Origin of the sequence: Pseudomonas serboccidentalis (assembly GCF_028830055.1) — a bacterium.
Taxonomy (GTDB): domain Bacteria; phylum Pseudomonadota; class Gammaproteobacteria; order Pseudomonadales; family Pseudomonadaceae; genus Aquipseudomonas; species Aquipseudomonas serboccidentalis.
On sequence record NZ_CP101655.1, the window covers coordinates 3404242 to 3514103 of the forward strand.

A 109862-nucleotide genomic window follows, 5' to 3' on the forward strand; every position below is an offset into this window, starting at 1 on the left:
AGTTCGTTGCTGAGCAGTTCGAAGGCAAAACCTTCACCGCTTAAGCTGCGCGCCAGACAAAAAACCCGGCATTGCCGGGTTTTTTAATGCCTTTGATTTATGTAGGAGCTGCCGCAGGCTGCGATCTTTTGATCTTGTTTTTAAAGGCTACGTCAAAAGATCGCAGCCTCCGGCAGCGCCTACAGTGGGTAGCGTGTTTCCTGCTACGAAAGCAGCCTTCGATCTATTGCCGCCAGGCCGTGGCGGGCTAACATCAAACAGAGGAAAAATTGTCCCGTTCCCCTCAAGTTGCAGGCTCAAACTACCGACACAGTACAATCAGGGTGAAAACTCCAGACAGCTGCATTTCGGCCAACGCCACGGGCAATTATCCCTGGGGTTGATTGTCCCTTTGACTGCCAACACCGGATTGCCAATACTCATGGCAACCTGACGCTACCCGCACGGAACAAGGAATAACCCTTTGAAGCTGGAACTCAAGAACAGCTTGTCGGTGAAGTTGCTCCGGGTCGTGCTCCTTTCGGCATTGATCGTCGGCGTGGTCTTGAGCTGCGCCCAGATCGTCTTCGACGCTTACAAGACCCGCCAGGCCGTGGCCGGCGACGCCCAACGGATCCTCGACATGTTCCGCGACCCGTCCACTCAGGCTGTCTACAGCCTGGACCGGGAAATGGGCATGCAGGTGATCGAAGGCCTGTTCCAGGACGACGCCGTGCGCCAGGCCTCCATCGGCCATCCCAACGAAGCGATGCTCGCGCAAAAGTCCCGTGAGTTGCAGCATTCCAACAGCCGTTGGCTGACCGACCTGATCCTCGGCCAGGAACGCACCTTCACCACACAATTGGTCGGTCGCGGCCCCTATAGCGAGTATTACGGCGACCTGAGCATCACCCTCGACACCGCCACCTACGGCGAGAGTTTCATCGTCAGTTCGGTGATCATTTTCATTTCCGGTGTGCTGCGCGCCCTGGCCATGGGCCTGGTGCTGTATCTGGTCTATCACTGGCTGCTGACCAGACCGCTGTCGCGGATCATCGAGCACCTGACCGAAATCAATCCGGATCGCCCCAGCGAACACAAGATTCCGCAGATCAAGGGCCACGAGAAAAACGAACTCGGGATCTGGATCAACACCGCCAACCAGTTGCTCGAATCGATCGAGCGCAATACCCACCTGCGCCACGAAGCAGAAAACAGCCTGCTGCGCATGGCGCAGTACGACTTCCTCACCGGCCTGCCAAACCGCCAGCAACTGCAGCAGCAACTGGACAAGATTCTGGTCGACGCCGGCAAGCTGCAACGCCGGGTCGCGGTGTTGTGTGTGGGCCTGGATGATTTCAAAGGGATCAACGAACAGTTCAGCTACCAGACCGGCGACCAGTTGCTGCTGGCACTGGCCGATCGCCTGCGTGCCCACAGTGGCCGCCTTGGCGCCCTCGCCCGTCTGGGTGGCGATCAGTTCGCCCTGGTGCAGGCGGATATCGAACAGCCTTACGAAGCGGCGGAACTGGCGCAGAGCATCCTCGATGATCTGGAAGCGGCGTTTGCCCTCGACCATCAGGAAATCCGCCTGCGCGCGACCATCGGCATCACCCTGTTCCCTGAGGATGGCGACAGCACCGAGAAGCTGTTGCAGAAGGCCGAGCAGACCATGACGCTGGCCAAGACCCGCTCGCGCAACCGCTATCAGTTCTACATCGCCAGCGTCGACAGCGAGATGCGTCGGCGCCGCGAACTGGAAAAAGACCTGCGCGACGCATTGATTCGCGACCAGTTCTATCTGGTCTATCAGCCGCAGATCAGCTATCGCGATCACCGCGTGGTCGGAGTCGAGGCATTGATCCGCTGGCAACACCCGGAACACGGCCTGGTGCCGCCGGACCTGTTCATCCCGCTGGCCGAGCAGAACGGCACGATCATCGCCATCGGCGAATGGGTGCTCGATCAGGCCTGCAAGCAATTGCGCGAATGGCACGATCAAGGCTTCGTGGATCTGCGCATGGCGGTCAACCTGTCCACCGTGCAACTGCACCATGCCGAGTTGCCGCGGGTGGTCAACAACCTGCTGCAGATCTACCGTTTACCGCCACGCAGCCTGGAGCTGGAAGTCACCGAAACCGGCCTGATGGAAGACATCAGCACCGCCGCCCAGCATCTGCTGAGCCTGCGCCGTTCCGGGGCGCTGATCGCCATCGACGACTTCGGCACCGGTTATTCATCGCTGAGCTATCTGAAAAGCCTGCCGCTGGACAAGATCAAGATCGACAAGAGCTTCGTGCAGGACCTGCTGGATGACGACGACGATGCAACCATCGTTCGCGCGATCATTCAACTGGGCAAAAGCCTGGGCATGCAGGTGATCGCCGAGGGCGTGGAAACCGCCGAACAAGAGTCCTACATCATCTCCGAAGGCTGTCACGAAGGTCAGGGTTACCACTACAGCAAGCCGCTGCCTGCCCGGGAACTGAGCGCCTATCTCAAGCAGGCCCAGCGCAGTAACGCGGCTATTTTATAAAAGCCAAAGATCGCGTAAATAAGAAATATTTCCAGCCACAGCCCTTTACACATAATGCGAAAGATTTGCATTATGTCGCAGCTTTGCGCACCCGCGCCCTGTCCATTCAATTACCGAAGCAGGATGTTCGCCATGATTCGTATGCCTCTGGCTACCGCCAGTCTGCTGGCCATCGCTATTTCCCTCGCCGGTTGCGGCGAAGGCAAAGAGAAGGCAGCCGCCCCGGCCGCGCCGACTCCGGCCGCCAGCACCGCCGCTGCAGCAGCACCTGCCGCTGCCGGTAAAGTCGATGAAGCCGCCGCCAAGGCTGTGGTCGCGCACTACGCCGACATGGTCTTCGCCGTCTACAGCGATGCCGAATCTACCGCGAAAACCCTGCAAACCGCCGTCGACGCGTTCCTCGCCAAGCCGAACGCCGACACCCTGAAAGCCGCCAAGGCTGCCTGGGTCGCCGCGCGCGTGCCTTACCTGCAGAGCGAAGTATTCCGCTTCGGCAACACCATCATCGACGACTGGGAAGGTCAGGTGAACGCCTGGCCGCTGGACGAAGGCCTGATCGACTACGTCGACAAATCCTACGAACACGCACTGGGTAACCCGGGTGCCACCGCCAACATCATCGCCAACACTGAAGTCCAGGTCGGCGAAGACAAGGTCGACGTGAAAGACATCACCCCGGAAAAACTCGCCAGCCTCAACGAGCTGGGCGGTTCCGAAGCCAACGTCGCCACCGGCTACCACGCCATAGAATTCCTGCTCTGGGGCCAGGACCTGAACGGCACCGGCCCGGGCGCCGGCAACCGTCCGGCTTCGGACTACCTGGAAGGCGCAGGCGCCACCGGCGGTCACAACGATCGTCGCCGTGCCTACCTGAAAGCCGTGACCCAGCTGCTGGTCAGCGACCTGGAAGAAATGGTCGGCAACTGGAAGCCGAACGTCGCCGACAACTACCGTGCCACCCTGGAAGCCGAACCGGCTGAAAGCGGTCTGCGCAAAATGCTGTTCGGCATGGGCAGCCTGTCCCTGGGTGAACTGGCGGGCGAGCGCATGAAGGTTTCCCTGGAAGCCAACTCGCCGGAAGACGAACAGGATTGCTTCAGCGACAACACCCACAACTCGCACTTCTACGACGCCAAAGGCATTCGTAACGTGTACCTGGGCGAGTACACCCGTGTTGACGGCACCAAGATGACCGGCGCCAGCCTGTCGTCGCTGGTGGCCAAGGCCGACCCGGCTGCCGACACCACGCTGAAAGCCGATCTGGCCGCTACCGAAGCCAAGATCCAGGTCATGGTCGATCACGCCAACAAGGGTGAGCACTACGACCAGTTGATCGCTGCCGGCAACACCGCCGGCAACCAGATCGTTCGCGACGCCATCGCATCCCTGGTCAAGCAGACCGGTTCGATCGAAGCCGCTGCCGGCAAACTGGGCATCAGCGACCTGAACCCGGACAACGCTGATCACGAGTTCTGATCAACGCTGGCTGCACAAGAAGGCGACCTTGGGGTCGCCTTTTTCATGCCTGCCAAACACATTCCCATGTAGGAGCTGCCGCAGGCTGCGATCTTTTGATTTTGCTTTTTAAGATCAAGATCAAAAGATCGCAGCCTGCGGCAGCTCCTACAGAGGATTTGCAGGGGCCTTCAGAGTTGTTCCATATCAAGCAAACGATAATTCCTCTTATTCAAACTCCCTCGCCCTGTTAGACTTTGCGCCTTTGTTTTCGCCCCTTCGCAGGATGTCTGATGCCCTCGCTGCCTCTTCGCTTGTCCGCACTGATTCTGGCCCTGGGCCTGAGTGCCTGCGATGACGCCCCGCGCTTTACCAAGGCTGAGCCCGGTGAAGCGCGTTCGGGCGGCGCGGCGACCGTGCGCAAGACCGATCAGAATGCATTCTCCCTGCCTTCGGCCAATCTGCCGCCGTCGCGCCGGGTCGATTTCAGTGTCGGCAACAGCTTCTTCCGCAGCCCCTGGGTGATCGCACCGTCGACCACCACCGCCCGCGATGGCCTCGGTCCGTTGTTCAACACCAACGCCTGCCAGAACTGCCACATCAAGGACGGTCGCGGCCACCCGCCAGCACCGGATGCGGCGAACGCAGTGTCGATGCTGGTGCGCCTGTCGATTCCCGATTCGCCGGCCTATGTCAAAGTCATCGAGCAAGTCGGCGTAGTGCCGGAGCCGGTCTACGGCGGCCAGTTTCAGGACATGGCGGTGCCCGGGGTCACGCCGGAAGGCAAGGTGCGCGTCGAGTACACCCCGCTGCCGATCCGCTTCAAGGACGGCACCGAAGTGGAGCTGCGCAAACCGGTTCTGCAATTCACGCAATTGGGCTACGGCCCGATGCACCCGGACACGCGCTTCTCGGCCCGTGTCGCGCCGCCGATGATCGGCCTCGGCCTGCTCGAAGCCATCCCGCAAGAGGCGATCCTCGCCAACGCCGCCGCGCAGGCCAAGGCAAACAACGGCATCAATGGCCGGCCGAATCGGGTCTGGGACGATGAGCTACAGAAAACCGTCATCGGTCGATTTGGCTGGAAAGCCGGGCAACCGAATCTCAATCAGCAGAATGTTCACGCGTTTTCCGGCGACATGGGCCTCACCACCCGCCTGAGGCCCTTCGATGACTGCACCGACACGCAAACCGCCTGCAAACAGGCGCCCAACGGCAATGGCCCGGATGGCGAGCCGGAAGTCAGCGACAACATCCTGCGCCTGGTGCTGTTCTACACCCGCAACCTCGCGGTGCCGGCGCGCCGTGGCGTCAACGACGAACACGTACTGGCCGGCAAGAACCTGTTTTTCCAGGCGGGCTGCCAGTCCTGTCACACCCCCCAATACACCACCGCCGCCAACGCCGCCGAACCTGAACTGGCCAATCAAGTGATTCGCCCGTACAGCGATCTGCTGCTGCATGACATGGGCGACGGTCTGGCCGACAACCGCACTGAATTCCAGGCTTCCGGCCGCGACTGGCGCACCCCGCCGTTGTGGGGGATCGGCCTGACGCAGGCGGTCAGTGGCCACACTCAGTTTCTGCATGACGGCCGCGCCCGCAATCTGCTCGAAGCCGTGCTCTGGCATGGCGGCGAAGCGCAGAAGGCGCAGCAACAGGTTTTGTCTTTCAACGCCGAACAGCGTGCCGCGCTGCTGGCGTTCTTGAACTCACTTTAAACACTTAAAAGAATCGGGAGCCCGACATGTTCCGTCCCAAGTTGTTGTTCACCAGCCTTGCCGCGCTCGCCCTCGGCGCCTGCTCGCCGCAGGATCCGCAAGCAGTCACCTCGGCGGCCATCGCCAAATCGGTGATCCTGCCGACCTACACCCGTTGGGTCGAAGCCGACAAGCAACTGGCCGTCAGCGCCCTCGCCTACTGCCAGGGCAAGGAAACCCTGGAAACCGCCCGCGCCGACTTCCTGCATGCGCAGAAAGCCTGGGCCGAGCTGCAACCGCTGCTGATCGGGCCGCTGGCCGAGGGCAACCGTTCGTGGCAGGTGCAGTTCTGGCCGGACAAGAAGAACCTCGTCGGCCGTCAGGTCGAGCAACTGGTCGTCGCCCAGCCGCAGATCGATGCCGCCGCCCTGGCCAAATCGAGCGTGGTGGTTCAGGGCCTGTCGGCTTACGAATACATCCTGTTCGATGAAAAGCCGGACGTCGCCAACGCTGAACAAAAAGCCAAATACTGCCCACTGCTGATCGCCATCGGCGAGCGTCAGAAGCAACTGGCCGAAGAGATTCTGCAAAGCTGGAACAACACCGACGGCATGCTCGCGCAGATGAGCAAGTTCCCTAACCAGCGCTACGCCGACTCCCACGAAGCGATCGCCGATCTGCTGCGTGTGCAGGTCACCGCCCTCGACACCCTGAAGAAAAAACTCGGCACGCCGATGGGCCGCCAGAGCAAGGGTGTGCCGCAGCCGTTCCAGGCGGATGCATGGCGCAGCCAGTCGTCGCTGACCGCGCTGGAAGCCAGCCTTGCCGCGGCCAAAACCGTCTGGGAAGGCGTCGACAACAAAGGCCTGCGCGGTCTGTTGCCGGCCGAGCAGAAACCGTTGGCAGACAAAATCGACGCCGCCTACGCCGCGTCGCTGGAACTGTTCGGCAGCACTCAGCGCTCGCTGACCGAAATGCTCGCCGACGACGCTGGTCGCCAGCAACTCAACGACCTCTACGACAGCCTCAACGTCGTCCATCGCCTGCACGAAGGCGAACTGGCCAAAGCGCTGGGCATTCAACTGGGCTTCAACGCCAACGACGGTGACTGATGAGGGCAAGTGCCATGCTGCGACGCCAGGCTCTGACTTTAGGTAGTTTGCTGCTGGGAGCAGTGACACTGGGCGGCTGGACGCTGTTCAAGCGCAAGGATCAGAGCCCACTGTTGCTCTCGGCGCGAGATGACACCGATGGCAGGCACTACGCCGTCGGCTATCGGCTGGACGGCACCCGGGTGTTCGCCACCGAGGTCGGCCAACGCTGTCACGACATCATCAACCACCCGACGCTGCCGATCGCGCTGTTCGTCGCCCGCCGCCCGGGCACCGAAAGCTACCTGATCGACCTGCGTGACGGGGCCTTGCTGCAAACCGTGACGTCGCAGCCGAACCGGCACTTCTACGGCCACGCGGTGGTGCACAAGGACGGTGAGTACCTGTACGCCACCGAGAACGACACCACCGATCCGGGTCGCGGCCTGCTTGGGGTGTACAGGTTCGAAGGCGAGCGGCTGGTGCACAGCGGCGAGATTTCCACCCATGGCCTGGGGCCGCATCAGGTGTCGTGGATGCCCGATGGCGAAACCCTGGTGGTGGCCAACGGCGGGATTCGTACCGAGGCGGAAAGCCGCGTCGACATGAACCTCAACGCCATGGAACCGAGCCTGGTGCTGATGCAGCGCGACGGCACCCTGCTGAGCAAGGAAACTCTCGCCCAGCAAATGAACAGCGTGCGCCATCTGGGGATTGCCAGCGACGGTACCATCGTTGCTGGTCAGCAGTTCATGGGCGTGTCCCACGAGCGTTCGGAGCTGCTGGCGATCAAGCGTCCGGGCCAGCCGTTCGTGGCGTTCCCGGTGCCGGATCATCAGTTGCAGTCGATGGGGCACTACACCGCCAGCGTCGCCGTGCACAGCGAGCTGCGCCTGGTGGCACTGACCGCGCCGCGCGGCAACAGGTTCTTCATCTGGGACCTGGACAGCGGCGAAGTGCGCCTCGACGCCCCATTGCCCGATTGCGCCGGCGTCGGTGCGGTGCAGGACGGCTTCGTCGTGACCTCGGGCCAAGGCCGTTGCCGTTACTACGATTGCCGCCAGGATGAACTGCTGGCCAAACCGCTGGATCTGCCGGCGGGGCTTTGGGACAACCATCTGCACTTGATGGCATAACCCCCTCTCAAAGATAACGCCTTACCTGTGGCGAGGGGGCTTGCCCCCGGTGGGTTGCGCAGCGACCCCATCTACATTCAGTGATACCGGGATTGCAGGTTTGACGACGGCTGCGCCGCCGAACGGGGGCAAGCCCCCTCGCCACAGGTTTCCCTTCATACCCTGCAAAAACTGCCAGTTGGAATCCGCACCTGACTCGGAGTAATGTGCCCGACTGTCTCACCTGATTTATCCAAGGAACTGGAAAATATGCTGCGTCGCCGCATGCTGATCATGTTGGGTGTTGTCTTGCTGGTCGTCCTGGTATTGGGCGGGTACAAAGCCTTTTCGATCTACACCATGATCCAAGGCTTTTCCAAACCCAAACCGCCGATCAGCGTCGCCGTGGCCAGCGCCACCGAACGGCCGTGGCAGATGCGCCTGCCCACCGTCGGCTCGCTGAAGGCCTTGCAAGGCGTCGAGCTGAGTCTGGAAGTCGCCGGCACCGTCACTGAACTCAAATTCGAATCCGGGCAGAAGGTCAAGGCCGGGCAACCGTTGCTGCAACTCGACAGCGCCGTCGAAGCCGCCCTGCTGGAAACCGCCAAAGCCGACCTGGGCTTGGCGCAACTGGACTTCGGGCGTGGCAGCCAGTTGATCGACAGTCGGGCCATTTCCAAAGGTGAATACGACCGGCTCTCGGCGGTTCTGCAAAAGGAACGGGCCACGGTGAACCAGCTCAATGCAGCGCTGGCGAAAAAGCGCATGGTCGCGCCGTTCAGCGGCACCATCGGCATCCGTCATGTCGACATCGGCGACTACCTCGCCAGCGGCACCAAAATCGCCACGCTGCAGGATCTGAGCAGCCTCTACGCCGACTTCTACGTGCCCGAGCAGTCGATACCGAAACTGGCGATCGGCCAACCGGTGCAGATCGGCGTCGCGGCCTATCCCGGCCAGAATTTCCCCGGTGCCATCAGCGCGATCAACCCGATTGTCGAGAGCACCACGCGCAACATTCTGGTTCGCGCGACCCTGGCCAACCCCGACGGCAAGCTGCTGCCGGGCATGTTCGCCAGTCTTGAGGTGTTGCTGCCCGATCCGCAGAAACACATCGTGGTGCCGGAAAGCGCGATCACCTACACCCTCTACGGCAACTCGCTGTACGTGGTCGGGCAAAAGAAGGCCGAGGACGGCAGCGTCGAAAAAGACGACAAGGGCCAGCCGGTGCTGATCGCCGAGCGCCGCTTCATCGAGACCGGCGAACGCCGCGATGGCCTGGTGATGATCAACAAGGGCGTGCAGAACGGCGAACAAGTGGTGACCGCCGGCCAGATCAAACTGGACAACGGCGCGCACATTGCCATCAGCGACGACAAGACCCTCGGCGAGCAGAACAGTCCGCCTCGCGCCGACTGATCAAGGAATCCCCATGGCTTTTACCGATCCGTTCATCCGCCGCCCGGTGCTCGCCACCGTGGTCAGCCTGCTGATTGTGCTGCTGGGTTTCCAGGCCTGGAGCAAACTGCCGCTGCGCCAATATCCGCAAATGGAAAACGCCCTGATCACGGTGACCACCGCCTACCCCGGGGCCAACGCCGAGACCATTCAGGGCTATATCACCCAGCCGATGCAGCAGAGCCTGGCGAGCGCCGAGGGCATCGACTACATGACCTCGGTCAGCCGGCAGAACTTCTCGGTGATCTCGATCTACGCGCGTATCGGCTCCAACACCGACCGTCTGTTCACCGAACTGCTGGCCAAGGCCAACGAGGTGAAAAACAAGCTGCCGCAGGACGCCGAAGACCCGGTGCTGAGCAAGGAATCGGCCGACGCTTCGGCGCTGATGTACATCAGCTTCTTCAGCAAGGACTTGAGCAACCCGCAAATCACCGACTATCTGTCGCGGGTGATCCAGCCAAAACTTGCGACCCTGCCGGGCATGGCCGAGGCGGAAATTCTCGGCAATCAGGTATTCGCCATGCGCCTGTGGCTCGACCCGGTGAAGCTCGCCGGCCTCGGTCTCAGCGCCAGTGACGTGACCAACGCGGTGCGCCAGTACAACTTCCTCTCCGCCGCCGGCGAGGTGAAGGGCGAGTACGTGGTCACCAGTATCAACGCCAACACCGAGCTTAAATCCGCCGAAGCCTTCGCCGCGATTCCGCTCAAGGTCAGTGGCGACAGCCGCGTGCTGCTCAGCGATGTGGCGCGGGTCGAGATGGGCGCGGAAAACTACGATTCGATCAGCTCGTTCGGCGGCACGCCATCGGTGTACATCGGCATCAAGGCCACGCCCGGGGCCAACCCGCTGGACGTGATCCGGGAAGTGCGCAAGCTGATGCCGGAACTCGAAGCCCAGTTGCCGCCCAACCTCAAGAGCGAGATCGCCTACGACGCCACCCTGTTCATTCAGGCCTCCATCGACGAAGTGGTGAAAACCCTGTTCGAAGCGGTGCTGATCGTGATTGTGGTGGTGTTCCTGTTCCTCGGTGCACTGCGCTCTGTGGTAATCCCGGTGGTGACCATCCCGCTGTCGATGATCGGCGTGATGTTCTTCATGCAGATGATGGGTTACTCGATCAACCTGCTGACCCTGCTGGCGATGGTGTTGGCGATCGGGCTGGTGGTGGACGACGCGATTGTCGTGGTGGAGAACATCCACCGCCATATCGAGGAAGGCAAGACGCCGCTGGAGGCCGCACTGCAAGGCGCCCGGGAAATCGCCATGCCGGTGGTCTCGATGACCATCACCCTGGCGGCCGTGTATGCGCCGATCGGTTTCCTCACCGGACTGACCGGGGCCTTGTTCAAGGAGTTCGCCTTGACTCTGGCCGGCGCCGTAGTGATTTCCGGGATCGTCGCCCTGACCCTGTCGCCGATGATGTGCGCCCTGCTGTTGCGCCACGAGGAAAATCCCAGTGGCCTGGCGCATCGACTCGACCGCATCTTCGACGGCCTCAAACGCCGCTATCAGAGCGTGTTGCACGGCACGCTCAACACCCGTCCGGTGGTGCTGGTATTTGCTGTGATCGTGCTGTGCCTGATCCCGGTGTTCCTCAAGTTCACCAAGTCGGAACTGGCGCCGGATGAGGATCAGGGCATCATCTTCATGATGGCCAACGCCCCGCAGCCAACCAACCTCGATTACCTGAGCACCTACACCGATGAATTCATCAAGATCTTCAAGGAGTTTCCGGAGTACTACTCCTCGTTCCAGATCAACGGCTACAACGGCGTGCAATCGGGCATCGGCGGCTTTCTGCTCAAGCCGTGGAACGAGCGCAGCCGCACCCAGATGCAAATCCTGCCCGAGGTGCAAGGCAAACTGGGCGCCATCCCGGGCCTGCAGATCTTCGGCTTCAACCTGCCCTCCCTGCCCGGCACCGGTGAGGGCTTGCCGTTCGAGTTCGTGATCAACACCGCCAATGACTACGAGTTGCTGTTGCAAGTGGCCGACCGGATCAAGAAGCGCGCCATGGAGTCCGGCAAGTTCGCCTTCGTCGACCTCGACCTGGCGTTCGACAAGCCCGAAGTGGTGGTCGACATCGACCGCGCCAAAGCCGCGCAGATGGGCGTGTCGATGCTCGACCTCGGCGGCACCCTGGCGACACTGCTGGGCGAGGCGGAAATCAACCGTTTCACCATTGAAGGTCGCAGCTACAAGGTGATTGCCCAGGTCGAACGACCGTTTCGCGAGAACCCCGGCTGGTTGAATAATTACTACGTGAAAAACACCCAGGGCGAGCTGCTGCCGCTGTCGACCCTGATCAAGGTCACTGATCGGGCGCGACCGCGCCAGCTCAACCAGTTCCAGCAACTCAACGCCGCGAAGATCTCCGGATTCCCGTTGGTCAGCATGGGTGAAGCAATCGACACCGTGTTGCAGATCGCCCGGGAAGAAGCACCAGCCGGGTTTGCCTTCGACTATGGCGGCGCCTCGCGCCAATACGTGCAGGAAGGCAGCGCCCTGTGGGTGACCTTCGCTCTCGCGCTGGCGATCATTTTCCTGGTGCTGGCGGCGCAGTTCGAGAGCTTCCGCGACCCGTTGGTGATTCTGGTGACGGTGCCGCTGTCGATCTGCGGTGCGCTGATTCCATTGTTCCTTGGCTGGTCAAGCATGAACATCTACACCCAGGTCGGGCTGGTGACGCTGATCGGGCTGATCAGCAAGCACGGGATCCTGATCGTTGAGTTCGCCAACCAGTTGCGCAAGGACAAAGGCCTGACCGCGCGCGAGGCGGTCGAAGAAGCCGCAGCGATTCGTCTGCGGCCGGTGTTGATGACGACGGCGGCGATGGTGTTCGGCATGGTGCCGTTGATTCTGGCGACGGGTGCGGGTGCGGTCAGCCGCTTCGATATCGGGATGGTGATTGCTACCGGGATGTCGATCGGCACGTTGTTTACGCTGTTCGTGCTGCCGTGCATCTACACCCTGCTGGCCAAACCTGATCCGAAACCATGACCTAGACCCTGTAGGAGCTGCCGCAGGCTGCGATCTTTTGATTTTGTTTTTAGAAGCCAAGATCAGGGTCAAAAGATCGCAGCCTGCGGCAGCTCCTACAAAGGGGATTTTCATTCACCATAAAAAAAGGCCTCGCATCTGCGAGGCCTTTTATTTGGGCTTCAATCGGTTCAACTCTGTGGCCTCATCCCTTGAGAAAGTCCAAACATGAACAGCAACAAATCATGATCAGGTTTAGTGGCCACGGAGGCTTTCGCCACCCGTGGTACTGCGCAGTGAGCATCGGCCGTGGTCGCACCGATCACCTGCATGCGGGGCTGCTCCCAGGCCGCCACCGCCAATGAAGCAACTGCCAAGGCTCCAACCAAAAACAAACCTCGTGCAATTTCGAGTTTCATCGCTATAAACCTTTGATAGCGCTGCCAAACGCCGTCTCATAAAAGTAGACGAGTTTTTTCCAGTCCGTGTCGCTGAACGACGAATGGCGACGCAATTGCTTCATATCATGGGAGGCCGCGCGATAAGCGGTCAGACGCTGGCGGCATTTTTCCAGATCGATCAATGCCACTTCGACCTGAGCCGAATCACCCTCGCCAGTCACCCGTACAAAGACGTGTTTGATATAGATGCAGCTGTGCTGCCAACGGCCCTTGTGCATGCGCGCCAGGTTTTGCGCCAGGTCTTTGAGGACGCGTTCATAGACGGCTTCGCCGTATTGGGCACGACCGCCAGCGGCTTCCCATTTTTCGAGTTCGTCGAAACCGTCCAGCGACTTGGTCACCAGCAGGGCACGCCATTTGTATTGCGGATCAGGCTGCGCTCCGCAGAACACGATTTGCGGTACACGCACGCCGAGCCGGCTGACGCCGGTCAGGGCATCCAGCTCACGCAATACCGTCGGGCGGCCGAAAGGATGCAGCCAGCTGCGATAGATATGTCCGGTCTGGCGCTTGGCATACAGTAACTGGCCGTCACGGCCCATGACTCGTTGCACACCACTTTCCCCGCCACGGCGTACATTGGGTTCTTCCACCCATTCACCGCGCTGGTTCCAGTAGTAGTCGAAGCGATCCTGGGGAGCGACTTCCGTTTCTGCTGCTATTTGCACCGCCATCCTGTTACCTCTTGCGTAATACGTAAACCCGCCACATGGCATAGAGCGGAATAAAGTCCAGTTGTTCCTGAATGCGAAAACCTGCCTCTTCGAATTCCTTTTCCACTGTCACAGCCGGTAACACAAATCGGTTCTGGTAACCTTCCTGCCCACGACGCTTCTCGGCGCGTTTGCGTTTCCAGGCCTTGAAATTACCGTCTACCCACAACGAAATGATGACGCTGTCGCGGGTGACACGCTCGAATTCGCGCAAAATCGCCCGCCGATGCTCGGCGTCACCGATGTGGTGCAGCAATCGCATGCAGAAAATGCTGTCGACGGCGTTATCTGGCAGGGCAATGTCGAACGCTGACGTGTGCAAAGGTTGTACCCGTTTCACCACGTCGGCCGGTTGCGACTGCATCGCAGTCTTGATCATGGATTCGGAATTGTCCGCGCCAATGATCACCCGGTTGGGCTTTTCCGCCAGTAACGGCCAGAAACGCCCTGCTCCGCACGGCAGATCCAGAACCAACCCCGGCTCGCCGGCCAGTGTCAGGGCCTTGCGGGCCAACTGCTCGTCCCGCCAGTGAGACAACCGACGACCGAGACCGTCCTGATGCTTGCGCAAATATTTTTGCGCATGCTGGTCATCATACTTTTCGGAAAAATCGAGCTTGATCGGTCTGCTCATTATCACGGCTCCTGAATTACTGATACCCCTACCATAGGTAGCGGTATGTCAGCGTCAGGTCGTCACTTTGTGAAAAATACGTCAGGTAAACCAACAAACTATTACAGGGTTTTACAAGGAGAAAGCAATAGCGCGGGGCCATCAATGGGGCTCAGCGCAGCCCCAGCGTCACCTCGAAGCGGCAACCATTGGGCTCCATGGTGCTCAACGTCACCTCCCAGCCCTGGTTCTCGCAGATCCGCTGCACCAGCGACAAGCCCAGCCCAAGGCCTTCGCCGCGCTTTTCACTGCCGCGCACAAAGGGTTGGAACATGGCTTCGCGTTTTTCCTCGGGAATGCCGACGCCCGAATCCTCGACGACAAACCCGTTGTGGTTGAGTGTCAGGCGAATGAATCCCTGCTCGGTGTAGTGGCAGGCATTGCGCAGCAGATTGCCCATCACGGCGCCAAGCAGAGTGGCATTGAAGCAGGTGGCCGGCGGGTTGCCCGGCTCGAACATCAGACGCAGCCCTTTGGACTCGATCGGTTCGCGCCAGATACTCAACAGGCCATCGGCCACTTGAGTGAGGTTCTGCTGCGGCGCGGAACCGGCGTCTTCACGCTGGGCGCGGGCGAGCATCAGGAAGGTCTGCACCAGCTCGCGCATTTCCTCGCTGGCGCGGGCGATACGCTCGACCTGGGCCCGGCCACGCTGATCCAGCCCCGGGTTTTCCAAAAGTAATTCGCAGGAACTGGCCAACACCATCAACGGCGTGCGCAGTTCGTGGCTGACGTCGCTGGTGAACAACCGCTCGCGGGTCAGCGCCTGACGCAGACGCCCGAGCGTGGCATCGAACGCCACCGCCAGTTCGCCGACTTCGTCAGCCGCGTAATCCGGAGCCAGCGGTGGTGCCAGGCCGAGCAGTTGATCGCGGTGACGCACTTGCCGCGCCAGTCGCACCACTGGCGCCATGACCTTGCGCGCCAACACCCAGCCGAGGAACACCGCCAGCGCCAGACTGAGCACGAAGCCCACCAGCACCACGGCGAACAGCACGCGTTCGCGCTCCTCGAAATCGCTTTGATCCTGCAGCAGCACGTAGCGGCGACCATCGACGATCTCGACCATCGCGTGATACGACAGCTGTTCGCGGAAGACTTCGTGGAACCCCGCATCGAGGTGGCGCAGATCCTTGGGCAGCTCGAAATCACCCGGGCCGCCACTGAAATAGAACAACTGGTCCGGTTCCGGGCGATGGCTCCAGTCCGACACGCTGTCCATCAGCAGCAGACGTTGCAGATCGCCGCCCAGCCCTGCCGAAATCAGTTTTTCCTCCACCAGGTGCACGGTCGCCACAATGCCCATGGCGAAGGCGCCGGCCACCAGCGCACTCATCAGCGCAAAGGCGATGATGATCCGCTGCGAAAGGCTTTGCTTAAACTCCATCACGCCCCTCGGCCAGGCGGTAACCCACACCGTGCACGGTTTGCAGCAACGGTTTGGCGAAGGGCTTGTCGATCACCTGACGCAATTGGTGGACATGGCTGCGCAAGCTGTCGCTGTCCGGGCAGTCATCGCCCCACAGCGCTTCTTCGAGGATTTCCCGACGCAGCACGTGCGGGCTCTTCTGCATCAACACCGCCAGCAGTTTCAGGCCGACCGGGTTGAGCTTGAGCAGCTTGCCCTCGCGGGTCACTTCGAGGGTATCGAGGTCGTAGGTCAGGTCGCCGACCTGCAGCGCACGGCGTCCGCCGCCCTGGGTGCGGCGCATGACCGCCTCGACCCGCGCCGCCAGCTCGGACAGCGCAAACGGTTTGACCAGGTAATCGTCGGCCCCGGACTTGAAGCCCTGCAGGCGGTCGTCCAGTTGATCGCGGGCGGTGAGCATGATCACCGGTGTGTCGCGCCGGGCGTCTTCACGCAGGCGCTTGCACAGGGTGTAGCCATCGATCCCCGGCAGCATGATGTCGAGCACGATCAGGTCGTAATGCTCGGTGGCAGCCAAATGCAGGCCCGACAAGCCGTCCTGGGCGCAATCGACGGTATAGCCTTTGAGCCCCAGGTAATCGGCCAGGTTGGCCAGGATATCGCGGTTGTCTTCGACCAATAGAATTCGCATTGGCATTTCCTCCGTACACAGTTACGGCCGTCTTGGCCCGCGCAGCTTAAGGCCAACGCCGGTTCAGGGCTAGCGCTGGCATGCGCGCACATCCATTTGCACAGCCAAATTAGATGTTTAACAAAGTTTTCACTATCGATTCACAACCTGACTACAGTGGCGCCGCGACACTCGCGCGCCATTGATATAAGGAAAACGAGACAATGGACTCTTTCAAGACCGCGCCTATGCGCTTTCTGCTGCTGATCACCGGCGCCTGGCTGGTCATTTTTCTCCTGACCCGAGCGGTCTTGCTGCTGACTCACCTGGATGAGGCCGGTGGCTTCGCCCTTTCCGTGTTTGGCATCGGCGCGCTGTATGACCTGGGGTTCCTTGCTTACGCGGCGCTGCCGATGGGCTTGTACCTGTTGCTCTGCCCGCCGGGCCTGTGGCGTCGTCGCGGGCATCGCGGGTTCCTGCGCGTCCTGCTGACGATCAGCCTGTTCGCCATGCTGTTCGTGGCGGTGGCCGAATGGCTGTTCTGGGACGAGTTCGGCGTGCGCTTCAACTTCATCGCCGTCGATTACCTGGTGTATTCCGACGAGGTGTTGAACAACGTCCTCGAGTCGTATCCGATCGGCAAACTGCTGAGCCTCCTCGCGGTACTGGCTGTGGTGATCAGTTTTGCCCTGCGCAAGCCGTTCAATGCCGCCATGAATGCCCCGCTGCCACCGCTGCGCGGACGCCTGCTCAGCGCATTGGGCCTGCTGATCGTCGCGGGGCTGAGCCTGCAACTGCTCAGCCAGGACGCCCCGCGCGCCCAGGGCGGCAACGCTTACCAGAACGAACTGGCCAGCAACGGGCCATACCAGTTCTTCGCCGCGTTCCGTAACAATGAACTGGACTACACCCAGTTCTACAAAAGCCTGCCTGCGGAAAAAGTCGCTGGTGAGATCCGTGCCGAGCTGAGTGAAAGCAACGCCCGCTTCATCGGCCAGGACCCGCAGGATATTCGCCGGATGATCGACAATCCCGGCACTGCGCGCAAACCGAACATTGTGCTGGTGACCATCGAAAGCCTGAGCGCCAAGTACCTGGGCAGCAACGGCGACGGTCGCAACCTGACGCCGAACCTCGACGCCTTGCGCAAGCAAAGCCTGTACTTCAATAACTTCTATGCCACTGGCACCCGCACCGACCGCGGTCTGGAAGCCATCACCCTGGCCATCCCGCCGACGCCGGGGCGCTCGATCGTCAAGCGCATCGGCCGTGAAAGCGGTTTCGCCAGCCTTGGCCAACAGCTGAGCGCCGTGGGTTACGACAGTGTGTTCGTCTACGGCGGGCGCGGTTACTTCGACAACATGAACGCGTTCTTCAGCGGCAACGGTTATCGCGTCGTCGATCAGAGCAGCGTCGATGAAGCCGAAATCCACTTCAAGAACGCCTGGGGCATGGCTGACGAGGATCTGTATCGCCAGACCCTGAAGCTGGCGGATGCCGATTACGCCAAGCAGCAACCGTTTTTGCTGCAGTTGATGACCACGTCCAACCATCGTCCTTACACCTATCCGGACAACCGGATCGACATCAAGTCCGGCAACGGTCGTGATGGTGCAGTGAAGTACACCGACTATGCGATTGGACAGTTCCTCGAGCAGGCGCGGCAGAAACCGTGGTTCGACAACACGATCTTCATTTTCGTCGCCGACCACACCGCCGGCAGCGCCGGCAAAGAAGACTTGCCGATCGCCAACTATCAGATCCCGCTATTCATCTACGCGCCGAAAATGATCGAGGCACGCGAGAGCGCGCAACTGGCCAGCCAGATCGACCTGGCCCCGACGCTGCTGGGCTTGCTGAACCTGGATTACACCTCGACGTTCTTCGGCCGCAACCTGTTGCAGGACAACCCGCTGCCACCGCGCGTGGTGGTCGGCAACTACCAGCATCTGGGTCTGTTCGATGGCAAGGATCTGGCCATCCTCAGTCCGCGCCAGGGCTTGCGTCGGCATGACGATGCGCTGACCGAAAGCCGCGAGTCGCGAGTCACCAGCGACGACCCGCTGATCACCCGTGCGATCACCTACTACCAGACCGCCAGTTATGGCTTCAAACAGCAGTTGTTGAGCTGGAAAACCCCCGGCAACGCTGCGCAAGTCAGCGACCGTTAACAGAAACGCCCCGGGCTGATGCACCGGGGCGTTTTCCTTTATTCAGGATTGGCTCATGTCATCATCCGCTGTACATCCCTCTTCCCGCCCCCTCAATTTGCGGTTTTGCCTGGGCATTCCTGCTGCGGCGGCGATCATTCTGGTGCTGCTGGAACTGACCGATCTGGACATGGCTCTGGCCCGAGTGTTTTATGATCCGGTCGCTGGCGATTTCATCGGGCGCTACAGCTTCTTCCTTGAGGACATCCTTCATGATCGCGCCAAAGAAGCGGTGATCGTATTTTCGGTGTTGGCCATACTCGGCTTCATCGGGGCGTTTTTTCTGCAACGGCTCAAACCATTCAAGCGTGAACTGGGCTGCCTGGTGCTGTCACTCGGCCTCGCCACCTCATTCGTCAGCCCGCTGAAAACAGTCACCGCCGTGCAGTGCCCGTGGAGTCTGGAGCAGTTCGGCGGCCACGAAACCTACAGCAAACTGCTGGAGCCTCGCCCGCCGACCGACAAACCCGGCCGCTGCTGGCCCGGCGGCCACGCCTCCACCGGCTTCAGCCTGTTTGCGCTGTTCTTCGTGCTGCGAGACCGGCGCCCGCGCCTTGCACGCCAGGCGTTGGTCTTTGCCGTCGCACTGGGTTCGGTGTTTTCGATCAGCCGAATGATGCAGGGCGCGCATTTCTTCTCGCACAACGTGTGGACGGCGATCTTCTGCTGGCTGATTTGCCTGGGGTCGTATTACTGGCTGCTGTATCGCCCGGCAATGAAGGCAGAGGCGGCGGTCAAGGCACAACCTGTTACTACCTGAGTGAAGTTCGAAAAATCGCGCCCTTCGGCAGCGCCTACAGGCTCATCTATCTCGCACAGAGGCTGTCGAAGGCTGCGAGCTTTTGCCTTTTGATCGTTCCTGAGGCAATAAAAAACCCCGCCTGCTCATCGCAGGCGGGGTTTTTCGTTACAGGGGTAAGGCTGGCTTACATCATGCCGCCCATGCCACCCATGCCGCCCATGTCTGGCATACCGCCGCCAGCCGAGCCTTCTTTCTTCGGTGCATCAGCAACAGCGGCTTCGGTGGTCAGGATCAGACCGCCGATCGAGGCTGCAGCTTGCAAAGCGGAACGGGTGACCTTGGTTGGGTCCAGGATGCCCATTTCGATCATGTCGCCGTATTCGCCGGAAGCAGCGTTGTAACCGAAGTTACCTTTGCCGTTCTTCACTTCGTTGACGACTACGCTTGGCTCGTCACCGGAGTTGGCAGCGATCTGACGCAGCGGCGCTTCAACAGCGCGACGCAGCACAGCGATACCGACGTTCTGGTCAGCGTTGTCGCCGGTCAGTTCGGTCAGGGCTTCCAGAGCACGGATCAGCGCAACGCCACCGCCAGGTACCACGCCTTCTTCAACGGCTGCACGGGTAGCGTGCAGGGCGTCTTCAACGCGAGCCTTCTTCTCTTTCATTTCAACTTCGGAACCAGCGCCAACCTTGATCACTGCAACGCCGCCGGACAGCTTGGCCAGACGCTCTTGCAGTTTTTCACGGTCGTAGTCCGAGGAAGTTTCAGCAACCTGAGCACGGATCTGAGCGATACGCGCCTGGATGTCGCCTTCAACGCCAGCACCGTCAACGATGATGGTGTTTTCCTTGGACAGGGTCACACGCTTGGCGTTACCCAGATGTTCCAGAGTGGTGCTTTCCAGGCTCAGGCCGATCTCTTCGGAGATAACGGTACCGCCGGTCAGAACGGCGATGTCCTGCAGCATGGCCTTGCGACGATCGCCGAAGCCTGGAGCCTTGACGGCTGCGACTTTAACGATGCCACGCATGTTGTTCACTACCAGCGTCGCCAGGGCTTCGCCTTCAACGTCTTCGGCAACGATCAGCAGTGGGCGGCCGGCTTTGGCAACGGCTTCCAGCACTGGCAGCATTTCGCGGATGTTCGAGATCTTTTTGTCGACCAGCAGGATCAGCGGGCCGTCGAGCTCGGCAACCATGGTGTCCGGCTTGTTGACGAAGTACGGGGACAGGTAGCCACGGTCGAATTGCATGCCTTCTACAACCGACAGTTCGTTTTCCAGGCCCGAGCCTTCTTCAACGGTGATCACGCCTTCTTTACCGACTTTTTCCATGGCTTCGGCAATGATGTCGCCGATGGAGTTGTCGGAGTTGGCGGAGATGGTGCCTACCTGAGCGATAGCCTTGGTGTCAGCGCATGGCTTGGACAGGGCTTTCAGCTCTTTGACGATCGCGATGGTCGCTTTGTCGATACCGCGCTTGAGGTCCATCGGGTTCATGCCGGCAGCGACGGCTTTCAGGCCTTCGTTGACGATCGACTGAGCCAGAACGGTCGCAGTGGTCGTACCGTCACCGGCGTCATCGTTGGCACGGGAGGCAACGTCTTTGACCAGCTGCGCGCCCATGTTTTCGAAGCGATCTTCGAGTTCGATTTCCTTGGCGACGGAAACGCCGTCCTTGGTGATGGTCGGAGCGCCGAAGCTCTTCTCGAGAATCACGTTACGGCCTTTCGGGCCCAGGGTCGCTTTTACCGCGTCAGCCAGAACGTTGACGCCTTTAAGCATCTTGGAGCGGGCGGCATCGCCGAACTTAACTTCTTTAGCAGCCATGATCGATATTCCTTAAATACTTTGTAGTAGCGGGAAAATGAGCGGGGTATCAGCCTTCCAGTACGGCGAGAATCTCGTTCTCAGCCATTACCAGCAGGTCTTCGCCGTCGACTTTCACAGTGTTGCTGCCGGAGTAAGGACCGAACACAACCTTGTCGCCGACTTTAACGGCCAGCGCACGCACTTCACCGTTTTCCAGGGTCTTGCCTGGGCCAGCAGCGACGATCACACCGTGGTTGGCTTTTTCAGCAGCCGAACCTGGCAGGACGATACCGCCAGCGGTTTTCTTTTCTTCTTCGCTGCGACGGATGACGACGCGGTCATGCAGAGGACGAAGCTTCATTGTCGATCTCTCCTAATTGTGGTTTTCATCGGCCGGTGTAGTCCCGGCGGGTTTAACAAATCCGGCCTGCGCCGGTTGCGGTTCGTCGAGCGAGCCGCGGAAGTCTGTCCGACTCAAATGTCGGAAACCTTTCGGTGACCGATACATAAGGGCGCATAAGCTTATTACAAGGGCGGGGGCAGAAAATTTTTCTCGATTTGCCCCTTGAATGCCGCGCATAAAGAAACGGCACCCGAAGGTGCCGTATCGATACAGAGGTTACTTGCTGTCGCGATGTTCGAACTCGCCTTCGATCACATCACCTTCACGACCCAGAGGCTGGCGCGGCGCAGGACCGCCGCGCGGTTGCAGGTCATCGGCGAAGGCACGCTGACGAATCGCCTGTTCCTCGGCGCGCTGGCGCATTTTATTCGCCAGCAGACGGCGGGTGAACGGCAACAACATCACCAGACCGACCACGTCGCTGACGAAGCCCGGCAGGATCAGCAGGCCGCCGGCCAGTGCCAGCATCAGGCCTTCAAGCATGGTTTGCGCGGGCAGTTCACCGCGATTCAGGCTTTCACGGGCACGCAGTGCCGTGGCCAGACCGGCGACGCGCAGCACGAACACGCCGAACATCGAGCCGAGAATGATCAGCAGCAGGGCCGGGAAAAACCCGATAGCCCCTGCCACTTTGACGAATACGAACAGCTCCAGCACCGGAAACAGCAGAAAGAGCAACAAAAAAGGGCGCATCAAAGATTCCTCAACGCAAGAAATGCCTTGCAGTAAGCATTAGATGACGTCGCCCTTTCGTGAATTCAAGCATCGGTCACCGCATTTTTTGGCCAGACCTCGGCGTGAGCCAGAGAAACCAAGGCTTCGCGCACTTGTATCGGCGTATGACAAGGCGCTTGAAACGGCAACCAGTACAGCGCCTGACCGATGCGCAGGTGCATGCCTTCGCTGTCGATCCCGGCCAGTTGCGCCGGCACGGTTTGCGGCAGGCCGGCCAGTTCCACGTAATGGGCGATGGCCTTGGCGTGGTCGCTGTTCATGTGCTCGACCATGCTGATTTCAGCCTTGCCGGCAAACGGGTTGGCCAAGGTCAGTTGATCGACCCAGTGAATCGCGCCGAAACCGCCGATGTAGCGATGACGCACGGGGTTGAGCACCCAGAAGTCAAAATCGTGGGCCTTGTGGTAGTTCTGCGAATCGGGGAAATAACGGTAATAACGCTCGGCGGCCGCTTCAATGGCGATCGGCTCTTCGAGCTTTTGCGCTTCGGCCAGGTAGGTCAGGCGACCAACGGCCTGCACGTCGTCGGCCTCACGCTCGCCCACCAGCAGCGAACATTTTGGGTCCTTCTGCAGGTTGTGAGTGTGCTGGGCGATGCGGCTGATCAGGATCAGCGGGCGGCCCTGCTCGTCCAGGCAATAGGGAACCACGGAGCCGAACGGGAAACCGGGCATCGATTTGGAGTGGGTGGACAATACGCCACGGTATTCCTTGAGAAGCAATTCTCGGGCATTCTTGGCCGCTTCAACGCTCAATTTATGACTCCTTATATAGAATCCGTCAAAAAAACGGACAGGCGCCTGGGGATAAGTCCCGGTCACGCCATCGGGCAATGCTCATGTGCAACCAGGCCACGTTCGGTGCAGATCGAGCGTCGTCCACAACAAAAACCACTCAGACCGGCTATCGGGGCATGCGAATGCAACTCAACGACAAAGTAATCATTATCACCGGCGGTTGCCAGGGTTTGGGCCGTTCCATGGCCGAGTATTTCGCCGGCAAAGGCGCGAAGCTGGCCCTGGTGGACCTGAATCAGGAAAAACTCGACGACGCGGTCGCAGCCTGCAAAGCCAAGGGTGTCGAGGCGCGCAGCTATCTGTGCAACGTGGCCAATGAAGAACAGGTTGAGCACATGGTCGCCCAGGTGGCCGAGGACTTCGGTGCGATCCATGGCCTGATCAACAACGCCGGGATCCTGCGCGATGGTCTGCTGCTCAAGGTCAAGGACGGCGAAATGACCAAGATGAGCCTGGCCCAGTGGCAGGCGGTCATCGACGTCAACCTGACCGGCGTGTTCCTGTGCACCCGTGAAGTCGCGGCGAAAATGGTCGAGCTGAAGAACAGTGGCGCGATCATCAACATCTCGTCGATCTCCCGCGCCGGCAACGTCGGCCAGACCAACTATTCCGCCGCCAAGGCCGGCGTGGCAGCAGCCACCGTGACCTGGGCCAAGGAACTGGCGCGTTACGGCATTCGCGTGGCGGGCATTGCCCCGGGCTTTATCGAAACCGAGATGACCCTGGGCATGAAGCCCGAAGCGCTGGAGAAGATGACCTCGGGGATTCCGCTCAAGCGCATGGGCAAGCCGGAAGAGATCGCCCATTCGGCGGCGTACATCTTCGAGAACGACTACTACACCGGACGGATTCTGGAGATGGATGGCGGCTTGCGCATCTAAGCCCCCCACAAAACCAACTGTAGGAGTGAGCCAGCTCGCGATTACGCTCATTCATTCAACCCATCTGTTGAATGTTAATCCGCTATCGCGAGCAGGCTCACTCCTACAGGTTTTTCAATGTTGCTGGTCGATCAATCGTCGCTGATGCTGATATTCGGCATCGCCGGTGTCGCCGCTTCCTGCAACACAATGCGCGCGCCGACGTGGCGGGCGAGTTCCTGATAGACCATCGCGATCTGGCTGTCCGGCTCGGCGATCACCGTCGGCTTGCCGCCATCGGCCTGCTCACGGATCAGCATCGACAACGGCAGCGAGGCCAGCAGCTCAACGCCGTACTGGGTCGCCAGCTTCTCGCCACCGCCCTCACCGAACAGATGCTCGGCATGCCCGCAGTTCGAGCAGATGTGCACCGCCATGTTCTCCACCACGCCCAGCACCGGAATGTTGACCTTGCGGAACATTTCCACGCCTTTGCGGGCGTCCAGCAGCGCCAGATCCTGCGGGGTGGTGACGATCACGGCACCGGCCACCGGGACTTTTTGCGCCAGGGTCAGCTGGATGTCGCCAGTGCCCGGCGGCATGTCGATCACCAGATAGTCCAGATCGCCCCACGCGGTTTGCGTGACCAGTTGCAGCAGTGCGCCGGAGACCATCGGCCCGCGCCAGACCATCGGCGTGTTGTCATCGGTCAGAAACGCCATCGACATGACTTCGACACCGTGGGCCTTGAGCGGCACGAACCACTTCTGGTCCTTGACCTCCGGACGGGTGCGCTCGGGAATGCCGAACATGATGCCCTGGCTCGGGCCATAGATGTCGGCGTCGAGAATCCCCACCTTGGCGCCTTCACGGGCCAGTGCCAGCGCGAGGTTGGCGGCGGTGGTCGATTTGCCTACGCCGCCCTTGCCAGACGCCACGGCGACCACGTTCTTGACGTTGGCCAGCCCCGGGATCTGTGCCTGGGCCTTGTGCGCCGCGATCACGCTGGTGACCTCGACCTTGGCCGAGACCACGCCGTCGAGGTTTTCGATAGCCAGTTGCAGCAGTTGCGCCCAGCCGCTCTTGAACAGACCGGCGGCGTAGCCGATTTCCAGTTGAACCTTGACGCGGTCGCCATCGATTTCGATGTGCTTCACGCAACCGGCGCTGACCGGGTCCTGGTTCAGGTAAGGGTCGGTGTATTGGCTGAGGACGGCTTCCACCGCTGCGCGAGTGACGGCACTCATGGGCAACTCCGATAACAAGACTGGGAATAGATGGCGGGTATCGTACCCCGCGGATTCGTTTGCGGTCAGGCGATTTATAATTCGCCGCGCCTTTGTGGCGAGGAAGCTTGCACCTGCTCGGCTGCGCAGCAGTCGCAATCAGGTTGACGCGGTGTCCGGTTCGGATGCGAAGGGGCGGCTTCGCCACCCAGCGGGAGCAAGCTCCCTCGCCACAATTAATTGCAGTTGCCGCATCCGGAAACAGGCGCACAGGGTGAAAAATATGCGCCAGCGCTTTATAGTGGCCGACCTCCGTTTCATCAAGTAGCGAAGCCCCACATGTCCGAACCACGCAAGATCCTCGTCACCAGCGCCCTGCCCTACGCCAACGGTTCGATCCACCTTGGCCATATGCTGGAATACATCCAGACCGATATGTGGGTGCGCTTCCAGAAGCATCGCGGCAACCAGTGCATCTATGTCTGCGCCGACGACGCCCACGGTTCGGCGATCATGCTGCGCGCGGAAAAGGAAGGCATCACCCCGGAACAACTGATCGCCAACGTGCAGGCTGAACACAGCGCCGACTTTGCCGAGTTCCTGGTCGACTTCGACAATTTCCACTCCACTCACGCCGAAGAAAACCGTGAGCTGTCGAGCCAGATCTACCTGAAGCTGCGTGACGCCGGGCACATCGCCCAACGCTCGATCACCCAGTATTTCGACCCGGAAAAGAAAATGTTCCTGGCCGATCGCTTCATCAAGGGCACCTGCCCGAAATGCGGCACTGAAGACCAGTACGGCGACAACTGCGAAAAATGCGGTGCGACCTACGCCCCGACCGATCTGAAAGACCCGAAGTCGGCCATTTCCGGCGCCACCCCGGTGCTCAAGGATTCCCAGCACTTCTTCTTCAAGCTGCCAGACTTCCAGCAAATGCTGCAAACCTGGACCCGCAGCGGCACCCTGCAGGACGCCGTGGCCAACAAGATCGCCGAATGGCTGGACGCCGGCCTGCAACAGTGGGACATCTCCCGCGATGCGCCGTACTTTGGTTTCGAAATCCCGGACGAGCCGGGCAAGTACTTCTACGTGTGGCTGGATGCGCCGATCGGCTACATGGCCAGCTTCAAGAACCTCTGTAACCGCACGCCGGAGCTGGACTTCGACGCGTTCTGGGGCAAGGACTCCACCGCCGAGCTGTACCACTTCATCGGCAAGGACATCGTCAACTTCCACGCGCTGTTCTGGCCAGCCATGCTCGAAGGCGCCGGTTTCCGCAAGCCGACTGGCATCAACGTGCACGGCTACCTGACCGTCAACGGCCAGAAGATGTCCAAGTCCCGCGGCACCTTCATCAAGGCCCGTACCTACCTGGATCACCTGTCACCGGAATACCTGCGCTACTACTACGCGGCCAAACTGGGCCGTGGCGTCGATGACCTTGATCTGAACCTCGAAGACTTCGTGCAGAAGGTCAACTCCGACCTGGTCGGCAAAGTGGTCAATATCGCCAGCCGTTGCGCCGGTTTCATCCACAAGGGCAACGGCGGCCTGCTGGTCGACAACAATGCCGCGCCAGAGCTGACCGAAGCGTTCCTGGCTGCCGCGCCAGGCATTGCCGACGCCTATGAGGCCCGCGACTTCGCCCGTGCCATGCGTGAAACCATGGCCCTGGCCGACCGCGCCAACGCCTGGATCGCCGACAAGGCCCCATGGTCGCTGAACAAGCAGGAAGGCAAGCAGGATGAAGTCCAGGCGATCTGCGCCACCGGCATCAACCTGTTCCGCCAGTTGGTGATCTTCCTCAAACCGGTGCTGCCGTTGCTGGCCGCCGATGCCGAGGCGTTCCTCAATGTCGCCCCGCTGACCTGGAACGACCACACCACCCTGCTGGCCAACCATCAGTTGAACGAATTCAAACCGTTGATGACCCGCATCGACCCGGTAAAAGTACAAGCCATGACCGACGCCTCGAAGGAAGACCTGACCGCCAGCCAGACCGACACCGGTGCCGCCGCACCGGCGGGCAACGGCGAACTGGCCAAGGATCCGCTGTCGCCGGAAATCGACTTCGACACGTTCGCCGCTGTCGACCTGCGCGTCGCCCTGATCGTCAAGGCTGAACACGTGGAAGGCGCCGACAAGCTGCTGCGCCTGACCCTGGACATCGGTGACGAGCAACGCAACGTGTTCTCCGGGATCAAGAGCGCGTACCCGGACCCGTCGAAACTTGACGGTCGCCTGACCATGATGATCGCCAACCTCAAGCCACGGAAAATGAAGTTCGGCATCTCCGAAGGCATGGTGATGGCGGCAGGTCCCGGCGGTGAAGAAATCTACCTGCTGAGCCCGGACAGCGGCGCCAAGCCGGGTCAACGCATCAAGTAAGGCCCAGCGGTAAAACGATCCCACAGGCATGTTCTGCAGGCCTGTGGGATTTTTCATATCTGGCCCACCCTTCGCGGGTGCCGGATAATGCCTAACCTTAAGTGACACCCGCCCGTTTTTGCCGGCAGAACCATGACCGAACTTGCGCTTACGCTGATCAGTGCCGCCCTGCTCAACAACTTCGTGTTGCACTGGCCGCTGGGCGTCGATCCGTTGCTGGCCGGCAGTCGGCGCCAAGTGCATGCGTTGGGGCTGGCCACGTCATGCCTGATGCTGAGCGTCGGCGTCATCGGTTACGTGATCTGGCACTGGCTGCTGGTGCCGCCGCAACTGCAGGCCCTGCACCTGTTTGTGTTCTTGCCGCTCAGCGTGCTACTGATCGCGCCAATGCTGAAACGGCTGGCGCGTGCGCTGCCCGACTGGCCGTTCGACGGACTGTGGCCGCTGTTGCTGGGCAATGCCGGGGTGCTGGGGCTGGCCTTGATCAATGCGCACAATGATCGAGGCTTGCTGCAGGCAACGGCGCTGAGCCTTGGCGCCGGCCTGGGTTTCTGGCTGGTGCTGAGCCTGTTCAGCGACTTGCGTGAGCGCACGGCCGACAACGACATTCCCCTGCCCTTTCGCGGCCTGCCGATCGATCTGATCGGCGCCGGACTGATCGCAGTGATTTTTCTCGGATTCAGTGGACTGATCAAAACATGAGTCTGATTCAACTCATCGATGCCCTCCTGCCGCAGACCCAGTGCGGCAAATGCGGCCACCCTGGCTGCAAGCCCTATGCGCAAGGCATCGTCGATGGCGAACCGATCAACAAGTGCCCGCCCGGCGGCGACGAAACCATCGCTGCCCTGGCTGAACTGCTGAAAGTACCGGTGCTGGAGCTGGACGTCAGCCGTGGTTCGGCACCGCCACAAGTGGCGTACATCCGCGAAGCGGAGTGCATCGGCTGCACCAAGTGCATTCAGGCCTGCCCGATCGACGCCATTGTCGGCGCCGCGAAACTGATGCACACCGTGCTGATCGACGAATGCACCGGTTGCGACCTGTGCGTGGCGCCGTGCCCGGTGGATTGCATCGAGATGCATCCGCTGCCACTCGGCACCTTGCCGGTGGTGGGCGGTCTGGCGGCCAGCCTTGAAGAGCAGCGCGCGCGCACCGCCAAACGTGATCATGCGCGCCAGCGTTTTGAACGACGCAACGCCCGCCTGCAACGCGAAGAGCAACAGAAACAGGCTGAGCGCGAGGCGCGGGCGCAACGTGCAGCGCAACCCGCAGTGGCAACCCTCGATCCAGTGCAGGCCGCCCTGGAACGCGTGCGCGCGCAGAAAGCCGCGACCGCCGACGCTGCGCTGAAAAAGGCCAAGATCGATGTCGCCATGAGCCGCGCGCAATTGCACAAATCGCTGAAAGCCTTCGGCCATCCACCGACGTTCGAGCAGCAGTCGCAACTGATTGTGTTGCAACAGCAGTTCGAAGCCGCCGAGCAGGCGCTGGCGATACTCGAAAGCAGCGTCCCTGCCGCCCCTGCAGCTCCGGCCCCGGCGAAAGACGCGGACCTGAAACGGGCGAAAATCCAGTTGGCCATGCGCCGTGCCGAGCTGAAAAAGGCCCAGACCGCCGAGGCACCGCCGGAGCAGATCGCCACGCTGGAACAGGCCCTGCGTGACGCCCAGCAAGCCCTTCACGCTGCCGAAGCCGCCAGCGAGCAACCGGCGCCTGACCTCGTGCGCGTGGAAAAACGTCCGATCGACAGCCAGCTTCGCCAATTGAAAACCGAACTGGCTTACGCGCGCGCCAACCTGAGCAAACTCCAACGCCGCGCCGACACGCCGAGCGACGCCCTCGACAAGGCCCGCGCCCGCCTGCAGGACGCCGAGCGTCAGGTACACGATCATGTCGCCCCGTGAAGCACCGGATGATCGCCTGCAACAGGCGATGAAACAGGTGCTGCTCGCCACGCTGCCGGGGCTGCTGGGGTTGTTCTGGCTGTACGGCTGGGGCGTGTTGATCAATCTGGCTCTGGCGGTGACCACCGCGTTAGTGGTCGAGGCTGGCGTCACCCGGCTGCGCCGACAGCCACTGCAACCGACGCTGAGCGACGGCAGCGCACTGGTCAGCGCCACCCTGCTGGCGGTTGCCCTGCCGCCTTATTGCCCGTGGTGGCTGACCGTGACGGCAATAGCTACGGGCCTGCTGTTCGGCAAGCACCTCTACGGCGGCATCGGCAAGAACCCATTCAATCCGGCCATGCTCGGCTTCGCGCTGGCGATGGTGCTGTTTCCGCAGCCGATGACCCACTGGCCGGCACACGGGATGAATTTGCTGGCAGCGTTTGAACACGTCTTCAATATGGGCCAGGCGCCGGACGCCTGGGCTCAGGCTACCGCGCTGGACAGCCTGCGCATCAACAAAAGCCTGACCATGGATGAGCTGTTCGCCGCCAACCCGGCGTTCGGGCGTTTCGGCGGGCGCGGTGTGGAGTGGGTCAATCTGGCGTTTCTCGCCGGCGGGCTGTTGTTGTTGCAACGCCGGGTGATTGGCTGGCAAGCACCGGTCGGCATGCTGGTCAGTCTGTTTGTTGTCAGTCTGCTCTGCTGGAACGGTTCGGGCTCCGATTCCCAAGGCTCGCCGCTGTTTCATTTGCTGAGCGGGGCGACCATGCTCGGCGCGTTTTTCATCATCACTGAACCGGTGTCCGGGGCAAAAAGTCCGTTGGCCCGCCTGCTGTTCGGCATCGGTGTCGGGTTGCTGACCTACCTGATTCGCACTTGGGGCGGCTACCCGGATGGCGTTGCATTTGCCGTGCTGCTGATGAATCTCTGCGTGCCGGCGCTGGAACGCATTGCTGCTGGCCGCCAGACGCAGGTGACCCCATGAACCGCACGGCCTCGGTCATCGCGCTGGTGCTGATCGCCGGTGCCGGTCTCGGCCTGACTTATGTGGTGCAACGCAGCAGTGCACCGCAGATTGCCATCGAACAACGCCTGCTCGACAGTCGCAAACTGCTGGATGTACTCGCGGCCGACAGCTACGACAATCAGCCGCTGGAGCAGCCGCTGGCGTTGGCGGACACTCAATTGAGCCACAGCACGTTGCTGGCCGGTTACCGCGCAAGCAACGCCGGGCAACCGGTGGCGGTGTTGTTGCGCACGCAGACCGAGGGTTATGCCGGCGCCATCGAATTGCTGATCGCCATTGATGCCAACGGCAGACTGCTGGGCGTTAAAACCCTGCGGCAAAACGAAACACCAGCGCTCGGCGGGCTCATCGGCGACTGGCCGAACACCTGGCTGGCAGGGTTTTCCGGGAAATCGCGCAGTGCCCCCGATGACGCAGGCTGGGCATTGAAAAAGGATCAGGGACAGTTCGATCAACTGGCTGGAGCGACCATCACGTCCCGCGCCACCGTGAATGCCATCCATGACGCCCTGCGCTACTTTGATGAGCACCGGGCAACCTTGCTGGGGATCGAACCATGAACCGGCCAACGAATCTGACCAATGCTTTGCTGCTGGCGCTGTTGCTCGGCACCAGCGCCACACTCGCCGGCGCGCTGGGCATGCTGTTGATGTCGAGCGTGGTCGTGACGGTTTACGCGGTGTGCATGGGGCCACTGCGTTCACGACTGTCCGACAGCAGCGGGTTGCTGGCCAGCATGCTGCTGGCCGCCACCCTGACCAGTTGCGCCAATATCCTCGCGCAGCGCTGGGCGCTGCAGTGGCACCAGGCACTTGGAATCTATGCCGGGCTGATCGCCTTGCAATGCGTGGTGCTGGAATACAATGGGTTCTTTCGTCAGGCGCTAACCGAACGCCTGAAGTTTTTTGGCCTGTCGAGCGGGCTGCTACTGACGCTCGCTGTTCTGCGTGAGCTGTTCGGTCAGGGCTATCTCGGTCATGGTCTTTCAGCGCACTGGCAAGGTCTGGCTCTGTTCAACCAAGGGTTGCACCTGATCACCCTGGTTCCCGGCGCCTTCATATTGTTGGGGCTGCTGCTGGCTGCCCGCCAGGCATGGACTCGCTCGAACGCTCTCTCCAAGGAAACACATCACCCATGAATGCCGCAAAACGCCTTGAGATTTTTCGCAGGCTGCACGAAGACAATCCCGAGCCGAAAACCGAACTGGCCTACTCCTCGCCCTTCGAGCTGCTGATTGCGGTGATTCTATCGGCTCAGTCGACGGATGTTGGCGTCAACAAGGCCACGGCCAAACTGTTCCCGGTGGCCAATACCCCGGCAGCGATCCACGCCCTTGGCGTCGAAGGGCTGTCTGAGTACATCAAGACCATCGGCCTCTACAACAGCAAAGCCAAGAACGTGATCGAGACCTGCCGCATGCTGGTCGAACTGCACAACGGTGAGGTCCCGCAAACCCGTGAAGAACTGGAAGCCCTGCCCGGCGTGGGCCGCAAGACCGCCAACGTGGTGCTCAATACCGCTTTTCGGCAATTGACCATGGCGGTCGACACGCACATTTTCCGCGTCAGCAATCGCACCGGCATCGCTCCGGGTAAAAATGTGGTTGAGGTGGAAAAGAAACTGATGAAGTTTGTACCCAAAGACTACCTGCTGGACTCTCATCACTGGTTGATTCTGCACGGTCGCTACGTATGTCTTGCTCGCAAGCCGCGCTGTGGCAGCTGCCGGATCGAAGATTTGTGCGAGTACAAACACAAAACCTCGGACGATTGATTGGCTATTGGTTTTATTGATTCATCGATTGAAAAAATCTTTTTTACCCGCAGCAGGAATGTCGATATAAGGAGCGCCAAAGGCAGTCTTAGCCTGGAGTTAACCTTATGACTGACAGCAAAGAACAACTGGATGTAGATGACGATTTCACCGCTGCAGAAACCGACGACGCCGAACCGGTGGTCGAGGTCGCCAAGACCAACCTGAGCAAACGCCGCACCATCGACAACCTGCTTGAGGAGCGCCGACTGCAAAAGCAATTGGCCGATTACGATTTTGATCTCTGACACTTAAAAGCCTCCCGAACCGGAGGCTTTTTACTTTCTGATGAATCTGACCCCGGGCGTCCCATGATCCAATGGCAGTCAAGCCCATCAGACCAGGCCGTTGCGTTGTGCCAGCTCGATCAGGTCCACCAGCGACCGGGCATTGAGCTTCAACAACAGACGGGTCTTGTAAGTGCTGACTGTCTTGTTGCTGAGAAACATGCCATCGGCAATTTCCTTGTTGGTCTTGCCACGCGCCAGTTGCTGCAACACCATCATTTCCCGTCCTGAAAGGCGGTCGACCATATCGGCCTCGCTGGCATTACCCAGGCTGGTTCGCACGGTATGCAGGGCCTGGTTCGGAAAATAGCTGTAACCGGACAACACGGCTTTTATTGCACTGAGCAGCTCAGTCAAATCCTGTTGTTTACAAACATATCCCGCCGCCCCCGACTGCATGCAGCGCATCGAAAAGTGCCCCGGCGCCTGTGAAGTCAGTACCAGAACTTTCAATGGCATGGCTGTCGAGTTAAGGCGCGCAATAACTTCCAGCCCATCAAGTTTCGGTATCCCGATATCCAGAATGACGATGTCCGGCATCTGGTCGCGTGCAAGTTGTAACGCATCCACACCATTATCTGTTTCGGCAATGACTTCGTAGCCATGACGTTCCATCAGCATACGCACAGCAAGACGAATGACGGGGTGATCATCCACGATCAGCACTTTATTCATGGGCAAGTCCAGTTTCGCTGTTCGAATTTTTAGAGCACGCACAATAGCGTAGTCATCTACTTGATGGCACATCAGAGCGATCTGGCACTTGCAGCGAAAGACATCCCCTACAAGCATTGAGGATTAATCCTACAAAAAACCTCTAGTCTGATGGCGCAATTGAAAAAAACATTCTCGACCCTCTCCTTTAGCCGAAAAAAATTGTCGCGGAGTGTTTAAAAAAAACACCCATGCATCCTGAATTAAACTGACTTAAACACTTCAAACACTCAAACCGCCCGAATACGCCTTATAGTCCACCCTCTGATTACCACTTGCACCGACGACAAAGAACCCAGAGCAACTTCAGCACTCACAGACAAAAAAACAACAAAAATTATCAGCAGTGATTTTATTTGCTATAAACACCCACACAACAAACAACCTCAACCAACCCTATCTCATTTCAAAAAAACCAACGAACAATTAGCATGCTAAAACTAAAGAACAAAGTTACCAATCCGATGACAGTCATCGCTATATTTGCGGTTATATCCGAAACTTCCGCAGCTATTTCCCTGCCCTTTCTTGCCAACAAGGAACGGGAAATCTATGTCTGGTTTCTGATCAGCTTTCCGTTTTACCTGTTGTTTCTATTCTTTATCACTCTGAACTTCAATTATCGATCCCTGTATGCGCCCTCTGATTTCGACAAGGACAAAAACTTCCTAAGGGCCGGAAAAGACGACAAACGCCATCCCGGCAATCCATCGTCACCCACCGATAAAGCATCGCAAGGCGACTCAATGTGCCAGTCCATAAACCTGCAAGCCGACGGCCATAGTGATGACATGCGGCGTCCTCACAATGTGCCCGACCCTCCAGAATCCGGCACCCTGGCCCATGCCGTCCTTCAACACTTTGTCCACCTGCCCGCTTCAAAGGGCGAGTTGCTTTTTATCGACGGACGCCAGATAAAGCTCAAGAGCGAGCTTTCCGAGATACTGACGGGCGCCGGCCCCCTGCATAAGAGCGCAACGCGGGTCATTGTGTTGCTGTCCTGCCACACGTCGAACGAGTTGCTCAAACGTCATGTGGCCCGGCAGCTCAAACCAGCCGGAAAAGGCACGATCACAACGATCTGTATTGTTTACAACGTGTGTTCGCAAGAACTGACGATACTGCGAAGACGCTGACGCCAACCTGTATCCGTGAGAAGAACGATTGAAAAGCGTTAAGCGGGATCAGCAAAACAACTCAAAAAAAATGGCGGCCTGTTCGAAAACAGTGCCGCCATTTCTTTATGCGCCTGATGGACTCAGAACAACTTGCGGCCCTTGTTGGCAGCAATGCGCATGCGCAGCGCGTTGAGCTTGATGAAGCCCGCCGCGTCGGCCTGGTTGTAAGCACCGCCGTCTTCTTCGAAGGTCGCGATGTTGGCATCGAACAGCGAATCGTCGGACTTGCGGCCGGTCACGATCACGTTGCCCTTGTACAGCTTCAGGCGAACCACACCGTTCACGTTGACCTGCGAAGCGTCGATCATCTGTTGCAGCATCAGACGCTCCGGGCTCCACCAGTAGCCGGTGTAGATCAGACTGGCGTACTTCGGCATCAGCTCGTCTTTGAGGTGAGCGACTTCGCGATCCAGGGTGATCGATTCGATAGCGCGGTGAGCGCGCAGCATGATGGTGCCGCCCGGGGTTTCGTAGCAACCACGGGACTTCATGCCCACGTAACGGTTTTCGACGATGTCGAGACGGCCGATACCGTGAGCACCACCGATCTTGTTCAGCGTTGCCAGTACGGTGGCCGGGGTCATTTCGACGCCGTCCAGTGCAACGATGTCGCCGTTGCGGTAGGTCAGTTCCAGGTACTGCGGGGTGTCGGGAGCCTTCTCCGGGGAGACGGTCCAGCGCCACATGTCTTCTTCGTGCTCGGTCCAGGTGTCTTCCAGCACGCCGCCTTCATAGGAGATGTGCAGCAGGTTGGCATCCATCGAGTACGGAGATTTTTTCTTGCCATGACGCTCGATCGGGATCGCGTGCTTCTCGGCATAGTCCATCAGCTTCTCGCGGGACAGCAGGTCCCACTCGCGCCATGGCGCAATCACTTTCACGCCTGGCTTGAGTGCGTAGGCGCCCAGCTCGAAACGCACCTGGTCGTTGCCCTTGCCGGTGGCACCATGGGAAATGGCGTCGGCGCCGGTTTCGTTGGCGATTTCGATCAGGCGTTTGGCGATCAGCGGACGTGCGATGGAAGTACCCAGCAGGTACTCACCTTCGTAAACGGTGTTGGCGCGGAACATCGGGAACACGAAATCGCGCACGAACTCTTCGCGCAGGTCATCGATGTAGATTTCTTTGACGCCCATGGCCTGAGCCTTGGCGCGAGCCGGCTCGACCTCTTCGCCCTGACCCAGGTCAGCGGTGAAGGTCACCACTTCACAGTTATAAGTATCCTGCAGCCACTTGAGGATCACCGAAGTGTCCAGGCCGCCGGAATACGCCAGAACGACCTTGTTTACGTCCGCCATGCCATCACTCCACGGGGTTCTACGGAAAGCCGAGGAGTCTACCGCTCAAATGCGATAATTTACAGAGGCGCGACAGCTTAAGACGACAAAGCGACAGAATCTGTCGAGAGCGCGACGATGACCGGCGAGTCAGGAAGTTGCCGCAGCGTTGGCAGGTGTACTGGCTTGCGGCGCTGGTGCAGTGGTCGGCGCCACCCGTGCCAGCTTCACGCTGACCCGGCGATTCTTCGCCCGGTTGGCCGCGCTGGTGTTCGGTACCAGCGGGTATTGCTCGCCATGGAAACGCACAGTGATCTGCGATTCGGCAATGCCATTGGCCTTGAAGAAGTCGACCACTGCCAGCGCGCGACGGCGCGACAGCTCCCGATTGGTCAGACGGTTGCCGCTGTTGTCGGAGTGGCCATCGAGTTCGATGTGATTGACCGTCGGATCGGCCTTCATGTACTCGAGCATCACTTGCAGTTTGGCCTTGGCGTCGGCATCCAGGTCGGTACCTTCGCCAGGGAAGCCGATCTGCGACTGTTTCACCTGATCGAAATTCTGCGGCAGCAATTTTGCCACACACGTCTGGTACTCGTTGAAAGCCTTGCTGAACTTGACCGGCAGCAGGCGCACTTCAGACACCCGGCCATCGCCGGAAGCACGGCGCACCACCGGACTGCGACCGTCGAGCAAACCGCTGATCAATCCACCGGCCTGCGATTGCGAACTGTTGAACAGCACGTTGCCGGTGCCGATCCTGACGCTGCCCAGGTTGATGTCGTTGCGCCCCGGCTGCCACGGCGCTGCCGCCGCAAGCAAGGTCGCCGAACCACCGCCGAGCATGGCGTTGTAGGCATTCAGGCGGAAAATCGCCTGCTCGCCGGCCTTGCGCACGAACTGGCCCGAGCCGAAATCGGTGATCGGCTGGGTCAGGCGGCACTCGAACTTGTCGCCCTCGACCGTCCACTCAATGTTCTCCAGACGTGTCTGGTAGGTGAGCGCCATCGCGGGGAGGCTGGCAAACACACTGAGCAAGGCTAAATATCGCTGGCGCACGGGAGGCTCCATTGGCTTCTGTAACACAAAGACCGATTCACACTATGTTTACGGCATACCTACGGGATATCGGAAGGTTCCTGCAAAACTTGATAGCGAGTGCCTGCAAGAGTCTTTTCCGGTAGCATTCCCCTCAGTTTGACCCGCCTGGAATCCCCTCATGTCCGACCGCCTGACCCTGCTGCGTCCCGACGACTGGCACATTCATCTTCGCGATGGTGCCGTGTTGACCAATACCGTTGCCGATGTTGCGCGCACCTTTGGCCGCGCCATCATCATGCCCAACCTGGTACCACCGGTGCGCAACGCCGCTGAAGCCGACGGCTATCGCCAGCGGATTCTCGCTGCCCGCCCGGCCGGCAGTCGCTTCGAACCGCTGATGGTGCTGTACCTCACCGACCGCACCCAGCCCGAAGAAATTCGTGAGGCCAAGGCCAGCGGTTTCGTGCACGCCGCCAAACTGTACCCGGCCGGCGCCACCACCAACTCCGATTCCGGGGTGACCAGCATCGACAAGATCTTCCCGGCGCTGGAAGCCATGGCCGAAGTCGGCATGCCGCTGCTGATCCACGGCGAAGTCACCCGTGGCGATGTCGATGTCTTCGACCGCGAAAAGATTTTCATCGATGAGCACATGCGCCGTGTGGTCGAGCGTTTCCCGACGCTCAAAGTGGTGTTCGAACACATCACCACCGGCGACGCCGTGCAGTTCGTCAACGAGGCTTCGGCCAACGTCGGCGCAACCATCACCGCGCATCACCTGCTGTACAACCGCAACCACATGCTGGTGGGCGGGATCCGGCCGCACTTCTACTGCCTGCCGATCCTCAAGCGTAATACCCATCAGGAAGCCCTGCTCGACGCCGCCACCAGCGGCAGTGCGAAGTTCTTCCTCGGCACCGACTCGGCGCCGCACGCCCAGCACGCCAAGGAAGCCGCCTGCGGCTGCGCCGGCTGCTACACCGCGTACGCCGCCATCGAGCTGTATGCCGAAGCCTTCGAACAGCGCAATGCGCTGGACAAGCTCGAAGCGTTCGCCAGCCTCAACGGGCCGCGCTTCTACGGTCTGCCGGCCAACACCGATCGCATCACCCTGGTTCGCGAAGAATGGACCGCCCCGACCAGCCTGCCCTTCGGCGAGCTGAACGTTATCCCGCTGCGCGCCGGTGAAAAACTGCGCTGGCGCCTGCTGGAGGAACACGCGTGAGTGAAGACCATTTCGACGACGAACTGGACGGTCAAGGTGGTGGCGGCGGTTCCCGTCATCCAATGGCAGCGCGTTTTCGCGGCTATTTGCCGGTTGTCGTCGACGTAGAGACCGGTGGCTTCAATTCGGCCACCGACGCTCTGCTGGAGATTGCCGCGACCACCATCGCCATGGATGAAAAGGGTTTCGTTTACCCGGACCACACCTACTTCTTCCGCGTTGAGCCGTTCGAAGGCGCCAACATCGAAGCGGCAGCCCTGGAATTCACCGGGATCAAGCTCGATCACCCGCTGCGCATGGCCGTCAGCGAAGAAACCGCGCTGACCGACATCTTCCGCGGCATCCGCAAGGCGCTGAAGGCCAACGGCTGCAAACGGGCGATTCTGGTCGGCCACAACAGCAGCTTCGACCTCGGCTTCCTGAATGCCGCCGTGGCGCGACTGGACATGAAGCGCAACCCGTTTCATCCGTTCTCCAGCTTCGACACCGCGACGCTGGCTGGCCTGGCGTACGGTCAAACCGTGCTGGCCAAGGCCTGTCAGGCAGCCGACATCGACTTCGATGGCCGTGAAGCGCACTCGGCGCGTTACGACACCGAGAAGACTGCCGAGCTGTTCTGTGGGATCGTCAACCGCTGGAAACAGATGGGCGGCTGGGAAGACTTCGACGACTGATCCTCGTCGGGTATTTTCCGCGCATGAAAAAACCGGCCACGTGGGCCGGTTTTTTTGTGCCTCGACGATGCGCCTTACAGGGCAGCAGCGTTCTCGGTCAGGTAAGCCGCAACGCCTTCTGGCGAAGCGTTCATGCCTTTGTCGCCTTTCTTCCAGTTGGCAGGGCAGACTTCGCCGTGCTCTTCGTGGAATTGCAGAGCGTCGACCAGACGGATCAGCTCTTCCATGTTACGGCCCAGCGGCAGGTCGTTGATGATCTGCGAGCGGACAACGCCCTTGTCGTCGATCAGGAACGCGCCACGGAAAGCCACGCCGCCTTCGGACTCAACGTCGTAGGCCTTGGCGATTTCGTGCTTCATGTCGGCAGCCATGGTGTATTTCACCTGGCCGATACCGCCGTTGTTGACCGGGGTGTTGCGCCAGGCGTTGTGGGTGAAGTGCGAGTCGATCGACACAGCGACCACTTCCACGTTGCGCGCCTTGAAGTCGGCCATGCGGTTGTCCAGAGCGATCAGCTCGGACGGGCAGACGAAGGTGAAGTCCAGTGGGTAGAAGAACACCAGGCCGTATTTGCCTTTGATGGCCGAGGACAGGGTGAAGCTGTCAACGATCTCGCCATTGCCGAGGACGGCCGGGACGGTGAAGTCAGGGGCTTGTTTGCCTACGAGTACGCTCATGGATATCTCCTGGTGAATAACTTGAAGTTCAGGGTCCGGGCCAGCCTGCCACCCTGAGGCGACAGCCCTGTGACACGAACCCTCTTCGCAAGGGCCGACCATCATACACTGCGTTTTTCGCCTGTCCTTAACGGTTTTTTGCCCGGGGCGGATAACGAGGCCGCATTTTCGGGGCCAGGCAAATCGCCATTAATCACCGTTCGTCAGTCGCCAGCGTTTCTATCGAAAACCATTCAGAAAGCACTTTGACAATCATTCTCGTTAACATTAAGATCCATCGCAATTGAGTCACAACCAGCGACGGTTCTCACTTATGTATGTTTGTCTCTGCACTGGCGTCACCGACGGACAGATCCGCGAAGCGATCTATGAAGGTTGCTGCAGCTATAAAGAAGTTCGCCAGGCCACCGGCGTCGCCAGCCAATGCGGCAAATGTGCGTGTCTTGCCAAGGAAGTGGTTCGCGAAACCCTGACCAAGCTGCAAACCGCTCAGGCTGCGATCCCCTACCCTGTAGAATTTACAGCGGCGTAATCACCCCCCTATTTCAAAAAACCGGACATATGTCCGGTTTTTTTATGCCTGCAAATCAAGCGGTTAGGCGCTAGACGCGGAACACAAACATTCTTATTCAGATTTAATTTCATTTATTATTCAATAACTTAGGTTTGACACTTATAAATACCAAGCTCAAACTCCGCCCTATATACAGCTAATACAGGGCAGGACTCCCATCATGAAAGGCGACATTACAGTCATCCAGCATCTCAACAAAATCCTTGCCAATGAACTGGTCGCGATCAATCAGTACTTCCTGCATGCACGCATGTATGAAGATTGGGGCCTGAACAAGCTGGGCAAGCACGAGTACCACGAATCCATCGACGAGATGAAGCACGCGGACAAGCTGATCAAGCGCATCCTGTTCCTCGAAGGCCTGCCGAACGTGCAGGACCTGGGCAAGCTGCACATCGGCGAGCACACTCAGGAAATGCTGGAGTGCGACCTGCGTATTGAAAAAACCGGCCACGCCGACCTGAAAGCCGCCATCGCGCATTGCGAATCCGTTGGCGACTTCGGCAGCCGTGAACTGCTCGAAGACATTCTTGAATCCGAAGAAGAACATATCGACTGGCTGGAAACCCAACTGGGCCTGATCGATAAAGTCGGTCTTGAGAACTACCTGCAATCGCAGATGGGCGAAGAGTAGGAGCTGCCGCAGGCTGCGATCTTTTCAGATTGCACCCGCAACTCGCAGTAACTTTTCGAACGCACTAAAAAGCCCCGCCCTCTTTCGAGGTGCGGGGCTTTTTATTGGCTGCAGATCAAGAGATCGCAGCCTCGTTTCACTCGACAGCTCCTACAGGAGCAACCAGCGCCGAGTGAAGCCTGGATCAGGCTTCGGACTTGTTCGCAGCAGCCGCTTCGACAGCCGCCTTGATGGTGCTTTGCAGCGAACCGTCAGCAGCCATCTCGGTCATGATGTCGCTACCGCCGACCAGCTCACCACCGACCCACAGTTGCGGGAAAGTCGGCCAGTTGGCGTACTTCGGCAGGTTGGCGCGGATTTCCGGGTTCTGCAGGATGTCCACGTACGCAAACTTTTCGCCACACGCCATCACAGCCTGCGCAGCTTTCGCGGAGAAGCCGCACTGCGGGGCATTCGGCGAGCCTTTCATGTAAAGCAGAATGGTGTTGTTGGCAATCTGCTCTTTAATCGTTTCGATGATATCCATGGAGCACCTCGGCTGAACTTTCCGACTCATGGGTCGGCACGGTGGCGCATTGTAACGGAATCCCGAGCGCGCTGCTCGGTCTCCCCGACAGACATGCTCAAGCCGCCGCCACCGTCACCGGCACGCCATTGAGCGCCGCGTTGCCCGACAACTCGTCGAGCTGGCATTCATCGGTGAGGTCGTTGGCACTCGACCCGGGCTGGCCGCTGGCAATCGTCATCTGCACCCCCGGCCGCGCATGTCCCCAGCCGTGCGGCAGGCTAACCACGCCCTTCATCATGTCCAGGCTGCCGAGCACTTCGACCTCGATCTGCCCGACCCGCGAACTGACGCGAACCAACTGCCCATCGCTGAGCCCGCGACTGGCGAGATCATCCGGGTGCATCAGCAACTGGTGCCGTGGTTTGCCCTTCACCAGACGATGGTAGTTATGCATCCAGGAGTTGTTGCTGCGCACATGCCGACGGCCAATCATCAACAGCTCATCGGCGGCGGGCGCCTGCAAGGCAGCGAAACGTGCGAGGTCAGCGAGAATCTCTGGCGGAGCGGCCTGCACATGCTGATTGGGCGTTTTCAGGCGCGATGCCAGATTTGGCTTCAACGCGCCAAGATCGATGCCGTGAGGATGATCAAACAGTGTCGCCAACGAGAGTTTCTGCTCGCAGGCATCGCCATACAGGCCCATGCGCAGGCCCATGTCGATCATCTTCGCCGGCGGCATGGTCGGTTTCAGCTCCTTGCCGGTTTTTTCGGCAAAGGCCTTGGCCAGGCCGACGAAGATCTCCCAGTCGTGCAACGCGCCTTCGGGCTTGGCGAGAATCGCCCGGTTGAAGCGAGTGACGTTGCGCACCGCGAACAGGTTGAACGTGGTGTCGTAGTGATCGTTCTCCAGCGCCGAGGTCGATGGCAGGATCAGGTCGGCATAACGCGTGGTTTCGTTGATGTACAGGTCAATGCTGACCATGAACTCCAGCCCATCCAGCGCCTGCTCCAGTTGCCGGCCGTTCGGCGTCGACAACACCGGATTGCCGGCCACGGTGATCAGCGCGCGAATCTGCCCTTCGCCTTCGGTGAGCATCTCTTCGGCCAGCGCCGACACCGGCAATTCGCCGCCGTATTCGGGCCGCCCGGACACCCGGCTCTGCCACTTGTTGAAATGCCCGCCCGAGGTCGATGCCACCAGATCCACCGCCGGTTCGGTGCACAACGCACCGCCGACCCGGTCAAGATTGCCGGTGACCAGGTTGATCAACTGCACCACCCAATGGCACAAAGTGCCGAATGCCTGAGTGGAAACGCCCATGCGCCCGTAGCACACCGCGCTCGGCGCTGCGGCGAAATCCCGCGCCAGTTGGCGGATCTGCTCGGCCGGCACGGCGCACAACGGGCTCATGGCCTCGGCGGTGAACGTTGCAACCGCCGCGCGCACTTCATCGAGGCCTTCGACCGGCAAATGACTGTCGCGCGTCAACCCTTCGCTGAACAGCGTATTGAGCATCCCGAACAGCAGCGCCGCATCGCCGCCCGGGCGTACGAACACGTGCTGATCGGCGATGGCAGCGGTTTCGCTGCGACGCGGATCGACCACCACCACTTTGCCGCCGCGCGCCTGAATCGCCTTCAGGCGTTTCTCGACATCGGGCACGGTCATGATGCTGCCGTTGGAGGCCAGCGGGTTGCCGCCTAGAATCAACATGAAATCGGTGTGATCGATGTCCGGGATCGGCAGCAGCAAACCGTGGCCGTACATCAGGTAACTGCTCAGGTGATGCGGCAACTGATCGACCGAGGTCGCGGAGAAGCGATTGCGCGTCTTCAGCAAGCCGAGAAAGTAGTTGCTGTGAGTCATCAGCCCGTAGTTGTGCACGCTCGGGTTGCCCTGATAGACCGCCACCGCGTTCTGCCCGTGACGCTCCTGAATCGCCGCCAGACGCTCGGCCACCAGCGCAAAGGCCTCGTCCCACTCGATCGGCAGCCATTCGCTGCCAACCCGGCGCATCGGCTGGCGCAGGCGGTCCGGATCATTCTGGATGTCTTGCAGGGCCACGGCCTTGGGGCAGATGTGTCCACGACTGAAGGTATCGAGGGCATCGCCCTTGATCGAGGTGATCGCAACGTTGCCATCGGTTTCGGTGGTCTCGATGGTCAGGCCGCAGATGGCTTCGCACAGGTGGCAGGCACGGTGGTGGAGAGTCTTGGTCATGGCCAGTCTCTGTCTTGTTCTGGGCAGGCAACGGTGATGCCTGCGGGAACAAAACTATGGCCCGTGTGCGCAAGCGACGCCAGCGACGTTCGTCTTGTGAATCGACGGCTATCAGGCGAGCCGATAGCCCGTCAGGGTCAGTTGGGCGGTAGTTGGGGCGGCGCCTGCAACTGGATTTCCTGAATGGTTTCGATCTGCTCCTGGGCGATGTGCACGCCGGTGAGTTCGCCGATCAGCCGCCAGTGCTCGTCGAGCCCGGCACTGATGGTCGCCATGCGATCGATCATGTGGCGACCGGCGGTCTTGACCACTTCGTCTTCGCTACGCAACAGCTCGAAAGACATCGAAGTCACCGACGCGGTGAGATGGGTCAGTGAGCGAGCCGTGTGGCCCAGCAATTCCATTAACAGTTTTTCTTTCGATTCCATGCGGAGGCTTCCTGCGTCGCTCGAAACTTATTTATAACCCAGCACTTTGCTTTAGCAAATGTTTCAGCCTGAGCATCCGACCAAGCGAAACCGCAACCACGCAGTCTTGAACCGACCCGCGTGCCACTCTCCCCGCCACGCCGGATTGCCAAGCCCGCCAGAGCCAGTGTACAAAGAGGCTCGCTGCTGTCCCGAACCCGGCTTCAAACGCGTGACTGCCACTGGCGGTTCGTCCTCCGAATTCTGCAAAAACCGTAGCCTATTGGAAAAACGCGACATTTAGTGTCAATATCGCGCCTTCCCCTATTTCGTCGCCCCGTGCGGCTTACGCCGCAGGTCTCGCCCGTTGTTCCGTTAAACAAGGCTTTGAGCATCTGCGGTTTGTAGCAAAAAAGGTAGTCAATGATGAGCGCAAGGCACTTTCTCTCCCTGATGGATTGCACGCCCGAAGAGCTGGTCAGCGTGATCCGTCGAGGCGTTGAGCTCAAGGACCTGCGTAACCGCGGCGTACTGTTCGAGCCTCTGAAAAACCGCGTCCTGGGGATGATCTTCGAGAAATCCTCGACCCGTACCCGGATCTCCTTCGAGGCCGGCATGATCCAGCTCGGTGGCCAGGCGATCTTCCTGTCGCCGCGTGACACCCAACTGGGCCGTGGCGAGCCGATCGGCGACTGCGCCATCGTCATGTCGAGCATGCTCGATGCGGTGATGATCCGTACCTTTGCCCACAGCACCCTGACCGAATTCGCCGCCAACTCGCGCGTACCGGTGATCAACGGCCTGTCCGACGACCTGCACCCGTGCCAGTTGCTCGCCGACATGCAGACGTTCCTTGAGCACCGTGGTTCGATCCAGGGCAAGACCGTGGCCTGGATCGGCGACGGCAACAACATGTGCAACAGCTATATAGAAGCGGCGATCCAGTTCGACTTCCAGTTGCGCGTTGCCTGCCCGCAAGGCTACGAGCCAAACCCTGAATTCGTGGCCAAGGCCGGCGATCGCGTGACCATCGTCCGCGATCCGCAGGACGCCGTGCGCGGCGCGCATCTGGTGAGCACCGACGTCTGGACCTCGATGGGCCAGGAAGAAGAAACCGCCAAACGCCTGAAACTGTTCGCGCCATTCCAGGTGACCCGCGCCCTGCTCGACCTGGCGGCCGAGGACGTGCTGTTCATGCATTGCCTGCCTGCCCACCGCGGCGAAGAAATCAGCCTCGACCTGCTTGATGACCCGCGCTCCGTCGCCTGGGATCAGGCAGAAAACCGTCTCCACGCACAGAAGGCCCTGCTCGAGTTCCTCGTCGAACCGGCATATCACCACGCATGAGCCATGAATTACTGCTGAACCTGCGCAACCTCGCTTGCGGCTACCAAGATCAACGCGTGGTGCAGAACCTCAATCTGCACCTCAACGCCGGTGACATCGGCTGCCTGCTCGGTTCGTCCGGCTGCGGCAAGACCACCACTTTGCGCGCCATCGCCGGTTTCGAACCGGTGCACGAAGGGGAAATCACCCTGGGTGGCGAAACAATCTCCAGCGCCGGTTTCACCCTGGCCCCGGAGAAACGCCGGATCGGCATGGTGTTCCAGGACTACGCGCTGTTCCCGCATTTGAGCGTCGCGGACAACATCGCCTTCGGTATCCGCAAGCATCCGAACAAGGAGCGTGTCACCGAAGAGCTGCTCGAACTGGTCAACCTGAAGAACCTCGGCAAGCGCTTTCCGCACGAACTGTCCGGCGGCCAGCAACAGCGTGTCGCCCTCGCCCGCGCCCTGGCGCCGGAGCCGCAATTGCTGCTGCTCGATGAGCCGTTCTCCAACCTCGACGGCGAGCTGCGCCGCAAGCTCAGCCACGAAGTCCGAGACATTCTCAAGGCCCGTGGCACCAGTGCGATTCTGGTGACCCACGACCAGGAAGAAGCCTTCGCCGTGAGCGATCACGTCGGTGTGTTCAAGGAGGGCCGGCTGGAGCAGTGGGACACGCCTTACAACCTCTACCACGAGCCGGCGACGCCGTTTGTCGCCAGTTTCATCGGGCAGGGCTATTTCATTCGCGGCCAGCTCGGCAGCCCGGAATCGGTGCAGACCGAACTCGGCGAACTGCGCGGCAACCGGGCCTACACCTGGCCGGTGGGCGGTGCGGTGGATGTGCTGCTACGTCCGGATGACATCGTTTATGCGCCGGACAGTGCGCTGAAAGCGCGGATCGTCGGTAAAACCTTCCTCGGCGCCTCGACCCTGTATCGCCTGCAACTGCCGACCGGGGCGCAGCTGGAATCGATCTTCCCGAGCCATGCCGATCATCAGGTGGGGGCGGAAGTAGGCATTCGAGTGGCGGCAGAGCATCTGGTGTTGTTCCAGGCTTCGGGCAGCACCGCCGCACAAATCCCGGCTGTGGAAAACGGCGTGCGTCGCTACAGCGCAGCCCTCTAAGATCAAAAGATCGCAGCCTGCGGCAGCTCCTACATTAATCCCTGTAGGAGCTGCCGCAGGCTGCGATCTTTTGATTAAGCCAGCAGCAACTTACCGCTGGCAACCAGCGTCGCATTCCCGCCAATCTTCACCCGCTCGCCTTCCAGCCGACAGAACAGTTCCCCGCCCCGCGCCGAACGCTGATACGCCGTCAGGCTCGATTTGCCCAGACGCTTGGACCAGTACGGAATCAGGCTGCAATGGGTCGAGCCGGTCACCGGGTCTTCGTTGATACCGATCGCCGGTGCGAAGTAGCGCGAGACGAAATCATGCTGATTGCCGCGCGCCGTCACGATAGCGCCGAGCCACGGCAGTTTGGCCAGCGCGACCATGTCCGGTGTGCAGTCGAGCACCGCCTGCTCCGACTCCAGCACCACGAACAACTCGTTGGAACCCAGCACATCCACTGCCTCGACGCCCAACGCGCGCTCGACATCCAGCGTCACGCCAATCTCTGACGGCATGATCGACGGGAAGTCCAGCCACAGACGATCGCCCTCACGGCTGACGCTCAGCGGCCCGGACTTGCAGATGAAGTCCAGACGCTCGGCGTTTTCCTTGTAGACCTCGAACAACACATAGGCGCTGGCCAGCGTCGCATGCCCGCACAACGGCACTTCGGTGGTCGGGGTGAACCAGCGGATATGCCACACCGCGCCTTCGCGCACCACGAAGGCGGTTTCCGCCAGGTTGTGTTCGGCGGCGATCTTCTGCATCAGCTCGTCCGCGAGCCATGCATCGAGCCGATAAACCATCGCCGGGTTACCACTGAACGGCCGATCACTGAACGCGTCAACCTGATGAAACTCGAGCTGCATAACCTTCTCCCTAAGTCAGTGGGCAAAGCATGCAGCCACGCTGCGATCAGCGCCAGTGACAGAACCGGGCGATTTTCTTCATACAGAGCGCAGCGTTATGCGCGACCGATGTCGGCGAATTTGGCCTGGGTGTGTTCGGCCAGCACGGCCGGCGCCAGTTCGACTTCCAGCCCACGCCGGCCGGCACTGACATAAATGGTGGCAAAACCCTGGGCGGAATTATCGATGAAGGTGCGCAGGCGTTTCTTCTGCCCCAGCGGGCTGATACCGCCCAACAGATAACCGGTGGAACGCTGCGCAGCGGCCGGGTCAGCCATTTCGACTTTTTTCACCCCTGCCGCGTGAGCCAGGCCCTTGAGGTCAAGGCTTCCGACGACCGGTACTACGGCCACCAGCAATTCACCTTTTTCGCTGGCAGCGAGCAGCGTCTTGAACACCTGTGCCGGCTGCAGCGCCAGTTTTTCCGCAGCCTCCAGCCCATAGGAGGCGGCCTTGGGGTCATGTTCGTAACTGTGCACGCGATGTTCGGCACGAACTTTTTTCAACAAGTCCAACGCAGGGGTCATGGCAGCTCCAGGCTCGGCATCAACAGGAAAATCCTGCGCCGAATTCTAGGCCATCGCCTCGCAAAAGGCTCTACCGCAAGCCCCGATTCCCGGGCTTTGCAGGCAAACCGCAGGGTTATTGTCGCGGTCATCCGCTGAATCATTCAGCCGACTGATAGTTGAATTGTGACCGATGGTTCACTTTCGACCTTTGACAGGTTTGTTTCTTGTCTATATTTTTTCGAATCTGAATAATGTAAGAATTATGTTCACCGCAGCACCCAGCAGTAAACCGGGAACAGGATGGGGATCCTGCCCCGGGGAAAATCGCGCTCTGCCCTGACGGCAAACGCGCCAGACAACAACAAAAATCGAGGTTTTCAATGACAACTGCTTTACAGCAACCATCGCTTTCGAGCCAATGCATGGCCGAGTTTCTGGGGACTGCACTGCTGATCTTTTTCGGCACCGGCTGTGTCGCCGCGCTCAAAGTCGCGGGCGCCAGCTTCGGGTTGTGGGAAATCAGCATCATCTGGGGCGTCGGCGTGAGCATGGCGATCTACTTGACCGCCGGAGTCTCCGGCGCGCATCTGAACCCCGCGGTGAGCATTGCCCTGAGCATTTTCGCCGACTTCGAAAAGCGCAAACTGCCGTTCTACATTCTTTCGCAGATCGCCGGCGCGTTCTGCGGCGCGCTGTTGGTTTACACGCTGTACAGCAACCTGTTCTTCGATTACGAACAAACTCACCACATGGTGCGTGGCACGACCGCCAGCCTCGAACTGGCCTCGGTGTTCTCGACGTTCCCGAACCCAGTGCTGTCCACCGCCCAGGCGTTCCTGGTCGAGATGATCATCACCGCGATCCTGATGGGCGTGATCATGTCCCTGACCGACGACAACAACGGCCTGCCGAAAGGCCCTCTGGCGCCGCTGCTGATCGGCTTGCTGATCGCCGTGATCGGCAGCTCGATGGGCCCGCTGACCGGTTTTGCGATGAACCCGGCCCGTGACTTCGGTCCGAAACTGATGACTTTCTTCGCCGGCTGGGGTGAAATTTCCTTCACTGGCGGTCGCGATATTCCGTACTTCCTGATTCCGATTTTTGCACCGATTGTCGGTGCCTGCCTCGGCGCTGCCGGGTATCGCGGGCTCATCGCCCGTCACCTGACCGGCGCCACACCTGCTACAAAGGATGCAGAACCGGCCATTGACGGCAAACCAAGAACCTCTTGAAACAGTCGGCGCGGGTTCCTGCCCTTTCGAACCCGCGCCATGGCCCACTCTCCCTTATTTCGTCCAAGGCAATCGACATGACCGACATTCAGAATAAGAACTACATCATTGCCCTCGATCAGGGTACGACCAGCTCCCGCGCGATCATTTTCGACCGCGACGCGAACGTGGTCTGCACCGCCCAGCGCGAATTCGCTCAGCACTACCCGCAAGCCGGCTGGGTCGAACACGATCCGATGGAAATCTTCGCCACCCAGAGCGCGGTGATGGTTGAAGCACTGGCCCAGGCCGGTCTGCATCACGACCAGGTGGCCGCCATCGGCATCACCAACCAGCGTGAAACCACCGTGGTCTGGGACAAGACCACCGGCCGCCCGGTGTACAACGCCATCGTCTGGCAGTGCCGCCGCAGCACCGAGATCTGCCAGCAGCTCAAGCGCGATGGCCACGAAGACTACATCCGCGACAACACTGGCCTGGTCACCGACCCGTACTTCTCCGGCACCAAACTGAAGTGGATCCTCGACAACGTCGAAGGCAGCCGCGAGCGTGCGCGCAACGGCGAACTGCTGTTCGGCACCGTCGATAGCTGGCTGATCTGGAAATTCACCGGCGGCAAGGTGCACGTCACCGACTACACCAACGCCTCGCGTACCATGCTCTTCAACATTCACTCACTGGAGTGGGATTCGAAGATGCTGGAGATCCTCGACATCCCCCGCGAAATGCTCCCGGAAGTGAAAGCTTCTTCGGAGATCTACGGTCGCACCAAGAGCGGCATCGCCATCGGCGGGATCGCCGGCGACCAGCAAGCGGCGCTGTTCGGCCAGATGTGCGTCGAGCCGGGCCAGGCGAAAAACACCTACGGCACCGGCTGCTTCCTGCTGATGAACACTGGCGACAAAGCGGTGAAATCGCAACACGGCATGCTCACCACCATCGCTTGCGGCCCGCGTGGCGAAGTCGCTTATGCGCTGGAAGGCGCGGTGTTCAACGGCGGTTCGACCGTGCAGTGGCTGCGTGATGAACTGAAGATCATCAACGACGCCCACGACACCGAATACTTCGCCAATAAAGTGAAGGACAGCAACGGTGTGTACCTGGTGCCGGCCTTCACCGGTCTGGGTGCTCCGTACTGGGACCCGTATGCCCGTGGCGCACTGTTCGGCCTGACCCGCGGTGTACGCGTGGACCACATCATCCGTGCCGCGCTGGAATCGATCGCCTACCAGACCCGTGACGTCCTCGACGCCATGCAACAGGACTCCGGCGAACGCCTCAAGGCCCTGCGCGTGGACGGCGGCGCGGTAGCGAACAACTTCCTGATGCAGTTCCAGGCCGACATCCTCGGCACCCAGGTCGAGCGCCCGCAAATGCGCGAAACCACGGCACTGGGTGCGGCGTACCTGGCCGGTCTGGCGTGCGGTTTCTGGGGCAGTCTGGACGAACTACGCGGCAAGGCCGTGATCGAGCGCGAGTTCGAACCGAGCCTGGACGAAGTCGAGAAAGAAAAACTCTACAAAGGCTGGAAAAAAGCCGTCAGCCGCACCCGAGACTGGGCGCGTGAGGACGCTGAATAAGCCAACCTGAGTACTGACTAAAGCTGTCCAAACAGCGTGAAAGCGTAGCGAGCGAAGGCAAGACAAGGCAAAAACAGGCGAGGACCGGCTGGGGTCGCACTCGACTTTACGGGTTTGTAAATGAGCAGTCCGAGCCTGTTTTTAACGCAGGATTGCTTGCGTAACGCCGAAGGCGCCCAGCACGAAGTAGCTTTCACGTTGTTTGGAAACTGGTCGGGAGGAGATTCCTGCGTCATCATGGGCAAATTTTGCACGGCAGCCCAAAGGAAGCCCCATGAATCTGCCTCCCCGTCAGCAGCAAATCCTCGAGCTGGTCCGCGAACGCGGCTATGTGAGCATCGAGGAAATGGCTACGCTGTTCGTTGTCACCCCGCAAACCATCCGCCGCGACATCAATCAGCTCGCGGAAGCCAATCTGTTGCGTCGCTACCATGGCGGCGCGGCCTACGATTCCAGCGTCGAAAACACCGCTTATGCGATGCGCGCCGACCAGATGCGCGATGAAAAACAACGCATCGGTGAAGCCATCGCCGCGCAGATCCCCGATCACGCCTCGCTGTTCATCAACATCGGCACCACCACCGAATCGATTGCCCGCGCCCTGCTCAACCACAACCATCTGAAGATCATCACCAACAACCTGCACGTCGCCTCGATGCTCAGTGCCAAGGATGATTTCGATGTGCTGTTGACCGGCGGCAATGTGCGCCGTGATGGCGGTGTGGTCGGCCAGGCAAGTGTGGATTTCATCAATCAGTTCAAGGTTGATTTTGCGCTGGTAGGCATCAGCGGCATCGACGAAGACGGCAGCCTGCTCGACTTCGATTATCAGGAAGTGCGGGTTTCCCAGGCGATCATCGCCAATGCGCGACAGGTGATCCTGGCGGCGGACTCCAGCAAGTTCGGGCGCAATGCGATGATTCGCCTCGGCCCGATCAGCCTGATCGATTGCCTGGTCACCGACCAGCAGCCGGTGCCGGCATTGGCGCAGTTGTTGAGCCAGCACAAGATTCGTCTGGAAGTCGTTTAAACCTTTCCATCAGCTCCCTCTCCCCACGTGGCGAGGGAGCTTGCTCCCGCTGGGCTGCGAAGCGGCTCCAACACCATTCAACCCTGCTCATCCAGATACTCTTCTGTGCATTCACGACGGCTACGCCGCCGAGCGGGGGCAAGCTCCCTCGCCACAAAAAGCATCTCCCCGCCTCAGAATGTTCGAAAATTTTCTTTTAACCGCCCTTCGATGAGTTTTTTCAATCGAAGTCGACTGGCTGTGCGCGTCTTTATGGGCTACCATTTTCGCAAATGAACATTTATGTTCGATTTCCAAGACAGAAAATCAAAAGAGCCCGAGGCCAGCCGATGTCCACATCTACCTTGCGTACGCCCCCGATCGCCGAGATCTACGATGTTGCCGTGATTGGCGGCGGGATCAATGGAGTGGGGATCGCAGCGGATGCCGCCGGTCGCGGTCTCTCGGTGTTCCTTTGCGAAAAGGATGACCTGGCCAGCCACACCTCGTCGGCCAGCAGCAAGCTGATCCACGGTGGCCTGCGCTACCTCGAACATTACGAATTCCGTCTGGTACGTGAGGCACTGGCCGAGCGCGAAGTGCTGCTGGCAAAGGCCCCGCACATCGTCAAGCCGATGCGCTTCGTGCTGCCGCACCGTCCGCATCTGCGTCCGGCGTGGATGATCCGCGCGGGCCTGTTCCTTTATGACAACCTCGGCAAGCGCGAAAAACTGCCGGGGTCGAAAAGCCTGAAGTTCGGTGCCGACAGCGCGCTGAAAAGCGAAATCACCAAAGGCTTCGAATACTCCGATTGCTGGGTCGATGACGCCCGTCTCGTGGTACTGAATGCCATGGCCGCCCGGGAACAAGGCGCCCATGTGCACACCCAGACCCGCTGCGTCAGCGCCCGCCGCGCCAAGGGCCTGTGGCACCTGAACCTGGAGCGTGCCGACGGCAGCCTGTTTTCGATCACCGCCAAAGCACTGGTGAACGCCGCAGGCCCATGGGTCGCCAAGTTCATCCGTGACGATCTGAAAATGGAATCGCCTTATGGCATTCGCCTGATTCAGGGCAGCCACATCATCGTGCCGAAACTGTACGAAGGTGAGCATGCGCACATCCTGCAAAACGAAGATCAGCGCATCGTCTTCACTATTCCGTACCTGAACCACTTCACCCTGATCGGCACCACCGACCGTGAATACACCGGCGACCCGGCCAAAGTGGCGATCACCGACGGCGAAACCGATTACTTGCTCAAAGTGGTCAATGCCCACTTCAAGAAGCAGATCAGCCGCGACGATATTCAGCACAGCTACTCGGGCGTGCGTCCGCTGTGCAATGACGAATCCGACAACCCTTCGGCCGTGACCCGCGACTACACCCTGGCGCTGTCCGGCAGCGCGGAAGAAGCGCCGCTGCTGTCGGTGTTCGGCGGCAAGCTGACCACCTACCGCAAACTGGCCGAGTCGGCGATGGCCCAGTTGATGCCGTATTTCACCCAGATGCGCCCGAGCTGGACCGCCACCGCCACCCTGCCCGGCGGTGAAGACATGACCACCCCGCAGGCCTTGAGCGCGCAGATTCGCGACAAGTTCGACTTCGTGCCGACCGAGATCGCCCGCCGTTGGTCCACCACCTACGGCAGCCGCACCTGGCGCATGCTCGAAGGCGTGGAAACCCTGGCGGACATGGGCGAACACCTCGGCGGCGGGCTCTACACCCGTGAAGTCGATTACCTGTGCAGCGAAGAATGGGCCACCACTGCGCACGACATCCTGTGGCGTCGCAGCAAGCTGGGCCTGTTCACCACCCCGGCCGAGCAAGAGAAACTGGCGGCATACCTGGGCAAGGTCGAGCAGAATCGCAAGATTGAAGCGGCCTGACCTGACAGCCGATTGATAAAAAGCCCCTGGATCTCACGATTCAGGGGCTTTTTCGTATGCAAGACAAACGGCTATCCCCTGTAGGTGTGAGCCTGCTCGCGATAGCACCCGCTCAGGCAAATCATTTGTGACTGATGCATTGCAATCGCGAGCGGGCTCACTCCTACAGGTCATCAGTAGCCGCAGGAACCATGTTCGGATTTCCGAACGCGACCTTACGGTCGATTCGGTAAACCGGATCAGATCAGCCAAAAATCACCGACACAAAACTTTAATACCTCGCTAAATCAACCAGTTAACCACCGGCCACTGGTCTGGCACGACTCATGCTCTACACTCTCTCGACGAATGCCTGCCGTGCCAACACTTCAGGAGCCTTCAGGCATTCGAAGCACAAAAGGGCCGACGAACTGGCTCCATAAAAAAAACAATTCGAGGAAAATTTGATGCGCATCGTTCCCCATATCCTGGGCGCAGCCATTGCGGCCGCTCTGATCAGCACGCCAGTTTTCGCCGCCGAACTCACCGGCACCCTGAAGAAAATCAACGACTCGGGCACCATCACGCTCGCTCACCGCGACAGCTCCATCCCGTTTTCCTACATCGCGGATGCTTCCGGCAAACCCGTGGGCTACTCCCACGACATTCAGATGGCCATCGTTGAAGCCCTGAAAAAAGACCTGAACAAGCCAGACCTGCAAGTCAAATACAACCTGGTGACCTCGCAAACCCGTATCCCGCTGATCCAGAACGGCACCGCGGATATCGAGTGCGGCTCCACCACTAACAACGCTGAACGCGCCCAGCAAGTCGACTTCACCGTCAACATCTTCGAAATCGGCACCCGTCTGCTGGTCAAGAAAGACAAGGATGGCAAGCCGTCCTACGCTGACTTTGCCGACCTGAAAGGCAAAAACGTCGTGACCACCGCTGGCACCACATCCGAGCGCATCATCAAAGCGATGAACGCCGACAAGCAAATGGGCATGAACATCATCTCCGCCAAAGACCACGGCGAATCCTTCAACATGCTGGAAAGCGGCCGCGCCGTTGCCTTCATGATGGACGACGCCCTGCTCGCTGGCGAAGAAGCCAAGGCCAAGAAGCCAGCTGACTGGATCATCACCGGTACTCCACAGTCCTTCGAAGCCTACGCGTGCATGGTTCGCAAAGACGATCCGGCCTTCAAGAAGGCTGTCGATGCCGCCATCGTCGGCCTGTACAAGTCCGGCGAGATCAACAAGATCTACAGCAAGTGGTTCGAAAGCGCGATCCCGCCAAAAGGCCTGAACCTCAACTTCCCGATGAGCGACAAGGTCAAGGAATTGATCGCCAACCCGAGCGACAAGCCGGCGCCTGACGTAAAAATCTGATTCCTGACTAACCTTATCGCCTGAGGGAGCCACCTTCCCTCAGGCGTCTGTTACTACCTGCTGGCCTTACTGTGGAACACTCGACCTGGCGGTTTCCGAGCCGATCGCGTGTGCCCGGCGTTCAACGTCGGATGGGAAAGGATCTTTCCCAAGCGGGTGCTTGTACATCGATCGATTTCGAGGGGAGACCCTAATGAATTACAACTGGGACTGGGGCGTGTTCTTCAAGTCCACCGGCGTTGGCAGCGAGACGTATCTCGACTGGTACATCGCCGGCCTGGGCTGGACCATCGCCATCGCTGTCGTGGCGTGGATTATCGCCTTGCTGCTGGGCTCCATTCTGGGGGTCATGCGCACCGTGCCGAACCGCCTCGTATCGGGCATCGCGACCTGCTACGTCGAACTGTTTCGTAACGTGCCGCTGCTGGTTCAGCTGTTCATCTGGTACTTCCTGGTGCCCGACCTGCTGCCGCAAAACCTGCAGGACTGGTACAAGCAGGACCTCAACCCGACCACCTCGGCCTACCTGAGCGTTGTCGTGTGCCTGGGCCTGTTCACCGCCGCCCGTGTGTGCGAGCAAGTGCGTACCGGCATCCAGGCGCTGCCGCGCGGCCAGGAATCCGCCGCCCGCGCCATGGGCTTCAAGCTGCCGCAGATCTACTGGAACGTGCTGCTGCCCCAGGCATACCGCATCATCATTCCGCCGCTGACCTCGGAATTCCTCAACGTCTTCAAGAACTCCTCCGTGGCGTCCCTGATCGGCCTGATGGAACTGCTGGCGCAAACCAAACAGACCGCCGAATTCTCCGCCAACCTGTTTGAAGCGTTCACCCTGGCCACGCTGATCTACTTCACCCTGAACATGAGCCTGATGTTGCTGATGCGCATGGTCGAGAAGAAAGTCGCGGTGCCCGGCCTGATCTCCGTGGGGGGTAAATAATGGACTTCGATTTCAGCGGCATCATCCCCGCCATCCCAGGCCTGTGGAACGGCATGGTCATGACCCTGCAGTTGATGGTCATGGGCGTGATCGGCGGCATCGTGCTCGGCACGATCCTCGCTCTGATGCGCCTGTCGTCCAGCAAACTGCTGTCGCGTGTGGCCGGCGCCTATGTGAACTACTTCCGTTCGATCCCGCTGCTGCTGGTGATCACCTGGTTCTACCTGGCGGTGCCGTTCGTGCTGCGCTGGATCACCGGCGAAGACACCCCGATCGGTGCGTTCACCTCCTGCGTCGTGGCCTTCATGATGTTCGAAGCCGCGTACTTCTGTGAAATCGTCCGGGCCGGCGTGCAGTCGATCCCCAAAGGCCAGATGGCCGCCGCGCAGGCGATGGGCATGACCTATGGCCAGACCATGCGCCTGATCATCCTGCCCCAGGCGTTCCGCAAGATGACCCCGTTGCTGCTGCAACAGTCGATCATCCTGTTCCAGGACACCTCGCTGGTCTACACCGTGGGCCTGGTGGACTTCCTCAACTCCGCCCGCTCCAGCGGCGACATCATTGGTCGTTCCAACGAGTTCCTGATCTTCGCCGGTGTCGTCTACTTCATCATCAGCTTTTCCGCCTCGCTGCTGGTCAAGCGTCTGCAAAAAAGGTTCGCCGTATGATCTCTATCAAAAACATCAACAAGTGGTATGGGGACTTCCAGGTGCTGACTGATTGCAGCACCGAGGTCAAAAAAGGTGAAGTGATCGTGGTCTGCGGCCCTTCGGGCTCGGGCAAGTCGACTCTGATCAAGTGCGTCAACGCGCTGGAGCCGTTCCAGAAAGGCGACATCGTCGTCGACGGCACTTCGATTGCCGACTCCAAGACCAACCTGCCGAAACTGCGCTCGCGCGTCGGCATGGTGTTCCAGCATTTCGAGCTGTTCCCGCACCTGACCATCACCGAAAACCTGACCATCGCGCAGATCAAGGTGCTCGGTCGCAGCAAGGAAGAAGCGACCAAGAAAGGTCTGCAACTGCTGGAGCGCGTCGGTCTGTCGGCGCACGCCCACAAGCACCCGGGGCAACTGTCCGGTGGTCAGCAACAGCGTGTGGCGATTGCCCGTGCGCTGGCGATGGACCCGATCGTCATGCTGTTCGACGAGCCGACCTCGGCGCTCGACCCGGAAATGGTCAATGAAGTGCTCGACGTGATGGTGCAACTGGCCCAGGAAGGCATGACCATGATGTGCGTGACCCACGAAATGGGCTTCGCCCGCAAAGTGGCCGACCGCGTGATCTTCATGGACGCGGGCAAGATCATCGAAGACTGCCCGAAAGAGGAGTTCTTCGGCGACATCAGCGCCCGCTCCGAACGCGCGCAGCACTTCCTCGAGAAAATCCTGCAGCACTAAAAGCAACACCGCCGCTCTCTCTGTAGGAGCTGCCGCAGGCTGCGATCTTTTGCCTTTAAACAGCAAGATCAAAAGATCGCAGCCTGCAGCAGCTCCTACAGCGGATTGGTGAGGTTTGTTGTGGTGGTTGACCCAAGGCAACTGTGATGAAATGCGACCCCAATCTCTATCGCGCAGCGCCGCCATCACTTGCCGTGAAGCCCCGTCTGATTCGCCATCTGTTCCTGCCGCCGCTGATCATCGTGTTGATGATCGGACTGGGTTACGCCGGCTTCTGGACCAGTGAACATTTCGGCATCCGCAACCTCAGCGAAAGCGGCCAGCGCCAGCTGGAACTGCATGCGCGCACGGTCGAAAGCGAGATCAGCAAGTACACCTATCTGCCCAGCCTGCTGGAACTGGAAACCAGTGTCCCGCAGTTGCTGGCCGACCCGACGCCGGAACACCGGCAAACGGTCAACGCCTACCTGGAAGGCCTGAACCGACGCAGCCGCAGTCGGGCCATCTACGTGATGGACACCACCGGCCGCGTGATGGCCACCAGCAACTGGCGCGACGTCGACAGCTATCTGGGTGAAGACCTGTCCTTTCGCGCCTATTTCCAGAAAGCCGTGCGCGGCGAACCCGGGCGTTTCTACGGGATCGGCAGCACCAGCGGCGAACCCGGTTATTACCTGGCCCACGGCCTGGAAGAACACGGCAAGATCATCGGCGTCGCCGTGGTCAAGGTGCGTCTCGAAGCACTGGAAGAACGCTGGCAGCGGGCACGCCTGGAAGCCTTCGTCAGCGACGAGAACGGCATCATCATTCTCTCCAGCGATCCGGCTCGACGCCTGAAGTCAGTGGTACCGCTGAGCGACGAAACCAAGGAAAAACTCGCCCGCAGCCTGCAGTATTACTGGTTCCCGCTCAACGAACTGCAACCGCTGGCCCGCGAAATCCTGGCCGAGGGCGTGGAGAAACTGACCTTCCCGGCCAACAGCGAACTGAGCGCCGACGACGACAGCATCAGCTACCTGGCGCAGACCCGGCCGCTGAGCGACACACCGTGGAACTTCACCCTGCTCACACCGTTGCAGGACTTGCGGCGCGAGGCGATCAACCAAGGGATTCTGGTGTCGGTCGCCTTCGCTCTGGTGGCGTTCCTGCTGATCGCCTGGAACGAGCGGCGCAAGGTCATCGCCACCCGCCTCGCCGCCCGCGAAGCCTTGCAGGAAGCCAACAATCAGCTGGAGCGTCGGATTACCGAACGCACTACCGACCTGCGCGCCAGCAACGAACGCCTCAAGAGTCAGATCCGCGAACGACGCCAGGCCGAAGAAACCCTGCGCCGCGCCCAGGACGAACTGGTGCAGGCCGGCAAACTCGCGGCCATCGGCCAGATGTCGACCAGCATCGCCCACGAATTGAACCAGCCGCTGGCGGCGATGCGCACGCTGTCCGGCAACACCATTCGCTTCCTCGAACGCGGCCAGCTCGACGTCGCCAGCACCAACCTCAAGACCATCAACGACCTGATCGACCGCATGGGCCGGATCACCGCCAGCCTGCGCGCGTTCGCCCGGCGTGGTGACGACAAGGGCCAGGCCAGTCTCGGCAAAGCGGTGGACGCGGCGCTGCAATTGCTCGGCGCGCGGGTGGACAGCATGGCGTTGCAACTGCATCGACAGTTCATCGACGTGCAGGTGCAGATCGATCAGACCCGCCTCGAACAGATTCTGGTCAACCTGATCGGCAACGCCCTCGACGCCATGCAGGCGCAACCGCAGCCCGAACTATGGCTGGAGGGCGAAGAATTCAACGGCAAATACCGTCTGCGGGTGCGCGACAATGGCCACGGCGTCGATGCCGAAGCGCGCAAGCATCTGTTCGAACCGTTCTTCACCACCAAACCCGGCGAGCAGGGCCTGGGCCTCGGCCTGACCCTCTCCGCCAGCCTCGCTGCCGCCACCGGCGGGCACCTGGGTGTCGAACACCCGGGCAGCGGTGGCACCACCTTCGTCCTCAGTTTACCGTTGGTAAGCCCTACTCCTGCCGAGCCAATATGAACCACGACCTTAGTGTGCTGATCGTCGAAGACGACCCCCATGTGCTGCTCGGTTGCCAGCAGGCGCTGACCCTGGAAGACATTCCCTGCATCGGCGTCGGCAGTGCCGAAGAAGCGCTGGCGCAGGTCGGCGACAACTTTGCCGGGATCGTCATCAGCGACATTCGCCTGCCGGGCATCGATGGACTGGAATTGCTGACCCGTCTCAAGCAACGCGACCGCAGCCTGCCGGTGGTGTTGATCACCGGCCACGGCGACATCTCCATGGCCGTCGGCGCGATGCAGAAAGGCGCCTACGACTTCATGGAGAAACCCTTCTCGCCGGAGCGTCTGGTGGACGTCGCCCGTCGTGCGCTGGAGCAACGCAGCCTAGCCCGGGAAGTGTCGTCGCTGCGGCGACAACTGGCCGAACGCGACTCCCTTGAGGGCCGCATCATCGGTCGTTCACCGGCGATGCAGAACCTGCGCGAACTGATCGCCAACGTCGCCGACACCTCGGCCAACGTGCTGATCGAAGGCGAGACCGGCACCGGCAAGGAACTGGTCGCCCGCTGCCTGCACGACTTCAGCCGCCGGCACGCCAAGCAGTTCGTCGCGCTGAACTGCGGCGGCCTGCCGGAAAACCTCTTCGAAAGCGAGATCTTCGGCCACGAGGCCAACGCCTTCACCGGTGCCGGCAAACGGCGCATCGGCAAGATCGAACACGCCGACGGCGGCACGCTGTTCCTCGACGAAGTGGAAAGCATGCCGCTGCCGCTGCAGATCAAACTGCTGCGCGTATTGCAGGAGCGCACCCTGGAACGCCTCGGTTCGAACCAGAGCGTGGCGGTGGATTGTCGGGTGATTGCGGCGACCAAGTCCGACCTCGACGAAGCGAGCAAGGCCGGCGACTTCCGCAGCGACCTGTACTACCGGCTCAACGTGGTGACCCTGGAATTGCCACCACTGCGCGAGCGTCGCGAAGACATCCTGCAACTGTTCGAACACTTCACCCAGCAGTCGGCGTTGCGTTTCGACCGGGTGTTGCCGGAACTGGACAACCAGACCCTGTCGAACCTGATGAGCCACGACTGGCCGGGCAACGTGCGTGAGCTGCGCAACGTCGCCGAACGCTTCGCCCTCGGTCTGCCGGCATTCAAGAAGTCCGGCGCCAGCAGCGGCAGCCAGGGCCTGGCATTTGCCGAAGCGGTGGAAGCGTTCGAGCGCAACCTGCTCAGCGATGCCCTGCAGCGCAGCGGTGGCAACCTGACCCAGGCCAGCCTGGAACTGGGCATGGCCAAGACCACGCTGTTCGACAAAGTGAAAAAGTACGGGTTGAGCCACTGATGGATCTGATTCTCAAAGCGGCACTCGGCGCGGCAGTGGTGGTGCTCCTCGCCGCGCTGTCCAAGACCCGAAACTATTACATCGCCGGGCTGGTGCCGCTGTTTCCGACCTTTGCCCTGATCGCCCATTACATCGTCGGCAAGGGTCGCTCGCTGGAGGATTTGAAAGCCACAATCGTGTTTGGCATGTGGTCGATCATTCCGTACTTCATCTATCTGGCGACGCTGTACGTCATGGTTGACCGCATGCGCCTGGAGGCGTCACTCGCCGTGGCGGTGGTCGCGTGGTTGATCGCGGCGACAGTGCTGGTCTCGGTATGGGTGCGTCTGCACGCCTGATCACAACCTTCGCCGCCTGCAGGAGCTTTACCCGTTGACGGTGCCGCCCCTGGACTCGGCCATGATCTGCCGGATCGCCCCGACAAAGGTGTCCACCGGCTGCCCGCCCGTCACCGCGTACTGACCGTTGAACACCACAGTCGGCACCGAACTCACGCCGCGTTGCAGCCAGAGCTGCTCTTCTTCGCGCACCTCATCGGCAAACTCGTCGGAGGCCAGAATCGCCGCCGCGCGCTGCCGGTCCAGGCCCGCGCTTTCGGCAATCTGCATCAATTGCGCGTGATCGGACGGATTGCCGCCGTCAGTGAAATACGCCTTGAACAGCGCCTCTTTCAAGGGCAACTGCAACCCCTCGAGCCCGGCCCAGTGCAGCAGGCGATGCGCATCGAAGGTGTTGTAGATGCGGCTGTTGCCATCGGTGCGAAAGGCGAATCCGACGTCGGCGCCACGGGCACGAATCGCTTCGCGGTTCTTCTGCGACTGCTCCGGGGTCGAACCGTATTTCTCGCCGATGTGCTCGGTGATGTTCTGCCCCTCGGGGCCCATTTTCGGGTTCAGTTCGAACGGCTGGAAATGAATCTCGGCCTGCACTTCTTCGCGCAGAATCTCCAGCGCCTGCAGCAGGCCGTACAGACCGACGACGCACCACGGGCAGGACACGTCGCTGACAAAATCGATTTTCAAAGCGGAACTCATCACACACCTCGCGGACAGATCACACATCGCAAAATCTGAAAGATACACCGGTAGGCGCTGCCGAAGGCTGCGATCTTTTGATCTGCAAAAGCAAAAGATCGCAGCCTTCGGCAGCTCCTACAGGGGATGTATTTCAATGTGGGAGCGAGCCTGCTCGCGAAGGGGCCAGATCAAATACCGCCAACCTATCGGTTAAAGCAGATTCCCCGCCGCCACCGGCTCGATCTGCGCCCAGTGTGACGTGTCTTCACGATGTTGCTGCAGATACGGCAACACCGCCGCCAGCAACGGCGCCTTGAACGCTTCCTGGAAACGATGGGCCAGCCCCGGAATCAGTTTCAACTGACTGCCGCGAATGTGCGCCGCCAGGTGCACGCCGTGCATCACCGGCAACAACGGATCGGCCGTGCCGTGCACCACCAGGGTCGGCACCCGCAGTTGATTGAGCAAGGCCACCCGGCTCGGCTCCGCGAGAATCGCCATGATCTGGCGCTTCACACCTTCAGGATTGAACGCGCGGTCATAAGCAATCGCTGCCTGATGCAGCAGCGCCTGCCGATCATCGCTGACCGCCGGACTGCCCAGCGCCGCCAGCAGGTCAGCCTGCTGCTCCAGCGCCACTTCGCGATTGGGCGCACCGCGTCGCGCCAGCAGTTGCACCAGCGCCGCGCTCGGTGCCGGCAAGCCTTCGGCGCCGGAGCTGGTCATGATCAGCGTCAGGCTCTCCACCCGTTGGGGCGCCATCGCCGCCAGATGCTGGGCGATCATCCCGCCCATGCTCGCGCCCAGTACGTGAAACTGGTCGATGTGCAGCGCGTCCATCAAGCCCAGCGCGTCGTCGGCCATGTCGGTCAATGAATACGGCGCCGACACCGGCAAGCCGAGCTTGTAGCGCAGCACTTCAAACGTCAGATTGGCCTCGACCGGTGCCTGGCGCCAGGTCGACAGACCGACATCGCGGTTGTCATAACGAATCACCCGAAAGCCTTGCTGACACAGCGCAACCACCACTTCGTCCGGCCAGTGGATCAACTGGCCGCCCAGGCCCATGACCAACAACAGCGCCGGGTCCGACGCGCGGCCGATGCTTTGGTAGGCAATGCTCACTTGCTGCAGATCGACATGCTCGGTCGGCACATTCACGTCGCAACGCGCGGCCGCGAACGATGGCGCACCGAATAAAAACGCGACCAGAACGGCCGCGAGCGAAAAAAAGCCCTTGATCATGAAAAACACCGAAACGCAGAACCCCAGTAGAGCGCGAGTCTGATGAAGTTTGTTCAAGCGCGCTGCCACAGTTGCGTGACAGTTTGATGAAGTTTGCCGAGCGGTCGTCAGCGCCGCCCCCAAAGCACCGCGATAACTATGTACCACCCGCCCCTGCCGTCGCTGACCTCTAATGGCGCGAACGCCGGTTTGCCCGGCCTTCACGCTCTCTGGAGATCTGTCTTCATGTTCGACGAACTCTCGCAGCGACCGACCGACTTCGGTCTCGCCCCCCCCTTACTCCCCAACCCGGATCAGAGCCTGCTGTTGAGCGCCACGGCGCGCTGGCGCGACTGCCACGATCAGTGGCTCGACCTCATGACGCAAGATCCGCCATCAATGCTTGACGAGCAGTGGTGGAGCGCCCGGGCACGGGGCACCCCAGTGACTCGCAAGGCCCACGCAATCAGCTTGTATCGGCAGCATTTCGAGGTGTCGAGCCATTGGGCGTTCGCCAACGGCACATTGGCTGAAGGACAGATCGAAGCGCTGCAGACGCTCATCGACCCGACAGCACCAGCGACCTGCACGGTGTCTGTCCAACAGCTGCGACTCAAAGGCGCGGAGCGCCCGACGGTCGAACTGGCCGGCGCGCTGCTCATCACCCTCTGTGGCGATCCAGCGGCCCCGCTCCTGTTGTATTTGCCATCGTCCACCCTGGCCTGGATAAGCTTCCATGGTCGCCTTGCCTTGCAGGGCTGGTTGATCGAGCAGCAACCGCAACTGCTCGGCCAACAGCGGCTGGAATCACCGGGCATCAGCATTGAGTACAGCGCACTCGAAGCAGCGGCATTGACGCAAAGCGCCGAGGCGCTGCTGACACAGTTCAAGCGCCTTGCGCCAGATCGCCAACGTCGCGAAACCGTGCTCTCGCTGCCTCCGGAACGGCCGGCCATCGACGGACCAGACGATCTCGCGCCGTTCTACCAGCTCAGTCCCGACATTCCATTGGGCCAGCGCCTCAGGGCCCTGAGCCTGCAGCAGAGCGCACTGGAGCACCTGCTCGGGAGCGACGTTGAAGGCGACCGGCGCGTCCCGCAACTGCAACACCTGCAACAACGGCTCGATGACCTCGCGACGGCTGAACAGGCCAGTCAAGTTGCCGCCACGCAGTTGCTCAACCCCGACAACGACCTGCAGATGCTCGAACTGCGCCATAAGACCCACCCGCATTACGCCGCGCTTTATCAGGCACGGCTGAACGGTTTGCGGGCCGAGGCCGAACTGCAAGCGAGCCTGAAGCAGATCAGCGGCGAAGAGCATCAATGGCTCAAGTCCGTGCTGGATGCGCCCGCTCAACCACGCCCGACCGAAGTCGTCGTGGCGCGACTGATGCTGGCGGTGACCGATACCGAGCACGACGCCAGCCACCCGCAAACCCAGGAGCTGGACGGGGTTCTGCTGTTCTGCCAGCCCTCGGCATTGTTGCCGTCTTCGGATCAAAGCCTGTTGCTTTACTGGCCAGGCCGCTTCGGCGGCCTGCAGCGATTCGCCTCTCGCCAGGCGCTGGAAGCGACGCTGTTCAAAATCCCGGCTCACGCTACCACCCAGGCGCTGCATATCCTGGCGCTGAACACCGATCCGTTCGAATACGGGTTGCAGATGCAGCTCTACGCCTGTGTCCAGCAGGCCAGCCAGATACTGACCGCCAATCCCCTTCCCTCGCGTGCGGCTCAACGCAGCTCGGCACTGGAAGAACTGCGCGAACAGGCCATAGCACGCCTGACGGTTCCCGCCTCGCCCTCGCGGGAGCTGAGCTACACACACCTCGTCGAGCAAAACCACAGCGCTGCACTGGCCGACCGCTTGCCGTCCTGGTTGCGTGCATTACCCGAAGCCCGACGCAAGGCGCTCAAGACCTTGTTCAGCGCTTACATCAAAGCGATGAAGGACTCCCACCGGTTGCTCGAACGCGAATTGCCTTCGCGCGACACCTTCAACCGCAACGCGATCTTCGCTGACCTGCAACAGACGTTTGGCCTGACTGAAAACGTTGAGGTCGTGCTGGACGTTCCCGACGCCACAACCTGGCGCAAAGAAGTTATCGAAGGACCGGCCCCCGGAACGCCTCAGCGCAATACGCTGATCGCCAGTACGCAACGGAGCAAGCTGCCGCTCGCCAATCTGCTGCAAGGCAACATTGACCAGTCGATGTGGTGGCGCCTGTCGTTCATGCAGGTCGAGGTCAGCGGCGGGGTCGAAGCGCAACGTCGCAAAGTCAAAGCCGCGATCACCCCGCCCTGGCTGCGCAAACTCGTGGCCAGGCAGGATCTCGCCGGCAAGTATGAAGCGCTGATCCGTCAGGCCTTTCTCGGCCCCCCGGGTGAACCGGCCTTCGACAACGCCTGGCGCCGTGAATGCCTGAGCGAGCCATGGCGGCTGATGCTTAAACTGCACGGCGCGTTTGCGCTGTTGCGGGGCGACATAACCGCCGACGGCCAGCAAATCCTCGACATCGCCATCGATGCCGACAGTCGTGCGGCCTACACGCCCCATGGCCGACGCATCGTGCTGCTGCCGGCGCACTTGAGCGCAGGCGGCGACGACACGCACGGGCAAGGGCCCAGCACACTGGCGGGCGTCACCTTCATTGAGGAGCAGATCAGCCAACAGACGCTGCTGTATCTGCCTGACAGCCCCGACGGAGTATTTCTGCGTCAGTTCGACAGCCTCGAAGAGGCGCGCAAGGCGTTGTACAACCTGTGCCTGCAAACCGCCATGCCCGCTTATCTGGCCGGGCGAGCGATCACTGGCGACGCAGACCGGCATGTCAGCCGGATCAATCAGGCGCTGCTGAAAAACTTCGACGCCATCATTGGTACGGGTCAGGCCTGGCCGGCCAGCACGTCTCTGGCCACGCACATGCTCAACGTGCACATGGGCCGATTGCTGCAAGCCCATCGCGTCACCTCGCGCTCTAACGACGCGCTGTATCTGGAAACCGTCGCGTTGCAATCCGGCACGCTCTTCAACTACCTGAAAATGGCCGTGGGCATGGTGCCCTTCGTCGGCAGCGCCATCGCTCTGTATGACGCCTGGAGCAGTGCCAATCTGGCGGTGGCGGCGTTTCTGCGTGGCGATGTCGGGCATGGCCTGGCCGAAGTGGAAGCCGTGTTGCTGTCGCTGATCGATGCGGCCATGGACGTCCTGCCCGGTACAAACGTTGCCCGCAGTGCGCGCTCCCTCACCCGTCTGCGCCAATTGCAGACATTGGGCAGACGCCCTGCAAGCCTGGTTGCTTCGACACAACGACGGGCACGCTACTCGCTGGAACGCTTCAAGGGGTACGAATACGAACGCCCGATTTCCCTCGCCGGTCTGCAACCGGGCAGCGAAGGGATGTATCGCAACGTGTATCGCCATGCCGACGGCGACTTCATCATCAGCCATGGTCGCATCTACCGCGTCGAACTGAGCCAGAGCCCGCCGCAATGGCGCCTGAGCGCAACCAGCACACGCACCTACAAGCAACCGATCGCTCTGGATGAAGCGGGCTACTGGAACAGCCATTACGCGGTGTACGGCACAACGATCGCCGGCGGCGGTGTCGGGGGTGGCGCGGTGCTCGGGCACATGGCCGACGGTCTCGATCCGCTGTGGCCCGCCGCCATTCGTGGCTGGCTCCCGCGCTGGTGGGTGGATCGCCAACTGCGCCGTCAACTGGCCCTGTCCCACAGCATCGACGCCACTACCCGGCGCCTGAATACCCAGACCCAAAGCTCCGGCCAGTTACTCGAACGCTACCAGGCGCTGACCGTTGCCGAGCGCAGGCCGTTGCAAGCCAGGGTCGACGCGGCATGTGTCAACGACATCGACGTCGCCCAGGCCGCGTACCAGGATCTCACCGAGCTGCTGCCCCTGAGCCACGGCCGCAAGCGTGTGCAGATCGAAAATTTTCAAAGCCGCTGCGCATGGGTCGTGGTCGACCGCACTATCCAGCGTCTCAACGTGTCCCGGGCCAGGTTGCTGGAATACCTGAGCAAGATCGAAGAAATGGTCGCTGAATCCGATGCAACGCCGTTCACCGATAGCGCCGCCCATCTGGCACTGATGACCCGACGCAAAGGGGTGCGCAAGCAGTTCCTCAAAGAGTTCGAGCACCTGCACAGCACCACCGAACAGGCCAATCTGTGGAATACACGCATCACCCACCGCAGCCAGAAAGCCGTCGTGGCCGACAACATCTCCGCCATAAATGAGTACTTGGGCGAAGTCACCTGCGATTACCTGAAAACCTCGAATATTCTGGAGCTCATCACCCACTACGACGCCATCGACGATTTGTCCTGGAGCTACTTTCAGGTGCAAATGAAAAAGGCCCGGTCCAAGGTTGGACGCGCACTGATGACGCAACACTACCTGCCCGAGGTTAACGCCACCCAGGTCCAGCGCAATCGGGTGCTTGAGGATTGCCTTGAGACCTACGCCGGGTTCCGCCGGCAGTTGAATGCCTGGTGCCTCGGTTATCCACAGCATCTGGACCTGGAACAGGTCACCCCTTTTCTAGACGGCTTGAGCAAAATCGAAACCCACGCGCGGCAAGCCATCAAGCACCGACAGCCGATCAAAGCCAAAGGCAACAGCGGCCGGCAACTGTTCGAAACCGAGGACAACCAATTGCTGATCGGCACCCAGACCATCGATGCCGTCACCCGACAAAAACGCTTCACCATCGAAGGTCTCGATGGCTACCGGGAAACCTGGTTGCCGCGTTCGAGCGGCAAATATCTGCTGCACACCGCATCGGCACCCGCCGCCCCGGTGATGCAGACCGACATCCAGCCGCTGCTCAAGGAGGCCCGCAAACGACTTGCCAGCGTTCCGGCCTACCGCAACAAAGTCATGGGCTACACCCGACAAGACATGTTGCCCGTGGACCTGGAGCACATGCTGAGCAGTGAAGCGCTGGAATTGAGTACCCGGGCCGACACCATCGAACGGCTGTCGCCCGACGAGTCGCTGGTGCTGCAATTGAACACTCAGGCGCAGCAACTGCGCGACGTGGGGCGAGCACTGCGCGTCGAACAGTCACTGCGCAGCCAGACGCCCACTGAAGGTTATCTGGACTATCTGCTGCAACAAAAAGTGGTGGATATCCGCAAGGACGGTGGGCTGCGTGCGCAGGGCAAGCGTGCCGACGGACGCCAGGACTTCCTGCAGGAATACGAGGTGCGTGACCTGACCAGCACCCCGCCACGCACGCTGTGGTACGCGCACTTTCACTACACGTCGGACAAAGTGCCGTTCCAGGACTTTGTCAAAGCGCACTTGAAGTTGCCGGCGCAACGCCATCTCGGTCTGCAATGGCAGCAGGCCCAAGCCGCCGGCGGCGCTCAGGTTGAAGCGATCTGGCGGGGTGACATCGGTAAACCGCTGGGCACCCGCCTGTTTTCAGCACTGTGAATCTGGAGCAGCGGAGCACACCTGGTGCGCCGCTGCCGTTTTGTGAGTCGACAGCTCGATCAACATGAGACAAACTCACCGCCTTCGAATTGATCACAAATTTTATTCATGGGGCCAGCAGTGCTTGAAATCCGTCATCTGAAAACCCTGCATGCCCTGCGCGAAGCCGACAGCCTGGTCGACGCCGCCGACCGTCTGCACCTGACCCAGTCGGCGCTGTCCCACCAGTTCAAGGAACTGGAGGAGCGCATGGGCATGCCGTTGTTCGTGCGCAAGACCAAACCGGTGCGTTTCACCAGCGCCGGTCTGCGCCTGCTGCAACTGGCTGACGCGACCCTGCCACTGCTGCGCGCCGCCGAACGCGACATCAGCCGTCTGGCCGGTGGCACTGCCGGGCGCCTGCACATGGCGATCGAGTGTCACAGTTGCTTCCAGTGGCTGATGCCGACCATCGACCAGTTCCGCGACGCCTGGCCGGAAGTCGAACTCGACCTGGCGTCGGGCTTCGCCTTCGCCCCGCTGCCGGCGCTGGCTCGGGGTGATCTGGACCTGGTGGTGACCTCCGATCCGCTGGACATCGCCGGCATCACCTACGTGCCGCTGTTCACCTACGAAGCGATGCTGGCAGTCGCCAACCAGCATCCACTGGCGAGCAAACCCTACATCGTCCCTGAAGACCTGCTCACCGAAACCCTGATCACCTACCCGGTGGAACGCGATCGGCTGGACATCTTCACGCGCTTCCTGGAACCGGCCGACATCGAACCGGCGCAGGTCCGTACTTCGGAGCTGTCGGTGATGATGATGCAACTGGTCGCCAGCGGCCGTGGCGTCTGCGGCATGCCCCACTGGGCGCTGCACGAGTACAGCTCGCGCGGCTATGTGAAGGCCAAGCGGCTGGGCGAGAAAGGTCTGTTTGCCACGCTGTACGCGGCGATCCGCACGGACATGCTGGATGCGCCGTACATGCGCGATTTCCTGCTGACGGCCAAGGACACGTCGTTCTCGACGCTGGATGGCGTCAGCGCGGTGCGCTGACGCTAAAAATCAAAAGATCGCAGCCTGCGGCAGCTCCTACACCGATCTCTGTAGGAGCTGCCGCAGGCTGCGATCTTTTGATCTTGTCCCCTCTCAGGGTAATTCACGCCACATGTGAATCTTGTCGAAGTAGTCTTCGCCGACCCGCACCGCCAGCGGCTCAAGGCCGAACTGGATGAAGCCGCAACGCTGGTACAGGTTGAACGCGGCGTCGTTGCCGGCGGTGACGGTGAGCTGGATGACTTTCAGCCCAGGGTGATTTTGTGCTTCGGCCAGCGCGGCCTGCACCAGTTCATGGCCCACACCGTGCTGACGAAAATCGGCTGACACGTACATGCCGAACAGCGTGGCCTTGTGGCGGGCCTTTTCCCGGGGTTCGAACGCCAGGCCGACGATACCGGCCAGAATGCCGGCCTCGAAGGCACCCAACACCACATCGAGCTTGCTGGTCAGGCGCGCTTCCCACCAGCTCAGCGGCATCACCGCGCGCTCGCGCACACTGGAGGTGAACGCCTGCGGATGGCGGTCGTAGGCCTCAAGCATCAGCTCGCGGTAGGCCAGCGCATGGCTGGCGTCCAGCCGTTCGATCCACATGCTCACGCCGTCCTGCGTTGTTCAAGCATCAGGCGTACAGCCAGACCACCCAGCACGAAACTCATGAAATAACGCTGCAGCGCCAGCCACGTCGGGTTACGCACGAACCACGAAGCAATGCCCGCGGCGAACAGCGCGATCAGCAGATTGACGGTGAAACTGACGCTGATCTGGGTCAGACCGAGGATGATGCTCTGGGTGAACACCGAACCGTGCTCGGGGGTGATGAATTGCGGAAACACCGAGAGGTAGAACACCGCGATTTTCGGGTTCAGTGCGCTGGTGAGAAAACCCATGGTGATCAGTTTGCGCGGAGAATCCGCCGGCAGTTGCTGCGCTTCGAACGGCGAGCGCGCACCGGGTTTGACCGCTTGCCAGGCCAGCCACAGCAAATACAGGGCACCGGCCCACTTCAGCACTTCATAGGCCATCGGCACCGCCAGAAACACCGCAGTCAACCCGGCAGCCGCGGCGAACATATGCACGAAGAATCCACTCACCACACCCAGCAACGACGTAACCCCGGCCTTGCGTCCCTGACAGATCGAACGCGAGATCAGGTAAATCATGTTCGGCCCCGGTGTCAGCACCATCAACAGCGCCGCGGCGGCGAAGATCAGCAAGTCTTGAAGTGGGATCATGGCAAAGTCCTTTGCGTGGAGATCAGGCGAGAGCGCTCAGTGAGTTGCGATAAAACGGCAGGATCAGGTCGCGTGTCAATGGCGCCAGAGCAAGTCCAGCGTCAGTAGCCGGGTCGATCCAGATCACTTCCTCGATTTCAGCAGCCGGGGCCACGTCAGTGTCGATCGTCACTTGAAAGATATCCGCCTGAACGACACACCCCGGCTCGTTGGCGGCAGGCGCCGAGAACTGGCCGAGAAAATACGCCTGCGCCGGATCGATCACCAGGCCCAGCTCTTCTTCCAGCTCGCGGGCCAGCGCGTGCACCGGCAATTCATGTGCCTCGATCTTGCCGCCCGGCTGCATGAACGCCGTGGTTCCGCGCTTGCGCACCAGCAGGGTCTGGCCTTCGGGGTCGAGCAGCAGCGCGGCGGCAATACGAATGAGGTGCGGAGATGCAACGGATGCAGAAGTCATGGGTCAGCCACCGGCCTGGAAAAACCGCAAGGATCCCATGCCCGCCCCAATGACGTCACCTCGCAGATCATTGCCCCAGCGCCTTGAGCGTGGCTTCAACCTCCTCCGGCACCTTGACGAAAATCTTGTATTTGCCGCCCTCCATGGCTTCGAATGCAATCAGCTTTTCCACCAATAGCGGGCTGAGGACCTTGCCGGCGTTGAGCAGCAGCATGCCGTTATCGGCATTGAGATTGCGCGCCAGAATCATCCCCGCTGCGAGGTCCCGAGTAGACAGCACCTTGACCGACGGATCGGCCAGCGTGACGTCGCTGAGGAACGCCGCACACACCTGAATGAAATCTTCGACCAGATCGGGATCGTACAAACGGCCGGCGTACTGGCGCAGGTACAGCAGCGCTTCATCGCTGTTCATCTGCCGTTCGAGGATCAGGCCGCGCTGCAACTCGACGAAATCCACCGCCAGCTTCAGCAAGCGTGAACCGAACGGAATGGCCTCGCCCTTGAGCCGGTCGGGAAACCCGCTGCCGTCCCAGCGCTCCTGGTGATGCAGGATCAGGCGTGCCGCGTCCTTCATCGGGTCCAGCGTCATGAGCAGCGATTCGCTCTGCTTGGGGTAACTGCGATAACGCTCGCGATCGGTATGGCGCAACAGATCCGAGGGCGTCGCCATCATGCCGTCGGTCCAGCTCAGTTTGCCGACGTTGTACAGCGCCGCAGCCATGGTCAGGTCACGGCTGGTGGCCTCGTCCAGGCCATGCTGTTTGCAGTAGCTGCGCACCAGTTCGATGATCTGCCGGTTGGTCTGCTTGGCAGGGGGCAAACGCAGATTGGCCAGTAGCGAGAACACTTCGGTGCCCGTGACATAGCTGTGTTTGAGCTCTTCGTAAGCCAGATCGAGCATGTCGGCGGTCTGCTGCAGTTCGGCCGTGCGTGCCGCGACATGCTTTTCCAGGGTGCTGTTGAGCAACTTGAGCTGGTCGTTCTGCACCCGGGTCAAGCGTTCCAGACGCTGACGCTCCTGCTCGGAATGCTGGTGTTCCAGGGACTGGCGCAGGATCAGCAGCAACTCTTCGTCGTTCCAGGGTTTGCTGATGTAACGGTGAATCTGCCCTTCATTGATGGCTTTGATGATGGCCGCGGGGTCGGCATAGCCGGTAAGCATGATCCGCGCAGTTTGCGGATGGCGCTCACGGACATGGGCCAGTAACGAGGCACCGTCCATGCCGGGCATGCGCGCATCGCTCACCACCAGATTCACCGGTTGCTGCGCGAGCATGTCCAGCGCCTGGGCACCGCTGGTGGCCAACAGAACATCATAGGGCTGGCCCCGCAACAATCGGCGCAGACTGTTGAGGATCGACTCTTCGTCATCGACCAACAGCACCGTGGGTCGATGGGACTGCATCGGGGGGGATTGCTCTTCCATGGCATGGTCTCAAGCGAAACAGGGGGTTAACGACACACCGACCGATCGCCTCTCAGGCCTGCGTCTGAGTCAAAGGCTAGATGATTTTTGACTGGATTCACGCAAATCTTCGTCCGGGACCGAAAGCGTAGTAGGAAGGAGCCGACTATGCTGTACAAGGCGCAGGACCCATCGGCTTTCGAACAGGCAAATCGCGAGGGAAAAGGATGCCCCTGATGACAACACGTCCCCCTACCGGTGTCGCGGCATGAACCCGCCAGCCGCGCACATCAATCGTCGTGTACTCATTGTCGACGACAGCCCGTCGATCCACGGCGACTTCGCCAAAATTCTCAGCCCGGTCATCCCCGGCGACGATGGCTTGGGCGAAACCGAGAATCTGTTGTTTGGCACCCCGTCCGTACAGCAATCCCAGCATTTCGAACTCGATTCGGCCTTTCAGGGCCGCGAAGCCCTGGACAAACTCGAAGCCGCGCTGGCGGAAAACCGTCCCTACGCCATGGCCTTCATCGACATGCGCATGCCACCGGGCTGGGATGGCCTGGAAACCATCGAACGGCTGTGGCAAGTCGACCCCAAGTTGCAAGTCGCCTTGTGCACCGCCTATTCCGACTACTCCTGGGAAGACATCGACCGGCGTCTGGCGCTGAACGACCGGTTGCTGATTCTGAAAAAGCCCTTCGACGCGATCGAAATCCGGCAGATGGCCAGTGCCCTTACGGTCAAATGGCAAATGACCGAGGACGCCGATCTGAAGATGAACCTGCTGGAACACGCGGTTCAGGAGCGCACCCGGGAGCTGTCCGATGCCAACATCATCGTGCAGAACAGCCCGACCATCCTTTACCGTTTGCGCGGCGATCCCTCGTTTGCCCTGATGTACATCTCCCACAACATCACCCGTTACGGCCATGTCGCCGCCGACCTGGTGCGTTCGCCCAACTGGGCGCAGGAACTGATTCACCCGGACGATCACGCCATTGTCGATGCCGCCATGGCCCGAGTGCTGGATCGGCATGCGTCAGGCGCGTCCATCGAATTCCGGATGCGCACCGGCCAGGGAACCTGGCGCTGGGTGGAGAACCGCTACATCCCGGTGCGCGATCATGACGGCCGTCTACTGGAAGTCGAGGGCATCATCCTCGACATCACCGAGCGTCGCCTGGCCGAGGACAAACTGGCGTTGCTGGCGCGCTCCGATGGCCTGACAGGCCTGGCCAATCGCGCCACACTGATCGAACGCCTGCATCAGGCGTTTGCCGCCGCGCGACGGGGCGCCATGCCGTTTGCAGTGTTTTACCTGGATCTGGACCACTTCAAGCGGATCAATGACACCCTGGGCCACCCGATCGGCGATCTGCTGCTGCAGGAAGTGGCCCGGCGCATCAAGTTCGGCGTGCGGGAAAGCGACGTGGTGGCGCGCCTGGGCGGCGACGAGTTCGCGATCCTGCAAATGGACGTCAGCGACCCGACCCAATCGGCCGCGATGGCCGCCAACATCCGCGACACGCTGCTGGCCCCCTACAACCTGGCCGGCAATGCACTGCACATTTCGGTCAGTATCGGCATCAGCAGTTACAGCGACCTCAGCCCCGATGCCGACAGCCTGCTCGGGCAGGCCGATATGGCGCTGTATCGCGCCAAGGAAATGGGCCGCAACCAGTATCACTTCCACTCCGAGGCGATCTCGCGCGAAGTGGCCGAGCGCATGACGCTGGTCAGCGAATTGATGACGGCGCTCGAGAGCGATGAGCTGCAACTGCATTACGCACCGGAGATGGATCTGCACAGTGGCAGGATTCTTGGCATGGAGGCGCAGATTCTCTGGCAGCATCCGCGCCTCGGCCTGCTGCCGGCCAGCGCCTTCGTGCCGGCGGCGGAGCGCACCGGGGCGATCATTCCTCTTGGGCGCTGGGTCCTGGAACACGCCTGTGCCCAGATGCGCAAATGGCGTGACGCAGGCGTAGCGCCGCCAGTCATGGCAATCAAACTCTCGCTGGCGCAACTCAAGAGCGGTCCCGAGTTGATCTACGACGTGCTGCGCACCACCGCTCGCTGGGAGCTGGCCCCCTGGGATCTGCGCTTCGATGTCACCGAGGCGACGCTGGCCCAGACCAAATGGACCCACAACGATGCGTTGCCGCGCCTGCGCGAGCTGGGCGTGACCATCGCCATCGATGATTTCGGCACCGAATACTCCTCGTTCGATTACCTGAAAACCTACCGGGTCAATCACCTCAAACTGGCGCAGAGCTTCATCGACAGTGCGGCCCACGATGTGGCCGGCGCCAACGCCCTGCGCGCCATCGTCAACTTCGCCCGGGACCTGAACATCGGCATCATCGCCGAAGGACAGCCGTCGCCGGACCAGCCTTGCGTGCCATCCGTCGCGCCACTGCCCAGCGCCCGGGGGCTGTATTTCAGCGCGGCGGTCTGTGCCGAAGAGGCTGGGCGACTGCTCAAGAACAGTCCGAGTCCTACGCCGAAGGAGGACGAGGCATGAAAACCCCTTTTCCCCAGACCAACCGGCGCATCCTGATCATCGACGACACGCCGGCGATTCACGATGATTTTCGCAAGATCCTTGCCCCGCAGGTTCAAGACACGGCCGATCTGAATCAACTGGAGCAGACGCTGTTCGGCACGCGCCAGTCGCAGCACCTGAGCTTCCAGCTCGATTCCGCCTATCAGGGCCAGGAAGCCCTGGCCCTGGTCAAACGTGCCCAGGCCAGCGGCACCCCCTATGCGCTGGCCTTCATCGACATGCGCATGCCGCCCGGCTGGGATGGCCTGGAAACCATCGAGCAACTGTGGCGGGTCGATCCGAACCTGCAAATTGCCTTGTGCACGGCATACAGCGACTACAGCTGGGAAGCGATGGCCGAACGGCTGGAATTCGGCGACCAGTTGCTGATTCTGAAAAAACCGTTCGACAGTCTGGAAATCCGCCAGATGGCCAACGCCCTGACCTGGAAATGGCAACTGGCGCAGGACGCGGCGCTGAAGATGCTCAGCCTTGAGCAGACCATCGAGGCGCGGGTTCACGAATTGCTCAAAGTTTCGCACCTGCTGCAATACGACAGCCTCACGGAACTGCCCAACAGCACATTGCTGGGCGATCGCCTGAGCCAGGCCATGGCCGTCTGCCGGCGCCATGACAAACAACTGGTGGTGATGTTCCTCGGCCTGGATCGCTTCAAGCGCATCAACAATGCGCTGGGCCATCCCGCGGGCGACGAGATGCTCAAACGAGTCGCACAACAGCTGTTGTCGTGCGTACGCGGCTCGGACTCGGTGTTTCGCTACGGCTCCGACGAGTTCGTGATGATCCTCGGCGACATCAACCACCCTCAACAAACCCACGGCATCGCCGAAAAACTGCTCACCGCCATTCGTCTGCCGCAGACGATTGCCGGTCATGACGTCAGCGTCACTGCCAGCCTGGGCATCAGCGTCTACCCCGATGACGGCCTCGAAGCCATCGAGTTGATCAAGAAGGCCGAGACCGCGATGCGCAACGTCAAGGAACAGGGGCCGGACAACATTGGCTTCTTTATCGAAGCCATGAACCAGCGCGCCCGGGAACAGCACAGCATCGAGTCGGGTATTCGCCGCGCCCTGCAAGAGCACGAGTTCGTCCTGCACTATCAGCCGAAAATCGACCTGCGCAGTGGCAGAGTGGTGGGTGCCGAAGCGTTGGTGCGCTGGCAGAAACCGGGGCATGGCTGGGTCTATCCTTCGGACTTCATCCCGGTGGCCGAGGACAGCGGCCTGATCGTACCGCTGAGCAAATGGGTGCTGACGCAAGCCTGTCGTCAGACCTGCGCATGGCAAGCCGCCGGGCTGCCGCCGATCCGCATGTCGGTGAACATGTCGCCCATCGATTTTCGCCAGCGTGATTTCGTCGAAGGCGTCGAGCGCGTGCTCGAGCAGACAGGTCTGGCCCCGGACTGGCTGGAGATCGAAATCACCGAAGGTGTGTTGATGCAAAACGTCGAGGTGACGATGACTGCGCTCACTCGCCTCAAGACACTGGGCACGCGCCTGGCCATCGACGACTTCGGCACCGGCTATTCCAGCCTGAGCTACCTGCGCCGGTTTCCCATCGATGTGCTGAAAATCGACCAGTCATTCATTCGCGGCCTGTGCAACGACCGCAACGATGCCGCGCTGGTGAGCGCCATCATCAACCTGGGCAAGAGTCTGGGGCTGAACGTCATCGCCGAGGGCATTGAAACCGCCGAACAGTTGGCTTTTCTCAAGGCGCATCACTGCGAAGAAGGCCAGGGCTACTTCTTCAGCGAAGCCCTGCCGGCAGACGCGTTTGCGCGCTTGCTGGCCGGCACGGAGCCCGCTCCGTGGACGATTTCATGAACACTGCAAAACCGGCCATGAGTCAGGGAGACAGTTACCGATGAGCCTTTTCCACCACGCCATGGTGTTGCTGTTGTGCGGGGTCTGTGCCGGGGCCAGTGCCGAGCCGCTGGACGAGCCTCTCAAACCGTTGCCCGCCGCGCCTCAGCAGGACGCACGGCGCGTGGAGCTCGGTCGGCGCTTGTTCCACGAGCCACGGTTGTCGATCAACCACACGCTGTCCTGCGCCAGCTGCCACCAACTGGACAAGAACGGTGCCGACAGCCGTGCCTTGTCCCTGGGCTTCGACGGCAAACCGGTGGCCGTCAACACGCCGACCGTGTTCAACGCCGCCCTCAACTTCCGCCAGTTCTGGGATGGCCGTGTCGAGACGCTGGAGGAGCAAAGCAACGTCGTCATCACCAGCCCGCATGAAATGGGCGGCGACTGGCGCACCGTGATCGAGCGGATCGGCAAAGACCCCGATTATCGTCGCGATTTCGCCGCCACCTACCCGGACGGCGTGACCCAGGCCAATGTCCAGCAGGCGCTGGCCAGCTTCGAACGCACCTTGCTGACGCCCAACTCGCGCTTCGATCAATACCTGCTGGGCAACACCGACATCCTGACGCTGGAGGAAAAGTACGGTTACCAACGCTTCAAGGAGTACGGCTGCATCGCCTGCCATCAGGGGGTGAACATCGGCGGCAACATGTTCCAGAAATTCGGCGTGTTCGGCGATTACATTGCCGATCGCGGCAACCGGACCGTGGCCGACGAGGGCCGTTTCAATGTCACTGGCGACGAAGCGGACCGGGCGGTGTTCAAGGTGCCAAGCCTGCGCAATGTCGCGACCACCGCACCGTACTTTCACGACGGCTCGGCGCCCACCCTCGAACGGGCGGTGGACGTGATGTTCCAGTACCAGTTGGGACGCATGCCGAGCGAAGAGGACAAAAAGCTGATCATTCTGTTTCTCACGACCCTCACCGGCCAATGGCCAGGCAAGCCATGATCAATATCTCCCGTCGACGCAGCCTGCTGTTACTCACCCTCGTCGCCCTGGCGCTGGCCTCGATCCTGCTGTTTCTGTATTTCAAATCCAGCTCCGATCAGACCATGACGTACACCGAATCACGGGACTTGATCCGGCAGATCAAACAACAGAATTCGCAGTGGGAAAACGAAATCCTCAAGGCCAGGGTGGCGCTGACCCACAACTACGATCCGCTGGTGTCACCGATGAACGAGATGAACCGGCTCTGGACGCGCTTCGACGCGATAGAGTCCGGACACGGCCGCAATGACTCGGCACAGTGGAATGAGGCCCACGAGAGTTTCCTGCAGGCAATGCAGGAAAAGACCCGCCTGGTCGAACAGTTCAAATCGCACAATGCGCTGTTGCGCAATTCCCTGGCCTTTTTGCCCACCGCTGAAGACGACATTCAGCAGCAACTGGCCAACCTGTCGGACTTCGATAAATTGCAGTTGCAGAGCATCACCACCGATACCTACGACCTGCTGCTCAGTGCTCTGGAGTTCGCCCAGGTCACCTCCGGTGACCGGGCCGCCGACATCGAAGTGGGCCTGAACAAACTGGCGGTGAACGCACAGCGCCTGCCGCAGGCATTTCAATCCCCGATCAAAATCCTCAGCAACCACATCAGCCTGATCGCTCGCGAGCAGCCACTGGTCAATCAGATGCTCGAAAGCATCGAAAACATTCCCGTGGCCGAGCGCCTGGACAACATCACCGTCATGCTCGATCGCGATCAGCAACTGGCCGATCGGATCGACCGGCAATATCACTTCTACCTGCTGTTGTTTTCGGTGCTGCTGATGTTGTCGCTGGTGTGGCTGGCCATCCGCCTGATCGGCAGTTTCGCCGAGATCAATCGGGTCAACAGCGCCCTGCAAACCGCCAACGATGCACTGGAGCAACGGGTCGAGGAGCGCACCCGGGAACTCAAGGACGCCCAGAGCGAGCTACTCGACGCGGCACGTCTGGCGGGCATGGCGGAAATCGCCACCAACGTGCTGCACAACGTTGGCAACGTGCTCAACAGTGTGAACATCTCCAGCGACCTGATCGCGCGCAAGCTGCGCAGCAGCAAGACCCAAGGCCTGGGCAAAGCCATGCAACTGATCAACGAGCACCCGCACGACCTCGGTGCGTTTCTCAGCGAAGACGCCAAGGGCAAATTGCTCCCCGGCTACCTCAACCAGCTGGTGGGTGCCATTGCCCAGGAACAGCAGGAAATGGTCGACGAACTGAACCAGATGAACAAAAGCGTCGATCACATCAAGGACATCGTCGCTACCCAGCAATCCTATGCCGGTGCCAACAGCATGACCGAACCGCTGTTCATCAACGAGTTGCTCGAAGACGCCTTGCGCATGAACGCCGGGGCCCTGACCCGGCATCACGTCACGGTGGTCAAGGAGTACGCCGAAGTGCCGCAGGTGATGGGCGACAAGCACCGCTTGCTGCTGATCCTGATCAACCTCATCAGCAACGCCAAGTACGCGATGTCCGACCTCAGCAACCGCCCACGCACCATGACCCTGGCGGTAAAAATCGTCGATGACGGCTTCCTCGAAATCAGCGTCAAGGACGATGGCGAAGGCATCGCGCCGGAAAACATGACGCGGATCTTTGCCCACGGTTTCACCACCCGCAAGGAAGGCCACGGGTTCGGCCTGCACAGTTGTGCCCTGGCGGCCATCGAGATGAACGGGCACCTCACCGCGCACAGCGACGGGCCGGGCAAAGGCGCGTTGTTCACCTTGCAGATCCCCCTGATCAGCGTCACGGAGAACGCATGAGCGAGCCTTCGAACCGCCGCATTCTACTGATCGACGACATGCCGTCGATTCACGAAGACTTCCGCAAGATACTCGCGCCGGCTGCCGTGCAAACGCAGGAACTGGACGACATGGAGGCCGCATTGTTCGGTGCCCAGGCGCGCCCCCAGCGCCCGTTGTTCGAGCTCGATTCAGCCTATGGCGGCGAGGAAGGCCTGGGCAAACTGGTGCAGGCCTTGCAGGAACAACGCCCCTACGCGCTGGCCTTCGTCGACATGCGCATGCCCGACGGCTGGGACGGCGCGAAAACCATCGAGCATCTCTGGCAGCAGGATCCGCAGTTGCAGGTGGTGGTCTGCACCGCCTACTCGGATTATTCCTGGGATGAACTGCTCGAACGCCTGCAGGCGCATGACCGGTTGCTGATTCTGAAAAAACCGTTCGACAACATCGAAGTGCAGCAGATGGCCAACACCCTGCTGACCAAATGGCAGATGACGGAACGGGCCTCGTTGCAAATGCACCATCTGGAACATCTGGTCGGTCAGCGCACCGCCCAGTTCAAGCAGGCCAGTGAAGAATTGCAGCGAGAAATCGATGAGCGCAAGCAACTGGAAAGCCAACTGGTGCAATCGGAAAAACTCGCTTCACTGGGTCAACTGGCCGCCGGTGTGGCCCATGAAATCAACAACCCGATTGGCTTCATCTCCTCCAACCTCGGCACGCTGGACGGCTACTTCAAACAATTGCTGAGCATACTCGACGCCTGCCAGACGCTCGGGCACGCACTGGACAACGAATCCGCCGCGCGGCTTGAGCAGTTGCGCAAAGACCTCGATCTGGATTTTCTGCTCGAAGACATCCCGGTGCTGATCCGCGAATCCAAGGAAGGCATAGGCCGGGTCGGACAGATCGTGAAAGACCTGAAGGATTTCTCCCGGGTCGATACCAATCAGCAATGGCAGTGGGCCAATCTGCAACAAGGCATAGAGTCGACCCTGAATATTGTCGCCAGCGAACTCAAATACAAGGCTGACTTGATCAAGGAGTATCAGCCGCTGCCGGACATCGAGTGTCTGCCGTCACAAATCAACCAGGTGATCATGAACCTGGTGGTCAACGCCGCTCAGGCCATGGGCCCCGAGCGCGGCACCATCACGTTGCGCACCGGGCAACAACAGGACACGGCCTGGGTCGAAGTCGCGGACACCGGCGCGGGGATCGCGCCGGACATCCTGCAGAAAATCTTCGATCCGTTTTTCACCACTAAACCGGTCGGCCAGGGCACCGGGCTTGGCCTGTCACTGTCCTACGGCATCGTGAAAAAGCACGGTGGCGACATTTCGGTACGCAGCGAACCGGGCGTGGGCACGACCTTTCGCGTCGAATTGCCGATGCGCCAGAGCCGGCCCGCGGCCTGAAGACACCTCAGGCCGCTTCCTGAAAATCCATCTCCGGCGGCTGACGACGAAAGCCGCCAGAGCCGCCAGGTATGCGGCGTTGCAAACAAGCCATGTGCGCCACCACCTCCCTGTCGGAGGTGGCGCCGGAGCATTTCGAGCTGACCGAGTATTACCAGCGATACTTTCGTCTGAATGTGGTCGCCGACGAAATCCAGTTCAATTGCCAGCTCTAAGGCGAGCGCACGCTGTGCCTGTCGCTGGGCAGTGAAAAACGTTTCACTGGCGAACAGATTGCTTTGCTGTCTTTGATCCAGCCGTGGGTGCTGGGCCTGTTGCGCCAGCGCCTGCCCTACGAGATCAACGCAAGCGTGGCCCTCTCCGTCGCCCCCGCACAGGCCGACTGGCGAGTGCAGCTGGAGGCGTCGGTGCAACAACTCAAGGGCGCGCAACTGACGGCCCGGGAACTGGATGTCGGGCGTTTGATGCTCAGCGGTTGCTCCAGTAAAGAAATCGCCCGTAAGCTGTAAATCTCCGTAGAAACCGTGAAAGTCCATAAGAAACACATGTACAGCAAGCTGGGGATCAAATCCCAGCCAGAGCTGTTTTCGATTTTTCTCCAGGCGCAGAACGCCTGAAAACGCTCGGCAGACAGGAACACTGCGTGATGCAGAGTTCCTTCGAAGGAATAGAACTATGTGGCGAGGGGGCTTGCCCCCGTTCGATTGCGCAGCAGTCGCAGAAACGGTAATCGCATTCATCCAGATATGTGGCGATTACAGGTTTTGGCACTGCTTCGCAGCGCAACGGGGGCAAGCCCCCTCGCCACAGGATTTCATACCATTACCTGCCGAGATAAAAACTGAGTCCGAACCAGGGAAACCGTATGAGCCTGTCACTCCTGAGCCGCTACGCCTTCTTTGCCGTCTGCGTGATATTCACCCTCGCCAGTCTGCCCTTTCTCGAACACGACTGGCTGTGGCCGATCACCGCTGTCACTGGCGTGCTGAGCCTGCTCGGTCTGTTCGACCTGATGCAGAGCCCGCACGCGGTGCGCCGCAACTACCCGATCCTGGGCAACATCCGCTATCTGGTCGAAGGCATCCGCCCGGAGATCCGCCAGTACCTGCTGGAATCCGACAGCGACGCCCTGCCCTTCTCCCGTGCCCAGCGCTCGCTGGTCTATTCGCGAGCGAAGAACGAAACCGCCGACAAACCCTTCGGCACGCTGATCGACGTGTATCAGTCCGGCTTCGAATTCATCGGCCACTCGATGCGCCCGTCGCCGTTGAGCGACCCGAGCACTTTCCGCGTCACCGTCGGCGGCCCGCAGTGCACCCAGCCGTACTCGGCATCGGTGTTCAACATCTCGGCGATGAGCTTCGGTTCGCTCAGCGCCAACGCCATCCGTGCGCTGAACCAGGGCGCCAAGCTCGGTAACTTTGCCCACGACACCGGCGAAGGCAGCATCAGCCCGTATCACCGCGAACACGGCGGCGACCTGACGTGGGAACTGGGCAGCGGCTACTTCGGCTGCCGCACCAGCGACGGTCGTTTCGACCCGGAACGCTTCGCGACCCAGGCACAGAACCCGCAAGTGCGGATGATCGAAATCAAGATGAGCCAAGGCGCCAAACCCGGCCACGGCGGGATTCTGCCCAAGCACAAAGTCACTCAGGAAATCGCCGACACCCGCGGCATCATGATGGGCGAAGACTGCGTCTCGCCGTCACGCCACAGCGCGTTTTCCACACCGATCGAGCTGATGCATTTCATCCAGCAACTGCGTGAACTGTCCGGCGGCAAACCGGTGGGCTTCAAGTTCTGCCTCGGTCATCCGTGGGAGTTCATGGGCATCGCCAAGGCCATGCTGGAAACCGGCATCCTGCCGGACTTCATCGTGGTCGATGGCAAGGAAGGTGGCACCGGCGCCGCACCGGTAGAGTTCACCGACCACATCGGCGTACCGATGCGCGAAGGCCTGCTGTTTGTGCATAACACCCTGGTCGGCCTGAACCTGCGCGACAAGATCAAACTCGGCGCCAGCGGCAAGATCGTCAGCGCCTTCGACATCGCCAGCGTGCTGGCCATCGGCGCCGACTGGGCCAACTCGGCACGCGGCTTCATGTTCGCCATCGGTTGCATCCAGTCGCAAAGCTGCCACACCAACAAATGCCCGACCGGCGTCGCCACCCAGGACGCCCTGCGCCAACGCGCGCTCGTCGTCCCGGACAAGGCCCAGCGCGTCTACAACTTCCACCGCAACACGCTCAAGGCCTTGGCGGAAATGCTCGCTGCGGCCGGTCTTGAGCATCCCTCGCAACTGTCGGCCAAGCACCTGGTGCGCCGCATGTCGGCGACCGAGATCAAACTGTTCTCGCAGCTGCATGTGTTTCTGAAACCGGGGGAACTGCTCACCGGGGAAGTGAACGGCGAGTTCTATTCGCGGATGTGGCAGATGGCGCGGGCGGACAGTTTTGAGCCGCAGGAAGTGGCGGCGGCTTGACGCTCATTACCAACTGAGCAAGCGGTGATGCGGCGGCTCTTTCATGACGATGAAACCGTAATCGCCAATCAGATAAATCCGGTAATACAGGCTGTCCACCAACGCGGGAAAACCCTGATAGCCAACGCGCGTGGCATTGCGCCGTTCGCGTTCGGCGACCACGTTGGTGATGCCCGCTGACGGCAGGTTTTCCGCGAGCATGAAGTAATCGACGTTGAGCAGATAGTGCAGGACCGGCAGTTGCCTGAACGATCCGGTCGCGCTGACCAGCCAGCGGTCGGAGTAGCTCACCGACAGGTAAATCCGCTTGGCCTCTCGCAGCTCGCGATGCGCGGCAATGTCGTGGCTCAGGCTGAACAGCGCACTGCTGGCGAAGGTTTTCTGCAGGGTCAGCACGCGGCCATATGCAAAGGACAGCGAGAGTGTCGCCAGCAGCGGGATGATCAGCAGCCATGGTAACCGCCGGTGCCCGGACGCCAACGCCAAATAAGCCAGATAGAACAACCACAGCAGTAACACGCCGAACCCCATCAGGGTCCGCGCGCCTTCATTGAAATCACGAAACAGCAGCGTGATCCCTGGCACCAGCAAGACCAGAACCGGCAGCGTGAGCAAGCACAGCAGCAGGGTTGGCCAACGGTGCTGGCGGCACTGAATCAGTCGCACACAGCCCGCGATCGCACACAACACCAGCGCAGCAAAAACCCACGGGTAGCCGCCATGAAACAGCAGCGCGACTTTCTCCAGAACCCGAGCGAAATTGATGCCGATCTGCAACAGCGGGTTGGCGTCCTGGTTCAACAAATCCGTTCTTCGCAACCTCTCCATGAACGGGTAAGCCGTGACGCTGTAGATCAGGATGCCCAAGCCCAATTGCGCGAACTTCCAGCCCAGCATCCGCAGGATGTCCGGCCATTGCATTTTCCGGTGAACGGCCCTGAGCAGTTCCACGCAACACAGGCCGACAAACACATTGAAGCTGATCTGATAAAGACCGATCGCCAACGCCAGTAACGCCGACGGCACCAGCCAGCGCTGCACCCGTGACGCGCCCTGGAACGTGATCGCGTAGATCACCGCGACCATGCTCAGGCCCATGATCGGGCCGTCGTATTGATAGGACAGGTTTTGCAGCAGAAACGGGTTGTACCAGAGCGGCAACGGCACCAGACAACAGGCCAGCGTCGGCTCAGCGAAGTAGTGAAAGGTCAGGCGGGTCAACGCCAGGCTCATCGCCAGCGTGGTCAGCAACAGGGGCAACGGAAAGATATTCGGTGAAGCGCCGGTGAAGGTCAGCGCCTGATAAAACCAGTCGGCAAACAACCGCCCCTGCCCGGCCCAGGCATTGCCGGCGGCCAGCGTGCGCCAGTTGTCGTCGATGTAGGGAAAGTCGGCGAGGATCAGTGGCAGGACGTACAGCATCGCTGCGAGCAGGAAGAACAGTGCGACCTGCCGCTGGCTGAGCTCGCGTTCGAGAAATGTGCTCGCCCTCATATCTGCGCCTCTGTTCAGTGCTGCGCGAGATTGGAAAGTGATACAGGTTTGAGCCTTGCTGCAGGGTTTGTATCGTTCTTTCAGACCGGCGGTAAAACGTCAAAAGATCGCAGCCTGCGGCAGCGCCTACAGGGAAAACATACTTCCCATGTAGGCGCTGCCGCAGGCTGCGATCTTTTGCTTTTACGGGTTCGCGTTACAGCTTACGAAACCGAACGTACCGCACCCTGCGATTCACCGGTCGGCTGCAGCTTGAACACGTAGAACAACACCGTCAGCAGCACCAGGAACACCGGCCCTACATACAGCGCCACGCGGGTGTCCGGGAAGTACGCCATCAGGCCGACCACCAGCACCAGGAACGCCAGCGCACAGTACGAGCTGACCGGGTACAGCCACATCTTGTATTTCAGGCCGGCACGTTCGCTGGCGCTCAGGCCTTTGCGGAATTTCAGTTGCGCCAGCAGGATCATCACCCAGGTCCAGATCGCGCCGAAGGTAGCAATGGAGGTCACCCAGACGAAAACTTTCTCAGGCACCAGGTAGTTGAGCAGCACGCCGATCAGCAAGGCGAAAATCGACAGCAGCAACGCCCGACGTGGCACGCCGTTGGAGGTCTTGGCGAAACCGGCCGGGGCCTGGCCGTTCTGCGCCAGGCTGTAGAGCATGCGCCCGGTGCTGAAGATGCCACCGTTGCACGACGACAGCGCCGCCGTGATCACCACGAAGTTGATGATGCCGGCGGCGGTCTTGATCCCCAGACGCTCGAAGGTCATCACGAACGGACTGCCCTGAGTGCCGATTTCGTTCCACGGGTAGATCGACAGGATCACGAACAGCGCTCCGACATAGAACAGCAGAATGCGCCAGAACACCGAGCCGATCGCATTCGGGATGGTCTTCTGCGGGTTCTTCGCTTCACCGGCGGTCAGGCCGATCATCTCGACACCGAGGTAGGCGAACATGACCATTTGCAGGGACATCAGCACACCGGTCACGCCGTTGGGCATGAAGCCGCCGTGGGCCCACAGGTTGGAAATCCCCAGCGCCACGCCGTCGTTGCCGAAACCGAACGCGATGACACCGACGCCGCCGATGACCATGGCGATGATGGTGACGATCTTGATCAGGGCGAACCAGAATTCGAATTCACCGAAGGCTTTTACCGCGATCAGGTTGATCGACCCCATGCTGATCAGCGCCGCGAGGGCCCAGATCCAGCGCGGCACATCAGGAAACCAGACGCCCATGTACACGGCGACGGCGGTAATTTCCGCGACGCAGGTCACCAGCCACAGGAACCAGTAGTTCCAGCCGGTGAGAAAACCCGCGAGCGGGCCGAGGTAGTCCTGGGCGTAGCGGCTGAACGAACCAGCCACCGGGTTGTGCACGGCCATTTCGCCGAGGGCGCGCATGATCACCAGGATCGCCAGACCGCCGAGAATGTAGGACAGCATGATGGCCGGACCGGCCATTTCAATGGCTTTGGCCGAACCCAGGAACAGGCCGACACCGATACAGGCGCCGAGCGCCATCAGGCGAATATGCCGTTCACCGAGTTCGCGTTTGAGCGGGCCGCCGTGAGCGGTCTCGCCATGGGGCAGGTGATTGCCGACTGGCATAGGGAACAACCTCGTCTTGTTATTGGATATGACCGCCGAGTATCGAAGCCTCGACCGATAGGCCTGAGCTTCCCGACACCACGCCTGCCTCGTGGGCAAACGCGTCTGACAGGTCCCAACCTGCAAGATCAGCGGGCGTGCAGTATAAAAAGCTTGTGACAGGGCTTTTCACTCTATAAACCACAACATTCAGCGGGAACTCTCGGCATTAAGCCGGTTTACGGAGAGGCATTACCTGGGTTCCGTAGGATTTTTCCCCACTAAAAAGGCCGGCGAGTATTGCACAGCAGGGGTGCACCGTCATGCCCCTGCGTTGGTGGTATTGCGTGGGTGATGGCTCTAGCACAGCCATCCTGGCGACATTCGCCTCGTGGTGAGGGTGCCGTTGAGTCGTCGTGCTGTCCCGCTCTGTACAGCAGTTGCAGATCCAGTCCCCCGGGGCATCAAATAAACCGTATTCACAGGTTTTGGCACTGCTGCGCAGCGCAACGGGGGCAAGCCCCCTCACCACAATTTTTCACTTGTCTGCAGTGCCTTCGTAAGTTTCAGAAATTTCCTTCCATGTTTGCGGCGACGCCATGTGAAAAGGCGCTCTACCGTTAAAGCCTCTCAACGAAGGGGGCAAAGGAATGCCTGTCCAACCCAATTCCCATCTCTTGCGGGCCGGTCGATGCTCTGAAGTCGGTCGCGCTTATTTGCTGACGGCTGTCGTCCATCATCGACAACCTGTCTTTTCCGACTGGAAGTTAGGCCGGCTGCTGGTTGCCGAGTTGCGCAGGGCGCATGAGGAGCGCCAGGTGAACTCGATTGCCTGGGTTGTGATGCCGGACCATTTTCATTGGTTGATGCAGCTGGAAAGCCCCGATCTCGGAAGAGTCATGGGGTCAGTTAAATCGCGCTGCGCGCTGAAAGTTAATCAGGAAACGGGGCGACAAGGCCCGCTCTGGCAGACCGGTTACCATGACCGGGCAATTCGCGACGGCGAAGACCTGAAACCGTTCGCCCGTTACATCATTGCCAATCCGTTACGGGCCGGATTGGTGGAGCGGATTGGCGACTACCCACTCTGGGACGCCTGCTGGCTTTGATTACATCAAGACCGTGTGGCGAGGGGGCTTGCCCCCGTTCGGCGGCGAAGCCGTCGGAAAATCCAGCGGCGCAGAGTTTCCGACAGATAGCGTTCTCTGGTTTCGGTACCGCTAAACCGCTCAACGGGGTGATGCGGCATTCCAGCAAGCTCCTCACCACAAATAACCCCTCACAAAACTGTCATCGACTTCAGTTTTGTCCAGACGATTGCCCCCACACATTTTTTTCCCCATCCCCAACCACCGTCTAAGCTTCAGTCAAGTCCGATCAATCTGCGTGAATGGATCAATCGACTATGGGCGCTTTGTGGCAAACCGATTCGAGTAAAGCCGTGGTTCCGACTGAACGTGTGGATGAAGTGCCTATTCCCCCCAAAAAACGCCGCAACCGGCATGGCTGGAAGGCGTTCTGGTTATTGCTGCTGATTATCGCCATCGTGGTGGGACTGGCCGCGAGCAAGGAAATGCGCACCTCGCGCTTCCAGTCCCGTGAGCTGAGCCAATACGCCGCCTCGCTCAAATATCAGCTTGAACCCGGCCCCAGTGAAGCGATCCGCTATCCGGGCAACGGGCCGTTCGATTTGCGCCTGGGGTACAGCTCCCTCGATGAATTCCTGCCGCGCCTGCTCAAGCGCGATTACGTGATCACCGAGCAAGCCCGTTTTTCCCCGGCGTTGCTCAGCTACACCGACAAGGGCCTGTTCGTGCCCTACTCGGAAAAAATCCAGGCCGGGCTGTCGATCACCGATTGCCGCGCCGCGCCGGTGTATCAGTACAAGTACCCGCAGCAACTGTATTCGAGTTTCGCGGCGATTCCGCCGGTGGTAGTCAGCAGCCTGCTGTTCATCGAAAACCGTTTTCTGCTCGACCCCAAGCAACCGCTGGCCAACCCGGCGGTGGACTGGCCGCGCTTCGGCATGGCCGCGTGGTCGCAAGTGGCGAAGTTGCTGCACCTGCCGGGGCAGTCGGCCGGCGGCAGTACGCTGGCGACGCAACTGGAGAAGTACCGGCACTCACCTGATGGCCTGACGGTGTCCGGCGCCGAGAAGATCCGCCAGATGATTTCCGCCAGCGTGCGCGCTTATCAGCCCGGGCCGGAAACCCTCGGCGCCCGACAGAACATCATCCGCGACTACCTCAACAGCGTGCCGCTTTCCGCGGTGCCGGGCCATGGTGAAGTGCATGGCATGGCCGAAGGTTTGCGGGTCTGGTACGGCAGTGATTTCAACCAGGCCAATGAACAGCTGAACAGCCCGGCCACCGACCCGAAAACCATGGCCGACAAAGGTCTCGCCCTGCGCGAGATGCTCTCGCTGATGATCGCCCAGCGCCGCCCTTCGCATTACCTGACCAAGGGCCGCGAAGAACTCGCCGACCTCACCGACAGCCACTTGCGCCTGCTCAAGCAGAACGGCGTGATCGACAGCGCGCTGGCCGATGCCGCGCTGGCGAGCAAGGTCACCTACCGCGACTGGCAGACCCAGCCAACGATTCAGCCAATCGAAACCAACAAGGGCATCAGCGTCGCCCGCAGCCGTCTGGCGAGCATGCTCAATCGGCCGCTGTACGACCTCGACCGCCTCGACCTGTCGGCCACCAGTACCTTGCAGGGCGATCTGCAAACCCAGGCCACCGAGTACCTGAAAAAACTCGCCGACCCTGCGTTTGCCGGGCAGATCGGCCTGATCGGCGAACGCCTGCTTACCCCGACCAGCACCACCCAGGTGCGCTACAGCTTCACCCTGTTCGAGCTGACCCCGGACGGTTCGCGGGTGCGCGTGCAGACCGACAGCACCGACCAGCCGTTCGACATCAACGAGGGCAGCAAGCTGGAACTCGGTTCGACGGCGAAGATGCGCGTGCTGACCACCTACCTGCAGATCATCGCCGAGCTGCACGACAAGTACGGCGCCATGACGGTGCCGGAGCTGAAGAAAGTCGAGGTGCCGGATCAGGACCGCTTGAGCCAATGGGTGATCGACTACCTGATCCAGAACAAGGATCACGACCTGTCGAAAATGCTCGGCGCCGCGCTCGACCGCAAATACTCCGCCAGCCCCGGCGAGGCGTTTTTCACCGGTGGCGGCCTGCACGTGTTCCACAACTTTCGCAAGGAAGACAACGGCCGCATGCCGACCCTGCGCGATGCCCTGCGTGAGTCGATCAACCTGCCGTTCATTCGCCTGATGCGCGATGTGGTGCGCTACGTCACCTACTCCGGCCCCAACAGCAGCGCCGAGTTGCTCAAGGACGACCGTGACCCGCGGCGTCAGGAATACCTGGCCTCGTTCGCCGACCGCGAGGGCACCTCGTTCCTGCTCAAGTTCTGGAAGAAGTACAAGAACAAGGACACCCAGGCGCGTCTCGACACCTTCCTCGACAGCATGCGCCCGACCCCGATCCGCATGGCTGCCGTGCACCGTTATCTGCTGCCCAACGCCAGCCAGGAAGACTTCAACAGCTTCGTGCGCGCGCACCTCAAAGGCACCAAACTCACCGAAAAACTCACTAACGACCGTCTGATTCGGCTGTACGACGCCTACGGCCCGGGCACCTACGATTTGCCAGACCAAGGCTTCATCGCCAAGGTTCACCCGCTGGACCTGTGGCTGATGGGCTACCTGCTGCACAACCCGGACGCCACCTTCACTCAGATCGTCAAGGCCAGCCAGTTCGAGCGCCAGGAAGTCTACAGCTGGCTGTTCAAGAGCAAACACAAGGGCGCCCGCGACAGCCGCATCCGCACCATGCTCGAGATCGAAGCGTTCCTGGAGATTCACCAGCGCTGGCAGAAAGTCGGCTACCCGTTCGATCACCTGGTGCCATCACTGGCCACCGCCATCGGCAGCTCCGGCGACCGACCTGCGGCACTGGCCGAGCTGATCGGCACCATCCTCAACGACGGCGTGCGCATGCCGACTCTGCGCATCGACAGCCTGCACTTCGCTGCGGGCACACCGTATGAAACGCGCCTGACCAACGACCCACATGTCGGCAAACGGGTCATGCCTTCGCAGGTCGCCACGGCCATGCGCGAAGCCCTTTCGCAAGTGGTCGACTCCGGTACCGCGAAACGGGTGTCCGGCAGTTTCAAAACCGCCGACGGCACGTCGTTGGTCATGGGCGGCAAGACCGGTACCGGTGACAACCGCATTGAAGCGATCGGCTCCGGCGGACGCATCCTCAGTTCCAAGTCGATCAACCGTACCGCGACCTTTGTGTTCTACATCGGCAACAACCATTTCGGCACGCTCACCGCGTTCGTCCCGGGGCGGTCGGCAGAGAACTTCAAGTTCACTTCTGCACTGCCGGTGCAGGTGCTCAAGGGCATGGCGCCAATCCTGTCGCCGTACCTGCAACCGGGCACCCACACGCTGTGCCAACCCGCGGAGACGGTGACGGCACAGTTGTAAAAAAACGGGTGGTACTCCTGTATTTTTCACCCTTGAAATATGGGTGTTTCACCGCGTGAAGCGGCAGCGTTTCTAACGGGTTTTTGAGCTTTTTTCGGGCAAGGCGCTTACCTAGTCTGGTCGCTCCATTCTGAATCAACGGACGATCAGACCATGCCCAATTCCCCTCTGACACCGGGTCAGTCAGTGCAGACGCCTTCTGCTCCGGCCAATCAAAGTGTCCATTACGCGTTCATCAAAAAAGCCCTGCCGGCCTGGTTGCTGAAAACCTCGCCGTCACGGGTCAACGCCTTGAAGGGCGTCAAGCTGACCCTGCCCGACTGGCACCGCCAGGCTGCCGCGAGCGCCCACGCCCAACTGAAGGATGAGGTACAAAAAGCCTGGAGCGCCCAGAGCGATGTCGACCAGGCCCTGAGCGAACTGCAGGATATCCAGGGGTTTGCCAAACCCTTGCTGCAAAAGGCCTTGAAGGAGCGCTTCGGTATCGAGGATGACGTCGAACAGACCTGGTTGCGGCTGTACATGCCGGCCAACACCTCATGGTGGGCCCATGATTTTGCCTCAGGCAAACGCAGCCGCACGGTGTCCCTGCTGGAGGCCGCCCTGCACAATTTTTCCAGTGACGAAACCTTCAGTGCCGACTCCGAGTTCATCACCCGCCCCGACGCTCGCGGGCATTTCGAGGTCAAGCCGCTCAAGGCCAGGCTCAGCATCAAGCAGTTCCAGGCGTTGTGCCGCGAGCTGAATATCGGCGCCAGTTACCAGCGCCACCTGCACGAGTTCGTGCTGTCGAAGAACCGTGTGGCCAGCAATTACCTGCGCATCAAGGTCATCGAGAGTCAGAAGCAGACATTGCGCGCCGCCGCGCGCATGGCCCTGATGAAAAAGGACATCGATCAGCGCGGGTTCGATGTGATTCAGGGGATGATCGAAGACCGTGCGAAGGTGCTGTGGCAGGGGCGGGCCGTCCGTTATCACAACCTGAGCATGATGGACACAACGCTGACGGGCATCATCCTGATTGCCCCCGAACTCATCTCCGCTAACCAGCCCGTTCCGGTGATGGCCTACATCCCCCATGACCCGGAGCACCCGCTCAAGCAGTACCCGACGTCGCTGGCGTTCATGAACGAGTTGTCCCGGCAACTGCGCGACACACAATCGTCGGCGTCCTATCAGCAGTTCTTCAGCCAGTTCGTCCCCCATCAACAACGCGGTTATTTTTTTGCCCGGCTCAATGAGCGACTCAGCAAGGTGAAGTGGCAGCCGGTGCCAGCGGGCTCCAGCATGCCGACCTGGCGTGAAACGCCGGTGGATAACCCCAATCTGCAATTTCGCCTGTCGAAGATTCAGGACGATCGCGAGACCCGCTTCACCGGGGATCTGTGGAAATATTTCTATCAGCAGAAACTGAACAAGATCCTCAACGATGCTCGGGAAATCGCCATTTCCACCGAATACGCCGACCGCATGGCGCGTTGGGCCTGGTGGGACAACCTGGAAAAAATGCTCTCGGACATGCTCAATCTTGCGTTGCTGGTGGCCGTGCCGTTCGTGCCCGGACTGGGCACCTTGATGCTGGCCTACACCGCCTATCAACTGACAGACGAGGTGATCGAAGGCATCGTCGACCTTGCCGAGGGCCGACTGGCCGAAGCCGGGGAACAACTGATCGGCGTGCTGGAGAATGTGGTGCAGTTGGGCGTGTTTGCGGCGGGTACGGCGGTGGGCAACGTCGCGCTGGGCAAACTCTCGCCGTTCTTCGAAGGCTTGAAGCCGGTGCAATTGGCCGATGGCCAGACACGCCTGTGGAACCCTGACCTGAGCCCTTATCGCCAGCCGGAATCGGCGCTGACGCCGCAAAGCCGAGCCGATGCCCAAGGCTTGCATCTGCAAGGCGAAAAACGCCTGCTGCGTGTCGATGAGCAGGTGTTTGAAGTGGACAAGCACCCGGTGACCGATGAACACCGGATCCGCCACCCGAAACGTCCCGAGGCTTACTCGCCAACGCTCAAGCACAACACCCGTGGTGCCTGGGTCTGCGAAACGGAAAATCCGCGCCAGTGGCAGGGGTCGCAATTGATGCGCCGGATCGGCCATGCCACCGATGGCTTCACGGACAGGCAACTGGAGCAGGTGCGCCTGCTGACCGGCACCGACGAAGACGTGCTGCGACGCATGCACGTGGAAAATGCGCCGCCCCCGCCCCTGCTGATCGACACGCTGGAGCGTCTGGGCAGCCATCCCGCACCGACCGAAGCGGCCACCGCCAATGCGCCCGAAGTGGATCAACTGCTGGTCGACTGCCCGCAATTGAGCACGGTCCTCGCCGAGCGCGTCATTGCACAGGCCCGGCCGCTGGAGCTGCAACAAATCACCGAGCGCCGCACAATACCGTTGCGCTTGAAGACCACCGCCCGCGAGCTGCAGTTCGAGATGCAATCGGTCAGGGCCGTTCAGGGCTTACACCATGAAGCGTTGAGCAACATCGATAGCGAACGCCTGCTCCTCGGCACTTTGCGACGTCACAGCGACACCTTTGGCACACTGCGTATCGACATCCGCGAGGGCACCTTCGATGGAGAGCTGCGCTGCACGGCCGGTCCCGAGTCGGCCGAGCGGCATCGAGTGCTGGTGCGCATCGCCGACGATCGTTATCAGGTGCGCGATGGCGATGACCAGCCGGTTCACCAGGCCTGCGGTTTGTATGATGCCGTTCTCTATGCGGCAGAACACCAGGGGCGTAGCGTGCTGGGTTATCGAACCGGTGAGGTCGGGCAGTTCAAACAATGGATCATCGCCAAAACCACACCCCCCAGCGTACGGCGCAGCGTGCTGGCCGAGTCTCCCGTACGGCCGGTTGTCCAGCACGATATACAGCTGTTGCTGCGCGGCGGCGCCTTGAGCCGCGAAGGCGCCACCTTGCACGAACGTATCGGCGACCTGTATCCGCATTTCAATCAACGCGAAATCGATACCTTCGCCGATGCCCTGACCGAACAGGGTGAACCCCTCAAAGCCATCGAAACCCATGAAAACGAGTTGGCTGAATTACGCGGCATTCTCCAGCACTGGCGCAATGTGCAAACGAATCACGTGGGAAGGCGCCTCTACGCCTTCCTCGACGGCGGCGGGGACCATCTCTTCGAACGCTTGCTGGCCTGTTTCGAACGCGAAAATCAGGAGCTGGGCAACCGCGCCGATCCATCGTTCTATGCACTGGACCTTTCCCGTGAACTGCTTTCCATCAACCTGGAAACCTGGTGGGCCAAGCGTCCGGCGTTGAAGAAGTTCCTCGACAGAGTCACGGTACTCAATCTCGACAACACACGTTTTTCCATCGACGAAAACAGTCTGCTCAAGGACTTCCCGAACCTGGTGGAACTCAGCGCCAAATATTGTGAGCTGACGGCGTTGCCCGCTCGCCTCGGCACCACCCTGCGCCGCCTCGAACGCCTGCGCCTGAGCAACAACCACATCGTTCTGGACGCCGCAGCCGTCGAACGACTGCGCAGCCTGACCTACCTTGAAGTGCTGAAAATGGACGACAACCCGCTGGACCTGTCGCCCGACCTGTCGCGCATGCCCCGACTCAAAGTGGTCGCGTTGAAAAATACCGGCCTCAGCGCATGGCCCGAAGGGATTCTGGCCAAAACCAGGCCCCGGGGGTTTCTGCTCGACCTGCGGGGCAACCCGCTCACGCAATTACCCGAGGTGGTGGAAGGCTCCGATGCGCAATGGCTGGTGGCCCGCACCCGGCTGGATGTCGCCGCATTGTCGGAGCTCAATCAGATACGCTACCAGGCCCATCGCCGCGCAATGATGTTGCCACCCGAACCGATCATGCCCGTCGATCCGGCCAGAAACACCTCTATCGTCTCGACCTACGGCGCCGACTCTTGGGGCGACGTACCGGGCTGGGGCGTCGACCGGGAAACCCCGTGGTCGGAACTGGTGGATGAACCTGCCGCGCAGCCGTTCATGGCCACCCTGCTCGGTGTGCGTGACTTCGCCGACTACCGGGCCGGCGGCGCGGCCCGCGAGCAACTGATGCAACGGGTCTGGCGCATGCTTGACGCCGTGCACCACGACACCGCGTTGCGCGAAAAACTGTTCGTCATGGCCGTGGCGCCGACGGATTGCGCCGATGCCGGAGCCCAGTTGTTCAACCAGATGGGCATCAACGTGCTTGTCTCCGAGGCCTACGCCTACACCCTCGACGCGAAGGCGCTGGAGCGCCAACTGGTGACACTCGCCAAAGGTGCGGCGCGGCTCAAACATGTGAACGAAGTTGCCCGGGCGGATGTCGCCAGCCGTGACGGCGATCCCGACGTCGTCGAAGTCTACCTGGCTTACCAGACCGGACTGGCCAGGCGCCTGAACCTGCCCTGGCAATCGGAAAGCATGCTCTATCGTCGGGTGTCAGGTGTCACCGACGCGATGATCGACCAGGCTTACGACACGGTGCTGGCCCTTGGCGAAGGTGATGGCCTGGTGGACCAAATGCTTGAACAGGCGTTCTGGCAAACTCATCTGGAGCAGCGCTACCCGGTTCGCCTGGCCGCCAATAAACAGCATTATCTGAATCTGTCCGAGAAGCTGGAAACGTTACGTATCAAACAACGCGAATGGCTGGACACCACGACATCAGGGGTGTATCGCATCCAATTACGCAGCCAGCTGCGCGAACTCGCCCATGACCTGACCCTGCCGGACACCGTCGTTTTGGCTGATCAACCCCTCAGCAACGCGATCTACGAGCGAGTGGTGATTGATCTGGTCGACGATGAAAAGCAACTGTCGCGACAATTGACCCGCGAAGCCTTGAGGCGCGCCGGCCAGTAAAATCGTAAACGGACCGACAGCCTGATGATCATCGTCAGGCTGGCGGTTCGTTGCAGCCATTTGCCTGACCGCTGCCAGCGACAGGGTCAGGGTGCGGCCGCGCTGAAAATCAGGTTGACACTGCCGTAGTAAGTACCCGGCCTGTAGCCCCCGGCCGGAACCTTCGGCTGTATCTCCAGGGGGAAGCGTCCACCGGCCATGGCTTGTGCGGCGCTCACCACTTCCCGCGGTTGCGGATCGTGGCTCAGCTCCCGCCCGTTGAAACTGACGCGCAGGTAGATCTCCTGGCCGTCCAGCCCGTTGGACAGGTAGGGCTGTGAATCCAGCCGGGCCTGGAGTGCACTGGTGTCGTGCCTGACATCGAAGTTCTTGCGCAGTCCGCCCAGCGTCGAGTTGCTGATGTTCCACGGCAAGCTTTGTTGCAGGTGAATCCAGTTCGATTCGGCGGGAATCACATAGAAGCCGAGGGTCGGAATATCCACCGACACTTCGAAGGTGCGTTCCTCCCTCGCCGCAAATACCGGGGCACTCATCAGCGCCATCACGCCGATCCACAGGGCAATGGGTGATTGCTTGATCATGTCGGGTTACCTGTTGCGTTAAAAATATCCGGCCCGCCAGACGCTCGCGATGGCGTTACTGACTGGCGATGCGCAGCGTCTTTTTGGCCGAGCCTTCGATCAGTTTGAAGCGGTATTCACGGCCAGGCTGCTTGTCGAACTCGAAGGTTTTACCGGCCAGCACGTGATGCTTGGTGGTCGGCTCGCACTCGGTTTCCTTCTTCAATGAGCAGTTGCGAAACTCATCGATCACCACCACGGTGTTGCCGTTGTTGCGCAACCGGTAAGTGCCGGCGCTGTCCTCGACCACACTGTCGAAACGTGCGTTGGTCGGGCGCACGAAAAACACCGTGCCGAACCCGGTCATGACGTTGACCCCCGCCGTCAACGTTTCCTTGTAGGCCTCACGTTCTTCGCCAGAGACGGCAAACTCGTCTTCCTTTTCCGGCACCACCGGTATGAAGCGCACGCGGAAATAGCGTTCGGTGTCGCGGTTGCCCATCAGCAGCAGGCGCGTGCCCTGCATGCCCTTGGCCGGCACGATCAATCTTGCCGGGCTGGCCATCAAGCCATCACGGCCGGTGTCATTGGCCTGTACCTTGACCGGCACCTCACGATGACTGCCATCGGCGTCGTAAATGATCTCGAGGATGTTGACCTTGACGAAGGCCGTGCTGTCGCCGCTGTTGAATACCCGCTTGAGATAGGTGCTTTTGTCCGCGTCCAGATAGTCGTAAACCGTTCCGACATTGATCTGCGGCCCGGCCTGAATCGCCAGAGAACACACGCTCAATCCCACCATTAATCCCAGCCGTCTCATACCCTTGTACCTCTAGTCATTGAACACAACACTTGCGCGGCCCATCAGATTTCCGAGTCCCAGATCACCGTGACGGAGCCGGAATAAGGGCTCGCTACGCTGGCGCTCAGCATCCAGTCCACTTCGTCTTTCGGGACTTCGAAGTGCAGGACGCCGGGGGCTCTATCGACGTAAAAGCCGGGCTTGAATATTTGCGCGTTATTGGCTCCGGTCTGCAGACGCCGGTGCTTGACCGGTTGCCCGGCCAGATCGGTCAAGCCATTGGGCAGGCTGACGCTGACCTGCAACTCGACCGCTCGCCGGCCTGCGGCGTCCTCGATCACGCAATCGAGCGTCGTCCATCGCTTGCATTCGATGTACATCTTGAAACGCGATGACGCGGAAATCTGAAAGGTCTGGTCGCGAAACAGCCGCACCGGTTTGCGTCCGGCCTGTAACCAGCCCTGCCAGCCACCGGCAGGCACCAGCTCGAACTTTTCACCACCGGGCGGGATGTCGACCTTGAGGGTGTGTTGAACTTCGAGGTTGAAATTCAGGGTCAATGCAGAATCATCGGGCCGCATGACATCACCCATGTCGAAATCCTGATTCGGCCCGACGTCAAAGGTAATCGATCCGTTGTAAGACCCACTTTTCATCGCCAACGGATTCGGCGTTCTCAATTGATAACCGATGACGAGGTACTGGTATCGAAAGGACCGTGGTATCTCGAATAAAGATTGCTTTGAGCATACCCCCGCTCCAACGGGCACTTTCCAGAAACTATTGAAACCAAAATTTCCCACGGTCGACCACCCGACTCCCTGGCACGGTGGTGGGGCATACATCCAGGATCCGCCCCTCCAAAGCCGGTCCCATCCGGGTCCTCCCGACACCCCGGTCAAGTCGACGACCGACACCGGTAGCAGCGACTCATGTCCGATTCCCGCAATCCGGACCTCGACTGTCTGGCTCTCTCCAGAGGAGTGAACAACGCGCACAGGCCGCCAGTTTGACGGGACTTTGGCCATCCCGCCTTGCCGAGGATCGGCATGATTGGCGCGGATTGGTGCGTTGGCCGTAAATGAAATCGGCACAATCAAACTGAATAGACCTTCCGCCTCACAAGCCCATGGCACCTGAAGACAGAAACCCTGAGACGGGGTCTTATTCACGAATTCATTTTTATGGGGAGCCGCCGAGTCCGGTGAAAACGTAGCGTCAATATTCAACACCGCTGCATTCGTCGGTAATGAACTCACTCCATACAACACTGCCATCAGCATCGCACGACTGAGTTTTTTTCCTGGTCTGGTCAATATTTTCATGTCAGTCAGCTCGCCGTAGCGTCCTTGTGAGCAGCACTCGCCAACGTATCCGGCGTGCAACGCAAATCGCCGATCATCAACACGTTGTTTTCGCTGCGGTGTTTGTCGACATCCAGACGGAACTGGCACAGCAACTGGTCGGCATAACGCACCTCAAGCGTCGGCGAGGCGGTTTTCATTTCCATGGAGAAGAAGCCATCGACCTCGCTGACCCCACGGCTGGCGTGGTTGATCACGTGGTGCCCCTTGAGCGGTCGCCCCTGCGGGTCGAGCAAGCGCCCGAGGACGGTCAGGGTTTTCATTACGCGCACCTTGCGGTACTCCACCCCTCCCTTGTTCAGGTGATAGCGGGTACGTGCCGGTTCGATGCTCGCCGCCGGCACGTGATTGCCTTCGAAGTCGAAGCTCACCGAGCTGCTCTTGTAGGCCGTCAGCGGTATGAAATTGCGTCCGGGGCGCAGGGCGGCGCTGCCACCGCTGAGGTCGTCGGCGCGCAAGGCGATGCCGTCGATATCGGACTCGACATCGACGATCATCCCGGCACCGCGTCCCTGATGCTGACTGGTCAAGGCCAGGCGCTGGCCACCGACCACCAGCGTGCTGTCGAGGTTCAGGCCGCCGGTGAATTTGTTGTTGAACGACGAACGCTGAACAAAACCATCGCCGTTGATAGCGTCGGTGCGAAAGTTCGCCAGGCTCGACAGACCGACGCCATAAGTGTCGGTGAGCGCCGTCACCGACACGCTCTGCAAAACGTGGTCCTGCAGGTCTTTGCGGTAGCCGAGTGAGCCATTGTTGTCGCGGCTGCCGTCTCGGGCGGTGCGGCTGCCGATGCTGCCGGAAAGCTGCTGCCCGGGACTGCCGAGCGCCAGATTGAGACTCAGGTCGACGCCGCGATTGCGCGCATCGCCACTGCTGTAGCTGCCGGGACGATCGAACAGTGACAGGCGCCAACTGCCGTCGCTGCCAAACAATTGGGTGCGTTGCGTCCAACCGAGGTCGACACCGACGCCTTCGACGTTGCCTTCACTGTGGGAAACCCGCGCATTGAGCGAACTCTGGCGGCTGATCCGGTGACTCAAGCCCAACGATGAATTACTGGTTTCGCCGGTGAACACATTGCGTTGTCGTACCCGCGTGCCGTCGGGCAGGGTGTCGTAAGTATTGGTGGTGTCGAGCCAGCTGCGGTTGTGGCTGATCACCACACTGCCGGCGCTGTAGCTGTACAAACCTTGCAGGTCGGCACCCGTGCCGTGGTCCTGCGTCTGGTACAGGTTGGCGTAGAGGCTGATGCTGTTGCCCAGTGTCCAGTCGATGGAACTGCCGTATTGCAGCGTGTCCTGCACCTGACGTGCCGACAGTCCGAGTATCACGCGGGGGTGCAGCAGGTAGTTGACCGAGGCGCCTGCGGTGGCGCTGCCGTTGCTTTGCTGGTCCCAATTGCTCAGCAGTTTGCTTTCCTGCCCGGCAAACAGGTTGTAGCGCCAGCGCTCATCATGGTTGCGCCAGTTATTGGGCTTGTAGATCAGCTCCTGGGTAGTCGAGGTGATCTGGCCGTCTTCGATCAGCCGCACTTCCACTTCGTAGATACCGCCGGGTAACGGGCGGGTATCGAGGGTCTGCAGGCCGGCGGGCACCGCTTGCGTATTGATCAGCAGGCCATCGCGGTAGATCTCCACCGAACCCTGGCGGTTGGCCGTGACATACACCGGGTACACGCTGGGTGTCGGATTGTCGATGGCCAGGCTGTCGGAGCTGCCATACATCACGCCGACGGCGGTGTCGGGGCTGGTGCCGAATGAGCGCGGCTGACGCGTCAGACCTTCGGAATTGGGGGTGAAATAGCCCAGGCGGAAAAAACTGCCCTGTAGCTCGCGTTGGGTATAGAGCTCATGCACGGCGTGATAAGTCTTGTCGTCGGGCCCACCGAGCCGTGCCAGTTGCATGTTGAAGCTCTGGCTCCAGCTCCCCAGGCTGGCACTGGCCTCCAGACCGAAACGGCCGCCCAGGTCCTGATCCTGGCCACCGTTGAGGTTGAGTTGATGACGCACCATCAGGCCACTGCTGCCGCCTTCGGGCTGGTCGTAGTAACGCTTGGCTTCACTGTCGCGCTCGGCATTGGCGGTGACGATCGACAGCAACGAGTTTTCCAGGTTGTAGTGCACCGCGAGCATCTGCTCCGGGCATTGCCCGTTACAACTGCCCAGCGCCACCCCCGGTTTGAGAATCTCGGCCCAGGTCTCGCGCTCACTGACGCTGAAGCGGCTGTCGCTGGTGTCGGTGAATTCGAGCAAAGTCACCCGGTCATCGCGCGACAAGACAATCATGGCTTCGCCCAGTGGTTGTTGATCAAGTTCCACCCGAACTGCCAACGGCACATCGAAGAAATGTTCTTCGAACTCCGCCGGCAAACCTTTGGCCTGTGCCAACAAACTTCGCGGCGTATTATCAACGGACATGGGCGCCGCAAATGCACTGCTACATAACAGCAGCGCAAGCGCTGTCGCGATGGGCGTCATCGGGAACATGGAAAGTACTCTTTTTCAATAATTCGAAGCTCGGCCGACAAACCACAAAGTTTGCCGACCGATTACGCCACTTTTAAAAAGTCAGCGTTTTCTCGTCGCAGTGATACTTAGACGGAAGGTTCGACCACCAGCATGACCACACCGGTAAAGTCGCCGGCAGCAGGTTTGCCGGTCACGCCTTTGGCCGAGATTTTGAACGGGGCGCGGTAGCGGGTGTTGGACTCGTCCTTACCGACGACTTCCTGAGAAGTGGCGGTGAGTTCCTTGCCATTGAGCTCCACCTTCAGGTCGATGGTGCTGCTGCCGGCGATCAGCTTGGGCACGCCTTCCAGACGCGCGTTCACCTTGCCGGCGGTGTGCAGCACATCGAAGTGGCCGTTGACTTCACGCATGGCGTTGGTGGCAGGGTCGAAGCTCATGTCCTGATCCTTGTTGACCAGGTCCGAATCGACTGGCACTGCATAGAAATCATCGGCTGGCACATGAGCAACGATATTGATGGAGTGCCTGGCTTCAGTGGCCGCGAACGCCATCGAGGAACTCAGAGCCAGAACAGCCAGCGGAGCAGCAAATGCGATTTTCTTGAACATCTTTCAGTACCTGTTTTTTTAAATAAGAAGGCTAAGTATTAAAAGTTTCGCGAAAGCAAAACGTCATCAAACGTTTTGTTCCAGCGAAAGTTTTAATGCCGAAAGATGATCAAGCAAATGCGCTTCGAAGTAAGCCGGAAACTTCCCACAGGGGTGTAGCCCGAAGGACATCACCTCAGAGTGAAAAAACCGCATTATTTAGAAATTTATCTGAGCGACTGTAAGAGCCAGACTACAGCACGCCAATCAACTGGCCGAGCAGGCCACAACTAACACGGCAACTTCCGTCAGACATGGACCACACTTCCCGTCAATAAAGAGCGAAACCTTACTTTAGAGAGTTAGCACTAATCTGCGCGTTTGCCAGGCCATTGAAAACCCCATTTTTTTGATCAATAGCCTCCATTCGTCGGTCCGCTTTCGTCGCCGGCGCCAAGCGACCATCCGTCAGAAGCCCTTGCTCATTCGTAAAGATATATCTTAAGTTGTATCTAAACACGACAGAGAGAAGGAACAATGAGAGACCATCATTCCCCCCACCGTGATCACGGCGACGGCTTCGAGCGCCGCCCGGGACGCGAACGCGGCGGTCGCGGCCCACGGGTATTTGCCCCCGGCGACCTGAAATTACTGCTGTTGGCACTGATCGCCGAACAGCCGTGCCACGGCTACGACCTGATCCGCCAGATCGAAGGCATGTTCGACGGCGCCTACAGCCCCAGCCCCGGCGTGATCTACCCGACCCTGACCTTTCTGGAAGAAAGCGACTTGATCAGCGGTGACGCCGACGCCGGCAAAAAACGCTACAGCGTGACCGACGCCGGTCGTTTGTCTTTAAGCGAGCAAGCCGTCGCGCTGGACGGCGTGCGCATGCGCATCGACGTCAGCAAGCGCTCGTTGCGCGGCCATGATCGGCCGCCGGAAATCCACGAAGCGGTGCACAACCTGCGCCACGCCTTGCAACTGCACCACGGGCGCTGGAGCGCCGAAGAAGTCCTGCGCGTGCGTGACCTGCTCAACGACACCGCCAAAGCCATCGTCGACGGCCCCGCCGTTCAATCTGCCCCGGAGAAAGCCGAATGACTGCAGTCGAGACCCAAACCATTCACCGCGTGATGCACGAAATCAAACGCCGCAAGTTAGAGGTATTGCGTGTGGTCGACCTGACCCCGCGCATGCGCCGCATCACCCTCGGCGGGCCGGAGCTGGCCGGGTTCATCAGCCTGGGCACGGACGATCACGTCAAGTTGCTGTTCCCGCAGAACGCCGAACAGGCCGCCGCGCTGGAAACCCTGGTGCTCGGCGTCGGCAAAAGCGAGGTGCCGATGCCCGCGATGCGCGACTACACACCGCGCCGATACGATCTGGAAAAACTCGAACTGGACATCGACTTCGTTCTGCATGGCGACGGCCCCGCCTCGACCTGGGCCGAGCAGGCCCAACCCGGGCAGTTTCTGCACATCGGTGGGCCGCGCGGTTCGATGATCGTGCCGGACATCTTCGACAGCTACCTGCTGATCGGCGACGAAACCGCCCTGCCCGCCATCGCCCGTCGTCTCGAAGGCCTGGCGGCCAATCGCAAGGCGCTGGTGGTGATCGAAGTGGAGAACGGTGGCGAGCAACAGGTGCTGGAGAGTGCAGCGCAGGTCAATGTGATCTGGGTGCTGCGTGAAGGCGGCAAGGACAACCTGTTGACCACCGTCAAACAGTTGCAGGTGCCCAAGGGCAATCTGTATGCCTGGGTGGCGACGGAGACCAAGGTTTCGCGGCAGATCCGCCGGGTACTGATTGATGAGCATGGGCTGGACGAACAGCTCATCAAAGCTGTGGGCTACTGGCGGGCCGAAGGTACTTCTGAAGAGGAGTGATTTTTGCTACTCACCCTCAACTTGAGGAGTGAACTCAATTGTGGCGAGGGAGCTTGCTCCCGCTCGGCTGCGCAGCAGTCGCAAAACCTGTACTTGCGATTTACCTGATGCAATGTGATTGCAGCATTTGGGGCTGCTTCGCAGCCCAGCGGGAGCAAGCTCCCTCGCCACAGGATGTTTCTTGATCTCAGGATCGAAGGCCGCGCCAGCGATCGAGGCCAATCACCAGCAATCCGATCAGCACAAACCCCAGCAATATCCCCCCGGCATTGATGAACACCTGTGCATAACCGAGCAGCGCCACATCAATGAACGGGTACGCATACGCGCCGAGCTGATGCCCGCGCAGCAACGCGTAAATGAAATACACCAGCGGGTAAATCAGCCACACCGGCAGGTGCCACAGGCGCAATGTGCCTTTGGGCACGCAGCACCACCAATAGCCAAGAAACAGCAACGGCATCACGTCGTGCAGCAATTCGTCAGCCACAAACTGCCAGCCCTCGGGGTGCCATAAATGCCGCAGCAAAAGGCTGTAGGCCAGGCCGACCAGCGCGATGCTCACCGCCACCCCACTGCTGACCCACGGCTGCAGAAACCAGCGCTGCGCAGCGGACTCGCGGCGGGTGACCGCGCACGTCAGTACGGTCGCCACCAGGGTATTGGTCAGTACGGTGAAGTAACTGAAGAAACTCACCAGCCCACCCAGCAGGCTGGCGTCGACACTCAGCCGCGCAAGGAAAATCAGGTACAGCTGAATGCTCAGCCCGGCCCAGCCGAGGCTGGCGATGAGCATGATCACGCGTCGCCGCAAAACGGCGTCCATCTCAGAGCGGTCGCTTGGTGCGCATCAGTTTCACGTACAAGCGCTCGACCTTTTCCCGCGCCCATGGGGTTTTGCGCAGGAACGTCAGGCTCGACTTGATGCTCGGATCGCTCTTGAAGCAGCGGATATCGATGCGCTCGGCCAACCCCGACCACTCGTAATGCGCCACCAGCGCATTGAGGATCTGTTCGAGGGTTACGCCATGCAGCGGATCGGGAGTGTGGTCGTTCATGCCAGGCCTTTGGGCGAAGTGAAAATGCAGAAGCCGCGCACCTTAGCCGAGGGGGGGCTGAGGTGGAAGTGGTTCCTTCAAATGTAGGTCAAGAGCAAAAGATCGCAGCGTTGCGCAGCGCCTGCATTGGAGCGCGATCCCCTGCAGGAGCTGCCGCAGGCTGCGATCTTTTGGCACTGTTACAGATTGCGAAAAGCTGCATGTCCACAAAACCGCTTTGTCTTTTTGTTACAGATCATTATCCTGCCGCCCTTCGGCTGAATCGCTTCACTGCCTGCGTCAAATTGAAGCGCTCGGTTTACCCCCAGAAAACACCAAAAAAAGACTGACCCATGCCTGATTTTTCCTTCTCCCGAGACAGCGCTATCTCAGCCCTGTGCCTGATTGGTGGCTGCACCACCCTCGGCCTTGTCACCTGTGCCCAAGCAGCCCCCGCGTTCGACAGTGAGTCACCGTACATGCTCGGTGACTGGAACGGCACGCGCACAGAACTCTCGGAAAAAGGCTACGACTTCAAACTCGATTACACCGGCGAAATGGGCAGCAACCTGCACGGCGGCTACGACCACGATCGCACCGCGCGCTACAGCGACCAGTTCGGTCTGGGCACGCACCTGGACCTGCAAAAGATCCTTGGCTGGGACGATGCCGAGTTTCAACTGACCATCACCAAGCGCAGCGGCAACAACATCAGCAACGACCGGATCAACGATCCGCGCGTTGGCGGCTTCACCTCGGCGCAGGAAGTCTGGGGCCGTGGCCAGACCACGCGCTTGACGCAGATGTGGTATCAGCAGAAATTCTTCGACCAGAAACTCGACATCAAGGTCGGCCGTTTCGGCGAAGGCGAAGACTTCAACAGCTTCCCGTGTGACTTCCAGAACCTGGCATTCTGCGGCTCGCAGGTCGGTAACTGGGTCGGCGGCATCTGGTACAACTGGCCGGTCAGCCAGTGGGCGCTGCGGGTCAAATATCACCTGACGCCAGAGCTGTACGCCCAGGTTGGCGCTTACGAGCAGAACCCGTCGAACCTTGATCGCGGCAACGGCTTCAAACTCAGCGGCAGCGGCACCCAGGGCGCCGTGTTGCCAGTCGAACTGGTGTGGACGCCGAAGCTCAATGGTCTGCCGGGCGAATACCGTGCCGGTTACTACTACAGCAGCGCCAAGGCCTCTGACGTCTATAAAGACCAGAACGGCCAGCCTGCCGCACTGAGCGGCGAAGCCTACCGCAGCGCGTCGAGCAAACACGGCGTGTGGTTCGGTGCCCAACAGCAAGTCACCAGCATCGCCAGCGACCACTCGCGCGGCTTGAGTGTGTTTGCCAACGCCACCATGCACGACAAGAAAACCAACGCGATCGACAACTACGTGCAGGCCGGTGTCGTCTACAAAGGCCCGTTCGATGCCCGCGCCAAGGACGACATCGGTTTCGCCCTGGCCCGCGTGCACGTCAACCCGGCCTTGCGTAAAAACGCCGAGGCGAGCAATCAGGCGCACGCCGTCTACGACTATGACGATCCGTCCTTCCTGCCACCGCAGGACACCGAATACAGCGCCGAACTCTATTACGGCGTGCACCTCGCCAACTGGCTGACCGTGCGCCCGAACCTGCAATACATCCGCCATCCGGGCGGCGTGGACAAGGTTGATGACGCACTGATCGCGGGGATCAAGATCCAGTCGTCGTTCTAAACGATTTACGCAAATCCATTGTAGGAGTGAGCCTGCTCGCGATAGCGGTGTTCCAGGCGACATCTCCAGTGACTGAAACACCGCTATCGCGAGCAGGCTCACTCCTACAACGAATGAAATTCGTTAGCTACACAAGTTTTATCTGAACCATGCCTGCGCCCAATCGTCATCTACAGTGACTACTGCGCGGGACTACTTGAAACGTCACGGAGAATCACACTATGAGCACCGAAAGTGCTTCGAGTCGGGGCCGTCTGTTACCGAGCCTGCTCGGCATTCTGCTTCTACTGATGGGCCTGGCCATGCTGGCCGGGGGAGTCAAGCTGAGCATGCTCGGCGGCTCGCTGTACTACCTGCTGGCCGGTATCGGCATTGCGCTGACCGGCATTCTGTTGCTGCTGCGTCGTCGTGCAGCGCTGGGCCTGTATGCCATCGTGCTGTTCGCCAGCACGGTCTGGGCCCTGTGGGAAGTCGGTCTGGACTGGTGGCAACTGGTGCCGCGTCTGGCCCTGTGGTTCGTCCTCGGCATCGTGATGTTGCTGCCGTGGTTCCGTCGTCCATTGCTGCTCACAGGCCCGGCGCCAATGGGCACTGGTGGTCTGAGCGTGGCCGTGGTTCTGGCCGGCGTGACCGCTTTGGCCAGCCTGTTCACCCACCCGGGCGAAACCTTCGGCGAACTGGGCCGCGACACCGCGGACATGACCAGCACCGCGCCGCAAATGCCTGAAGGCGACTGGCAGGCCTATGGCCGCACCGAGTTCGGTGACCGCTACTCGCCGCTCAAGCAAATCACTCCGGCCAACGTCGGCAAGCTGCAAGAAGCCTGGCGCATCCAGACCGGCGACCTGCCGACTGCCGATGACCCGGTGGAGCTGACCAACGAAAACACCCCGCTCAAAGCCAACGGCATGATCTATGCCTGCACCGCGCACAGCAAAGTGCTGGCTCTGGACCCGGACACCGGCAAAGAACTGTGGCGCTTCGACCCGCAGATCAAGAGCCCGGTGGGCTTCAAGGGCTTCGCCCACATGACCTGCCGTGGCGTGTCGTACTACGACGAAGCCGCTTACGCCAAGTCCGAAAACGCCGCTTCCGCCGTCATCTCCGAAGCCGGCAAAGCCGTCGCTCAGGCCTGCCCGCGTCGCTTGTACCTGCCAACTGCAGATGCCCGCCTGATCGCGCTGAACGCCGACACCGGCAAGATCTGCGAAGGCTTCGGCAAAAACGGCGTGGTCGACCTGACCCAAGGCATCGGCCCGTTCACTGCCGGTGGTTACTACTCCACCTCGCCGGCGGCGATTACCCGTGATCTGGTGATCATGGGCGGTCACGTGACCGACAACGAATCGACCAACGAGCCATCGGGCGTGATCCGCGCCTTCGACGTGCGCGACGGCCACCTCGTCTGGAACTGGGACAGCAACAAGCCGGACGCCACCGAGCCATTGGCTCCGGGTGAAACCTACAGCCGCAACTCGGCCAACATGTGGTCGCTGGCCAGCGTCGACGAAAAACTCGGCATGGTCTTCCTGCCACTGGGCAACCAGACCCCAGACCAGTGGGGCGCTGACCGCACCCCGGGCGCCGAGAAATTCAGCGCCGGCATCGTTGCTCTGGACCTGGCCACCGGTAAAGTGCGCTGGAACTACCAGTTCACCCACCACGACCTGTGGGACATGGACGTTGGCAGCCAGCCAACCCTGCTCGACATGAAAACCGCCGACGGCGTGAAACCTGCGCTGATCGCCCCGACCAAACAGGGCAGCCTGTACGTCCTCGACCGTCGTGACGGCACGCCGATCATTCCGATCAAGGAAATCCCGGTACCGCAAGGCGCCGTGAAAGGCGACCACACCGCACCGACCCAGGCCCGTTCGGACCTCAACCTGCTGGCCCCGGAACTGACCGAAAAAGCCATGTGGGGCGCGAGCCCGTTCGACCAGATGCTGTGCCGCATCCAGTTCAAGGAACTGCGCTACGAAGGTCAGTACACGCCTCCGTCGGAGCAAGGCAGCCTGATCTACCCGGGTAACGTCGGTGTGTTCAACTGGGGCGGCGTCTCGGTCGACCCGGTTCGCCAGATGCTGTTCACCAGCCCGAACTACATGGCCTTCGTGTCGAAAATGGTGCCACGTGCCGAAGTGGCCGCCGGCAGCAAACGCGAAAGCGAAACCGCTGGCGTGCAACCAAACACTGGCGCGCCATACGCGGTGATCATGCACCCGTTCATGTCGCCATTCGGCGTACCGTGCCAGGCCCCGGCCTGGGGCTACGTCGCCGGTATCGACCTGACCACCGGCAAAGTCGTGTGGAAACGCAAAAACGGCACCAGCCGCGACAGCTCGCCAATCCCGATCGGCTTCACCCTGGGCGTGCCAAGCATGGGCGGCTCGATGGTCACTGCAGGCGGCGTCGGCTTCCTGAGCGGCACCCTCGACCAGTACCTGCGCGCCTACGACGTGAACACCGGTAAAGAACTGTGGAAATCGCGTCTGCCGGCCGGCGGCCAAGCGACTCCAATGACCTACACCGGCAAGGACGGCAAGCAATACGTGCTGCTCGTTGTTGGCGGTCACGGTTCGCTGGGCACCAAGATGGGTGACTACGTGATTGCGTACAAACTGCCGGAATAAGTTTTAACGGCGGTAAAGGAAAGGCGATGCTCCGTGAGGGGCATCGCCTTTTTTGCTTTTGATCTGTGTAGGAGCTGCCGAAGGCTGCGATCTTTTGATCTGGCTGTGATTTTGAAAGGGCAACGTCAAAAGATCGCAGCCTTCGGCAGCTCCTACAGACAGAGGTGATTTTGCGGATATTTCCGACAAGTCGCGTCGGTTGTGCCTCGCAAGTCAGCTGGATAGGCTCATAGGGTCGCTGGAAATTCAGCGACTGGGCGTCGCGGCCTGGTAACTGATGCATAATCGCCAGCCTGACAGCACCTGCCAGTGCCTGTTGGTTGTTTCATGGCGGCTGTGCGCGGGATACCTTCCCAGGAGGGTATCCCGATTCCTCAGTTATCGGTCCGCGAACCTGCGTACAGCTGCCACCCCAGATTGCGTCGCGGCAATCGAAGGTAGCTCCACTTCACCAACTGAGAATTCATCACGATCAAACCCACACCCCGTCCCCCCGAACCCGACAACACCTCCCCCTACGAATCCCTCGATTCGAGAAAACTCCACGACGCCGCCGAACGCGCCCTCGACCATTACCTGAAACCCTGCGCCCTGTTCCAGGTCGCCCCAGGCATGGACAACGAGAGCCTGCTGGTCCACGCCTGCGAATCACTGGCCTCGGCGAGCATCATGCTGACGGTGAATCGCGTGCTGGATAACGTCGAAATCGCACAATCCCCAGCACACAGCTGAACCCTTGTGGGAGCGAACCTGCTCGCGAAAGCGTTAGCGCATCCAAACATTAATAGTGACTGACACTGCGCCTTCGCGAGCAGGCTCACTCCTACAGTGGGATTGAGTGCATTCAGTTGGAGATGGGGCGGCTGGCAGGCCGCCTTCGCGAGCAGGCTCACTCCTACAATGGGATTGAGTGCATTCAGTTGGAGATGGGGCGGCTGTCAGGCCGCCTTCGCGAGCAGGCTCACTCCTACAATGGGATTGGGTGTGGTCAGTTGGAGATGGGGCGGCTGGCAGGCCGTCATCGCGAGCAGGCTCACTCCTACAGTGGGATTGAGTGCATTCAGTTGGAGATGGGGCGGCTGGCAGGCCGTCATCGCGAGCAGGCTCACTCCTACAATGGGATTGAGTGCATTCAGTTGGAGATGGGGCGGCTGTCAGGCCGCCTTCGCGAGCAGGCTCACTCCTACAGTGGGATTGGGTGTGGTCAGTTGGAGATGGGGCGGCTGGCAGGCCGC

88 protein-coding genes and 1 pseudogene (1 of these 89 running past the window's edge) are annotated in these 109862 nt (G+C 60.4%); 55 read left to right on the forward strand and 34 right to left on the reverse strand.

Annotation, left to right across the window (positions count from 1 at the left end):
• From NN484_RS15450 to NN484_RS15485, 8 genes are all read left to right on the forward strand, one after another.
• Nucleotides 1-44, forward strand: the final stretch of a protein-coding gene (locus tag NN484_RS15450) for a superoxide dismutase (protein ID WP_003227660.1). It extends 553 nt beyond the left edge of the window; only the last 44 of its 597 coding nucleotides appear in the window; the start codon falls outside the window, past its left edge; it ends in the stop codon at nt 42-44.
• A gap of 419 nt (nt 45-463) precedes the next feature.
• The gene (locus NN484_RS15455; protein ID WP_215502947.1) at nt 464-2515 is read left to right on the forward strand and encodes a putative bifunctional diguanylate cyclase/phosphodiesterase; all 2052 of its coding nucleotides are present in this window, start codon (nt 464-466) and stop codon (nt 2513-2515) included.
• A gap of 132 nt (nt 2516-2647) precedes the next feature.
• Nucleotides 2648-3991 (forward strand): imelysin family protein, encoded by a 1344-nt coding sequence (locus NN484_RS15460; RefSeq protein WP_215502948.1) that lies wholly within the window; start codon nt 2648-2650, stop codon nt 3989-3991.
• A 272-nt stretch (nt 3992-4263) separates the two neighbouring features.
• Nucleotides 4264-5691: a di-heme oxidoreductase family protein gene (locus tag NN484_RS15465; protein WP_274657438.1), complete on the forward strand. Its 1428-nt coding sequence runs from the start codon at nt 4264-4266 to the stop codon at nt 5689-5691.
• 26 nt (nt 5692-5717) lie between these two features.
• On the forward strand, nt 5718-6782 hold the full coding sequence (locus NN484_RS15470) for an imelysin family protein (RefSeq protein WP_215502950.1): 1065 nt from the start codon (nt 5718-5720) through the stop codon (nt 6780-6782).
• Nucleotides 6783-6796: 14 nt separating this feature from the next.
• Complete coding sequence (locus NN484_RS15475) at nt 6797-7897, forward strand: DUF1513 domain-containing protein (RefSeq protein ID WP_274657439.1); 1101 nt, start codon at nt 6797-6799, stop codon at nt 7895-7897.
• A gap of 249 nt (nt 7898-8146) precedes the next feature.
• Nucleotides 8147-9295, forward strand: coding sequence for an efflux RND transporter periplasmic adaptor subunit (locus NN484_RS15480; protein ID WP_127648307.1), 1149 nt, complete (start codon nt 8147-8149; stop codon nt 9293-9295).
• A 13-nt stretch (nt 9296-9308) separates the two neighbouring features.
• Nucleotides 9309-12338, forward strand: a complete 3030-nt coding sequence (locus NN484_RS15485) for a multidrug efflux RND transporter permease subunit (RefSeq protein WP_274657440.1) — start codon at nt 9309-9311, stop codon at nt 12336-12338.
• Nucleotides 12339-12508: 170 nt separating this feature from the next.
• On the opposite strand, the gene NN484_RS15490 is transcribed toward NN484_RS15485, so the two are convergent.
• From NN484_RS15490 to NN484_RS15510, 5 genes are all read right to left on the reverse strand, one after another.
• Nucleotides 12509-12736, reverse strand: a complete 228-nt coding sequence (locus tag NN484_RS15490) for a hypothetical protein (protein ID WP_127648305.1) — start codon at nt 12734-12736, stop codon at nt 12509-12511.
• 2 nt (nt 12737-12738) lie between these two features.
• On the reverse strand, nt 12739-13452 hold the full coding sequence (locus NN484_RS15495) for a lipopolysaccharide kinase InaA family protein (protein ID WP_127648304.1): 714 nt from the start codon (nt 13450-13452) through the stop codon (nt 12739-12741).
• A 4-nt stretch (nt 13453-13456) separates the two neighbouring features.
• Entirely contained in the window at nt 13457-14125 is a 669-nt protein-coding gene (locus NN484_RS15500; RefSeq protein WP_127648303.1) for a class I SAM-dependent methyltransferase, read from the reverse strand.
• A 151-nt stretch (nt 14126-14276) separates the two neighbouring features.
• On the reverse strand, nt 14277-15551 hold the full coding sequence (locus tag NN484_RS15505; RefSeq protein ID WP_127648302.1) for a sensor histidine kinase: 1275 nt from the start codon (nt 15549-15551) through the stop codon (nt 14277-14279).
• On the reverse strand, nt 15541-16224 hold the full coding sequence (locus NN484_RS15510; RefSeq protein ID WP_025111688.1) for a response regulator transcription factor: 684 nt from the start codon (nt 16222-16224) through the stop codon (nt 15541-15543). The genes NN484_RS15505 and NN484_RS15510 overlap by 11 nt, the downstream gene beginning before the upstream one ends.
• A 203-nt stretch (nt 16225-16427) precedes the next feature.
• On the opposite strand from NN484_RS15510, the gene NN484_RS15515 reads away from it, so the two are divergent.
• Both NN484_RS15515 and NN484_RS15520 read left to right on the forward strand, forming a co-directional pair.
• A complete protein-coding gene (locus NN484_RS15515) occupies nt 16428-18374 on the forward strand; it encodes an LTA synthase family protein (RefSeq protein WP_215502269.1) in 1947 nt (648 codons plus the stop codon).
• A gap of 55 nt (nt 18375-18429) precedes the next feature.
• The gene (locus NN484_RS15520) at nt 18430-19173 is read left to right on the forward strand and encodes a phosphatase PAP2 family protein (protein ID WP_215502270.1); all 744 of its coding nucleotides are present in this window, start codon (nt 18430-18432) and stop codon (nt 19171-19173) included.
• Nucleotides 19174-19339: 166 nt separating this feature from the next.
• Here the strand turns inward: NN484_RS15520 and groL are convergent, their stop codons facing one another.
• The 4 genes from groL to NN484_RS15540 all read right to left on the reverse strand — a co-directional run bounded on the left by groL (nt 19340) and on the right by NN484_RS15540 (nt 22861).
• A complete protein-coding gene (gene groL, locus NN484_RS15525) occupies nt 19340-20986 on the reverse strand; it encodes a chaperonin GroEL (RefSeq protein ID WP_123453761.1) in 1647 nt (548 codons plus the stop codon).
• Between the two features lie 49 nt (nt 20987-21035).
• The gene (locus NN484_RS15530; RefSeq protein WP_003227685.1) at nt 21036-21329 is read right to left on the reverse strand and encodes a co-chaperone GroES; all 294 of its coding nucleotides are present in this window, start codon (nt 21327-21329) and stop codon (nt 21036-21038) included.
• A gap of 258 nt (nt 21330-21587) precedes the next feature.
• The gene (locus NN484_RS15535; protein WP_108588858.1) at nt 21588-22064 is read right to left on the reverse strand and encodes an FxsA family protein; all 477 of its coding nucleotides are present in this window, start codon (nt 22062-22064) and stop codon (nt 21588-21590) included.
• 65 nt (nt 22065-22129) lie between these two features.
• On the reverse strand, nt 22130-22861 hold the full coding sequence (locus NN484_RS15540; protein ID WP_274657441.1) for a HugZ family pyridoxamine 5'-phosphate oxidase: 732 nt from the start codon (nt 22859-22861) through the stop codon (nt 22130-22132).
• Between the two features lie 164 nt (nt 22862-23025).
• On the opposite strand from NN484_RS15540, the gene NN484_RS15545 reads away from it, so the two are divergent.
• Nucleotides 23026-23784: an SDR family oxidoreductase gene (locus NN484_RS15545; RefSeq protein WP_016773416.1), complete on the forward strand. Its 759-nt coding sequence runs from the start codon at nt 23026-23028 to the stop codon at nt 23782-23784.
• A gap of 131 nt (nt 23785-23915) precedes the next feature.
• Here NN484_RS15545 and apbC read toward each other — a convergent pair whose 3' ends face one another.
• Complete coding sequence (gene apbC / locus NN484_RS15550; RefSeq protein ID WP_127648296.1) at nt 23916-25010, reverse strand: iron-sulfur cluster carrier protein ApbC; 1095 nt, start codon at nt 25008-25010, stop codon at nt 23916-23918.
• Nucleotides 25011-25328: 318 nt separating this feature from the next.
• On the opposite strand from apbC, the gene metG reads away from it, so the two are divergent.
• From metG to NN484_RS15590, 8 genes are all read left to right on the forward strand, one after another.
• Nucleotides 25329-27380, forward strand: coding sequence for a methionine--tRNA ligase (metG, locus tag NN484_RS15555; protein ID WP_127648295.1), 2052 nt, complete (start codon nt 25329-25331; stop codon nt 27378-27380).
• A gap of 132 nt (nt 27381-27512) precedes the next feature.
• Entirely contained in the window at nt 27513-28082 is a 570-nt protein-coding gene (locus NN484_RS15560; protein WP_274657442.1) for an electron transport complex protein RnfA, read from the forward strand.
• Nucleotides 28079-29287 carry an electron transport complex subunit RsxB gene (gene rsxB, locus NN484_RS15565; protein WP_274657443.1) on the forward strand — a complete coding sequence of 403 codons (1209 nt, stop codon included), beginning with the start codon at nt 28079-28081 and terminating at the stop codon, nt 29285-29287. Before NN484_RS15560 ends, rsxB begins: the two co-directional genes overlap by 4 nt.
• Complete coding sequence (locus tag NN484_RS15570; protein WP_274657444.1) at nt 29274-30257, forward strand: RnfABCDGE type electron transport complex subunit D; 984 nt, start codon at nt 29274-29276, stop codon at nt 30255-30257. Before rsxB ends, NN484_RS15570 begins: the two co-directional genes overlap by 14 nt.
• A complete protein-coding gene (locus tag NN484_RS15575; RefSeq protein WP_215502275.1) occupies nt 30254-30859 on the forward strand; it encodes an RnfABCDGE type electron transport complex subunit G in 606 nt (201 codons plus the stop codon). The genes NN484_RS15570 and NN484_RS15575 overlap by 4 nt, the downstream gene beginning before the upstream one ends.
• On the forward strand, nt 30856-31437 hold the full coding sequence (locus NN484_RS15580; RefSeq protein WP_274657445.1) for an Rnf-Nqr domain containing protein: 582 nt from the start codon (nt 30856-30858) through the stop codon (nt 31435-31437). The genes NN484_RS15575 and NN484_RS15580 overlap by 4 nt, the downstream gene beginning before the upstream one ends.
• Nucleotides 31434-32072 (forward strand): endonuclease III, encoded by a 639-nt coding sequence (gene nth / locus NN484_RS15585; RefSeq protein ID WP_003227707.1) that lies wholly within the window; start codon nt 31434-31436, stop codon nt 32070-32072. Before NN484_RS15580 ends, nth begins: the two co-directional genes overlap by 4 nt.
• A gap of 107 nt (nt 32073-32179) precedes the next feature.
• On the forward strand, nt 32180-32359 hold the full coding sequence (locus NN484_RS15590; protein WP_127648289.1) for a PA3496 family putative envelope integrity protein: 180 nt from the start codon (nt 32180-32182) through the stop codon (nt 32357-32359).
• Nucleotides 32360-32446: 87 nt separating this feature from the next.
• On the opposite strand, the gene NN484_RS15595 is transcribed toward NN484_RS15590, so the two are convergent.
• Nucleotides 32447-33073, reverse strand: coding sequence for a response regulator transcription factor (locus tag NN484_RS15595; protein WP_127648288.1), 627 nt, complete (start codon nt 33071-33073; stop codon nt 32447-32449).
• 470 nt (nt 33074-33543) lie between these two features.
• On the opposite strand from NN484_RS15595, the gene NN484_RS15600 reads away from it, so the two are divergent.
• The gene (locus NN484_RS15600; RefSeq protein ID WP_274657446.1) at nt 33544-34248 is read left to right on the forward strand and encodes a hypothetical protein; all 705 of its coding nucleotides are present in this window, start codon (nt 33544-33546) and stop codon (nt 34246-34248) included.
• A 122-nt stretch (nt 34249-34370) separates the two neighbouring features.
• Here the strand turns inward: NN484_RS15600 and NN484_RS15605 are convergent, their stop codons facing one another.
• Together NN484_RS15605 and NN484_RS15610 are read right to left on the reverse strand one after the other, a co-directional pair.
• Nucleotides 34371-35588: an argininosuccinate synthase gene (locus NN484_RS15605; RefSeq protein ID WP_027612065.1), complete on the reverse strand. Its 1218-nt coding sequence runs from the start codon at nt 35586-35588 to the stop codon at nt 34371-34373.
• Nucleotides 35589-35717: 129 nt separating this feature from the next.
• Nucleotides 35718-36626, reverse strand: coding sequence for a flagellar protein MotY (locus tag NN484_RS15610; protein WP_274657447.1), 909 nt, complete (start codon nt 36624-36626; stop codon nt 35718-35720).
• 160 nt (nt 36627-36786) lie between these two features.
• On the opposite strand from NN484_RS15610, the gene pyrC reads away from it, so the two are divergent.
• Nucleotides 36787-37833, forward strand: coding sequence for a dihydroorotase (gene pyrC, locus NN484_RS15615; RefSeq protein WP_047296199.1), 1047 nt, complete (start codon nt 36787-36789; stop codon nt 37831-37833).
• Entirely contained in the window at nt 37830-38507 is a 678-nt protein-coding gene (gene rnt, locus NN484_RS15620; RefSeq protein WP_007963973.1) for a ribonuclease T, read from the forward strand. The genes pyrC and rnt overlap by 4 nt, the downstream gene beginning before the upstream one ends.
• A 74-nt stretch (nt 38508-38581) precedes the next feature.
• On the opposite strand, the gene NN484_RS15625 is transcribed toward rnt, so the two are convergent.
• Nucleotides 38582-39184, reverse strand: a complete 603-nt coding sequence (locus NN484_RS15625) for a peroxiredoxin (RefSeq protein ID WP_007963972.1) — start codon at nt 39182-39184, stop codon at nt 38582-38584.
• A gap of 313 nt (nt 39185-39497) precedes the next feature.
• On the opposite strand from NN484_RS15625, the gene NN484_RS15630 reads away from it, so the two are divergent.
• Both NN484_RS15630 and bfr read left to right on the forward strand, forming a co-directional pair.
• Nucleotides 39498-39716: a bacterioferritin-associated ferredoxin gene (locus NN484_RS15630; RefSeq protein WP_003227725.1), complete on the forward strand. Its 219-nt coding sequence runs from the start codon at nt 39498-39500 to the stop codon at nt 39714-39716.
• A gap of 202 nt (nt 39717-39918) precedes the next feature.
• Complete coding sequence (gene bfr, locus NN484_RS15635) at nt 39919-40392, forward strand: bacterioferritin (RefSeq protein ID WP_003227727.1); 474 nt, start codon at nt 39919-39921, stop codon at nt 40390-40392.
• Between the two features lie 184 nt (nt 40393-40576).
• On the opposite strand, the gene grxD is transcribed toward bfr, so the two are convergent.
• From grxD to NN484_RS15650, 3 genes are all read right to left on the reverse strand, one after another.
• The gene (grxD, locus tag NN484_RS15640; RefSeq protein WP_016773402.1) at nt 40577-40918 is read right to left on the reverse strand and encodes a Grx4 family monothiol glutaredoxin; all 342 of its coding nucleotides are present in this window, start codon (nt 40916-40918) and stop codon (nt 40577-40579) included.
• A gap of 97 nt (nt 40919-41015) precedes the next feature.
• Nucleotides 41016-43121 (reverse strand): molybdopterin oxidoreductase family protein, encoded by a 2106-nt coding sequence (locus NN484_RS15645; RefSeq protein ID WP_215502279.1) that lies wholly within the window; start codon nt 43119-43121, stop codon nt 41016-41018.
• A 137-nt stretch (nt 43122-43258) separates the two neighbouring features.
• Entirely contained in the window at nt 43259-43549 is a 291-nt protein-coding gene (locus NN484_RS15650) for a hypothetical protein (RefSeq protein WP_127648284.1), read from the reverse strand.
• 405 nt (nt 43550-43954) lie between these two features.
• Between NN484_RS15650 and argF the strand changes: the two genes are divergently transcribed.
• Both argF and NN484_RS15660 read left to right on the forward strand, forming a co-directional pair.
• On the forward strand, nt 43955-44875 hold the full coding sequence (gene argF / locus NN484_RS15655) for an ornithine carbamoyltransferase (protein WP_127648282.1): 921 nt from the start codon (nt 43955-43957) through the stop codon (nt 44873-44875).
• Nucleotides 44872-45981 (forward strand): ABC transporter ATP-binding protein, encoded by a 1110-nt coding sequence (locus NN484_RS15660; RefSeq protein ID WP_127648281.1) that lies wholly within the window; start codon nt 44872-44874, stop codon nt 45979-45981. The genes argF and NN484_RS15660 overlap by 4 nt, the downstream gene beginning before the upstream one ends.
• Nucleotides 45982-46055: 74 nt before the next feature.
• Here the strand turns inward: NN484_RS15660 and NN484_RS15665 are convergent, their stop codons facing one another.
• Complete coding sequence (locus NN484_RS15665) at nt 46056-46838, reverse strand: PhzF family phenazine biosynthesis protein (RefSeq protein WP_127648280.1); 783 nt, start codon at nt 46836-46838, stop codon at nt 46056-46058.
• A 95-nt stretch (nt 46839-46933) separates the two neighbouring features.
• Complete coding sequence (gene ybaK / locus NN484_RS15670) at nt 46934-47404, reverse strand: Cys-tRNA(Pro) deacylase (protein WP_274657448.1); 471 nt, start codon at nt 47402-47404, stop codon at nt 46934-46936.
• 362 nt (nt 47405-47766) lie between these two features.
• Here ybaK and NN484_RS15675 point away from each other — a divergent pair, with 362 nt between their 5' ends.
• The 11 genes from NN484_RS15675 to NN484_RS15725 all read left to right on the forward strand — a co-directional run bounded on the left by NN484_RS15675 (nt 47767) and on the right by NN484_RS15725 (nt 60519).
• The gene (locus NN484_RS15675) at nt 47767-48618 is read left to right on the forward strand and encodes an MIP/aquaporin family protein (protein ID WP_127648278.1); all 852 of its coding nucleotides are present in this window, start codon (nt 47767-47769) and stop codon (nt 48616-48618) included.
• A 77-nt stretch (nt 48619-48695) separates the two neighbouring features.
• The gene (glpK, locus tag NN484_RS15680) at nt 48696-50198 is read left to right on the forward strand and encodes a glycerol kinase GlpK (RefSeq protein ID WP_016986644.1); all 1503 of its coding nucleotides are present in this window, start codon (nt 48696-48698) and stop codon (nt 50196-50198) included.
• Between the two features lie 274 nt (nt 50199-50472).
• Nucleotides 50473-51228: a DeoR/GlpR family transcriptional regulator gene (locus NN484_RS15685; RefSeq protein ID WP_007916700.1), complete on the forward strand. Its 756-nt coding sequence runs from the start codon at nt 50473-50475 to the stop codon at nt 51226-51228.
• A gap of 329 nt (nt 51229-51557) precedes the next feature.
• Nucleotides 51558-53093, forward strand: a complete 1536-nt coding sequence (glpD, locus tag NN484_RS15690) for a glycerol-3-phosphate dehydrogenase (RefSeq protein WP_215502283.1) — start codon at nt 51558-51560, stop codon at nt 53091-53093.
• 446 nt (nt 53094-53539) lie between these two features.
• The gene (locus tag NN484_RS15695; protein ID WP_215502284.1) at nt 53540-54466 is read left to right on the forward strand and encodes a glutamate/aspartate ABC transporter substrate-binding protein; all 927 of its coding nucleotides are present in this window, start codon (nt 53540-53542) and stop codon (nt 54464-54466) included.
• 193 nt (nt 54467-54659) lie between these two features.
• The gene (locus tag NN484_RS15700; RefSeq protein WP_007963952.1) at nt 54660-55406 is read left to right on the forward strand and encodes an amino acid ABC transporter permease; all 747 of its coding nucleotides are present in this window, start codon (nt 54660-54662) and stop codon (nt 55404-55406) included.
• On the forward strand, nt 55406-56077 hold the full coding sequence (locus tag NN484_RS15705) for an amino acid ABC transporter permease (RefSeq protein ID WP_007963949.1): 672 nt from the start codon (nt 55406-55408) through the stop codon (nt 56075-56077). The genes NN484_RS15700 and NN484_RS15705 overlap by 1 nt, the downstream gene beginning before the upstream one ends.
• The gene (locus NN484_RS15710) at nt 56074-56808 is read left to right on the forward strand and encodes an amino acid ABC transporter ATP-binding protein (protein WP_095136942.1); all 735 of its coding nucleotides are present in this window, start codon (nt 56074-56076) and stop codon (nt 56806-56808) included. Before NN484_RS15705 ends, NN484_RS15710 begins: the two co-directional genes overlap by 4 nt.
• A 146-nt stretch (nt 56809-56954) precedes the next feature.
• Complete coding sequence (aauS, locus tag NN484_RS15715) at nt 56955-58856, forward strand: two-component sensor histidine kinase AauS (protein ID WP_215502285.1); 1902 nt, start codon at nt 56955-56957, stop codon at nt 58854-58856.
• Nucleotides 58853-60181 (forward strand): two-component response regulator AauR, encoded by a 1329-nt coding sequence (gene aauR / locus NN484_RS15720; protein ID WP_127648274.1) that lies wholly within the window; start codon nt 58853-58855, stop codon nt 60179-60181. Before aauS ends, aauR begins: the two co-directional genes overlap by 4 nt.
• 8 nt (nt 60182-60189) lie before the next feature.
• Entirely contained in the window at nt 60190-60519 is a 330-nt protein-coding gene (locus NN484_RS15725) for a GlpM family protein (protein WP_274659299.1), read from the forward strand.
• A gap of 27 nt (nt 60520-60546) precedes the next feature.
• On the opposite strand, the gene NN484_RS15730 is transcribed toward NN484_RS15725, so the two are convergent.
• Together NN484_RS15730 and NN484_RS15735 are read right to left on the reverse strand one after the other, a co-directional pair.
• Nucleotides 60547-61215: a DsbA family oxidoreductase gene (locus NN484_RS15730; RefSeq protein WP_274657449.1), complete on the reverse strand. Its 669-nt coding sequence runs from the start codon at nt 61213-61215 to the stop codon at nt 60547-60549.
• 192 nt (nt 61216-61407) lie between these two features.
• Nucleotides 61408-62442 carry an alpha/beta fold hydrolase gene (locus NN484_RS15735; protein ID WP_215502406.1) on the reverse strand — a complete coding sequence of 345 codons (1035 nt, stop codon included), beginning with the start codon at nt 62440-62442 and terminating at the stop codon, nt 61408-61410.
• Nucleotides 62443-62667: 225 nt separating this feature from the next.
• Here NN484_RS15735 and NN484_RS15740 point away from each other — a divergent pair, with 225 nt between their 5' ends.
• The gene (locus tag NN484_RS15740; protein WP_274657450.1) at nt 62668-67884 is read left to right on the forward strand and encodes a dermonecrotic toxin domain-containing protein; all 5217 of its coding nucleotides are present in this window, start codon (nt 62668-62670) and stop codon (nt 67882-67884) included.
• A gap of 120 nt (nt 67885-68004) precedes the next feature.
• The gene (gene metR, locus NN484_RS15745) at nt 68005-68922 is read left to right on the forward strand and encodes a transcriptional regulator MetR (RefSeq protein WP_127648269.1); all 918 of its coding nucleotides are present in this window, start codon (nt 68005-68007) and stop codon (nt 68920-68922) included.
• Between the two features lie 93 nt (nt 68923-69015).
• Here the strand turns inward: metR and NN484_RS15750 are convergent, their stop codons facing one another.
• The 4 genes from NN484_RS15750 to nosR form a co-directional block, all read right to left on the reverse strand.
• Nucleotides 69016-69516 carry a GNAT family N-acetyltransferase gene (locus NN484_RS15750; RefSeq protein ID WP_127648417.1) on the reverse strand — a complete coding sequence of 167 codons (501 nt, stop codon included), beginning with the start codon at nt 69514-69516 and terminating at the stop codon, nt 69016-69018.
• Between the two features lie 2 nt (nt 69517-69518).
• Nucleotides 69519-70157 carry a LysE family translocator gene (locus NN484_RS15755; RefSeq protein WP_127648268.1) on the reverse strand — a complete coding sequence of 213 codons (639 nt, stop codon included), beginning with the start codon at nt 70155-70157 and terminating at the stop codon, nt 69519-69521.
• Between the two features lie 22 nt (nt 70158-70179).
• Nucleotides 70180-70614 (reverse strand): NUDIX hydrolase, encoded by a 435-nt coding sequence (locus NN484_RS15760; RefSeq protein WP_274657451.1) that lies wholly within the window; start codon nt 70612-70614, stop codon nt 70180-70182.
• A 67-nt stretch (nt 70615-70681) separates the two neighbouring features.
• On the reverse strand, nt 70682-72043 hold the full coding sequence (nosR, locus tag NN484_RS15765) for a response regulator c-di-GMP phosphodiesterase, NosR family (RefSeq protein WP_215502289.1): 1362 nt from the start codon (nt 72041-72043) through the stop codon (nt 70682-70684).
• A gap of 247 nt (nt 72044-72290) precedes the next feature.
• On the opposite strand from nosR, the gene NN484_RS15770 reads away from it, so the two are divergent.
• The 7 genes and pseudogenes from NN484_RS15770 to NN484_RS15800 all read left to right on the forward strand — a co-directional run bounded on the left by NN484_RS15770 (nt 72291) and on the right by NN484_RS15800 (nt 83107).
• A complete protein-coding gene (locus NN484_RS15770; protein WP_215502290.1) occupies nt 72291-74546 on the forward strand; it encodes an EAL domain-containing protein in 2256 nt (751 codons plus the stop codon).
• Nucleotides 74543-76417, forward strand: a complete 1875-nt coding sequence (locus tag NN484_RS15775; protein ID WP_215502291.1) for a putative bifunctional diguanylate cyclase/phosphodiesterase — start codon at nt 74543-74545, stop codon at nt 76415-76417. The genes NN484_RS15770 and NN484_RS15775 overlap by 4 nt, the downstream gene beginning before the upstream one ends.
• 40 nt (nt 76418-76457) lie before the next feature.
• Nucleotides 76458-77411, forward strand: a complete 954-nt coding sequence (locus NN484_RS15780) for a cytochrome-c peroxidase (protein ID WP_274657452.1) — start codon at nt 76458-76460, stop codon at nt 77409-77411.
• Nucleotides 77408-79222, forward strand: coding sequence for a DAHL domain-containing protein (locus tag NN484_RS15785; RefSeq protein WP_215502293.1), 1815 nt, complete (start codon nt 77408-77410; stop codon nt 79220-79222). The genes NN484_RS15780 and NN484_RS15785 overlap by 4 nt, the downstream gene beginning before the upstream one ends.
• On the forward strand, nt 79219-80622 hold the full coding sequence (locus NN484_RS15790; protein WP_215502294.1) for an ATP-binding protein: 1404 nt from the start codon (nt 79219-79221) through the stop codon (nt 80620-80622). The genes NN484_RS15785 and NN484_RS15790 overlap by 4 nt, the downstream gene beginning before the upstream one ends.
• A 110-nt stretch (nt 80623-80732) precedes the next feature.
• A pseudogene (locus NN484_RS15795) lies at nt 80733-81239 on the forward strand (helix-turn-helix transcriptional regulator); the annotation flags it as partial.
• A 248-nt stretch (nt 81240-81487) separates the two neighbouring features.
• Entirely contained in the window at nt 81488-83107 is a 1620-nt protein-coding gene (locus NN484_RS15800; RefSeq protein WP_127648261.1) for an FMN-binding glutamate synthase family protein, read from the forward strand.
• Nucleotides 83108-83113: 6 nt separating this feature from the next.
• Here NN484_RS15800 and NN484_RS15805 read toward each other — a convergent pair whose 3' ends face one another.
• Together NN484_RS15805 and NN484_RS15810 are read right to left on the reverse strand one after the other, a co-directional pair.
• Nucleotides 83114-84601: a glucosyltransferase domain-containing protein gene (locus NN484_RS15805; RefSeq protein WP_274657453.1), complete on the reverse strand. Its 1488-nt coding sequence runs from the start codon at nt 84599-84601 to the stop codon at nt 83114-83116.
• 203 nt (nt 84602-84804) lie between these two features.
• Complete coding sequence (locus tag NN484_RS15810) at nt 84805-86223, reverse strand: amino acid permease (RefSeq protein ID WP_127648253.1); 1419 nt, start codon at nt 86221-86223, stop codon at nt 84805-84807.
• A 629-nt stretch (nt 86224-86852) separates the two neighbouring features.
• Between NN484_RS15810 and NN484_RS15815 the strand changes: the two genes are divergently transcribed.
• From NN484_RS15815 to NN484_RS15825, 3 genes are all read left to right on the forward strand, one after another.
• Entirely contained in the window at nt 86853-87311 is a 459-nt protein-coding gene (locus NN484_RS15815; protein ID WP_215502296.1) for an REP-associated tyrosine transposase, read from the forward strand.
• A gap of 296 nt (nt 87312-87607) precedes the next feature.
• Nucleotides 87608-90724 (forward strand): transglycosylase domain-containing protein, encoded by a 3117-nt coding sequence (locus NN484_RS15820; RefSeq protein ID WP_274657454.1) that lies wholly within the window; start codon nt 87608-87610, stop codon nt 90722-90724.
• Between the two features lie 153 nt (nt 90725-90877).
• Nucleotides 90878-95569: a dermonecrotic toxin domain-containing protein gene (locus NN484_RS15825; protein ID WP_274657455.1), complete on the forward strand. Its 4692-nt coding sequence runs from the start codon at nt 90878-90880 to the stop codon at nt 95567-95569.
• An 86-nt stretch (nt 95570-95655) separates the two neighbouring features.
• Here NN484_RS15825 and NN484_RS15830 read toward each other — a convergent pair whose 3' ends face one another.
• The 5 genes from NN484_RS15830 to NN484_RS15850 form a co-directional block, all read right to left on the reverse strand.
• A complete protein-coding gene (locus tag NN484_RS15830) occupies nt 95656-96150 on the reverse strand; it encodes a CS1 type fimbrial major subunit (RefSeq protein WP_127648249.1) in 495 nt (164 codons plus the stop codon).
• A 55-nt stretch (nt 96151-96205) separates the two neighbouring features.
• Entirely contained in the window at nt 96206-96949 is a 744-nt protein-coding gene (locus NN484_RS15835) for a molecular chaperone (protein ID WP_215502299.1), read from the reverse strand.
• Between the two features lie 44 nt (nt 96950-96993).
• Nucleotides 96994-98256: a hypothetical protein gene (locus NN484_RS15840; protein ID WP_274657456.1), complete on the reverse strand. Its 1263-nt coding sequence runs from the start codon at nt 98254-98256 to the stop codon at nt 96994-96996.
• Between the two features lie 5 nt (nt 98257-98261).
• Nucleotides 98262-100784 carry a TcfC E-set like domain-containing protein gene (locus NN484_RS15845; protein ID WP_127648246.1) on the reverse strand — a complete coding sequence of 841 codons (2523 nt, stop codon included), beginning with the start codon at nt 100782-100784 and terminating at the stop codon, nt 98262-98264.
• Nucleotides 100785-100891: 107 nt separating this feature from the next.
• Entirely contained in the window at nt 100892-101374 is a 483-nt protein-coding gene (locus tag NN484_RS15850; RefSeq protein ID WP_127648245.1) for a CS1 type fimbrial major subunit, read from the reverse strand.
• Between the two features lie 516 nt (nt 101375-101890).
• Here NN484_RS15850 and NN484_RS15855 point away from each other — a divergent pair.
• Both NN484_RS15855 and NN484_RS15860 read left to right on the forward strand, forming a co-directional pair.
• Entirely contained in the window at nt 101891-102457 is a 567-nt protein-coding gene (locus NN484_RS15855) for a PadR family transcriptional regulator (RefSeq protein WP_274657457.1), read from the forward strand.
• Entirely contained in the window at nt 102454-103242 is a 789-nt protein-coding gene (locus NN484_RS15860; protein ID WP_274657458.1) for a siderophore-interacting protein, read from the forward strand. The genes NN484_RS15855 and NN484_RS15860 overlap by 4 nt, the downstream gene beginning before the upstream one ends.
• 187 nt (nt 103243-103429) lie before the next feature.
• Here NN484_RS15860 and NN484_RS15865 read toward each other — a convergent pair whose 3' ends face one another.
• Entirely contained in the window at nt 103430-104068 is a 639-nt protein-coding gene (locus tag NN484_RS15865) for a Pr6Pr family membrane protein (protein ID WP_127648242.1), read from the reverse strand.
• A gap of 1 nt (nt 104069) precedes the next feature.
• Nucleotides 104070-104300, reverse strand: a complete 231-nt coding sequence (locus tag NN484_RS15870; RefSeq protein ID WP_003227831.1) for a VF530 family protein — start codon at nt 104298-104300, stop codon at nt 104070-104072.
• A 62-nt stretch (nt 104301-104362) separates the two neighbouring features.
• On the opposite strand from NN484_RS15870, the gene NN484_RS15875 reads away from it, so the two are divergent.
• The 4 genes from NN484_RS15875 to NN484_RS15890 all read left to right on the forward strand — a co-directional run bounded on the left by NN484_RS15875 (nt 104363) and on the right by NN484_RS15890 (nt 109359).
• Nucleotides 104363-104629, forward strand: a complete 267-nt coding sequence (locus NN484_RS15875; protein ID WP_215502303.1) for a hypothetical protein — start codon at nt 104363-104365, stop codon at nt 104627-104629.
• A gap of 3 nt (nt 104630-104632) precedes the next feature.
• Nucleotides 104633-105994, forward strand: coding sequence for a carbohydrate porin (locus NN484_RS15880; protein WP_274657459.1), 1362 nt, complete (start codon nt 104633-104635; stop codon nt 105992-105994).
• Between the two features lie 221 nt (nt 105995-106215).
• On the forward strand, nt 106216-108627 hold the full coding sequence (locus NN484_RS15885) for a glucose/quinate/shikimate family membrane-bound PQQ-dependent dehydrogenase (protein ID WP_274657460.1): 2412 nt from the start codon (nt 106216-106218) through the stop codon (nt 108625-108627).
• A 465-nt stretch (nt 108628-109092) separates the two neighbouring features.
• The gene (locus tag NN484_RS15890) at nt 109093-109359 is read left to right on the forward strand and encodes a DUF6124 family protein (protein WP_425518813.1); all 267 of its coding nucleotides are present in this window, start codon (nt 109093-109095) and stop codon (nt 109357-109359) included.
• The last annotated feature ends 503 nt before the right edge of the window (nt 109360-109862 follow it).

Bases quoted from the DNA above. Each gene is read 5' to 3' on its own strand.
- NN484_RS15460 (WP_215502948.1), top strand. From the start codon at position 2,648: ATGATTCGTATGCCTCTGGCTACCGCCAGTCTGCTGGCCATCGCTATT.
- NN484_RS15465 (WP_274657438.1), top strand. From the start codon at position 4,264: ATGCCCTCGCTGCCTCTTCGCTTGTCCGCACTGATTCTGGCCCTGGGC.
- NN484_RS15470 (WP_215502950.1), top strand. From the start codon at position 5,718: ATGTTCCGTCCCAAGTTGTTGTTCACCAGCCTTGCCGCGCTCGCCCTC.
- NN484_RS15475 (WP_274657439.1), top strand. From the start codon at position 6,797: ATGCTGCGACGCCAGGCTCTGACTTTAGGTAGTTTGCTGCTGGGAGCA.
- NN484_RS15480 (WP_127648307.1), top strand. From the start codon at position 8,147: ATGCTGCGTCGCCGCATGCTGATCATGTTGGGTGTTGTCTTGCTGGTC.
- NN484_RS15485 (WP_274657440.1), top strand. From the start codon at position 9,309: ATGGCTTTTACCGATCCGTTCATCCGCCGCCCGGTGCTCGCCACCGTG.
- NN484_RS15490 (WP_127648305.1), bottom strand. From the start codon at position 12,736: ATGAAACTCGAAATTGCACGAGGTTTGTTTTTGGTTGGAGCCTTGGCA.
- NN484_RS15495 (WP_127648304.1), bottom strand. From the start codon at position 13,452: ATGGCGGTGCAAATAGCAGCAGAAACGGAAGTCGCTCCCCAGGATCGC.
- NN484_RS15500 (WP_127648303.1), bottom strand. From the start codon at position 14,125: ATGAGCAGACCGATCAAGCTCGATTTTTCCGAAAAGTATGATGACCAG.
- NN484_RS15505 (WP_127648302.1), bottom strand. From the start codon at position 15,551: ATGGAGTTTAAGCAAAGCCTTTCGCAGCGGATCATCATCGCCTTTGCG.
- NN484_RS15510 (WP_025111688.1), bottom strand. From the start codon at position 16,224: ATGCGAATTCTATTGGTCGAAGACAACCGCGATATCCTGGCCAACCTG.
- NN484_RS15515 (WP_215502269.1), top strand. From the start codon at position 16,428: ATGGACTCTTTCAAGACCGCGCCTATGCGCTTTCTGCTGCTGATCACC.
- NN484_RS15520 (WP_215502270.1), top strand. From the start codon at position 18,430: ATGTCATCATCCGCTGTACATCCCTCTTCCCGCCCCCTCAATTTGCGG.
- groL (WP_123453761.1), bottom strand. From the start codon at position 20,986: ATGGCTGCTAAAGAAGTTAAGTTCGGCGATGCCGCCCGCTCCAAGATG.
- NN484_RS15530 (WP_003227685.1), bottom strand. From the start codon at position 21,329: ATGAAGCTTCGTCCTCTGCATGACCGCGTCGTCATCCGTCGCAGCGAA.
- NN484_RS15535 (WP_108588858.1), bottom strand. From the start codon at position 22,064: ATGCGCCCTTTTTTGTTGCTCTTTCTGCTGTTTCCGGTGCTGGAGCTG.
- NN484_RS15545 (WP_016773416.1), top strand. From the start codon at position 23,026: ATGCAACTCAACGACAAAGTAATCATTATCACCGGCGGTTGCCAGGGT.
- apbC (WP_127648296.1), bottom strand. From the start codon at position 25,010: ATGAGTGCCGTCACTCGCGCAGCGGTGGAAGCCGTCCTCAGCCAATAC.
- metG (WP_127648295.1), top strand. From the start codon at position 25,329: ATGTCCGAACCACGCAAGATCCTCGTCACCAGCGCCCTGCCCTACGCC.
- NN484_RS15560 (WP_274657442.1), top strand. From the start codon at position 27,513: ATGACCGAACTTGCGCTTACGCTGATCAGTGCCGCCCTGCTCAACAAC.
- rsxB (WP_274657443.1), top strand. From the start codon at position 28,079: ATGAGTCTGATTCAACTCATCGATGCCCTCCTGCCGCAGACCCAGTGC.
- NN484_RS15570 (WP_274657444.1), top strand. From the start codon at position 29,274: ATGTCGCCCCGTGAAGCACCGGATGATCGCCTGCAACAGGCGATGAAA.
- NN484_RS15575 (WP_215502275.1), top strand. From the start codon at position 30,254: ATGAACCGCACGGCCTCGGTCATCGCGCTGGTGCTGATCGCCGGTGCC.
- NN484_RS15580 (WP_274657445.1), top strand. From the start codon at position 30,856: ATGAACCGGCCAACGAATCTGACCAATGCTTTGCTGCTGGCGCTGTTG.
- nth (WP_003227707.1), top strand. From the start codon at position 31,434: ATGAATGCCGCAAAACGCCTTGAGATTTTTCGCAGGCTGCACGAAGAC.
- NN484_RS15590 (WP_127648289.1), top strand. From the start codon at position 32,180: ATGACTGACAGCAAAGAACAACTGGATGTAGATGACGATTTCACCGCT.
- NN484_RS15595 (WP_127648288.1), bottom strand. From the start codon at position 33,073: ATGAATAAAGTGCTGATCGTGGATGATCACCCCGTCATTCGTCTTGCT.
- NN484_RS15600 (WP_274657446.1), top strand. From the start codon at position 33,544: ATGCTAAAACTAAAGAACAAAGTTACCAATCCGATGACAGTCATCGCT.
- NN484_RS15605 (WP_027612065.1), bottom strand. From the start codon at position 35,588: ATGGCGGACGTAAACAAGGTCGTTCTGGCGTATTCCGGCGGCCTGGAC.
- pyrC (WP_047296199.1), top strand. From the start codon at position 36,787: ATGTCCGACCGCCTGACCCTGCTGCGTCCCGACGACTGGCACATTCAT.
- NN484_RS15625 (WP_007963972.1), bottom strand. From the start codon at position 39,184: ATGAGCGTACTCGTAGGCAAACAAGCCCCTGACTTCACCGTCCCGGCC.
- NN484_RS15630 (WP_003227725.1), top strand. From the start codon at position 39,498: ATGTATGTTTGTCTCTGCACTGGCGTCACCGACGGACAGATCCGCGAA.
- bfr (WP_003227727.1), top strand. From the start codon at position 39,919: ATGAAAGGCGACATTACAGTCATCCAGCATCTCAACAAAATCCTTGCC.
- grxD (WP_016773402.1), bottom strand. From the start codon at position 40,918: ATGGATATCATCGAAACGATTAAAGAGCAGATTGCCAACAACACCATT.
- NN484_RS15645 (WP_215502279.1), bottom strand. From the start codon at position 43,121: ATGACCAAGACTCTCCACCACCGTGCCTGCCACCTGTGCGAAGCCATC.
- NN484_RS15650 (WP_127648284.1), bottom strand. From the start codon at position 43,549: ATGGAATCGAAAGAAAAACTGTTAATGGAATTGCTGGGCCACACGGCT.
- argF (WP_127648282.1), top strand. From the start codon at position 43,955: ATGAGCGCAAGGCACTTTCTCTCCCTGATGGATTGCACGCCCGAAGAG.
- NN484_RS15660 (WP_127648281.1), top strand. From the start codon at position 44,872: ATGAGCCATGAATTACTGCTGAACCTGCGCAACCTCGCTTGCGGCTAC.
- NN484_RS15665 (WP_127648280.1), bottom strand. From the start codon at position 46,838: ATGCAGCTCGAGTTTCATCAGGTTGACGCGTTCAGTGATCGGCCGTTC.
- ybaK (WP_274657448.1), bottom strand. From the start codon at position 47,404: ATGACCCCTGCGTTGGACTTGTTGAAAAAAGTTCGTGCCGAACATCGC.
- NN484_RS15675 (WP_127648278.1), top strand. From the start codon at position 47,767: ATGACAACTGCTTTACAGCAACCATCGCTTTCGAGCCAATGCATGGCC.
- glpK (WP_016986644.1), top strand. From the start codon at position 48,696: ATGACCGACATTCAGAATAAGAACTACATCATTGCCCTCGATCAGGGT.
- NN484_RS15685 (WP_007916700.1), top strand. From the start codon at position 50,473: ATGAATCTGCCTCCCCGTCAGCAGCAAATCCTCGAGCTGGTCCGCGAA.
- glpD (WP_215502283.1), top strand. From the start codon at position 51,558: ATGTCCACATCTACCTTGCGTACGCCCCCGATCGCCGAGATCTACGAT.
- NN484_RS15695 (WP_215502284.1), top strand. From the start codon at position 53,540: ATGCGCATCGTTCCCCATATCCTGGGCGCAGCCATTGCGGCCGCTCTG.
- NN484_RS15700 (WP_007963952.1), top strand. From the start codon at position 54,660: ATGAATTACAACTGGGACTGGGGCGTGTTCTTCAAGTCCACCGGCGTT.
- NN484_RS15705 (WP_007963949.1), top strand. From the start codon at position 55,406: ATGGACTTCGATTTCAGCGGCATCATCCCCGCCATCCCAGGCCTGTGG.
- NN484_RS15710 (WP_095136942.1), top strand. From the start codon at position 56,074: ATGATCTCTATCAAAAACATCAACAAGTGGTATGGGGACTTCCAGGTG.
- aauS (WP_215502285.1), top strand. From the start codon at position 56,955: ATGAAATGCGACCCCAATCTCTATCGCGCAGCGCCGCCATCACTTGCC.
- aauR (WP_127648274.1), top strand. From the start codon at position 58,853: ATGAACCACGACCTTAGTGTGCTGATCGTCGAAGACGACCCCCATGTG.
- NN484_RS15730 (WP_274657449.1), bottom strand. From the start codon at position 61,215: ATGAGTTCCGCTTTGAAAATCGATTTTGTCAGCGACGTGTCCTGCCCG.
- NN484_RS15735 (WP_215502406.1), bottom strand. From the start codon at position 62,442: ATGATCAAGGGCTTTTTTTCGCTCGCGGCCGTTCTGGTCGCGTTTTTA.
- NN484_RS15740 (WP_274657450.1), top strand. From the start codon at position 62,668: ATGTTCGACGAACTCTCGCAGCGACCGACCGACTTCGGTCTCGCCCCC.
- NN484_RS15750 (WP_127648417.1), bottom strand. From the start codon at position 69,516: ATGTGGATCGAACGGCTGGACGCCAGCCATGCGCTGGCCTACCGCGAG.
- NN484_RS15755 (WP_127648268.1), bottom strand. From the start codon at position 70,157: ATGATCCCACTTCAAGACTTGCTGATCTTCGCCGCCGCGGCGCTGTTG.
- NN484_RS15760 (WP_274657451.1), bottom strand. From the start codon at position 70,614: ATGACTTCTGCATCCGTTGCATCTCCGCACCTCATTCGTATTGCCGCC.
- nosR (WP_215502289.1), bottom strand. From the start codon at position 72,043: ATGGAAGAGCAATCCCCCCCGATGCAGTCCCATCGACCCACGGTGCTG.
- NN484_RS15770 (WP_215502290.1), top strand. From the start codon at position 72,291: ATGAACCCGCCAGCCGCGCACATCAATCGTCGTGTACTCATTGTCGAC.
- NN484_RS15775 (WP_215502291.1), top strand. From the start codon at position 74,543: ATGAAAACCCCTTTTCCCCAGACCAACCGGCGCATCCTGATCATCGAC.
- NN484_RS15780 (WP_274657452.1), top strand. From the start codon at position 76,458: ATGAGCCTTTTCCACCACGCCATGGTGTTGCTGTTGTGCGGGGTCTGT.
- NN484_RS15785 (WP_215502293.1), top strand. From the start codon at position 77,408: ATGATCAATATCTCCCGTCGACGCAGCCTGCTGTTACTCACCCTCGTC.
- NN484_RS15790 (WP_215502294.1), top strand. From the start codon at position 79,219: ATGAGCGAGCCTTCGAACCGCCGCATTCTACTGATCGACGACATGCCG.
- NN484_RS15800 (WP_127648261.1), top strand. From the start codon at position 81,488: ATGAGCCTGTCACTCCTGAGCCGCTACGCCTTCTTTGCCGTCTGCGTG.
- NN484_RS15805 (WP_274657453.1), bottom strand. From the start codon at position 84,601: ATGAGGGCGAGCACATTTCTCGAACGCGAGCTCAGCCAGCGGCAGGTC.
- NN484_RS15810 (WP_127648253.1), bottom strand. From the start codon at position 86,223: ATGCCAGTCGGCAATCACCTGCCCCATGGCGAGACCGCTCACGGCGGC.
- NN484_RS15815 (WP_215502296.1), top strand. From the start codon at position 86,853: ATGCCTGTCCAACCCAATTCCCATCTCTTGCGGGCCGGTCGATGCTCT.
- NN484_RS15820 (WP_274657454.1), top strand. From the start codon at position 87,608: ATGGGCGCTTTGTGGCAAACCGATTCGAGTAAAGCCGTGGTTCCGACT.
- NN484_RS15825 (WP_274657455.1), top strand. From the start codon at position 90,878: ATGCCCAATTCCCCTCTGACACCGGGTCAGTCAGTGCAGACGCCTTCT.
- NN484_RS15830 (WP_127648249.1), bottom strand. From the start codon at position 96,150: ATGATCAAGCAATCACCCATTGCCCTGTGGATCGGCGTGATGGCGCTG.
- NN484_RS15835 (WP_215502299.1), bottom strand. From the start codon at position 96,949: ATGAGACGGCTGGGATTAATGGTGGGATTGAGCGTGTGTTCTCTGGCG.
- NN484_RS15840 (WP_274657456.1), bottom strand. From the start codon at position 98,256: ATGAAAATATTGACCAGACCAGGAAAAAAACTCAGTCGTGCGATGCTG.
- NN484_RS15845 (WP_127648246.1), bottom strand. From the start codon at position 100,784: ATGTTCCCGATGACGCCCATCGCGACAGCGCTTGCGCTGCTGTTATGT.
- NN484_RS15850 (WP_127648245.1), bottom strand. From the start codon at position 101,374: ATGTTCAAGAAAATCGCATTTGCTGCTCCGCTGGCTGTTCTGGCTCTG.
- NN484_RS15855 (WP_274657457.1), top strand. From the start codon at position 101,891: ATGAGAGACCATCATTCCCCCCACCGTGATCACGGCGACGGCTTCGAG.
- NN484_RS15860 (WP_274657458.1), top strand. From the start codon at position 102,454: ATGACTGCAGTCGAGACCCAAACCATTCACCGCGTGATGCACGAAATC.
- NN484_RS15865 (WP_127648242.1), bottom strand. From the start codon at position 104,068: ATGGACGCCGTTTTGCGGCGACGCGTGATCATGCTCATCGCCAGCCTC.
- NN484_RS15870 (WP_003227831.1), bottom strand. From the start codon at position 104,300: ATGAACGACCACACTCCCGATCCGCTGCATGGCGTAACCCTCGAACAG.
- NN484_RS15880 (WP_274657459.1), top strand. From the start codon at position 104,633: ATGCCTGATTTTTCCTTCTCCCGAGACAGCGCTATCTCAGCCCTGTGC.
- NN484_RS15885 (WP_274657460.1), top strand. From the start codon at position 106,216: ATGAGCACCGAAAGTGCTTCGAGTCGGGGCCGTCTGTTACCGAGCCTG.